The sequence below is a fragment of the Maricaulis maris MCS10 genome (assembly GCF_000014745.1).
Taxonomy (GTDB): domain Bacteria; phylum Pseudomonadota; class Alphaproteobacteria; order Caulobacterales; family Maricaulaceae; genus Maricaulis; species Maricaulis maris_A.
The window spans coordinates 284,005-399,347 of sequence record NC_008347.1 but is presented as its reverse complement, the minus strand read 5'-3'; the positions used below and the strand labels follow the sequence as shown (position 1 = coordinate 399,347).

At 63.0% G+C, this 115,343-nt stretch carries 88 protein-coding genes and 1 pseudogene (1 of these 89 running past the window's edge); 41 read left to right on the top strand and 48 right to left on the bottom strand.

From position 1 onward, the window contains the following. A protein-coding gene (locus MMAR10_RS01735; protein WP_150099682.1) for a cache domain-containing protein crosses the window boundary here: on the bottom strand, window positions 1-678 show its 5' portion. Its footprint begins 555 nt before the window's first position; only the first 678 of its 1,233 coding nucleotides appear in the window; it begins with the start codon at window positions 676-678; its stop codon lies beyond the left edge, outside the window. A 73-nt stretch (window positions 679-751) separates the two neighbouring features. After that, window positions 752-1,327 (bottom strand): MarR family winged helix-turn-helix transcriptional regulator, encoded by a 576-nt coding sequence (locus MMAR10_RS01730; RefSeq protein ID WP_011642277.1) that lies wholly within the window; start codon window positions 1,325-1,327, stop codon window positions 752-754. Between the two features lie 140 nt (window positions 1,328-1,467). On the opposite strand from MMAR10_RS01730, the gene hppD reads away from it, so the two are divergent. The 16 genes from hppD (at window position 1,468) to MMAR10_RS01650 (ending at window position 16,660) form a co-directional block, all read left to right on the top strand. Next, on the top strand, window positions 1,468-2,547 hold the full coding sequence (hppD, locus tag MMAR10_RS01725; RefSeq protein WP_011642276.1) for a 4-hydroxyphenylpyruvate dioxygenase: 1,080 nt from the start codon (window positions 1,468-1,470) through the stop codon (window positions 2,545-2,547). 9 nt (window positions 2,548-2,556) lie between these two features. After that, on the top strand, window positions 2,557-3,090 hold the full coding sequence (locus MMAR10_RS01720) for a VOC family protein (RefSeq protein ID WP_011642275.1): 534 nt from the start codon (window positions 2,557-2,559) through the stop codon (window positions 3,088-3,090). Window positions 3,091-3,249: 159 nt separating this feature from the next. Next, complete coding sequence (locus MMAR10_RS01715; RefSeq protein WP_011642274.1) at window positions 3,250-5,067, top strand: tetratricopeptide repeat protein; 1,818 nt, start codon at window positions 3,250-3,252, stop codon at window positions 5,065-5,067. Beyond that, window positions 5,060-5,542: a helix-turn-helix transcriptional regulator gene (locus MMAR10_RS01710; RefSeq protein ID WP_233353852.1), complete on the top strand. Its 483-nt coding sequence runs from the start codon at window positions 5,060-5,062 to the stop codon at window positions 5,540-5,542. The genes MMAR10_RS01715 and MMAR10_RS01710 overlap by 8 nt, the downstream gene beginning before the upstream one ends. Before the next feature lie 103 nt (window positions 5,543-5,645). After that, complete coding sequence (locus tag MMAR10_RS01705) at window positions 5,646-6,176, top strand: DUF4199 domain-containing protein (RefSeq protein ID WP_011642272.1); 531 nt, start codon at window positions 5,646-5,648, stop codon at window positions 6,174-6,176. A 201-nt stretch (window positions 6,177-6,377) separates the two neighbouring features. Next, the gene (locus tag MMAR10_RS01700; RefSeq protein ID WP_041636683.1) at window positions 6,378-8,225 is read left to right on the top strand and encodes a tetratricopeptide repeat protein; all 1,848 of its coding nucleotides are present in this window, start codon (window positions 6,378-6,380) and stop codon (window positions 8,223-8,225) included. Further along, entirely contained in the window at window positions 8,222-10,048 is a 1,827-nt protein-coding gene (locus MMAR10_RS15930; RefSeq protein WP_011642270.1) for a hypothetical protein, read from the top strand. The genes MMAR10_RS01700 and MMAR10_RS15930 overlap by 4 nt, the downstream gene beginning before the upstream one ends. Window positions 10,049-10,052: 4 nt before the next feature. After that, entirely contained in the window at window positions 10,053-11,045 is a 993-nt protein-coding gene (locus MMAR10_RS15925; RefSeq protein WP_011642269.1) for a PhoH family protein, read from the top strand. Window positions 11,046-11,131: 86 nt separating this feature from the next. After that, window positions 11,132-11,560: a hypothetical protein gene (locus MMAR10_RS01685; protein WP_011642268.1), complete on the top strand. Its 429-nt coding sequence runs from the start codon at window positions 11,132-11,134 to the stop codon at window positions 11,558-11,560. Then, complete coding sequence (locus MMAR10_RS01680) at window positions 11,557-12,339, top strand: hypothetical protein (RefSeq protein WP_011642267.1); 783 nt, start codon at window positions 11,557-11,559, stop codon at window positions 12,337-12,339. The genes MMAR10_RS01685 and MMAR10_RS01680 overlap by 4 nt, the downstream gene beginning before the upstream one ends. Continuing rightward, window positions 12,336-13,085, top strand: a complete 750-nt coding sequence (locus MMAR10_RS01675) for a hypothetical protein (RefSeq protein ID WP_011642266.1) — start codon at window positions 12,336-12,338, stop codon at window positions 13,083-13,085. Before MMAR10_RS01680 ends, MMAR10_RS01675 begins: the two co-directional genes overlap by 4 nt. Beyond that, window positions 13,082-13,819, top strand: coding sequence for a hypothetical protein (locus tag MMAR10_RS01670; protein WP_011642265.1), 738 nt, complete (start codon window positions 13,082-13,084; stop codon window positions 13,817-13,819). Before MMAR10_RS01675 ends, MMAR10_RS01670 begins: the two co-directional genes overlap by 4 nt. Next, on the top strand, window positions 13,816-14,541 hold the full coding sequence (locus MMAR10_RS01665; protein ID WP_011642264.1) for a hypothetical protein: 726 nt from the start codon (window positions 13,816-13,818) through the stop codon (window positions 14,539-14,541). Before MMAR10_RS01670 ends, MMAR10_RS01665 begins: the two co-directional genes overlap by 4 nt. Then, on the top strand, window positions 14,538-15,290 hold the full coding sequence (locus MMAR10_RS01660; RefSeq protein WP_011642263.1) for a hypothetical protein: 753 nt from the start codon (window positions 14,538-14,540) through the stop codon (window positions 15,288-15,290). The genes MMAR10_RS01665 and MMAR10_RS01660 overlap by 4 nt, the downstream gene beginning before the upstream one ends. A 91-nt stretch (window positions 15,291-15,381) precedes the next feature. Next, window positions 15,382-16,131 carry a hypothetical protein gene (locus MMAR10_RS01655; protein ID WP_011642262.1) on the top strand — a complete coding sequence of 250 codons (750 nt, stop codon included), beginning with the start codon at window positions 15,382-15,384 and terminating at the stop codon, window positions 16,129-16,131. 64 nt (window positions 16,132-16,195) lie between these two features. Beyond that, complete coding sequence (locus tag MMAR10_RS01650; RefSeq protein ID WP_011642261.1) at window positions 16,196-16,660, top strand: GFA family protein; 465 nt, start codon at window positions 16,196-16,198, stop codon at window positions 16,658-16,660. A gap of 57 nt (window positions 16,661-16,717) precedes the next feature. Here MMAR10_RS01650 and MMAR10_RS01645 read toward each other — a convergent pair whose 3' ends face one another. The 3 genes from MMAR10_RS01645 to MMAR10_RS01635 are packed head-to-tail and all read right to left on the bottom strand — an operon-like array spanning window position 16,718 to window position 19,535. Continuing rightward, complete coding sequence (locus MMAR10_RS01645; protein WP_011642260.1) at window positions 16,718-17,488, bottom strand: DUF1295 domain-containing protein; 771 nt, start codon at window positions 17,486-17,488, stop codon at window positions 16,718-16,720. Window positions 17,489-17,497: 9 nt separating this feature from the next. Further along, window positions 17,498-19,198 (bottom strand): sodium:solute symporter family protein, encoded by a 1,701-nt coding sequence (locus MMAR10_RS01640; RefSeq protein ID WP_011642259.1) that lies wholly within the window; start codon window positions 19,196-19,198, stop codon window positions 17,498-17,500. Window positions 19,199-19,235: 37 nt separating this feature from the next. Continuing rightward, window positions 19,236-19,535, bottom strand: coding sequence for a DUF4212 domain-containing protein (locus MMAR10_RS01635; protein WP_011642258.1), 300 nt, complete (start codon window positions 19,533-19,535; stop codon window positions 19,236-19,238). Between the two features lie 125 nt (window positions 19,536-19,660). Between MMAR10_RS01635 and MMAR10_RS01630 the strand changes: the two genes are divergently transcribed. Continuing rightward, window positions 19,661-20,026: a BlaI/MecI/CopY family transcriptional regulator gene (locus tag MMAR10_RS01630; protein ID WP_190273946.1), complete on the top strand. Its 366-nt coding sequence runs from the start codon at window positions 19,661-19,663 to the stop codon at window positions 20,024-20,026. Between the two features lie 17 nt (window positions 20,027-20,043). Here the strand turns inward: MMAR10_RS01630 and MMAR10_RS01625 are convergent, their stop codons facing one another. From MMAR10_RS01625 to MMAR10_RS01615, 3 genes are all read right to left on the bottom strand, one after another. Further along, window positions 20,044-20,994, bottom strand: a complete 951-nt coding sequence (locus MMAR10_RS01625; protein WP_011642256.1) for an alpha/beta fold hydrolase — start codon at window positions 20,992-20,994, stop codon at window positions 20,044-20,046. Between the two features lie 110 nt (window positions 20,995-21,104). After that, a complete protein-coding gene (locus tag MMAR10_RS01620) occupies window positions 21,105-23,417 on the bottom strand; it encodes a TonB-dependent receptor (protein WP_011642255.1) in 2,313 nt (770 codons plus the stop codon). Continuing rightward, window positions 23,414-24,325 carry an alpha/beta fold hydrolase gene (locus MMAR10_RS01615; RefSeq protein ID WP_011642254.1) on the bottom strand — a complete coding sequence of 304 codons (912 nt, stop codon included), beginning with the start codon at window positions 24,323-24,325 and terminating at the stop codon, window positions 23,414-23,416. The genes MMAR10_RS01620 and MMAR10_RS01615 overlap by 4 nt, the downstream gene beginning before the upstream one ends. Before the next feature lie 82 nt (window positions 24,326-24,407). Here MMAR10_RS01615 and MMAR10_RS01610 point away from each other — a divergent pair, with 82 nt between their 5' ends. From MMAR10_RS01610 to MMAR10_RS01585, 6 genes are all read left to right on the top strand, one after another. Continuing rightward, the gene (locus MMAR10_RS01610) at window positions 24,408-25,016 is read left to right on the top strand and encodes a TetR/AcrR family transcriptional regulator (protein WP_011642253.1); all 609 of its coding nucleotides are present in this window, start codon (window positions 24,408-24,410) and stop codon (window positions 25,014-25,016) included. Beyond that, window positions 25,013-25,807, top strand: a complete 795-nt coding sequence (locus MMAR10_RS01605; RefSeq protein WP_011642252.1) for an enoyl-CoA hydratase/isomerase family protein — start codon at window positions 25,013-25,015, stop codon at window positions 25,805-25,807. Before MMAR10_RS01610 ends, MMAR10_RS01605 begins: the two co-directional genes overlap by 4 nt. Further along, window positions 25,804-27,309: an AMP-binding protein gene (locus MMAR10_RS01600; protein WP_011642251.1), complete on the top strand. Its 1,506-nt coding sequence runs from the start codon at window positions 25,804-25,806 to the stop codon at window positions 27,307-27,309. The genes MMAR10_RS01605 and MMAR10_RS01600 overlap by 4 nt, the downstream gene beginning before the upstream one ends. Continuing rightward, window positions 27,306-27,713 (top strand): MaoC/PaaZ C-terminal domain-containing protein, encoded by a 408-nt coding sequence (locus MMAR10_RS01595; RefSeq protein ID WP_011642250.1) that lies wholly within the window; start codon window positions 27,306-27,308, stop codon window positions 27,711-27,713. The genes MMAR10_RS01600 and MMAR10_RS01595 overlap by 4 nt, the downstream gene beginning before the upstream one ends. Then, window positions 27,710-28,099, top strand: a complete 390-nt coding sequence (locus tag MMAR10_RS01590) for a phosphate acetyltransferase (protein WP_011642249.1) — start codon at window positions 27,710-27,712, stop codon at window positions 28,097-28,099. Before MMAR10_RS01595 ends, MMAR10_RS01590 begins: the two co-directional genes overlap by 4 nt. Window positions 28,100-28,169: 70 nt before the next feature. Next, window positions 28,170-29,813 carry a phytoene desaturase family protein gene (locus MMAR10_RS01585; protein ID WP_011642248.1) on the top strand — a complete coding sequence of 548 codons (1,644 nt, stop codon included), beginning with the start codon at window positions 28,170-28,172 and terminating at the stop codon, window positions 29,811-29,813. Window positions 29,814-29,840: 27 nt separating this feature from the next. Here MMAR10_RS01585 and MMAR10_RS01580 read toward each other — a convergent pair whose 3' ends face one another. From MMAR10_RS01580 to MMAR10_RS01550, 7 genes are all read right to left on the bottom strand, one after another. Then, window positions 29,841-31,013 carry an NnrS family protein gene (locus tag MMAR10_RS01580; RefSeq protein WP_011642247.1) on the bottom strand — a complete coding sequence of 391 codons (1,173 nt, stop codon included), beginning with the start codon at window positions 31,011-31,013 and terminating at the stop codon, window positions 29,841-29,843. Window positions 31,014-31,086: 73 nt separating this feature from the next. Then, the gene (locus MMAR10_RS01575) at window positions 31,087-31,848 is read right to left on the bottom strand and encodes an anaerobic ribonucleoside-triphosphate reductase activating protein (protein WP_083759483.1); all 762 of its coding nucleotides are present in this window, start codon (window positions 31,846-31,848) and stop codon (window positions 31,087-31,089) included. Further along, entirely contained in the window at window positions 31,796-33,685 is a 1,890-nt protein-coding gene (locus tag MMAR10_RS01570) for a ribonucleoside triphosphate reductase (protein WP_011642245.1), read from the bottom strand. Before MMAR10_RS01570 ends, MMAR10_RS01575 begins: the two co-directional genes overlap by 53 nt. 134 nt (window positions 33,686-33,819) lie before the next feature. Continuing rightward, window positions 33,820-35,565 (bottom strand): pyridoxal phosphate-dependent decarboxylase family protein, encoded by a 1,746-nt coding sequence (locus tag MMAR10_RS01565; RefSeq protein WP_011642244.1) that lies wholly within the window; start codon window positions 35,563-35,565, stop codon window positions 33,820-33,822. Window positions 35,566-35,803: 238 nt separating this feature from the next. Beyond that, the gene (gene ppa, locus MMAR10_RS01560) at window positions 35,804-36,331 is read right to left on the bottom strand and encodes an inorganic diphosphatase (RefSeq protein WP_011642243.1); all 528 of its coding nucleotides are present in this window, start codon (window positions 36,329-36,331) and stop codon (window positions 35,804-35,806) included. A gap of 110 nt (window positions 36,332-36,441) precedes the next feature. Continuing rightward, window positions 36,442-40,971: a glutamate synthase large subunit gene (gene gltB, locus MMAR10_RS01555; RefSeq protein WP_011642242.1), complete on the bottom strand. Its 4,530-nt coding sequence runs from the start codon at window positions 40,969-40,971 to the stop codon at window positions 36,442-36,444. Further along, window positions 40,968-42,389, bottom strand: coding sequence for an NAD(P)-dependent oxidoreductase (locus MMAR10_RS01550; RefSeq protein WP_041637162.1), 1,422 nt, complete (start codon window positions 42,387-42,389; stop codon window positions 40,968-40,970). Before MMAR10_RS01550 ends, gltB begins: the two co-directional genes overlap by 4 nt. 389 nt (window positions 42,390-42,778) lie before the next feature. Here MMAR10_RS01550 and MMAR10_RS01545 point away from each other — a divergent pair, with 389 nt between their 5' ends. Next, window positions 42,779-43,456 (top strand): GntR family transcriptional regulator, encoded by a 678-nt coding sequence (locus MMAR10_RS01545; protein WP_049755642.1) that lies wholly within the window; start codon window positions 42,779-42,781, stop codon window positions 43,454-43,456. Window positions 43,457-43,506: 50 nt separating this feature from the next. Here MMAR10_RS01545 and MMAR10_RS01540 read toward each other — a convergent pair whose 3' ends face one another. From MMAR10_RS01540 to MMAR10_RS01530, 3 genes are all read right to left on the bottom strand, one after another. Next, window positions 43,507-43,926 carry a hypothetical protein gene (locus MMAR10_RS01540; RefSeq protein ID WP_150099680.1) on the bottom strand — a complete coding sequence of 140 codons (420 nt, stop codon included), beginning with the start codon at window positions 43,924-43,926 and terminating at the stop codon, window positions 43,507-43,509. Between the two features lie 356 nt (window positions 43,927-44,282). Further along, on the bottom strand, window positions 44,283-45,281 hold the full coding sequence (locus tag MMAR10_RS01535; protein WP_011642238.1) for a 4-hydroxyproline epimerase: 999 nt from the start codon (window positions 45,279-45,281) through the stop codon (window positions 44,283-44,285). Window positions 45,282-45,301: 20 nt separating this feature from the next. Further along, window positions 45,302-46,222: a dihydrodipicolinate synthase family protein gene (locus MMAR10_RS01530; RefSeq protein WP_011642237.1), complete on the bottom strand. Its 921-nt coding sequence runs from the start codon at window positions 46,220-46,222 to the stop codon at window positions 45,302-45,304. 209 nt (window positions 46,223-46,431) lie between these two features. Between MMAR10_RS01530 and MMAR10_RS01525 the strand changes: the two genes are divergently transcribed. Continuing rightward, on the top strand, window positions 46,432-48,945 hold the full coding sequence (locus MMAR10_RS01525; RefSeq protein WP_011642236.1) for a zinc-dependent metalloprotease: 2,514 nt from the start codon (window positions 46,432-46,434) through the stop codon (window positions 48,943-48,945). Next, the gene (locus tag MMAR10_RS01520) at window positions 48,942-49,985 is read left to right on the top strand and encodes a WD40/YVTN/BNR-like repeat-containing protein (protein WP_011642235.1); all 1,044 of its coding nucleotides are present in this window, start codon (window positions 48,942-48,944) and stop codon (window positions 49,983-49,985) included. The genes MMAR10_RS01525 and MMAR10_RS01520 overlap by 4 nt, the downstream gene beginning before the upstream one ends. A gap of 65 nt (window positions 49,986-50,050) precedes the next feature. Here MMAR10_RS01520 and MMAR10_RS01515 read toward each other — a convergent pair whose 3' ends face one another. From MMAR10_RS01515 to MMAR10_RS01505, 3 genes are all read right to left on the bottom strand, one after another. Further along, window positions 50,051-50,722: a TorF family putative porin gene (locus tag MMAR10_RS01515; RefSeq protein WP_011642234.1), complete on the bottom strand. Its 672-nt coding sequence runs from the start codon at window positions 50,720-50,722 to the stop codon at window positions 50,051-50,053. Window positions 50,723-50,972: 250 nt separating this feature from the next. Then, on the bottom strand, window positions 50,973-52,304 hold the full coding sequence (locus MMAR10_RS01510; protein ID WP_049755641.1) for an ammonium transporter: 1,332 nt from the start codon (window positions 52,302-52,304) through the stop codon (window positions 50,973-50,975). A 586-nt stretch (window positions 52,305-52,890) separates the two neighbouring features. Next, window positions 52,891-53,268 (bottom strand): YbaN family protein, encoded by a 378-nt coding sequence (locus tag MMAR10_RS01505; RefSeq protein WP_150099679.1) that lies wholly within the window; start codon window positions 53,266-53,268, stop codon window positions 52,891-52,893. A gap of 191 nt (window positions 53,269-53,459) precedes the next feature. Here MMAR10_RS01505 and MMAR10_RS17005 point away from each other — a divergent pair, with 191 nt between their 5' ends. From MMAR10_RS17005 to leuB, 10 genes are all read left to right on the top strand, one after another. Further along, complete coding sequence (locus MMAR10_RS17005) at window positions 53,460-53,597, top strand: hypothetical protein (protein WP_190273945.1); 138 nt, start codon at window positions 53,460-53,462, stop codon at window positions 53,595-53,597. 85 nt (window positions 53,598-53,682) lie between these two features. Continuing rightward, window positions 53,683-55,407 carry a dihydroxy-acid dehydratase gene (locus tag MMAR10_RS01500; protein WP_011642231.1) on the top strand — a complete coding sequence of 575 codons (1,725 nt, stop codon included), beginning with the start codon at window positions 53,683-53,685 and terminating at the stop codon, window positions 55,405-55,407. Continuing rightward, window positions 55,404-56,420, top strand: coding sequence for a ketol-acid reductoisomerase (gene ilvC / locus MMAR10_RS01495; RefSeq protein WP_011642230.1), 1,017 nt, complete (start codon window positions 55,404-55,406; stop codon window positions 56,418-56,420). Before MMAR10_RS01500 ends, ilvC begins: the two co-directional genes overlap by 4 nt. Window positions 56,421-56,455: 35 nt before the next feature. Beyond that, complete coding sequence (ilvG, locus tag MMAR10_RS01490) at window positions 56,456-58,174, top strand: acetolactate synthase 2 catalytic subunit (RefSeq protein WP_011642229.1); 1,719 nt, start codon at window positions 56,456-56,458, stop codon at window positions 58,172-58,174. 2 nt (window positions 58,175-58,176) lie between these two features. Then, a complete protein-coding gene (locus MMAR10_RS01485; protein WP_011642228.1) occupies window positions 58,177-58,497 on the top strand; it encodes an ACT domain-containing protein in 321 nt (106 codons plus the stop codon). Continuing rightward, window positions 58,479-60,068, top strand: coding sequence for a 2-isopropylmalate synthase (locus tag MMAR10_RS01480; RefSeq protein WP_011642227.1), 1,590 nt, complete (start codon window positions 58,479-58,481; stop codon window positions 60,066-60,068). The genes MMAR10_RS01485 and MMAR10_RS01480 overlap by 19 nt, the downstream gene beginning before the upstream one ends. A 14-nt stretch (window positions 60,069-60,082) precedes the next feature. Beyond that, window positions 60,083-61,039, top strand: a complete 957-nt coding sequence (locus tag MMAR10_RS01475; RefSeq protein ID WP_011642226.1) for a branched-chain amino acid transaminase — start codon at window positions 60,083-60,085, stop codon at window positions 61,037-61,039. Next, complete coding sequence (leuC, locus tag MMAR10_RS01470; RefSeq protein ID WP_011642225.1) at window positions 61,029-62,474, top strand: 3-isopropylmalate dehydratase large subunit; 1,446 nt, start codon at window positions 61,029-61,031, stop codon at window positions 62,472-62,474. The genes MMAR10_RS01475 and leuC overlap by 11 nt, the downstream gene beginning before the upstream one ends. After that, window positions 62,467-63,054, top strand: coding sequence for a 3-isopropylmalate dehydratase small subunit (gene leuD / locus MMAR10_RS01465; protein WP_011642224.1), 588 nt, complete (start codon window positions 62,467-62,469; stop codon window positions 63,052-63,054). The genes leuC and leuD overlap by 8 nt, the downstream gene beginning before the upstream one ends. Further along, a complete protein-coding gene (gene leuB, locus MMAR10_RS01460) occupies window positions 63,051-64,112 on the top strand; it encodes a 3-isopropylmalate dehydrogenase (protein WP_011642223.1) in 1,062 nt (353 codons plus the stop codon). Before leuD ends, leuB begins: the two co-directional genes overlap by 4 nt. A 15-nt stretch (window positions 64,113-64,127) precedes the next feature. Here leuB and MMAR10_RS01455 read toward each other — a convergent pair whose 3' ends face one another. The 9 genes from MMAR10_RS01455 to MMAR10_RS01415 form a co-directional block, all read right to left on the bottom strand. Next, window positions 64,128-65,288 carry a dipeptidase gene (locus tag MMAR10_RS01455; protein WP_011642222.1) on the bottom strand — a complete coding sequence of 387 codons (1,161 nt, stop codon included), beginning with the start codon at window positions 65,286-65,288 and terminating at the stop codon, window positions 64,128-64,130. 104 nt (window positions 65,289-65,392) lie between these two features. Beyond that, complete coding sequence (locus MMAR10_RS17000) at window positions 65,393-66,295, bottom strand: hypothetical protein (RefSeq protein ID WP_011642221.1); 903 nt, start codon at window positions 66,293-66,295, stop codon at window positions 65,393-65,395. A gap of 159 nt (window positions 66,296-66,454) precedes the next feature. Next, a complete protein-coding gene (locus MMAR10_RS01445) occupies window positions 66,455-67,318 on the bottom strand; it encodes an ATP-binding protein (RefSeq protein ID WP_011642220.1) in 864 nt (287 codons plus the stop codon). Then, on the bottom strand, window positions 67,311-68,495 hold the full coding sequence (locus MMAR10_RS01440) for a PP2C family protein-serine/threonine phosphatase (RefSeq protein WP_011642219.1): 1,185 nt from the start codon (window positions 68,493-68,495) through the stop codon (window positions 67,311-67,313). The genes MMAR10_RS01445 and MMAR10_RS01440 overlap by 8 nt, the downstream gene beginning before the upstream one ends. Before the next feature lie 16 nt (window positions 68,496-68,511). Next, window positions 68,512-68,814 carry an STAS domain-containing protein gene (locus tag MMAR10_RS01435; protein ID WP_011642218.1) on the bottom strand — a complete coding sequence of 101 codons (303 nt, stop codon included), beginning with the start codon at window positions 68,812-68,814 and terminating at the stop codon, window positions 68,512-68,514. A gap of 45 nt (window positions 68,815-68,859) precedes the next feature. Further along, window positions 68,860-69,189, bottom strand: coding sequence for an Hpt domain-containing protein (locus MMAR10_RS01430; protein ID WP_041636681.1), 330 nt, complete (start codon window positions 69,187-69,189; stop codon window positions 68,860-68,862). 129 nt (window positions 69,190-69,318) lie between these two features. Beyond that, window positions 69,319-70,362, bottom strand: coding sequence for a LacI family DNA-binding transcriptional regulator (locus MMAR10_RS01425; protein WP_011642216.1), 1,044 nt, complete (start codon window positions 70,360-70,362; stop codon window positions 69,319-69,321). 120 nt (window positions 70,363-70,482) lie between these two features. Further along, a complete protein-coding gene (locus MMAR10_RS15910; protein WP_011642215.1) occupies window positions 70,483-71,166 on the bottom strand; it encodes a ChrR family anti-sigma-E factor in 684 nt (227 codons plus the stop codon). Next, a complete protein-coding gene (locus MMAR10_RS01415; RefSeq protein ID WP_011642214.1) occupies window positions 71,163-71,747 on the bottom strand; it encodes a sigma-70 family RNA polymerase sigma factor in 585 nt (194 codons plus the stop codon). The genes MMAR10_RS15910 and MMAR10_RS01415 overlap by 4 nt, the downstream gene beginning before the upstream one ends. A 222-nt stretch (window positions 71,748-71,969) precedes the next feature. Between MMAR10_RS01415 and MMAR10_RS01410 the strand changes: the two genes are divergently transcribed. The 4 genes from MMAR10_RS01410 to MMAR10_RS01395 all read left to right on the top strand — a co-directional run bounded on the left by MMAR10_RS01410 (window position 71,970) and on the right by MMAR10_RS01395 (window position 77,615). Further along, a complete protein-coding gene (locus tag MMAR10_RS01410) occupies window positions 71,970-73,319 on the top strand; it encodes an NAD(P)/FAD-dependent oxidoreductase (RefSeq protein ID WP_011642213.1) in 1,350 nt (449 codons plus the stop codon). Beyond that, on the top strand, window positions 73,316-74,092 hold the full coding sequence (locus MMAR10_RS01405; RefSeq protein ID WP_011642212.1) for a DUF1365 domain-containing protein: 777 nt from the start codon (window positions 73,316-73,318) through the stop codon (window positions 74,090-74,092). Before MMAR10_RS01410 ends, MMAR10_RS01405 begins: the two co-directional genes overlap by 4 nt. Next, complete coding sequence (locus tag MMAR10_RS01400) at window positions 74,092-75,333, top strand: SAM-dependent methyltransferase (protein WP_011642211.1); 1,242 nt, start codon at window positions 74,092-74,094, stop codon at window positions 75,331-75,333. Before MMAR10_RS01405 ends, MMAR10_RS01400 begins: the two co-directional genes overlap by 1 nt. A gap of 140 nt (window positions 75,334-75,473) precedes the next feature. Beyond that, window positions 75,474-77,615, top strand: coding sequence for a putative bifunctional diguanylate cyclase/phosphodiesterase (locus MMAR10_RS01395; protein WP_011642210.1), 2,142 nt, complete (start codon window positions 75,474-75,476; stop codon window positions 77,613-77,615). Window positions 77,616-77,658: 43 nt separating this feature from the next. Here the strand turns inward: MMAR10_RS01395 and MMAR10_RS01390 are convergent, their stop codons facing one another. Continuing rightward, window positions 77,659-79,179: an MFS transporter gene (locus MMAR10_RS01390; RefSeq protein ID WP_011642209.1), complete on the bottom strand. Its 1,521-nt coding sequence runs from the start codon at window positions 79,177-79,179 to the stop codon at window positions 77,659-77,661. A 337-nt stretch (window positions 79,180-79,516) separates the two neighbouring features. Here MMAR10_RS01390 and MMAR10_RS01385 point away from each other — a divergent pair, with 337 nt between their 5' ends. Beyond that, entirely contained in the window at window positions 79,517-80,302 is a 786-nt protein-coding gene (locus MMAR10_RS01385) for an enoyl-CoA hydratase-related protein (protein ID WP_011642208.1), read from the top strand. Window positions 80,303-80,310: 8 nt separating this feature from the next. Here the strand turns inward: MMAR10_RS01385 and MMAR10_RS01380 are convergent, their stop codons facing one another. From MMAR10_RS01380 to MMAR10_RS16995, 17 genes and pseudogenes are all read right to left on the bottom strand, one after another. Beyond that, window positions 80,311-83,433, bottom strand: a complete 3,123-nt coding sequence (locus MMAR10_RS01380) for an efflux RND transporter permease subunit (protein ID WP_011642207.1) — start codon at window positions 83,431-83,433, stop codon at window positions 80,311-80,313. Further along, on the bottom strand, window positions 83,430-84,557 hold the full coding sequence (locus MMAR10_RS01375; RefSeq protein ID WP_011642206.1) for an efflux RND transporter periplasmic adaptor subunit: 1,128 nt from the start codon (window positions 84,555-84,557) through the stop codon (window positions 83,430-83,432). Before MMAR10_RS01375 ends, MMAR10_RS01380 begins: the two co-directional genes overlap by 4 nt. Before the next feature lie 169 nt (window positions 84,558-84,726). Continuing rightward, window positions 84,727-85,854, bottom strand: coding sequence for a THUMP domain-containing class I SAM-dependent RNA methyltransferase (locus tag MMAR10_RS01370; RefSeq protein WP_011642205.1), 1,128 nt, complete (start codon window positions 85,852-85,854; stop codon window positions 84,727-84,729). A 33-nt stretch (window positions 85,855-85,887) separates the two neighbouring features. Next, window positions 85,888-86,571, bottom strand: coding sequence for an SDR family NAD(P)-dependent oxidoreductase (locus MMAR10_RS01365; protein WP_011642204.1), 684 nt, complete (start codon window positions 86,569-86,571; stop codon window positions 85,888-85,890). Window positions 86,572-86,718: 147 nt separating this feature from the next. After that, a complete protein-coding gene (locus tag MMAR10_RS01360; RefSeq protein ID WP_011642203.1) occupies window positions 86,719-97,212 on the bottom strand; it encodes an autotransporter outer membrane beta-barrel domain-containing protein in 10,494 nt (3,497 codons plus the stop codon). 384 nt (window positions 97,213-97,596) lie between these two features. After that, a complete protein-coding gene (locus MMAR10_RS01355; protein WP_011642202.1) occupies window positions 97,597-97,929 on the bottom strand; it encodes a 2-keto-4-pentenoate hydratase in 333 nt (110 codons plus the stop codon). Then, window positions 97,929-98,459, bottom strand: coding sequence for a hypothetical protein (locus MMAR10_RS01350; protein WP_011642201.1), 531 nt, complete (start codon window positions 98,457-98,459; stop codon window positions 97,929-97,931). The genes MMAR10_RS01355 and MMAR10_RS01350 overlap by 1 nt, the downstream gene beginning before the upstream one ends. Beyond that, on the bottom strand, window positions 98,452-99,429 hold the full coding sequence (locus tag MMAR10_RS01345) for a sugar kinase (RefSeq protein WP_011642200.1): 978 nt from the start codon (window positions 99,427-99,429) through the stop codon (window positions 98,452-98,454). The genes MMAR10_RS01350 and MMAR10_RS01345 overlap by 8 nt, the downstream gene beginning before the upstream one ends. A 19-nt stretch (window positions 99,430-99,448) precedes the next feature. Next, the gene (locus tag MMAR10_RS01340; RefSeq protein WP_011642199.1) at window positions 99,449-100,201 is read right to left on the bottom strand and encodes an SDR family NAD(P)-dependent oxidoreductase; all 753 of its coding nucleotides are present in this window, start codon (window positions 100,199-100,201) and stop codon (window positions 99,449-99,451) included. Window positions 100,202-100,227: 26 nt separating this feature from the next. Then, a complete protein-coding gene (locus MMAR10_RS01335; RefSeq protein ID WP_011642198.1) occupies window positions 100,228-101,550 on the bottom strand; it encodes an MFS transporter in 1,323 nt (440 codons plus the stop codon). Beyond that, window positions 101,550-101,942, bottom strand: coding sequence for a cupin domain-containing protein (locus MMAR10_RS01330; RefSeq protein ID WP_011642197.1), 393 nt, complete (start codon window positions 101,940-101,942; stop codon window positions 101,550-101,552). The genes MMAR10_RS01335 and MMAR10_RS01330 overlap by 1 nt, the downstream gene beginning before the upstream one ends. Before the next feature lie 3 nt (window positions 101,943-101,945). Further along, on the bottom strand, window positions 101,946-104,114 hold the full coding sequence (locus tag MMAR10_RS01325; RefSeq protein ID WP_011642196.1) for an alginate lyase family protein: 2,169 nt from the start codon (window positions 104,112-104,114) through the stop codon (window positions 101,946-101,948). Continuing rightward, the gene (locus tag MMAR10_RS01320; RefSeq protein WP_011642195.1) at window positions 104,111-106,333 is read right to left on the bottom strand and encodes a polysaccharide lyase 6 family protein; all 2,223 of its coding nucleotides are present in this window, start codon (window positions 106,331-106,333) and stop codon (window positions 104,111-104,113) included. Before MMAR10_RS01320 ends, MMAR10_RS01325 begins: the two co-directional genes overlap by 4 nt. A 115-nt stretch (window positions 106,334-106,448) precedes the next feature. Further along, window positions 106,449-107,210 (bottom strand): FadR/GntR family transcriptional regulator, encoded by a 762-nt coding sequence (locus MMAR10_RS01315; RefSeq protein ID WP_011642194.1) that lies wholly within the window; start codon window positions 107,208-107,210, stop codon window positions 106,449-106,451. Between the two features lie 213 nt (window positions 107,211-107,423). Further along, window positions 107,424-110,459 (bottom strand): TonB-dependent receptor, encoded by a 3,036-nt coding sequence (locus MMAR10_RS01310; RefSeq protein ID WP_011642193.1) that lies wholly within the window; start codon window positions 110,457-110,459, stop codon window positions 107,424-107,426. A 492-nt stretch (window positions 110,460-110,951) separates the two neighbouring features. After that, window positions 110,952-111,095: pseudogene (locus tag MMAR10_RS17130) on the bottom strand (IS6 family transposase); the annotation flags it as partial. 113 nt (window positions 111,096-111,208) lie between these two features. After that, window positions 111,209-115,315, bottom strand: a complete 4,107-nt coding sequence (locus tag MMAR10_RS16995; RefSeq protein WP_190273944.1) for an Ig-like domain-containing protein — start codon at window positions 115,313-115,315, stop codon at window positions 111,209-111,211. Between the last annotated feature and the right edge of the window lie 28 nt (window positions 115,316-115,343).

The window sequence follows — 115,343 nt, the reverse complement described above, 5'->3', positions numbered from 1 at the left end:
ACGCTCACCACCATCGGAATAGACAAAACGCGACAGGCGGGTGCACTGCATGGCGCTGTCGGGATTGGTATCCTGGCTGAACAGCTGCGGGTCTTCGTCGGCCTGAAGATTGAAGTCGGCGGGCGCTTCATAGCGATAGAAGGCGAGCCCGTCCTCGCGATCCGGGGCGAAGATAACGACGCGCCGGTCGGGCGTGAAATAGTAAAGACTGGAAAACTCGCCCAGATGAGACTCGCCGAAAGTACGCACCACATTGAAGCCGGCCATGTAGCGGCGCTGCTCCTCGGGGGTCATCAGGACGCCGTCGCCCATGAAAGCCCCGATCCCGAAAACATAGTCGGCACCGGGCAGAACGCGGCCGTTGAACAGGTCGGGATGGCTGCGACGTGTGCCATCACCAAAGGGCGGGAAAAGGGCGTCGAAATCGTCGGTGATTTCCTCTGCGTCGATCAGGGCATGGCGACGCAGGAAGGCCTGCTCGGCGGCCTCGGTCAGCACCCTGGCCTCATCAAACAGTGTCTGCTCGCGATCAGCCCGGACGCGGATATAGGATTGCAGCATCTCGGCCCGCGCCGTCGACAGCGACGACATCAGGATATTATGCGCGGCCAGCCCCGATATCCCCGCGAACATCGCCGAAAGCAGGACATGGACGAGTATGATGATTGCCTGACGCACGTCGGGGTCCTTTGTCGAGCGCTCCCTATACACCGGGAAGGCCAATTGTCGGGTGATATTTGATGAGAGGGTCTCAGCCCAATCGATCAGCTTCGGGGATGGAATTGGCCAGTCGCTTGACCAGAGAGCAGAACGCTCCCTGCTCGCCCGCGTCCATCATCCGGTTGCCGGCGAGGGGAACTGCTTCCACCGCCTGGCGCAAATGCGCATACACGCCCTTACCCTTGGTGGTGAGGTAAAGATGGCTGACCCGACCATCAGCCTGGGAGGCCCGCCGCACGACCAGGCCTGCCTCCAGCAGGGCCTTGGTGGCCCGCGAAACAATGCCCTTGTCCATCGGCGTGACGTTGACGACCTCGACGGCTGTCCGACCCGGCGCCTCGGCGATCGCTGCCAGGACACGCCATTGCGACAGGTTGAGGCCTGCCTCGCGCTTGACGATGGCCGATGTCAGACGGGCAATCCGGTCGGCCAGGACCGTGACCTGATAGGGCCAGTAGTCGTTCAGCCGGATCGCCTCAAGCCCACCGTCAAGAGGCAGGCTTGCAACGCTTTCTTCAACACCCAGCGGGTCTGCCGTCGACCTTGCGTCCGGCAGCGGGAGATCGCCGGCTGGCTGGCGGCGGGATTGCGATTTGGTCGAGCTCATGAAGCCATAATAGTTGCAATCACAACTTGACGCAATAGCAACAACCAAGGTAATCAAGGGGTCAATCGACAACGGCACGCCGCCGCTTTGACGCCGGTCGCGTCACGCTGGCGTCCCCTCACCTTCGCTGGAGACAAGACATGGCCGACCTGTTTGAAAACCCGATGGGACTTTGCGGTTTCGAGTTTGTTGAGTTCACTGCGCCGGAACGTGGCGTGATCGAGCCGGTCTTCCAGGCCATGGGCTTCACCCATATCGCCAATCACCGCTCCAAGGATGTCGAGCTGTGGCGCCAGGGCGGGATCAATTTCCTGATCAATTACGAGCCAGACACTCAAGCCGCCTTCTTCGCCAAGGAACATGGGCCCTCGGCCTGCGGCATGGGCTTCCGGGTCAAGGACGCGGCCCAGGCCTATGACGAATGCCTCGAGCGCGGCGCCGAGCCGGTCATGACCGAGCCGGGCATCTCCGAGCTGGTCATCCCGGCGGTCAAGGGCATTGGTGGTGCCTCGGTCTACCTGATCGACCGTTTCGAGGACGGCAAGTCGATCTATGATATCGACTTCAACTATCTAGACGGCGTCGACATCCACCCCGAAGGCTGCGGCTTCAACGTGATCGATCACCTGACGCACAATGTCTACAAGGGCCGGATGGACTATTGGGCCAAGTATTACGAGGACCTCTTCAACTTCCGCGAAATCCGCTATTTCGACATCAAGGGCGAATATACCGGCCTGGTCTCCCGCGCCATGACGGCACCGGACGGCCTGATCCGCATCCCGCTGAATGAAGAGAAATCCGACGCGGTCGGCCAGATCGAGGAATATCTGCGCGAGTACAAGGGCGAAGGCATCCAGCACATCGCCTTCTCCTGCGACAATCTCATTGAATGCTGGGACCGCCTGAAAAAGGCCGGCACCGAGTTCATGACCGCGCCGCCGGAAACCTATTATGCAATGCTGGAAGATCGTCTGCCGGGCCATGGCGAACCGACCGAAGAGTTCAAGAAGCGCGGCATCCTGCTCGACGGCACCACCGAAGGCGGCCAGCCTCGCCTGCTGCTGCAGATCTTCTCCGGCAAGGCGATCGGTCCGATCTTCTTCGAGTTCATCCAGCGCAAGGAAGACGAAGGTTTCGGCGAGGGCAATTTCAAGGCCCTGTTCGAATCCATCGAACGCGACCAGATCGAACGCGGCGTCATCAACGCAGCCGAGTAGGAGGACGCCATGTCCGTCAACATCAAGCGCATCCACCACGTCGCCTATCGCTGCAAGGACGCGAAAGAGACGGTCGAGTTCTACCAGCGTGTCATGGGCATGGATTTCAAACTCGCCATTGCCGAGAATGAAGTCCCCTCGACCAAGGCGCCGGACCCCTACATGCACGTCTTCCTGGACGCCGGCATGGGCAATGTCCTGGCCTTCTTCGAACTGCCCAATTCGCCGGAAATGGGCCGCGACGGGAATACGCCGGAATGGGTCCAGCACATCGCCTTTGAAGTCGAGGACATGGACGCGCTCCTGGCCTCCAAGGCCCATATCGAGGCACAAGGCCTGGATGTGCTCGGCCCGGTCAATCACGGCATCTTCAAGTCGATCTATTTCTTCGACCCGAATGGCCACCGTCTGGAACTCGCCGCCAATACCGGCACTGACGAGCAGATGGCCGAACTCAAGCGCGTCGCCCCGGCGATGATCGAGGAATGGAGCCAGACCAAGCGCGCGCCCAAGCACGCAGCCTGGCTCCACGAGCAGGACTGACGCGCCAACCCGGCAGTCTTGCCTTGAACTATCGCCCCGCCTCCCCAGGCGGGGCTTTTTCTTGACCCGAGGCTCCGGCTTGGCCGGATCCCGCATCTGCTTGCCTAATCGGGCAATATGGTCAGGATGCGACGCAAGCGCCGGGGGAAATCGGGATAAATGTTGGATTTGCTTGCCGAACTGCGTCGTCGCAGCGTGTTCCGCGTGGCCGCGGCCTATCTGGTCGTCGCCTGGCTCATCATGCAGATCGTCGCGACCATCGGCGGTGCTGCGGGCCTGCCCGGTTGGGCCGACAGCCTCGCCCTGGTCCTGTTGCTCGCCGGCTTTCCCGTCATCCTCTTCATCGCCTGGGCGTTCGAGCTCTCACCGGACGGGCTGAAGCGAACCGGGTCGGCGGACGAGGCCAGCCAGGTCCCGGCCGCGGGCATGCCCGACTATGCGCTGATCGGCGCATTGGTCATCGTCGCCGTAATCGCAGGCAGCCAGATGCTGACCCGGCCCGGCCAATCGGAAATGCCGACAGCGGACGCAGGCGCGATTGCCGACGACATCCCCAGTGACAATTCGATCGCGGTCCTGCCCTTTCTCGATCTCTCGCCGGCCGGTGACCAGCAATATTTCTCGGACGGGATTTCCGAGGAGATCCTCAATGTCCTGGTCCGGATCGAAGGGCTGGACGTCACCTCGCGGACCTCGGCCTTCCAGTATCGCAGTGATACGATGGGCGTGCCCGAGATCGCAGAACGGCTGCGGGTTCGCCACGTGCTGGAAGGGTCTGTCCGTCGTTCGGGAAACACGATCCGCATCACCGCCCAGCTGATCGATGCCCGGACCGATGTGCACTTGTGGTCCCAGACCTATGACCAGTCGCTGACGGCGGAAAACCTGTTCGCCATCCAGGACGAGATCGCCAATGCCATCGTCCGCGCCCTCAGCGAGGTTCTGGACATTCAAGCGCCCGAAATTGCGGTCGCACCGCTGACGGACAATGTCGATGCCTATGACCTCTATCTTCAGGCGCGCGACCTTTTCCATCGCCGCACCGATCTCGACGTCGCCGCCGACCTGCTGGCGCAGGCCGTCGGGCAGTCGCCGGATTTCACAGCAGCCTGGGCCTTGCGGGCAGCAATTTCAAATGTGCGGGAGTCCCATGGCTATAGCCCCGAAGCCGGGGTGGACCAGGCGGCCCTGACCGAAAGCTATGCCCGGCAAACCCTGGCGCTGGATCCAGACAATGCGCTTGCCATCGCGGTTCGGGCCAGCCATCAATCGCAGCGGATGATATTCCAGCGCGAGCCGGGCGACATTGGCTCGGTTCTCACGGACCTGAATCGAGCGGCAGCGCTCAATCCCCACGACGCCACAATCCAGAATTGGCTGGGCATGGGCCGGCTCTTTATCGGCGATCTGGACGGTGCGCTGTCAAGCTTCCAGACCTGCGTGCAGATCGAGGCGCGGTACGGAGCATGCGCCGAAAATTACTACGACACCTTGGCGGTCATGGGCCGGACGGACGAAGCATTGGCGGCTATGGAGGCCAATCTGGCCAACGGGCTGAGCAACCCTAATTGGATCAACTTCGCGGTTCTGGCGGAGAAAGACGAACGGCTCGCCTTCCTGATTTCGGCCAATCATCCCTGGGTATTGCCGGGCTTTCAGCGCGTCGGGGATATTTACGATGCCTATCAGACCCCCGATGCCGACCATTCAGAACTGCTGCGCGAAGCGCTCGACCACATGCCGCCAGGCGACCGTGACCACCCCGCCTTGATGTTATCGCTCTTGCTCATGCCGCTCGGCGCGGAAGACCTTCCGGTCTGGCCGGGGTCGATCTGGCAGCCGATCGCGTCACGCTACCGGCAGACGCCGACCTTCCACCAATTGATCCGGTCCAGCGGCACGCTCGACTATTGGCGCGAGCATGGTTTCCCGGATATCTGCCGGCCGGTCGGCGCTGATGACTTTACCTGTGACTGACCCTGCAGGCATACGCGGTGTCTGGCGACCCGCCCTCCTCTATGCCGTCGTGCTGGCGCTCGGGGCCTTCGCGCTGGAATGGCTGCAATACCGGTTTTGGGCCCGGACGATCCCGCTCGAAATCATGATCGGCCTGATCGGCGCCGCCTTCGCCGGGCTGGGCGTCTGGGTCGGGATGCGGCTCACCCGCCAGGCGCCCCCGGCGCCCTTTGTGCGCAATGAGGCGGCGCTGAAAAGCCTCGCCATCACCCCGCGCGAACTGGACGTGCTGGAGGCGCTGGTCAGCGGTGAGAGCAACAAGGAACTCGCCCGCACGCTTGGCGTCTCGCCCAACACGGTGAAGACCCATATCGCCCGCCTGTTCGACAAGCTCGACGTCACCAGCCGCATCCAGGCAATCGAGACCGCGCGCGATCTGCGCCTGATCCCCGCGGCGGGCGATGCCACCGCCCCCCAGGCCCGGTCAAACGGGTGATTTCGTCACAATCACCCATCGGGGTGACGACGCCCGGCGCGGGACCGGCAGTCTGGACCGGTCCATCAAACAAGGAGGCGCCCGACCGGGCGATATCGACATCATGACCCGCATCATTCTCGTTTTCGGCAGCATCGCCGGCAGCCTTGTCGCCCTCTTCCTGATCCTCGGCATGACGCTGCTGGCCGGGTCCGACGGCGTTGGCTCGGAAGCCATCGGCTATCTGGGCATGTTGCTGTCGCTGTCCATCATCTTCGTCGCCATCAAACGCCATCGCGACATCAATCTGGGCGGGGTGATCCGTTTCTGGCCGGCCCTGGCGCTGGGCCTTGGCGTTGCCGCCCTGGCCGGTGTTTTCTACGTCGTCGCCTGGGAGATCTATTTCAACGCCACCGACCGCGCCTTCATGGAGGCTTATCTCAGCGGCCAGATCGCCGCCCGCGAAGCCGCCGGCGCGACCGCTGCGGAACTGGCGGCCTTCCGCGACGAGATGACCGCCATGATGGAGATGTATGGCAATTGGTGGTTCCGCCTGCCGATGACCTTCATCGAGATCTTCCCGATCGGCGTGCTGGTCAGCCTGATCTCCGCCGCCCTGCTGCGCAACCGCAAACTCCTGCCGCACCGCGCCTGACCCGGCCGCTCGGGAGCGCAAACCGGGCGTCCGTCAGCCCTGACGGGCGCCCGCCCTGCGATCCGGGACGGCTAGTATCGTGGTCCCGCTTTTGTAATCAGGGGTTTTGGTGCAGTGTGCGGCTCAATCCAGGGGGGATTGCGCCATCATGATCAACAGCTTGCCCAGTGCATTGGATGTCGCGAAAGCGATGGGCGGCGCATGAACGCCTTCCTCACAGAACTTCGCCGTCGCAATGTCTTCCGCGTCGCCGCCGCCTATCTGGTGGTCGGCTGGTTGCTGATCCAGGTGACCTCGGTCGCCAAACCGGCTCTGCACCTGCCCGACTGGACCGACACGCTCGTCTTTTTCCTGCTGGCCCTTGGCCTACCCGTCGCGCTGCTGCTGGCGTGGGCGTTCGAGATGACGCCGGAGGGCATGCGCCCGACGCAAACCGCCGAAAGCCCCACCGGATTCCGCCCGCTCGGCGGAACGGATTTCGTCATCATCGGCCTGCTGGCTGTTGTGATCGCCATGACCGGATTCCAGCTCGTGACCCGCCCGGATTCCGCCCCGATCGAAGCTTCCTCCGGTGAAGCCATAATTCAGGCGCCGGCCGATGCCTCGGTCGCCGTCCTGCCCTTCGCCGACCTCTCGCCGGCGGGTGACCAGGCCTATTTCGGCGATGGCATGGCCGAGGAAATCCTCAATGTCCTGACCCGGGTCGACGGGCTGCATGTCGCCTCGCGCACCTCTGCCTTCCAGTTTCGCGGCGACACCACGGGCATCCCGGATATCGCTCGCGCCTTGAATGTCCGCCATGTTGTGGAGGGCTCGGTACGCAAGTCCGGCGACCAGCTTCGCATCACCGCGCAGCTGATCGATTCCGAAGGCGACCGTCATCTCTGGTCCGACACGTTTGACCGCCCGCTCACCGCGGAGAACGTCTTCGCCATCCAGGATGATATTGCCAACGAGATCGTCCAGGCGCTCTCGCAAGCGCTGGATCTTGACGGGTTGGAAAGCGTCGCCATCGAATCTGACACCGGCGATCTTGATGCCTATGACCTGTTCCTGCAGGCTCAGGCAATCTTCTTCGCCCGGTCCTCGGACAATGTGCTGGAAGGCATCTCGCTGCTCGAACGCGCGGTCACCGTCGACCCGCGCTTTGCCCGGGCCTGGGCGCTGTTGGCCGCCTTCAATTCGGTCACACCCAGCTGGATCGACACACGGGACATGGACCGCGACTTCATCGCCCTTGCCCAGGATGCGGCTGACCGCGCTACAGAACTGAACCCCGCCCTCGCACTGCCCTACTCGATCCGATCCAACCTGCTCGCCGCCTCGGCTGACTGGGAGGCCGCCATGGCGCAGGCCAATGCCGCGGTCGAACGCGAACCGGAAACCGCGAACGTCTGGTATTTTCGCGGCGGCATATCTTTGAATGTCGGACAGTTCGATGCCGCCGCGGCCGACTACCAGACCTGTCTGGATATCGATCCGGCTTATCATATCTGTCGGCGATATCTCGCCTTTGCCGAGCTCTACCGCGGCAACACCCGTCGCGCGACAGAGCTGTTTGCCGAGGGCATGGTGGCCGGGCAAGAGTCCCTTTTGTCCGTCGTAGCCCCGGCTTATTTCGCCCTGGGCAACGACCAGGCCGGTCTCTATTTCATCGCCTATATGACTGCGGTTGCAGACACGCCTCATCTGACCGAAGCACTCTATCGCTACTACACCGACCTCGACGCGACCGATGCCGAGCTGGAGGCGATGAGCCGTCAGTCCTACGTCGCCCTGCACGGCTCGCTGGAGGGTTATCAGCGCGTCGTATTCGACTTCTGGGTCGCCGGCCAGACGGTTTACAGTCACGCGGAAGTGTGGAGTCCGCTCGTACCGGAGCGCTTCCGGACCGCAACCCGTGACAGATTTCAGATCACGCGGCGACAGGTCCTCATCGACTTGGGCCTCCCGGCTTACTGGCGGGCCAACGGCTTTCCCCCGCAATGCCGCCCGATTGGCGCAGACGATTTCGAATGCGGCTGGATCGAGGATCCCGACCTGCCATGAACCAATTCCTCACAGAACTCCGCCGTCGCAATGTGTTCCGCGTCGCCGCCGCCTATCTGGTGGTCGGCTGGCTGCTGATCCAGGTGACGACACTCATCGAGGCGCCGCTGAACCTGCCCGGCTGGACCGATACGCTGGTCATCGTCCTGTTGGCACTGGGATTGCCCGTCGCGCTGCTGCTGGCCTGGGCGTTCGAGATGACGCCGGAGGGCATGCGCCCGACCGCCGCCGTGCCGGAGGGCGAAAGTATTGCGCCGCAGACCGGTCGCCGGATCGATTTCGCCATACTGGGCGGGCTGGCACTGGTCGCCGCACTGGTCGTCGGGTCGCAATTCATGCCGTCCCGACAGGCCCCGACAGCCGCCGCACCAGCGACCGTGCCGCTCGACGCCCGCTCGGTCGCGGTTATTCCCTTTGCCGCCTTCTCGACCGCGGAGGAAGACCGTTTCTTCGCCGACGGGCTGACCGAGGAAATCCTCAACTCGCTGGCCGCTCTGCCCGACCTGCTGGTGACGTCACGCACCTCGGCTTTCCAGTTTCGTGGGGACGACCTGCCCTCGATCGGCGAGATCGCGGCCCAACTCGGTGTCGCCCATGTCGTCGAAGGGTCCGTGCGGCGCTCGGGCAACCAGGTGCGCGTGACCGTGCAGCTGATACGCGCCTCGGATGATGTGCATTTGTGGTCGGGCACCTATGACCGGGTGCTGGACGATGTGTTCGGCATCCAGGAAGACATCGCCGAGAATATCGCCGCCTTGATGGGCGTGGCGCTGGACGACCGCTTGCGCGAGCGGTTGCGGCAGTCCGGCAGTGGCAATGTCGAGGCCTTCATCGCCTATCAGCGCGGCTATGAAATCATGGCCCGACATCACTTTATTGACGCGTCCCGCATGATCGAGGCGGAACCCTATTTCGAGCGGGCCACCGAGCTCGATCCCACCCTGTCCCAGGCCTACCTGCTTCAAGGCGACTATTACGCCCACGCGATGGTGGAGCTGCTGGTCGAACCCGGCACCTTCCAGGCAGCGGAGTACGCCGCGCTCGCTGCCGAGGCTGAACGCCTGATCGCAGCGGCCAATGCCAATGCCGACGATCCGGATCGATTGTTGCTGGCTCGCGGCGAGCAGATCTTCTTCTCCGACGACTGGACCGACGCAGCCGAGGTCACCGACCAGATCTTCGACCAGACGCGCTGCCTGGACAGTAACTGGGCAACCAATCTGGCCTTGCTGGCCAGCCGGTTCGACGACTTTATCGACAATGATCTCCGACATCTGCGATGCGATCCGCTGGCTCACCAGACCCGGTTGCTGACGGCGACCATCATGATGCACGCCGGACGCGCGGAGGAAGCGGTGGCGCATGTCGAATTTCTGGAAGCCAACAATTATGTGAACGCCTTCCTTCGACCCAACCTGAATCTAGCTCTCGGTCGCCGCACCAGCGAGGCTGATCTTGCTGCCTGGCGTGAAGAGGATCCGGTCAGCGTACGCCTCTTCGAGATTTCCCAGGCGTCCTATTTCAATGACGGCGAAACCGCCAACCGGCTCGCCGCGGAAGCCTTGGCCGATCCCGATCTGCCGCTTGGCACCCGCCTCATAGTCAATGCGCTGATCGGCAACCGGGAGGGCGCCAACGCCGCGGCTGCACTGATCGACGCCCGCCCCACCCGCGGTCTGCCGCTGATGCTGGCCGTCGTGGGCTGCAAGTGCGGGGCCCCGTTCGATATCGAAGCCACGCCGAATTTTCAGGCCCAGATGGAGGCGGCCGGCTTCCCCTGGCCACCGCTCTTCGGTCTCGAATTCGCGCTGAAAGATGGGTGAGACAATGACCACAAGACCGACCACCGACCCTGACCAGACGTTCCGCGCCTCGCTGGACCTGTCCAACGCCTTCGCCGGGCAGATCCGGTCAGCGGGCGCTGAAGTACTGGCCCGGCTCGTGCCCGAGCTGGCCCCCTATCATGCGACCCTGCACCTGACCGGAAACCGTCTGGATCTGGCCGGCGACGAGGCGGCGGTCCAGATGCTGCAGGAAGTCGTGCAGACCGCCGCCGAAGCCAGTCAGGACGGCGCCTCGCCGGACCATATCTGGGCAGCCGACGCCATTGCAGCCAGCCTGCGACAGGCCCTGGAACGCGGCCTGGCCTTCCGTGTGCCCGGTCTGCGCAATGCCGTGCGACCCAAAACCGTCATGCAGCACGCCTTCATGAGCGCGCTGCTGGCCAAGTCACCGCCAGTCGTCATTGGCGCCGGACCGACCGGGACCGGCAAGACCCATCTGGCGCTCGCTGCCGGCCTCAACCTGCTGGAAGACGGCAAATTCCGTCATCTCGTCATCGCCCGCCCGCATGTCTTCGAGCGCGGTGAAGTGGTCACGGCGCAGACACGGACGGATACCGCTTATGACGGCCAGTTCGCCGCCATCGAGGACGAGCTCACCGACCTGGTCGGCCCGGAAGAGCTGAAACGGTTGCAGGAGGCCCGCCGGCTCGAAATCATGCCGGTCGGGCGGATGCGCGGCCGGACTTTCCAGAATGCCTATGTCATCGTCGACGAAGCGCAGAACATGAATATTCAAAGGACCCGGATGGCGGTCACCCGCCTCGGTCAGAATTCCCGCATCGTGCTGACCGGTGATCCGAGCCATGTCGAGCTGAAGGATGAAGGCCCGTCCGGCCTCGCCCACCTGATCGACCTGGTCGAAGGGTCCGATATTGCCCGCGTCTTCCATTTCAGCGCTGCCCAGATCGTTCGCGACCCGGTCGTCGCAACGCTGGAAGCACTCTACGCGCAAGACAATGCCTCCGGCCCGGCCTGAGCGGGACGCGATCGGTCCGGTTTCCCCTTTTGCCAATCGGTGAAATGGGCTTGGATACCGCTCTACCGGCTGGGGAGGCGGTGACAATGTCTGATTTCGAACTCGCGCTGCTGTTCTCGGAATATCTCAACACCGCCAATTTCATCTTTTCCAATTTCATGGCGCTGGTCTTCGCCATGCTGACCGCGTCCTTCTTCCTCGCCCACCGCATGGAGCGCTGGGTCGCGGCTCTCTTTCTCGTGCTCTACACGATCGGCGCCGTGTTGACCGGATCGGGCGTGCTCTTCGCCTTTTCCGACTTTGCCGCCCTGGGCGTGCACATCCATGAAACCGCCAGCCAGTCGGCCGACCTCGCCTGGCTCGGACCGGCCGGGCCGGGCGGCGCCGGCATGGGGGCCATGCCCGTCATGATCTCCATCCTTCTGGCCGTCAGCTATATCGGCTCGCTGGGCTTTTTCTTCGTGGTTCGCGCCAAGCGCATTGACCGGCCGGAAACCGCCGGGCCCGCGCCATGATCCTCGCCCGCATCACAAAGGCCCTGCGAGACCAGAACTGGCTCGCCGTCGCCATCGAGTTTGTCATCGTCATCCTCGGCGTGGTGATCGGTTTCCAGATTTCCGCCTGGAATGACCAGCGCCAGGCTGTAGCGCGCGCCGAAGTCCTGACCGAACGCCTGATCCAGGACATGCGCAATGAGCAATGGCGCATCGCGGCGATCCGGGCCTACAACGCCGAGGTCTCGGACCACGCCCAGACAGTCGTCGACGCGCTGGAAGGTCGCCACGAGATCGATGATGAAGCCCTGGTCATCGCGGCCTTTCGGGCAACCCAGATGATCAATTTCACCATCATCCGCGCCACCTATGACGAGCTTGTCGCAACCGGCGGCATCAATCTCATCAATGATCGCGCCCTCATTGACGTTGCCGTTGAGTATTACGACACGACGCTTGAGCAAATGACTCTGATGGCCCCGGATCGTCCCTATCGACAAGCCTTCTTCCAACTGGCCGACCGGCCCCTCTACGACTTTCTGGCGAACAATTGTGCGGAGACACCCGATGGGCTGAGCCTTGGTGACTACGCATCTCTGGACAACCTGCTGGACCGTCCCTGCGAGATCGACGGACATGACGCGGCGATCGAGGCAATCGCCGATCATCTGCGCAACACGCCCTCCATCCTGCCGCTGATCCGGCATCGGGCGATCGAGACCAGCGTCGAAGTGCGCGGCCAGACCTACTGGCGAAACCTGCTCGACAGTGCCGTCCCGGATGAAGGAGACGCGCCATGATCCTAGCCCGCATCACAAAGGCCATCCGCGAACAGAACTGGTTCGCCGTGGCCATCGAGTTTGTCATCGTGATTGCGGGCGTGGTGATCGGTTTCCAGGTCACGGACTGGCGCGCCACAATCGAGGCCAGGGCCGAAGAGGCTGCATTGCTCGAGCGCTTGCATTCGGACCTCGAAAACGTCAGCTCGGACCGTTGGGACTGGGCGGCCGACCGTGCGGGAAACCGCGACCTGCTGATTTCCGCCAGCGCCATACTGTTCGGGGACCGCGAAGGCGAGCTGACTGCGGCCCAATGCAATGCCCTGGCGCAATCGCATGTCTTCAACTCGCCGTCGCTCGACATTCCCATCCTGACCGAGCTGCTTTCAACCGGCGAGCTCGACCTCATCCGGCCCTTGCCCGTGCGGGAGGCGATCACCCAACATTTTCTGAGCAATGGCTGGTCTGCAGAGATCGACACGGCGATCAATCACGTGATCTACAACCTGTCGGCCAGACACCCGCAATATTTCCGTTTCAACTACCCGGACGATCCGCAGGACTGGAACCCGCTTTTCGACGGCTCGGCGCGATGCGACGGTGCAGGCATGAGATCAGACCCGCGTTTCCTCAACGAGCTGGCGGACAATATTTCCAAGTCGGTCTACTTCATGCGCGCGGTTCTGGAAGGCCCCAATGAGAGTTTCCGCTCGCTTCACGCGGCGGTCGATGCGGAGCTGGGTATCGAACATGAGGCCGCGCCATGATCCTTTCCCGCATCACCCAGGCCCTGCGCGACCAGAACTGGCTCGCCGTCAGCCTTGAATTCATCATCGTCATCGCCGGTGTGGTGGTCGGTTTCCAGGTCTCGGCCTGGAATGAGGCGCGTCAGGAACGGGGGCTGGAGCAGGCTTATCTGGAACGGCTCTTCAGTGAGTTCGAGGTTATCAGCGACGAGCTGGACGATGCCAACGGCGATCTTGATGATGCGCGCGAGCAGGCGGAACGCTTTCTGGCCGCCTTCGATGCCGGCGACCGCGAGACGATGGCGCGCGATACGTTCGCGCTTCTGGCCATCACGCGTGTTTCGGAAGTCCAGATCCAGTCGGCGGCGCTGCACGAGCTGATCTCCAGCGGCCGGCTCGGCCTCATCCGCAATGAGGCTCTGCGCGCAGAACTCGCCAACCTGCCGCTGGTCGAGGCCGATGCCCACGGCGTCATCGACCAGATCAAGGACCAGCAGGTCGGTATCGTCGCCACACTGCGTCCCCATCTTCGCGTCACGATGGATGGTCTGGGCGTGGACTCGGTCAACCTGGCTGACAGTTTCACCCCGGACGATATCGAGCTGGCCAACAATCTGGCCTTTGCAATCTATCTGAACCGCTCGGCCGCCCTTTTTCTGCGCGTGCTGAAGAACGAGGTCGACCAGCTTCGCACCTCACTGGCGGAAGAATTGGGCCAGCCCTCGCCCGTGCCCGCTCCGGAGACCTCGCCATGATCCTCTCCTCCATCACCCAGGCGCTGCGGACCCAGAACTGGTTCGCCGTCATCGTCGAATTCATCATCGTGCTGGCCGGCGTGGTGATCGGCTTTCAGATTTCCGCCTGGAACGAGACCCGGATCGAGCATCAGCGTGAAGTCCTGATCCTGGAGCGGCTACAAGCCGACTTCACCGAGATCGAAACGCGCACGGCAACCGTCATCGAACAGCTGGATGCCCGTATCGAGGCCGGCGAGGCGTTCGAGGCCCTTTTGCGTCAGGATCAAAGCGAGGTCAGCGATCTGGAATTCTTCATCGGCCTGCAAAACGCCATCGGCACGCCGGTGCCCAATGGACGCTCAGCGACCTATGCCGAACTGGTGGCCTCCGGCGAGATGCGGCTGATCCGTTCCGAAGCCCTGCGCGAGGCATTGGTCGAGTTTGACGAGCAGGTGCGGCGCCAGGAACTGGCCTATGCCTCTCTGGCACGATTGATCACCGATAATGCCGGCCTGCTTCTGGAGGTTCAGGCCTACGCCTCGAATGACCCCGACAGCCTGCCACCACACCTCTATGCCGCCCTAGCGGAGATACGCCAGTCGGCCGGGGTCTACACGGCCGCCCGCCTCACCACCCGCGCCAACCTGGTCAACCGGGTCTGGCATGAGGGCACGCTGGAACGGGCACGTGACGTGCTCGCAGCAATGCCCGGCGAAGCCCCGGAGGCAAACGCGCCATGATCCTCTCCCGCATTGCCCGCGCCCTGAAGGACCAGAGCTGGCTCGCCGTCGGCATCGAATTCGTGATCGTGATCCTGGGTGTGGTGATCGGCTTTCAGGTCACGGCCTGGAATGCCGACCGCGCCGAACAGGACGTGATCACGCGGCAATTGCACGAAGTTCGCGATGATATCCGGGCCGACATCACGGCCATTGAGCTGACCCGCGATGCCAGCCTCTGGCGTCTCGCCGCGGCGGAGTACCTGCTGACCGAGGCCAATGACGGGGCCGGGTTGCGATCGATGTCGACGGCGCCCGGCGGCACGGTTGACGCGACCCTCCTGCCCATCGTGACCGAGGCCGACCTGCCGATGCTTCTGGCGCGGGTCAACCTGATCCGCGGCGTCACCGGGCGACGTACGGGATATCAAAGCCTGGTCAATGGCGGCAGCCTGCGCCTGATCGAGGCCGGCGAGCTGCGCTCTTCCATCCAGCGCTATTATGCCGGTTATGACGATTTCCAGAGGAATCTGAACACCTTCCGGGACATTCGCAGCGCGGCCCTGCCGGTATTGTTCGCGCACGGGTTCTCGCTATTCTCCGACCATGACATCGACACCGTGCTCGACGCCGCCCGCAACAATCCCGCCTTCCTCGCCTATCTGCGAACCAGTCGGGAAACCGGGCAGTTCCAGACCGCCAGCATCCTGGCCCGGGAGGACGAGGCGCGCGCCCTGCTCGCCCTCATCAATGCGGAGCTGGACGAATGATCCTCGCCCGTATCGCCCGCGCCCTGAAAGATCAGAACTGGCTGGCCGTTGGACATTCGTTGGCCGCTCGGGCGCTGCCCGGTGAGGCCGGATGAGGCGACGCGTCCGCCGCAAGGTTGAACGGTCCGCGCCACTTCCCGTGCGCCATGCCTGGATGACGACCTGGATCATCATGCTGGCGGCCTTCTTCTGGTATCTGCTCCATCTGTTTTCGACCGTCTCCTACAGCTGTCGCGAGCTCTATGACTGGTGGTTCGACCGCGAGGGGTTCGGCATGGCGACGCTTCAATGGACCAGTCTTTATGCGGTTACGCTGGCACTCTGGTTCTGCGTCCTCATCGTTCGCCCCAAACGCGAACGCATCCCCATCTGGATCCGCTTTTTCCAGGGCAAGATGATATTCTGGATGGTGGTGATCAGCGTTTTCCAGTGGGGCTTGTACCGGCCGCAATCCGACGAAGCGCGCATCTACGCCTGGTTCCAGCATGAGGTCGCGGAATGGCCGGTGATGAATCGGTTTTTCGGCGTCGAATGGTTCGTCTTGCATGACATCCAGGAATGGTACGGCGTGGAAATTGACTATGATGACCCGTTATTCGAGGAGGCCGAGGCCCTGCAGGCCGAGTATGACCGGACCTTCCGGGCCAACATGATCCCTCGCCGGATGGGGATGTATCGCGGCGAGCTGGAATGCGAGGCGACGGCCCGGATCGACAAGGCCCGGGAACGGGCTTTCACTGTCTATCTCAAGCGCTGGCGCGAGGAACAACCGGTCGAAGAACCCACCTGGTCAGTCTGGGACACGCCCCTTGACTCCGATACGGACGGACAGGGCGGCTGACCGGGGACCTTGTCGAGTGGCGCGAGCGACAACCAGGCCCATGATCAAGCGGGAGCCATCCGACATGACACAAACACAGAAGACCCGAAACGGCGGCTGTCGCTGCGGCCAGCTGCGGTTTCGGCTAACCGAGCCGGCCCTGTTCACCGCCGCCTGCCATTGCCGGGGCTGCCAGCGCATGAGTGGCGGCGCCTATTCGCTTACGGTCGCCGTGCCCGGCGCCCGGTTCGCAGTGACCGTAGGCGAGCCCGTCATCGGCGGCCTGCATGGCGATGACATCCGGCATTTCCACTGCCCGCACTGCCTGAGCTGGGTTTTCACCCGCCCCACCGGCATGGATTTGGTCAATATCCGGACACCGATGCTGGATGACCCGTCCGGCTTCATGCCCTTCCTGGAAACCTGCACCAAAGACCGTCTCGAAGGCGTCACGTTAACGGCCCCGCACAGCTATGAGGCTTTCCCGCCAATGGAGGAATTCGGTGACTTGCTGGCCGCCTACGCGGCCGGTCCCGGAAAAGCTGGGTAGACAGTCACACTTAAGAGACCCGCGCTTGCGCACAAGCCCCCATAACCACGCACCCCCTCACCCCCGCTTCGGCCACCAGGGCACAAAGCCCGACGTCCTGGCCACATAGTCCGCATAGCCGGGTCGGCTTTCGTGCAGGCCGTCTTCCAGAATTTTGGCGCCGGTCCAGCGGGTCAGGGTGAAGGTGAGGAAGATGGGGCCGATAATGGTCCACCAGCCATCGCCATCGGCGATCGCGATCAGCCAGAGGCCCCAAAAGAGGACGGCATTGCCGAAATAATTCGGGTGGCGTGTATAGCGCCACAGGCCGGTGTCCATGACCTGGCCCTTATTGGCCGGGTCGGCCTTGAAGGCGGCGAGCTGACGGTCGCCGATTACCTCAAAGGCCAGGCCGATGGCGAAGAGAACGATCCCGGCAATCGCGGCAGGCGCAGCGTAGCTGGCCCCCTCCCTCACGGCATGCTGGATTGGCAGGGCGGTCAGCCACAGCAAAACACCCTGCAGCAGGAAGACCGTGACAAGCATGAAGATCGCTTCCTTGCCCGGTGGTGAGCGCTCCAGCAGTTTCTGATAGCGCTTGTCCGGTCCCTCATGCTGCCAACGGGTGAAGAGGTGATGACCCAGTCGCAGGGCCCAGACTGCCACCAGGGCGACATACCAGGTCGCGCCGTCGGCCCCGGCAAACAGCAATGAAGACAGCGCCAGCACCAGAAATCCCAAGGGCCAGATGGCGTCGATATAGGACGGGTCCTTGCGCGCCACGCTGAAGGGCCAGGCCAGCACCATGACGCCCAGCATGAGGGCAAGATTGAGGAGGTAAGGGATCATGACGATTATCTAGGGCGCACGGATGCGTTCGACCAGCTCGCGCACCTCTGGAGGCGGAGCCGGTGTCAGAAGCGAGACCGTCACCGAGACGGCAAAGCTGATCATCATGCCGATCGTGCCGAAACCTTCCGGCGAGACACCGAGGAACCAGTGCTCGGCATCATTCGGGATCCAGCCGAAGATCTTGTAGGTCAGGATATAGGCGCCGGTGACCCCGAGCCCCGTGACCATGCCGGCGATCGCGCCCTCCTTGCTCATGCGCTGCCAGAAAATGCCCAGCAGGATGGCGGGGAAGAAGCTGGCCGCCGCCAGTCCGAAGGCCAATGCCACAACCGAGGCGACAAAGCCCGGCGGATATATGCCGGCGAGGATGGCGATCAGCACCGCCCCGGTGGCCGAGAGCCGCGCAATCAGGAGCTCCTGCCGGTCGCTCATCGATTTGAACAGGACCTTGCGACACAGATCATGCGAGATCGAGGATGAGATGACCAGCAACAGGCCGGCCGCCGTCGACAGCGCCGCCGCGATACCGCCGGCCACCACCAGTCCGATCACCCAGCCGGGCAGGTTGGCAATCTCCGGATTGGCCAGCACGAAGATGTCGCGGTTGAGCGTGGTTACCTCATTGGTCGCCGGGTCGGCGCGATACTGGATGCGGCCATCACCATTGCGGTCCTCGAATGCCAGGAGGCCGGTATTTTCCCAGCGGTGGAACCAGTCCGGCGTCTCGCTCTCACCCTCGACCAGGGCGGTGGTCCCGGCGTCATAGACGCTCTCATTCACCGTCTCGATGAAGTTGGTCCGGGCGAATACCGCGACGGCCGGGGCGGTGAGATAGAGGATGCCGATAAACAGAAGCGCCCAGCCGGCCGATTTTCGCGCGTCGGCCGCCTTGGGAACGGTAAAGAAGCGCACGATGACATGCGGCAGACCGGCGGTTCCCGCCATCAGGGCCAGGGTGATCGCAAAGACGTCAAAGGTCGATTTTGACCCGTCCGTATAGGGTGCGAAGCCAAGCTCGGTCAGCATGCCGTCCAGCTTCATCAGGAGCGGCGTGCCGTCGGCGACATTGCCGACAAAGCCGAGCTGGGGCACGGGCGATCCGGTCAGCTGCAGCGAGATGAAGATCGCCGGCGTCATGAAGGCAAAGATCATCACGCAATACTGGGCGACCTGGGTGTAGGTGATGCCCTTCATGCCGCCGAGCGTGGCATACATGAGGACGACCAGCCCGCCGATGATGACGCCGGCCTCGATCGGGATCTCCAAAAAGCGCGAGAAGGCGATCCCGACACCCTGCATCTGTCCGGCGATATAGGTGAAGGAGACAAAGATGGCACAGACCACCGCAACCACGCGGGCCGTGTCGGAGTAGTAGCGGTCGCCGATGAAGTCCGGCACGGTGAATTTGCCGAAACGTCTGAGATAGGGCGCGAGAAGCAAGGCCAGCAGGACATAGCCACCGGTCCAGCCCATCAGGAAGACCGAGCCGTCATAGCCGGAAAAGGCGATCAACCCGGCCATCGACAGGAAGGAGGCGGCGCTCATCCAGTCAGCCGCGGTGGCCATGCCGTTGAAGACCGGCGGAACATGGTGTCCGGCGACGTAGAACTCGTCGGTCGAGCCGACACGCGAGGCAATGGCGATGCCGATATAGAGCGCAAAGGATGTAATGACGAAGAAGCCGGTCCAGAACAGGGTCGCGGTCATGACGCGTCCTCCTGGTCGAGCCAGAACAGGGTCGCGGTCATGACGCGTCCTCCTGGTCGAGAATGTCATCGCTTCCGAGCCGTTCGGCAAAGCGCGCCTCGAGCCGGTTCATGGCCCAGGCATAATAGAAGATCAGCACGATGAAGGTGAGGATCGACCCTTGCTGGGCGAACCAGAAACCCAGCGGCGCGCCGCCCAGCGAGACCTGGTCCAGCCACGGGCGCAACAGGATTCCGAACCCGAAGGATACGGCAAACCAGATCATCAGGAGTGTGCCCATCAGAGCAAGATTGGCCCGCCAATACGCCTTGCGCGCCGAAGACTTGTCTTGCGCCATATGCTCCCCCAAGCTGATCGCATGACATGTTTGGCGACCTTCGGCGCGAGCTTTGCAAACAATTCCTTAACACACCAGACCTGTTGCAATTCAGGTCAGGACGAATTTGTGGGAGGATGATGATGATGAGCCAGCACGACCGCCTCACCGACGACGAGAATGCCACCATGCGAATACTTTGGGATCGTGGCGGCGCGTCTGTCAGCGAGCTTGCCGTGGCCACACGTCAGCCGGCGGATACCACGCTCGCCGTGCTCCACGGCCTGCGCCGCAAGGGCGCGGTCGAGCGCCAGCAGGATGGCCGCACCATTGTCTATCGTCCGCGCCTGAACAGCGAAACGGCCCGCACCCACTCACTGGGTCGACTGTTGTGCGGTGATGCAACGCCCCAGGATAATGGCCTGGGTGTCGTGGTGCTGCGCGAGAGCGATGTCGACCCGCAGGACTGGGCCGACCTCCAAAAAGAGATCGCCCAGCGCCGCAAGGCCTGATCTTCGCAGTCTGAAATCTAGTCTTCCACCAGGAAAGCCCGAAGGTCGGCCAGCGTCGATGCCGGTGCTTCTTCATGCACCACATGTCCCAGGCCGGGATAGGTGATCAGTCGCGCGTCAGGGATCGCCGTGGCGAATTGCGGCCCGTGTGCCGGCGGGATGATGACATCGGCCTCACCCCACATGATCAGGGTCGGCGCCTGGACCTGCGCAAGATCGGCGCCTGGTTCGGGCAGGGTAAACACGCGCAGCCGCTCGACCATGGCCTGTCCCACGCCATCGCCGCGCATCAGTTCAAGCACCCGTTCAGCCGTGCCCGGTGGCATGGCAGACGGGTCGCCATAAAGCGCGCCTGTGGCCGCCGTGATGATCGGCTGCGGTGCCTGGATCAGATAGAATTGAACGCCCATCGGCACCGGGACCGGATCCTCTGTCACGCCATTGATCGAGAAACCGCCCGGGGAGAGCAGGACGAGCCGGTCGACCCTGTCCGGGTTCGCGGCCGCCTGACGCCAGGCGACCAGGCCACCCAAGGAATTGCCGATCAGGGTCGCCCGATCAATCTCGAGAGCCCCCATCAGCCCATCCAGGAATTCAACGGTTTGCGGCACCGAATAGCGGGCCTGCGGGTCAGGTCCGGTCAGGCCATGGCCTGGCAGGTCCATGCGTACCACGCGGTAATCGGCTGACAGTGCGTCCGCCCAGGCGTCCCAGCTTTCCAGCGAATGGGAGAACCCGTGCACCATGATCAGGGCGGGGGCGTCGTCTGGCCCCTCAATGCGGACTCGGGTGCGCACACCGTCCACATCGACCAGCCGGTCGGCATCGGTCCACCAGGGCGAGTCCACCGAGTCAGCCAACGCGCCTTCCGCGGGCGCCTCGGTACCGGTCGCGGGCCGATTGAGGACGTAGACAACTATTCCGGCCAGAAGCGCGAGACCGAGGAAGACGGCAATCAGAAAGCGCATGACAAACCCCTGAGCATCAAAATGAGCGCGGCGACACCCGTCAGGGCGCCGCCGCAAGCATAGTCCGGATGTGACGGGCGGGGGAGGTGCCCGCCCGTCACGATCAGCGCCTAGTAACGCCAGGCAATGGTCGCCGTGACGGTGCGCGGCGGGCCGTAATAGCCGATCAACGTGCCTTCCAGACCCAGCTCCGGAGCCAGGGTGGTGTTGTTGACGAAGTCATAGCCGGAGACCCGATACTCTTCGTCGGTCAGATTGCGGCCGTGCAGGCCGAACTGCCAGTGGCCATCTTCGCCTTCCCAGACCATCGATGCGTTCCACAGGGTGTAGGCACCCTGGTCAAGCAGCGGGAAGGGGAATTCGAACTGGCTGGAGTCACCCCGGTGGCTGATCGTGTTGATCACCGACAGGTCACCGCCGTGCAGCGGCGTGATGTAGGTCAGCGTCGCTGAAGCCGTGGTGTCCGGCGTGTTCTGGATCACCACATCGTTGGAGACATCGACGCCGAAGGCGTTGATGAACTGGTCGTATTCGCCGTCCAGCAGACCGATGGCCCAACCGAGGGTCATGATGTCGCCCTGGGCAAACACGTCCTGACCGAGATCCAGCGAACCTTCATATTCGATACCGCGAATGGTGGCGGCGCCGGCATTGGTTGTGACGCCGGTGAAGGTGTCGTTGACGCCGTCATTGTCGGTGTCGATGCCCACAGAACCCGGCACCTGGATGTCGGTATAGTCCATGTTGAAGACGGCCAGGCTGTGGCGATAGCCATTGCCCTGGTATTTCCAGCCGATTTCGATGCTGTCGACCGTCTCCGGATCAAAACTCATGAACTGGAAGACTTCATCGGCCTCGATCGTGCCGTTCTGGTCAAAGTCCGGCGTGCCCGTCGTCTGGGCGCGCGGATCGAAACCACCGCCCTTGAAGCCCTGGGAATAGGTCACATAGAAATTATTCTCGGCGTTCGGCTGCCAGGCAAGCGAGGCGGTCGGCGAGAAATCATCCCAGGAATTGGTGCCGGTGAAGTCCGACGTCGTGGCGATCGGAATGCCAGCACCACCGAAGAATTCGGAGAAGCCGTTGATATAGGTCCGGCGCAGAACGGTCGAAGTCCGCTCGTCCTCGGTATAACGGCCGCCGAGTGTCAGCGAGAACTCATCAGTGAGGTCATAGGTGAAGTTGGCAAAGACCGACCAGGTCTTTGTGTCGACATCACCGAACGTCTGGGCGTTCAGGCCCGGCAGGGAGATCGCAGCGCCGAGGTTTTCCAGCAGCACATCGAAAACCGTCGTCGCATTGGCGTCGAGATAGTAATAGCCAACCAGGCCGTTCAGACGCTCACCGGAGTAGAGCAGCTGGAACTCTTCGGAGAACTGCTCGTTCTCGTAGATCGCCGGCACGTCGAGGTCGCCGGACGGCAGGTTGTCGAAGTCGATCGGCGTGACCGAGGTGTCATTACGGTCGGCGAGAATATTGCGAACGGTCCAGTTCTCGTTGATTTCCCATTCCGCCGTCAGGGCAAGACCATCGCCTTCAACGTCCTGTTCGACCACATTCAGGCCGGCGCGGGTGTCATGGACATTGTCCAGAACCGGAGCACCCGACAGGGCACCCGGGGTCAGGCGGTGGCCGCCGCGGGCGTTCGATGTATCCGCGACGCTGTCATAGGCGAGGCGCACGAAGAAGCTGTCGGTCGGCTCCCATTCGGCGGACACGCGGTAGCCGAAGACATTCTTGTCGTAATTCTCTTCGCCGGTGTTCAGGTTCTCGCCATAGCCGTCGCGCGTGAAACGCCCGAGCGTGCCGCCGACACGGAAGGTGTCGGAGAGCGGTGCGCTCCCGGACAACACCGTATCAAGCTGGCCATAGCTGCCAAAGCCCAAACGAGCTGACAGGGTCGGCTCGTCGGCATCGATGCGACGGGTGACGTATTTGACAGCGCCACCAATGGTGTTGCGGCCGTAGAGCGTGCCTTGCGGACCGCGCAGGACTTCGATCCGGTCGACATCATAAATGTCGAGCACGGCGCCCTGCGGACGGTTGAGATAGACGTCGTCGACATAGATGCCGACACCGGCTTCAAAACCGGCAACCGGGTCCTGCTGGCCAACGCCGCGAATGAAGGCGGACAGCGTCGAATTGGTGCCACGGGACACTTCCAGGGTGATGTTCGGCGTGGTGTCGGCGATGGCGACAATGTCCAGCGCGCCCATGCGCTCGAGATCTTCACCGGTCATGGCCGTTACCGAAAGCGGCACGTCCTGCAGCGTTTCCTCGCGGCGGCGGGCGGTGACGGTGATGACGTCACGGCCTTCCGACGCACCATTGTCCTGGGCGACGGCGGGTGCCGCAACCAGGGCTGAAGCGGCAACCGTGCTCAACAGAAGCGCGGTGCCCGTCAGGGTCTTGAACTTTTTCATGAGATACTCCCCTCAGAGGTTTCATTGGATGTCGCCAACGCCAGGGCCTGGCGGGCGAAGTTTCGGACCACATCGACAAACTCTTCCGGCTGTTCGAGATGTGGAGCATGCCCGGAGTGGGCGAACCCGTGCGCCGTGGCAGCGGGCAGGGTTTCGACGAGATAGCGGCTCGTCTCCGGGCCGTAGGCTTCGCTGCGTTCGCCAAAGGCGATCAGCGCCGGGATGGCCATTCCCGGAAGTTCGGCGCGCAGATCCTGCTGCGCCATCGACGACCAGAGGTCGGCCATGGCATCGGCATCACGTGCGCGGAGAAGGTTGAGAGCGTCGGCCACGATCTGTGGCTCACGCGCTGCCCGGTCGCGGGCAAACATGCGCGGCGCGAATGCGGCAGCATAGGCAGGCCAGTTGGCCCGCATTGCGTCGGTTGCCCGCTTTGACGCCTTGGCATCCATGCCGCTCGACATGCCCAGCGCCCAGCAATCATCATTGAGGATGCGCGGGCTCATGTCTTCAATCACCATGCCGGCGAGGCGGTCATGACCGTGCCGCTGGATCATCGACCACAGGACAGTCGCGCCCATTGACCAGCCCAGCACCACGGTCCGCGTCAGCTCTTCCCGCGTCAGCAGCTGGTTCAGGTCGTCAGCGAGATCACTGATGGTCGTCGGCGCCGATCCGGCCGGCGTCGCTCCATGGCCACGAAGGTCGGGCACCAGAACCCGGAACTCGGTTGCCAGTGCCTGCGCGACGGTATCGAAGAATGCACCGGAGGCGGCCCATCCATGCACAAGCAGCAAAACCGGGCCGCGACCAATATCCCGATAGGACATCACCGTGCCATCGCGCAGCGTCAGGTGTCGCAGCGCGTGCTCACCTTCGTCCGGACTGTGCGGCTGTGCGTCGGCCACGGTTTGATCTCCCCTTGGCCGTCCAATTTCTTCTGGATCGTGCCATATTGATTTAGGATCCATTTTGTGAAAACTGAATCATATGTCAACTTCAGAATCCAATACGATCGATAAACGACCCAAAACCGCTCGCGGTTTGCGGACCCAAAGCAAGCTTCTGGAAGCGGCGGAAGGCGCGTTCGGGGAGAATGGCTTCCATGCCACCTCGATCGGCGACATCACGCGCCGAGCCTCGGTGGCACTGGGAACCTTCTACGTCTATTTCGACTCCAAGGACGAGATTTTCAGAGCCCTCGTCGCCCATATGGGCGAGATGACGCGCGGCTGGATCGCCGAACGTGTCAAAGGCGCACCGGACCGGCTTGAAACCGAACACCGCGGCCTCGTCGCCTATATCGAATTCGCCCGCGCCCATCCGAATCTCTACCGGATCATCGAAGAGTCCCAATTTGTCGCGCCGGACGCCTACAAGGCCCACTACGACGTTTTCATGGACCGCTATCAGCGCAATCTGGAAGACGCAGCGGCGCGCGGCGAGGTCGCTGCAGGTGATCAGGGCACACGGGCCTGGGCGCTGATCGGAATGAGCGTTTTCATGGGACTTCGCTTCGGGATTTGGGAGCGCGACCGCGACCCGGAAGACGTCGCTCGCGTGGTCTCCGACCTGATCGCCAATGGCCTGAAGCCATGAATCCGGGTGCGCCCCCTTCGCCGGTCCTTGTCAGCCGCGACGGAGATGTCGCTCGGATCACGCTGAACCGTCCCGGCCATGGCAATGCGCTGGAACCAGGCCTTCTGCACGCCTTGTGCGCCGCGATTGGCGACTGTCACGATGCCCGCGCCGTCGTCCTGACCGGGGCCGGACGCGCCTTTTCTTCCGGCGGCGACATCCGCGAATTCCATGCCCGCGCCGACAATGTCGCATCACTGCAAGCCTTCGGCGACACGGTCGTATCTTCACTCAACCGCGCAATTCTTGCGCTACGGGACCTGCCCTGCCCGACCATCGCCGCGATCAACGGACCCGTGACCGGTGGATCCATCGGCCTGGTGCTCGGTTGCGACATTGCCCTCATGAGCCGAGAGGCCTTCATCCAGCCCTATTACGCCAAGATGGGCTTTGCCCCGGATGGCGGCTGGACCGCACTGCTGCCGGCCAGGATCGGCAGCGGGCGCACCGCCAGCTGGCTGGCGCTCGACAGCCGCATCGATGCCGACACTGCTCTGGCCATGGGCGTCGTCGATCGCATCTGTGCCAGCGACGACTTCACGGACCAACTCGCTGCGCTGATCCACGAGCTCGATGACCATGACCCGCAAACGGCACTGGCCAGCCGCCAATTGCTCGATGCCGGCGACAGCTCCCACACGCTGGCCGACCGGCTCGAGCGCGAGCTGGACAGTTTCAAGCGCATGCTGGTGCGGCCGGAAACCCGTCAGCGGATGGCCGCCTTTCTGGCACCAAGGGAGGCTGCAGGATGATGGACATCCTCACCGACATCACTGCCCGGCGCGCGGCCCTGACGCCCGAACGACCGGCCTTTCACATCGTCGAGACCGGCGAGATCATAAGCTTTGCCCGACTGGAAGACCGCAGCGCCCGCGCGGCCACTGTCCTCGCGGAAAGGGGCGTGGGCGAAGGAGACCGGGTCGCCATCCTGTGCCGCAACCGGGTTGAATTCTTCGAAGCGCTGTTCGCCTGCGCCAAGCTGGGCGCCATCCTCGCGCCACTAAACTGGCGCATGCCGGCGCGTGAACTGGCCGAACTCCTCGCCGATTGCGCGCCGACCTGCCTGCTTGTCGGTTCTGAGGATCGGCAAAAGGCTGCAGCGGCGGCGCAATCACTCGCGCTCATCTTCGTTGATCTGGAGAATGAATGGCCGGCCGCCCGCGATGCGGCACCGCCCCATCCGGGCCGGCCAGCCTGGCCGGGCGATCAGCCTTGGTATCTGATCTACACCTCCGGCACCACGGGCCGACCCAAAGGCGTGATCCAGACCTACCGCATGGCCTTGGTCAATTATGTCAATATCTCCCAGGCAATCGACCTGCGGGACGGCGAGGCAACCGTCAATTTTCTGCCTCTCTTCCACACCGCCGGGATCAATCTGCACACCCTGCCCGTCCTGATGGCGGGCGGGCTCAACCACCTCCTGCCGGGCTTCGACGCCGGCACGGTGCTGCGTCTGATCGATGATGGTCAACTCGATGTGATGTTGTGCGTTCCGGCCGTCTATCGCGAGCTGGCGCTCCACCCGGATTTCGCCACCGCCGATCTAACCCGCCTTCGCCACTGGGCCTGCGGTGGAGCCCCCATGCCGGACGTGCTGATCGAAACCTTCGCGGCGCGGGGCGCTGTGGTGTGCAACGGCTTCGGCATGACAGAGACGGGGCCGACCGCCTTCCTCATGGATCGCGAACACGCGCTCGAGAGGATTGGTTCGGTTGGCAAACCCCAATTGCTGATCGAAGCCCGCATCGCCACCCCGGACGGTGAGGCGCTGGCCAGCGGCGGGACCGGCGAAGTCCAGTTCTTTGGACCCGGATTGACGCCTGGCTACTGGCAGCGCGATGACGAGACCGCGAAACTCTTCACCGCCGATGGCTGGCTCAAGAGCGGCGATCTGGGTCGGTTCGACGCCGATGGCTATTGCTATATCGCGGGCCGGATCAAGGAGATGTACATCTCGGGCGGCGAAAACGTATACCCGGCCGAAGTCGAAAACGTGCTCGACGAACATCCGGCCGTGCAGGAATCCGCAGTCACCGGAATCGCTGACGACAAATGGGGCGAAGTTGGCTGCGCCCATCTCATCCTGCGTGACGGACAGGCCGTGACCGACATGGCCCTTCGCGACTGGTGCCGGGAACGCCTCGCCGGCTACAAGGTGCCGCGCCACTTCCGCCGAACCAACGACTTTCCACGCACAGCAGCGGGAAAGGTCCAGAAGCATCTCCTGCCGCTCCCGGAGACTGTCGAATGACGCCGGGCAGTTCGCGTGAAACCGGCACGAGCGCACGTCTGGACAAGACATTCAGCCAGGCTGATTTCGACGCCTTCGCTCGGCTGTCCGGTGACGACAACCCGATCCATTGCGATCCTGGCTTCGCCGCGACGACACGCTTTGAACGCACCGTGGCCCATGGCGCGCTGTTGTGTGCGGTGTTGAGGCGGTTGGTCGAGGAAGTCTATCCCGGCGCCCGCCAGCTCAGCCAGGATAGCCAATACCCCGCCCCAAGCCCGGTCAACGAAGCGCTGCGTTTCGAAGTGGAAACCGTCGGCACACCGGATCCCGAAAACGCCCGACGGGTCGCCCTTGCGCTAAGGGTCACACGGCTTTGCGACGGCGTGGTCACCTGTACGGGTGCAACGGAGATCGAGATATGAGCACCGCGCTCACCCTCGGCCAGACAGCGCGTGTCGAGCGTTGCTTCTCGGCCTCTGATGCCGCTGACCTGCAGCGCCTGACCGGTGGCACGCTCGACGCCGACTGCGTTCCGGAGGCACTGATCAATGGCCTGTTCTCGCAGCTGCTTGGCGTCGACCTGCCGGGCCGGGGCACCAATTATCTCAAACAGGAAACCCGCTTTCTGGCCCGCGCGCCGCTGGGACAGAGGCTGACTGCCAGCGTCGAGATAACCCGTCTCCGGCCGGAGAAACATCTGGTCGACCTGGCCACGCGCTGTGTGTCAGCCGACGGGACCGAGATCGCTACCGGTCGCGCCCTGGTGCTGGCAAAGGACGTCGCCGGCGCCTTCGATCCGTCAGTCTGAACAGGCCTGGGCGGCCACAACCTACGCGAAGCATTGCTCTTTTCCGACTTCGCGGCAAAACTCCGCCGCCATGGCAACCCTGACCCGACTCTCCGCTCATACCTCACACAGGCCCAATCCTGACCGCGACATCGTGATCATTGGCGGCGGCCATAACGGCCTCGTTTGCGCCGCCTATCTCGCCAAGGCCGGTCTGAAGGTGACGGTTCTGGAACGCCGCGACGTGGTCGGCGGCGCCGCCGTTACGGAAGAATTCCACCCCGGTTTCCGTAACTCGGTCGCCAGTTACACGGTCTCCCTGCTCAACCCGAAAGTGATCGCCGATCTCGACCTGCACGGGCATGGCCTGGAGATCGTAGAGCGGAAAATCGGCAATTTCCTGCCGCTTGAGGATGGCTATCTACTGGCCGGGGACGGGCTGACCGCTGATCAGGTGCGCAAGTTTTCCGCTACCGATGCCGAGCAACTGGCAGAATACAGTGATCGGCTCGAAGTGGTCGCAGACACGCTGCGCGCACTGGTTCTCGAAACGCCGCCCAACCTGTCCGACGGTGGCTGGTTGGGCGCCATCCCGGAACTTCTCAAGGCCGCAAATCTGGGCGGTCGTCTGGGCAGCATGTCAATCACGGCCAGGCGTGACCTCCTGGACCTGTTCTCCAAGTCGGCCGGCGACTGGCTCGACGGCTGGTTCGAGAGTGACGCCATCAAGGCCCTGTTCGGCTTCGACAGCATTGTCGGCAATTTCGCCAGCCCCTACACGCCCGGCAGTGCCTATGTCCTGCTGCACCATCTGTTCGGCGAGGTGAACGGCAAGAAAGGCGCCTGGGGTCATGCGATCGGCGGCATGGGCGCGATTACCCAGGCCATGGCCCGCTGCTGCGAAGCGCGAGGCGTCGAGATCCGCACCGGTTGCACCGTGGAAGAAGTTCTGGTCGTGGATGGCGGCGCCGGCACGGTGGTATTGGGCAGCGGCGAGACGTTGAGCGCCCGTGCCGTGGTCTCCAACCTCAACCCGAAACTCCTGTTCGGCTCGCTGATTGACCCTGCCGCACTGCCTGCCGACTTCAATGAGCGCATCCGCCACTACAAATGCGGCTCCGGCACCTTCCGGATGAATCTCGCGCTCGACCGGCTGCCGGATTTCACAGCCCTGCCCGGCCCGGGCGATCACCTGACCGCCGGCATCATCATGGCGCCCTCCCTGGCCTATATGGAACAGGCCTATGCCGATGCCCGCCGGCAAGGCTGGTCGAACGAACCGATCATCGAGATGCTGATCCCGTCAACGCTCGACCCGACCCTGGCGCCGGACGGGCAACATGTGGCGAGCCTGTTCTGTCAGCATGTCGCCCCGGAACTCTCCGGCGGCCGTGACTGGGACGACCATCGCGACGAGGTGGCAAAGGTGATGATCAACGCGGTCGACAAATGGGCCCCGGGCTTTGCCAACAGCGTGCTCGGCTATCAGGCTCTGACCCCGAAAGACCTCGAACGGACGTTCGGCCTGGTCGGCGGGGATATCTTCCATGGCGCGCTCAGCCTGGATCAGCTGTTCTCGGCCCGGCCCGTACTCGGCCATGCCGACCATCGCTGCCCGATCAAGAATCTCTACCAATGCGGCGCTGGCACTCACCCGGGCGGCGGTGTCACAGGCGCCCCGGGGCACAATGCCGCGCGCGAGATCCTGAAGGATTTCGGCAAGCGGATGGGGTAGTGCCTGACCCGGTTGTCGCACTCACTGTCAGGCGTGAACCCGTTTCGGGCCAACCAACATTGGCGCATAAGCAATTGCAAACAGCAAAAAAGCGCTACTCCAGAGCAAGGCTGCCGCTATCAACCAGCCCGACCCGGTCGGATTGAGCGCGGCGAGGACCCGAAGGGCCGCGCCGGCGTGAACGAAAGTATAGATGAGGGTCGTCAGGCCGTCAGCTGACCGTGACCGGCCAGTATGACCCAGAGTGGCTCGCGTCATGACCGCGAGCGTCATCGCGCCGACCAGACCGGCTGCAATTGCGTGCAGGCCTGCGCTGGGCGGGACAATCGCCGGGAAGATGATTCCCACACCGACCAGTCCAAGCGAAACGGACAACCAGAAGAACCCGGCATGGAGAGACCAGACAAGCGGTTCGGCCAAGGTTGCCTGCCACTGCCACCGCAATTGACGCAGCAACTGGCCAAGACCGGCCGCGACCAAGATCAGGCCGGTCAGCCACAGATCGGGCAAGCCGATCCACATCACGAGCGCGACACCCGTCAATGCGAGCATCAGCTTGTCAAAGCCCTGCATCGGCGGGGCAAGGCGTGCAACCGAAGGAGCATTTTGTGCAGCGAGCCAGTTGCGGGTAAAACTGGGAATAATACGCCCGCCAATCAGGCTGATCAGTAACATCGACACAGCGAAGGTTGCGCGGATGGCAATGGCGCTCGTCGCAGGGTGGTGAAAGGCCAGATGCGATAGGGCGAACATCAGGACGAGGATCGCGATCGGCAGGTTTCTCCAGTTCCGGCCGATGATGATCTCGCGAAAAACCACTCCCGACAGAATCACGAGAAACGAAACATCCAGGACTGTAGCCGCCAGGCCAGGCATCCATAGTGACGCGGCCCGGCCAGCCAACCAGAGCACGAACAACATGGCCAGCCCGGATCCGGCGACGGGTGCGCGCCCTGTCCAGTTCGGAATCGCCGTGAGAGCAAAGCCGCAAACTATGGCGGCGAGAAATCCATACAGCATCTCGTGAGCATGCCCGGTTACGCCCTGCGCGGTCGGTATCCAACCCAGATATGCGGCAACCCACAACGGTACCAGGCAAGCCGCCCAGATCGCACCGCCCAGGAAGAAGGGCCTGAAGGCGTTCTGAAGAAATGCCGGCGCGGCCCTCCGCTTTGCACCCCGGTCCACTGAAGCGTTCATGGTGCTCCACCGCCTTTTGTTTGACTTTTGTCAATTAGACCCGTGCGCGTCGGCAGAGCCATGAGACCCATTGTCACGCCGCTCTGGCATGACTTGCCCGTCGGACTGAAAATCCGGGAAAGCGTTGCGCCAGATCGGCCTGCAGGTCTTCATCCAGGAACGCCGCGCCCCCCATCGCCTCACCGGTCGCCGGGTCCCGACATTCCTGGAGGGCGAAATCCTTGCACCCCAGTCGATGCACTTCGGTGGCGATCTGCCGGACAGCCTCGCAATCAATCAGGCTCGGCCAGATGGTTACCCTCACCTCGTAGGGAATGCCCCAAGCGGCGAGCATGGCGAAACTGGCCTCGGCCCGACGCCCGGCCTGATTGACACCCGTGACACCGCCATAGCCTGAAAACGGCGCCTTGATGTCAAATCCGACCCAGTCGACCCGGTCGCGCAGACGCTGAAACCGGTCCGGGGATATCCCGGACGTGTGCAGACCGACCTTGAATCCGAGCGACCGGACATGATCCATCGCCGCCGCCAACCCGGACTGGACAAGCGGCTCTCCGCCGGAGAACACCACGGCTTGCAACAAGCCGCGGCGCTCCTTCAGGCGGGCTGCGATCTCTCGACCGTCAATTTCCGTGTCCGCGTGCACCGGGAGCAGGTCCGGATTGTGGCAATAGACACAGCGCAATGGACAGCCTTGCAGGAAGACAACCGCCGCCATCTGCCCGGGATAGTCCAAGGTGGTGAACGGTTGGAAGCCGCCCACCCGAATGGCGGACAATCCGTCAGGCAGCACGGCGAGACGTCCGGCGTTCCGTGAAGTGCTGGCGCTCTTCATGCTCGGACTTTTTGCCAGGATTGAACGCCTCGACAGGCCGGTGATAGCCCATCACCCGCGTCCAGACCTCGCAGGCCTGACGATTGTCCGGATCATAGCGCCCGGCCAGTTTGGCCTCTTCATCACATGTCGGACAGAAATGTTCCTCGCCAGCCAGATAGCCATGATGGGGACATATCGAGAAGGTCGGCGTCACGGTGATGTAGGGCAGGTGGAAGCTCTCCAGCGACCTTCGGACCAGCGCCGCACAGGCTTCCGGACTCGACAGCCTTTCGCTCATGTAAAGGTGCAGGACCGTTCCGCCTGTATACCGGGTCTGCAAGGCGTCCTGACGGGTCAGGGCCTCGAACGGGTCATCGGTAAACCCGACCGGCAACTGACTGGAATTGGTGTAGTAGGGCGATGTCTCAGTGCCGGCCTGCAGGATGCCCGGGAAGCGTTTGGCGTCCTCCTTGGCGAACCGGTAGGTCGTGCCTTCCGCCGGCGTCGCTTCCAGATTGTACATATGGCCGGTCTGGTCCTGGAATTCGAGCATGCGGGCCCGAACATGATCGAGAAGGCGCAAGGCAAACGCTTCGCCGAAGGGTGTGGTGATGTCCGCCTCGTCGTGGGTGAAATTGCGGATCATTTCATTGACGCCATTGACGCCGAGCGTCGAAAAATGGTTCCGCAAACTGCCCAGATACCGCTTGGAGTACGGGAACAGCCCGTCATCCATCAATGACTGGATCAAGGCCCGCTTGATCTCCAGGCTGTCACGTCCAAGCTCGAGGAGCCGGTCGACCTCGGCCATCAATCCAGCCTCATCGCCGGCGAAACGGTAGCCAAGGCGGGCACAATTGATCGTCACCACACCGATCGAACCGGTCTGCTCGGCCGAGCCGAACAAGCCATTGCCGCGCTTCAGCAACTCGCGCAGGTCCAGCTGAAGGCGACAACACATGGAGCGTATCTGGTTGGGCTTGAGTTCCGAGTTGATGAAGTTCTGGAAGTACGGGAGACCATATTTGGCGGTCATGTCGAACAGGCGTCGCGCATTTTCCGACTCCCAGGGGAAGTCATCGGTGATGTTGTAGGTCGGAATCGGGAAGGTAAACACGCGCCCGCGTGCATCGCCGCGCGTCATGACTTCGATGAAGGCCCGGTTGATGATGTCCATCTCGGCCTGGAGTTCACCATAGCTGAAGTCAACCGGTTCCCCGCCGACCATGGCAACATCGTCGCGGAGATCCTCCGGACAGACCCAGTCAAAGGTGAGATTGGTGAAAGGTGTCTGCGTACCCCAGCGCGACGGAACATTCAGATTGAACACAAATTCCTGCATCGCCTGCACCACGGCATCATAACCCAGGCCGTCAAGACGCAGGAAAGGAGCAAGATAGGTATCAAACGAGGAAAGCGCCTGGGCGCCGGCCCATTCATTCTGCAACGCCCCCAGAAAATTGACGATCTGGCCGAGCGCACTGGTGAAGTGCCTTGGCGGAGCGGCCTCGATCTTCCCGGGGACACCGTTGAAGCCCTCCACCAGAAGATTGCGCAATGACCATCCGGCGCAATAGCCCGCCAGCATGTCCAGGTCGTGGACGTGCAGGTCGGCATTCCTGTGCGCGATCCCGACGGCAGGCGGGTATACGTGATCGAGCCAGTAGTTGGCCGTCACCTTCCCGGATGTATTCAGTATCAGGCCGCCCAGGGAGTATCCCTGATTGGCATTGGCCTTGATGCGCCAGTCCTCGCGGTGGACATATTCCTCGATGGTCGACTTCACATTGATTTGCGCCGCGACCGCTTGTTCGATCCGTCTATCCTGATGCCAAGCCAATTGTTCCGACTGCATGCTACCCTCCATCAACACGATATGTTGTCGTGTCCTGCAAAATGACCACAACATATTGTGTCATTCCGGCGAGGGCGTCATCGCGACGCCTTGACGCGCGGCCCTGAGCCGCACCGAACATGGCTTGACATTTATCAATTCATGTGGGTCTCAAGGCGATCGAGGAAGCGCGGCATCAAGGCCGACCGAACCTGCGGATTCCGCCAGAACGGGTTCATGAACACGCAACGGATCAGGACCAGGGACTGGCAATCGGCCTGACCGCCGTATCGGTCGAGATGGCTGTCGATCAGTGCGCCGTAATTCGCCACCGAGAGTTCGGTCCTGGAGACTGAAAATTCCGGGTCGCCGACAAATGCTTCGAAAACACGCCGGGTCCGCGCATTGGAGGCGGCAAGGCCCTCGCCCTGTTTCGCCAGGGAGAAACACAGAATATTGGAGTCTGCCGGTTCGAGAATCCGGACAAGGCGGCATCCGGAAACGAGCGCCTGTTCGAAGTAGGCGCGACTGTCGAGTGTGCCCGCCATGATATCGCCGAAACCTTGCGGGCCGAAGGTCAGGGTCTTCCCCGTCAGCCAGACCGCAGCGGCACCGGAGCCGCTGCGCGAACCTTCCAGCGTCATCATCCATCGGTCATTGGGAGCCGACCGGTCGATATACGGCGCTGCGAAAGTCGAATTGGCGTAGCTGGCCTGGTCCCTCACAAGGAAGGCGCCACAGGCATACGGCACATATCCCAGCTTGTGTGGGTCCAACGTTACGGAGTTGGCCCGGCGAATGGCCTTCAACGCGCGACCGGCATGCTCGCTCAGGACCCGACCGGCGTCACCACCCAACATCGAGCACAGGAAGCCGCCCCATGCCGCATCGACATGATGCCAGATGTCACGGCCCGCATCGCGCCACGCGTCGAGCACATCACAGACACCGTCAACCGGATCGATTTCACCCGCTTCTGTCGTGCCGGCGACGGTGACCACGGCAAGGACCGGGCGACCAGCGGCGAAGGCCCGTTCAATTGCTTCGCGCAATGATGCGAGGCTGAGCCGGCCATTCCGGTCCAGCCCAATCGTCCAGAAGGCCTCCTCACCCAGGCCGAAAACATTCGCGGCCTTCTGCCATGAGAAGTGCTTGTTGCCCGGGACCAACAGGACCGGGCCGTTCCACTCGCGGCCGGACGCGCGGGTAATTCTGGCCGCAATCCGGAACGGATTGCCCAGGACTCCGCTGGCTTCACGCAGCTCCGCATCGGTGATGTTGTGAGTTGCGGCCAGGGCCGTGTGGGCTTCCCATCCAAGGTGAGCGAAGCTGACCGGATCAAATGGCTCGCCTGTCTTTTCTGCGATGCACAGACCCAATGCCAGGGAGTGATCCATCCGGTAGCGGGCTCGCCAGACGCTCTCGAAATTGGCGATGGTGCCACCACTGGTGAAATGACCCTGCGCCCGGGCCGGATCGAAACCGATCATCGCGGCCAGCATGGAGATCGCCTCATCCTCGACCCTGCCGCTCACACGGGCCACATCGCGAGACGTATTGTTCGGATTGTGCAGCAGCGTGACAAAATGCCCGAGCAAGGCGGGCACTGACAGTTCCGACACCATGTGACCAATGTAACGGGGCGTGTACTTGGGCACTTCCCCCGTCATCATGTCGCTGAGTTCACGGACTTTTTGTGAGAGCATGTCCTGGCCGGCGAGAAAATCCGGCGTCAGTCGGATCGACTCCGGGATCGGTGAGGGATCCTCGCTGAACAGCGCGCGGCGCCAGTCGAACCATTGGTCCAGGACACGATCGAACTCGGATCGAAGCCAGTTGGCATTCTCGGATTTCGGCCCGAGGAAGCTGACCCCTTCCAGACACCCGGATACTTTGCTCATATTCCACTCCACAACGATACGGACATCCGTCAAGGCGGTGCCAGTCTAGCCCCTCCCATCGTTGATAATTGATAAAAGTCAAGGTGCATTTTCGCACATCTCCAATGCCTGTCAGCCAGCGAATGACCGGTTCGGCCGGCGCCAACACGAACAGGCGCCGGGCAGCCGATCCTCAGCATAGAAAAAGCCCCGGACCAGCCGGTCCGGGGCTTGTTGCATTGCCGTGTTGTGACGTTGCTCAGCTTTTCACGCGCTCAATCGAATCCAGGATCAGCTCGCGGGCCTTGGCGGCGTCGCCCCAGCCGATGACCTTGACCCATTTATTGGGCTCGAGATCCTTGTAGTGCTCGAAGAAATGCTTGATCCGCATCAGCTGGGCTTCCGGGATATCGTCCGGCTCGTTGACCTTGCCATAGAGCGGGGAGAGCTTGTGATGCGGGACGGCGAGGATCTTCTCGTCCATTCCGCTCTCGTCTTCCATCAGCAGGACGCCGATCGGGCGGGCGCGCACGACGCAACCCGGCACCAGGGTGGTATGGCCGACGATCATCACGTCAATCGGGTCACCATCTTCCGACAAGGTGTGCGGCATGAAGCCGTAATTGCACGGATAGCTCATCGGCGTGTGCAGGTAGCGATCGACGAAGAGCGTACCGGCATCCTTGTCCATCTCGTATTTGACAGGCTGGCCACCGACCGGGACTTCGATGATGACATTGATGTCTTCAGGCGGATTTGCGCCCGCGGAGATTTTGTCGATCCGCATCTTGTGCTCCTTGCGGCTGGTCCGGGCGATGTCTTACGCCCGATATCTGGGCCGACCAATGCCCGTGTTGCGCCGCAATATCAATTCTCAAGGTCAGACAACCGCCAGATTCAGGCCGACTGGCTGTCATTGGCTGCCGCAAGTGCCGCCCGCTCACGTTTCACCACTTCCTCACCGCGCAGATGGACGAAGTGTTGCCGCTCTGCCGGCCAGGCGGCCAGCAAGCGGGCCGCGATGCGCGAGCCGGTCTCGGCCGCATGGCTCTCGATCATCGACAGGCAGCGACGTTCGCCCTCACCTTCCAGATCGAAGGCCAGCACAGTCTCGCGGTTGAGTCGGGCATCAAGGCGGCGATCCGGGTCATAGATGAAGACATCGCCACCGGTCATGCCGGCCGCGAAATTATCACCGACCGGGCCGAGGATCACGGCAGTACCGCCGGTCATGTACTCACACCCGTTTGTCCCGCAGCCCTCGATCACCGCGTCGGCGCCCGAATTGCGGACACCAAAACGCTGGCCGGCCCGTCCTGCCGCCAGCAGGCGTCCGGAGGTGGCGCCGTAAAGGCAGGTATTGCCGATGATGGCGTGTTCCTCATTCGCCTCGGTCGCGCCGCCATAGGGCCGCACGATGATGCTGGCGCCGGACAGGCCCTTGCCGACATAGTCATTGGCATCACCGTCGAGCTCGATCCGCAAACCCTTGGCCGAGAAGGCGCCCAGCGACTGGCCGGCCGAGCCACGCAGACGCAGCGTCAGGTGGTCGACCCCCAGCCCGTCCGGGCCGAACCGCTCGACAATCTGTGACGAGGTCCGCGTGCCGACGGCGCGGTCGGTATTCTTGACGCCATAATCGAGCTGCATCTTCTCGCCGCGATCGAAGGCAGGGGCGGCGTCCTGGATGATTTGTTCGTCCAGCGCCGGCGCGACGTCATTGCGCAGGCTGCGGGTCGAGCGGGCCGGACGTTCCACGGCATCGGCCCGCGACATGATCGCCGACAGGTCGAGATCGTCCAGCGCCTGCGAACCACGCGAAACCTGGTCGAGCAGGTCGGCCCGGCCAATAATGTCTTCCAGCGAGGTGGCACCGAGGTCGGCCAGGATTTCACGCACGTCCTGGGCCAGGAAGGTCATCAGATTGACGACATGGTCGGGAATGCCACCGAAGCGGGCGCGCAGGTCGTCATCCTGGGTGCAGACCCCGACCGGGCAGGTGTTGGAATGGCACTGCCGCACCATCAGACAACCCAGGGCGATCAGCGAAGCGGTGCCAACACCGAATTCCTCGGCGCCCAGCATGGCAGCAATGACGATGTCACGACCGGTGCGGATACCGCCATCGGCGCGCAGGGTGACGCGTTCGCGCAGACCGTTGAGCGACAGCATCTGGTGCGCTTCGGCAAGGCCGAGCTCCAGCGGTCCGCCGGCGAACTTGATCGAGGACAGGGCGGCAGCTCCGGTGCCGCCAACCGAGCCGGAGATATTGATAATGTCGGCATTGGCCTTGGCGACGCCGGCCGCAACAGCCCCGACGCCCGCGGCCGCGACCAGCTTGACGCCAACCCGGGCCGTCGGGTTGATCTGCTTGAGGTCGTAGATGAGCTGGGCCAGATCCTCGATCGAATAGATGTCATGATGCGGTGGCGGCGAGATCAGGCTGACGCCCGGCGTTGCCAGTCGCATGCGGGCGATGAATTCGGTGACCTTGAAGCCGGGCAGCTGGCCGCCCTCGCCGGGCTTGGCGCCCTGGGCGACCTTGATCTCCATCTCGCGGCACTGTCCCAGATACTGGGCGGTGACGCCGAAACGACCGGATGCGATCTGCTTGACCGCGGAATTCATGTTGTCGCCATTGGGCAGCGGCTTGTAGCGGGCCGGATCCTCGCCGCCCTCGCCGGACACCGACTTGGCGCCGATCCGGTTCATGGCCACATTGAGCGCCCCATGCGCCTCGGGTGACAGCGCCCCCAGCGACATGCCCGGCGTGACAAAGCGACGGCGGATGCCATTGATCGACTCGACCCGGTCCAGACCCACGGTCGGACCGATCGGGCGCATGTCCATCAGGTCGCGCAACTGGATCGGACCCTGATCCTTGATTGCCGCGCCATATTGTTTCCAGGCCGCCGGATCATTGTCGCGGACAGCCGTCTGCAGGGCGCTGATCACCGGCGCATTGAGAGCGTGGCGATCGCCGCTGGCGCGTTGGCGATAGAAGCCGCCGATCGGCAGCCGCGCTTCGCCATGCCAGGATCGGCGATGAAGGTCGATAGTGCGCACTTCCAGACCCGGCAGTCCGATACCGGAAATCCGGCTCACCACGCCCGGCAGATAGGCCTCGACCAAGGCGCGCGACAGGCCAAGCACTTCGAAATTGCAGCCCCCGCGATAGGAGGAAATGATCGAAATCCCCATCTTTGAGAGTATTTTGAGCAGGCCGCCATCGAGTGCCGTCTTGAGACGGGCAGCTCGTTCACGGGCCCAGCTTTCTCCGCCCACAGCCTCACGACCGGCCGTGACCGTGTCGAAGGCGAGATAGGGGTTCACGGTGGTCGCGCCCAGACCGATCAGGACGGCAGCATAGTGGGCATCGAAACACTCACCTGCCCGCACATTGAGCGAACAGAAATTGCGCAGGCCCTCGCGTGTCAGGGTGGAGTGGACTGCGCCGGCGACCAGCACCATTGGCAGCGCCGCATTCTCGCTGTCCTGGCGGTGATCGGTGAGCACCAGATGAGCCGCACCGTCGCGAACGGCGGCGACGCATTCGCGGATCACCTCGTCGATCGCGGCCCGCAGGACCTGCCCGTCACCATTGGCACTCGCAACCGGCAGGAGACAATCGATCTCCTTGATCGCGCCGCCCATATGGTCACGCCAGCGCTCATAACTGCCATTCGACAGGATCGGGCTTTCCAGCACCAGCACGCTGGCCCGCGCCTCGCCCTGGCCGAGGATATTGCCCAGATTGCGGAAACGGGTCTTCAGACCCATCACCCGGCCTTCGCGCAGGGGGTCGATCGGCGGGTTGGTCACCTGCGAGAAATTCTGGCGGAAGAAATGGGAGAGCGGGCGGTAGCTTTCCGACAGCACGGCCAGTGGCGCATCATCGCCCATCGAGCCGACCGCCTCCTTGCCATCCTCGGCCATCGCCTTGATGACCAGCTCGATATTCTCGAAGGTAAAACCGGACGCGGCCTGACGGCGGGTGCGATCGGCATCATCGAACAACTGATCTTCGGCGCCGGGGCCGACAATCGGTTCGATATCCTCCATCTCACCCAGCCAGCGCGTATAGGGGTGCTGCTCGGACAGCTCGTTGAGGATGTCCTGCTCGCGGAAGAATTTGCCCTCGACAATGTCGAGTGCCACCAGACGACCCGGCGTGATCGAGCCGCGTTCGGTGACGGTGGCCGGATCGACCGGCGCCATGCCGGTCTCGGAGCCGGCCACGAAAATATCGTCATTGGTCAGCGCATAGCGCATCGGGCGCAGGCCATTGCGGTCGAGCCCGGCAATCGCCCAGCGGCCATCAAAAGCTGCAATCGCGGCCGGACCGTCCCACGGCTCCATCACCGCATTGCAATACTCATACATCCGGCTCCAGCCCTCGGGCATGACATCGGCCCGCTTGGACCAGGCTTCCGGGATCAGAAGCGTCTTGGTCATCGGCGCCGACCGCCCGGCCCGGACCAGGATTTCGAAGGTCTGGTCAAGCGCCGCACTGTCGGACGCGCCAGACTGGATGACCGGTTTCACATCCTGCTCGACATCGGCAAAGGCCGTCTCGGCAATGTGAACCTCATGGCTCTTCATCCAGTTGATATTGCCCCGGATCGTGTTGATTTCGCCGTTGTGCGCCAGCATGCGGAAGGGCTGGGCCAGCCGCCATTCGGGGAAGGTATTGGTCGAGTAGCGCTGGTGGAAAATTGCGAAGGGCGAAATGAATTCCGGCGATTGCAGATCGGGGTAGAATGCGTCGATATCCTCGGCCCGGAACAGACCCTTGTAGATGATATCGCGCGAGGACAGCGAGCAGACATAGAGGTCGCGCAGGTTTTCCTCGCGAGCCCGGCGCTCGATCCGGCGACGCACGATATAGAGGACACGCTCGACGGCCTCGCTGTCACGGCAGCGCGGATCGCGGAACAGGACCTGCTCGATTTCCGGCAGGGTGGCGCGGGCCTTGTCGCCCAGCACAGACGTGTCGATCGGCGGCTGGCGCCAACCGTAAAAGGCAAACCCCTCGCGCAGGATCTCCGCCTCGATGATCGCCCGGGCCCGTTCGCGAGCGGCGAAATCGGTCCGCGGCAGGAAGACCATGCCGACGATGACATCGCCGCGCTCGGGTTCGTGCCCGGTGCGGGCGACGGCAGCCTTGAAGAATTCCTGCGGCACACCGACGCGCAATCCTGCGCCGTCACCGGTCAGCCCGTCAGCATCGACGGCGCCGCGGTGCCAGACCGCCTTGAGCGCATCAATCGCCAGCTCGACAATATCGCGGCGGGCTCGCCCCTTCATGTCGGCGATCAGGCCGACACCACAGGCATCGCGCTCGTCACGCGGATCGATCAGGCCGGCATTGGTGAGGGTTTCCAGCCCCTGGCGGTGGGCGGCTTCGGACCAGGTCTTGTTCGTCATTCGGCCGCTCCCAGCACACGCATGCGATTGTCGAGATAGGATTCGATCGAGCGCGCGGCATCGAGCCCGTCCTTGATCGCCCACACCACCAGTGACGCACCACGGTGCAGGTCGCCGGCAACGAAGACGCCGTCCAGGCTCGCCATGCGGGTATCCCGGTCAGCCTCGACCCGGCCGTCTCTATGGACCGACAGATCGGGCTCTTCGAACAGGACCGGCAGGTCTTCCGGTGTGAAGCCGAGCGCCGAAATCACCATCTCAGCCTCGACATCCCAGGTCTTGCCCGGATCCGCTTCCGGCGCACGGCGACCGGAAGCATCCGGGGCACCCAGGCGCATGCCCTGCACCCGGACGGCGGAAATGGCATCACCCTTTGTCAGGACGGCGAGCGGCGCGGACAGCCATTCGAAGACAACGCCCTCCTCCTCGGCATGTTTCACCTCGCGGGCCGAGCCGGGCATGTTGGCCCGGTCACGGCGATAGAGACAGGTCACCGACCTGGCCCCCTGACGCACGGCGGTGCGCACGCAATCCATGGCCGTGTCACCGCCACCGACCACGACCACGCGCTTGCCCCTGGCGTCCAGCACGCTGTCATTGGCAGCCGGATCGCCCAGATCATCGCGATTGGCGCGTGTCAGATAGTCGAGTGCGGCCAGCACGCCATCGCCGGAGCCCGGACAGGTCAGGGCCCGCGCATTGTAGACGCCGGTGGCCAGCAGTACCGCGTGATGTCCGCTGCGGATCTCCGCCAGCGTGGCGTCCCGCCCGACTTCGAAATTGAGTTTGAACGCGACACCGCCGCGCACCAGCCGGTCGATGCGGCGCTGGACCACATGCTTTTCCAGTTTGAAGCCGGGAATGCCATACATCAGCAGGCCACCGGCGCGGTCGGCGCGTTCATAGACCGTGACCGCAAATCCGCTCTCGCGCAGGCGCTCGGCCGCAGCCAGGCCGGCCGGGCCGGAGCCGATCACGGCGACACTCTGCCCGCGTTCCGGCCCGACCTTGAGCGGCTCGACCCAGCCCTCTTTCCACGCCGTGTCGGTGATGTATTGCTCGACGGCACCGATGGTCACGGCGCCATGTTTGGACTTTTCGACGACGCAGGACCCTTCGCACAGGCGGTCCTGCGGGCAGATGCGACCGCAGATTTCGGGCATGGTCGAGGTTGCGGCCGAGGCGTCATAGGCCTCCCTGAGACGATCCTCTCCGGCCAGCATCAGCCAGTCGGGGATATTGTTCTGCAAGGGGCAACCGGACTGGCAAAAGGGGACGCCGCATTGCGAACACCGCGAGGCCTGCCCGGCAGCGGCTTCGGTGGTGAAGGCGCGATAGATTTCATTGAAATCCTCACGCCGTTCGGTTTCCGAGCGCTTTTCCGGATAGGTCTGGTCTATGTCCACAAATCTGAGCAATCCGGCCCCCTTGGCAAAGTCGAAAGTTCGCCAATGCAGCACAGACTTCGCAAGTGCACAAGTCGGCGACGATGCGGCGTATTGGCATTTTATGCCGCAATTTGGACGATGGAGGAATGAAATTCCAAACCAGACCATGGATTGGTCGATGAGAAGCAAATAGTCGGTGCACGCTTCGCTCGCCAGACAGGCGGCACGCGCAATGATGATGCGGCCCCGCTCGTATATGCAGCACAATCCTCGCCTCTGAGCCACACGCCCGACGTCGCCCGGCACCGCCCGACGTCGCCCGAAAGGTGGACACCAAACCGCCAGACAGCATCCATGGCATGACAGTCCTCGCGGACCTGCCTAGTCTGCAGCCAGGCCCATCACCCCTGGAGCGCCGCGTGCCTGGCTCGGACCAACACTATTCAGATCCGATCGAAACGCGATCCGTCGTCGACCAGCTCGCAGCCCGGGTCCGCGCGCGCATCCTGGCCAATGAATTGGCACCCGGCGAAGCCCTGCGGCAGGAAGCCCTTGCCGATGCCTACAAGGTGTCGCGCATGCCGGTCCGCGAAGCGCTGCGCCAGCTGGAAGTTGAGGGACTTGTCGTCTTTCACGCCAATCGCGGGGTGACAGTGTCCCAAGTGTCAGAGGCCGAAATGGCCGAGCTCTTCGACATCCGCCTGCTATTGGAGCCCGGCCTGTTTGCCCACGCCATACAGCGGGCCGAACCGGCTGATATCGCGGCCGTCGAAACCGTCCGCGCTCGCGAAACCGAGGCCCTGGCCAAGGGAGACACGGCCAGTTTCGGCGCCCTCAACCGCGACTTCCACGCCGCGCTACACGCTCCGGCGAGCCGGCCACGGACCCAGGCCATTGTCCTGTCCCTCAACCAGCATATCGACCGTTATGTCCGCCTGCAGCTGTCGCTCGGCCCGGACGCGCGCAAGACCGCCAATGCCGAGCATGACGGCCTGCTGGACGCGATGAAGACCGGCGACCCGGTCGCTGGCGCCAACCGCATGGTCGCCCACATCGAGACCGCGCGAGCGGCGCTGGTGAAGGCGTTTGAGGGTTAGGGCCAGCCCGTGCGCGGAAAAGTCTAGCCGCCTCCGCGCGGCCATTCCTCTTACGCGATCCGGGCCGCGCACTCCATCGCTCCATAGCGTTCCCGGGCAAGCTTGGCGGCTGCGCCAATGTAGCGATATGGCCGCTTTGTCCCATGCGCTTCGAGATTGTTCGGATACGTCAAATTGACCCGCGTAATGGTTTGAACGCTGCTGAGCATCCATCCGGCGAAAAACTCCGGCCCATACTCCATGAATTGCGAGTCATGCTTGCCATCGCTCATCGCCAGATCATCGGCGAAAATAGTCAGTCCGGAATCGATTGCCTTTCTCAGATGGATTTCATGCAGTTCGCTGTCGCCCATTGTACTTGCCAATGCTGCGCAAACGGCATTCTGAGCCATTTCAGCCCGGGCTTCCGAGAACAGGCCATGAGCTGCCTGCATCGACAAACCCAGGACGATCACGTTGAAAACCATCACGCCTTACTCCCCCAGCGTCCCGAGCACACGTGCCGCACTTGGGCAATCAAAGCAACTTTCGAAGCCCTACCCCACCGTAAACCCGCCCATATCCGCTTTCGAGAGGCCCTCGCCCTGACATGGCGAGGTGGCTGGACGCTCGCCCGTCTGACCCCTTCCGACTCGACGCCCTGACCTTTCCGCCCCCAATTCATTTTTCCCGGAGGCGCGCAGCGCCATCCGGGACCAACGGGAGACTCATCGCTTGCCGGAGTGGGCGGTGGGTCCCGGATCTCCGCCCGGCTCAGGGCCGGGCCTGCGTCCGGGAAAAATGTGGTCGGGTTTGCGGGGGCGGTGACGCCAGGCTGGCCCCCTTTCTACCCCACCGTAAATCCGCCCGCATAGGGATCACGCTCGTCGACCCAGATCGTGTTGATGCCCGTCTGGATGGCCCAACCCTTGATACTGGGGATGATGGCGGCGTGGTCACCGACCGTGGTCGCACCCTCCACTCGTCCTTCGAAAAGACTGCCGATCAGGCTTTCATGGACGAAGTCATCGCCGGGCTTCAGCTGCCCGCGGGCAGCCAGCTGGGCCATGCGGGCGCTGGTGCCGGTGCCGCAGGGGGACCGGTCGATGGCGCGGCTGCCATAGAAGACGGCGTTGCGGGCCTGGGCTTTCGGGTCGCGGGAGCGGCCGGTCCACAGGGCGTGGGAGACACCGCCGACACGGGGGTCATCGGGATGGGTCAGGGTGACGGCGTCGTTGGCGGCGCTGCGGACGAGCGGGCTCAGGCGCAATATGTCGGCGACTGTCAGCTCTTCAAGATCGGCATAGCCCGGCTGTGGCTCGATAATGGCGTAGAAATTGCCGCCATAGGCGATATCGACCGTGACGGCCTGCCAGCCGGGAATGTCGAGGATCAGGCCGCTGACGGCGAGATAGGACGCCACATTGCGGATCCGCACGCCGGCCACACGGTCACCCTGCCAGTCAATGTCTGCCTCGATCCGGCCGGCCGGCGCATCCAGGCGGACGCAATTGCGGTCCGCCGGTGTGATGACGCCGTTTTCCAGCGCCATGGTCAGCGCGCCGATCGTGCCGTGGCCGCACATGGGCAGGCAGCCGGAGGTCTCGATGAAGAGGATGGAGGCGTCTGCGCCGGGCGAGCACGGCGGGTAGAACATCGCGCCGGACATCATGTCATGGCCGCGCGGCTCGAACATGAGGGAGCGACGTATCCAGTCGAAACGGGCCATGAAGTCAGCCCGCTTCTCCCCCATGGTCGCGCCCTCGAGAAAGGGCAGGGGCCCGGTGATCAGGCGGACCGGATTGCCGCAGGCATGTCCGTCCAGGCACTGGAAGACGTGGCGCATGACGCGCTCCTGACCCTGGCTCAGTGCGCCAGTACCGATGGCAGTTTGACCGGGCGGCTGTCGCGGGCGGTTTCGACCATGGCGATCACTTCGGCCCGCCGCTCACCCGTCAGCACCATGCGCGGCATGCGGACCCGCTCCGAGCCGCGCCCCATCACGGCCTCGGCCAGCTTGATCGACTGGACCAGATCATGCTCGGCATCGAGATGCAGCAGCGGCATGAACCAGCGATAGATGGAGCGTGCGGTTTCCAGGTCACCCCGTTCGACCGCGTCCCACAGGGCAATCGACTCGGCCGGGAAGGCATTGGTCAGGCCGGATACCCAGCCCACCGCACCCAGCAGGATTTCCTCCAGCGCGACATCGTCGAGACCGGCGAAGACCAGATAGCGGTCGCCGCACCGATTGATGATGTCGGTGATGCGCCGCGGATCGGGGGCGCTTTCCTTGATGGCGACCAGGGTCGGTACATCGGACAGGCGCTCCAGCGTATCGAGCGAGATCGAGACCCGGTAGGCGGGCGGATTGTTGTAGAGCATGACCGGCAGGGAAGTCGCCGCCGCCACGGTGCGGATATGGGCTTCAAGTTCCGCTTCGCTGGGCACATAGACCATGGCCGGCAGCAACATCAGCCCGTCAGCGCCGATCCGCGCCGCATCGATCGCATAGGTTTGCGCCAGGGCTGTGGTGAGTTCGGAGACCCCGGTCAGGACCGCCACGCGCCCATCGACCGCATCCACGATCGCCGCCAGAACAGCCCGTTTCTCATCGGCCGTCAGCGAGTTGTTCTCCCCCACCGTGCCCATGGCAATCAGCCCGTGCACGCCATCATCGACCAGCGCGCGGACCACGGCTGTGGTCGCCTCGAGATCGACGGAATGGTCTTCGGCAAATTGTGTCGTCGCTGCGGGGAAAACGCCGCGCCAGCTTGTTGTGGTCATGTCATGCCCTCACTTGGGACCGGCTCGGCCGGACCTCGTCTCTGACCCGCCCCGAACTTGCCGGAACGCCTGAATCCAACCTGTCATCCCCGACGGAGAAAATCGATGGCTTCGTAAATTGGATACAATATCCAATCAGGTCAAGCCGGGCAGGTGACACTGCCGAAATCCTCGTCTAGCGTCGCCACGAAGAACGGGGACATGAACACATGAAGACCACCACGAAGAAGCTGATGATGATGGTACTCGGGGCGATGACGCTGGCCGCACTGGCGCCGGTCGCCACCGCCCAGGACGCGGAAAGCTTCGGCGAAGTTGTTGAAAACCTTGAACACCGTGATGGTTTCATCCCGCTCTGGGTCGACCCGGCCGATGGCCGCATCCTGGCCGAGCTGAGCATCGGCGAAGACGATGAACTGGCGCGGATGATCTACACCGCCAGCCTGACCTCGGGGCTTGGTTCCAATCCGGTCGGACTTGATCGCGGCCTCGGTTCAAGCTCTGAAATCCTTCGCTTTTTCCGCGTCAACGACCAGGTCTTTGCCGAGTTCGAAAACCTCGGTTACCGCGCCGACGGGGCCGGCCCGGATGAAGCCGCGGCAACCCGCAACTCCTTCGCCCGCTCGATCATCTGGTCAACAGCTATCGTCGCGGAAGACGAGGGACGCCTGTTGATCGACCTGTCGGACTTCCTGACACGGGATCCGGTCGGCACGGCCGACCAGCTTTCCGACAGCGGACAGGGCAGCTTCTCCATCGCCAGCGATCGTTCCGCCGCGATCACGGACAGCGCTCTGGCCTTCCCGGAAAATGTTGAAATTGATGCCCTTTTGACGCTGACCAGCGCGAGTCCGGGATCCGAGGTCCGGGCTGTCACGCCGGCACCCAATTCGGTCACGCTCACCGTGCACCACTCCTTCGCGGCCCTGCCCGCACCGGGCTATGAGCCGCGCGAAGCCGATGACCGTGCCGGCGCCCTCACCCGCGCCTATTACGACATGGCGACCCCGCTGACCGATCCGGTCCGCCGCTCACTCGCCCTGCGCCATCGCCTGGAACGTGTTGATCCGTCAGCACAATCGGGACCCGTGGTTGAACCGATCATCTATTATCTTGACCGCGGCACCCCGCCGCTCATCCGCGACGCCCTGATTGAGGGTGGCAATTGGTGGGCCGATGCCTTTACCGCCGCCGGATATGAAAACGCCTTCCGCGTCGAGCTTCTGCCGGAAGGGGCCCACCCGCTCGACATTCGCTACAACGTCATCCAGTGGGTACACCGCCAGACACGCGGCTGGTCCTATGGTGGCTCGGTCATCGATCCGCGCACCGGCGAGATCATCAAGGGCCGCGTCATCCTCGGCTCCCAGCGCGTACGCCAGGATCGGATGATCTTTGAGGGACTTGTCGGCACCGCCGAGACCGGTACCGGAACAGCCGGCGACCCGCTTGAACTTGCCCTCGCCCGCATCCGCCAATTGTCCGCCCACGAGATCGGCCACACGATCGGACTGGCCCACAACTTCGCCGCCAGCATCTCGGACCGGGCCTCGGTGATGGACTACCCGGCCCCGCTGGTCACGCTGGACGCAAGCGGTGAAATCGACACCAGCCGGGCCTATGATGTCGGCATAGGCGCGTGGGATCGCGTCGCGATTTCATGGCTCTACGGCGAGTTTGGTGAGGGGGCGGTCGAAGCCACGGCCCTCAACGAAATTCTCGACGACGCCGCGTCAAACGGCCTCCTCTACATCACCGACCGCCATGCCCGCGGCAATGCCAGCGCCCACCCGCTCGCCAATCTGTGGGACAATGGCGCTGACCCGACCGCCATGCTGACCGAGACCATGGCGGTTCGCTCAGCGGCCCTGGACGGATTCGGACAACAGGTGCTCGCCGCTGGCCAACCCGCCAGCGCGCTGCGTCAGGTCCTTCCGCCAATCTATCTCTATCATCGCTATCAGGTTGAAGCGGCCGCCAAATCGGTCGGTGGTGTGCTGTTCGGTTACGCCCCAAATCGGGCCGGGCTCGACGGGCTGACGCCGGTCCCCGCCGCAGATCAGGCGCGATCCGTTGACGCCCTTCTGGCGACGCTTGAGCCGGAAGCGCTCGACATCCCGGACACGGTCCTGTCGCTGATGATGCCGGCCCCGCTCGCCGACTATTACCCGGCCGCCACACGCGAATTGTTCCGCTCGGACGACTATCCGGCTTTCAGTCGCGCCGACGCAGCCGCGGCGTCGGCGCGTATCACGCTGCAGGCATTGCTCAATCCGTCGCGCCTGTCACGACTGGCCGACCAACACGCCCGTGATGGATCCCACATGGGCCTGCCCGACCTGTTCGACAGGGTCGAGGCCACGCTCTTCGACGCCCCGGGAGATGAAGCCGCCCGCCTTCAACCCATCCGGCATGCCCTTCAGACCGAGTATGTTGCGCAATTGCTGGATATCCTGGCAGATGGACCGGCCACGCCAGCGTCCATTGCCCGGCAACGTCTCGAAACCATCGCCCGCAACGAACCGTCGCGGCGGCGGAGCGACCCGGCAAGTTCGCACCAGTTGTGGCTGGCCCGGGCTGCGAGGGCCGGGATCGACCGCTTCGACGCTGGCGAAACGCCCGAGCTGGTCGACACGCCAATTCCCCCAGGCAGCCCGATCGGTGCCGACACCTGCTGGCACTGTGACAGCGTGGCACTGCTTGGCCTCGGACAGGGCGGATGATCCCGGTCAAACTCGCCGGGATAGGCGGATTGGCCGCTACGGCAGCGGTCCTTGCAGGCTGTTCCGGCGAAGCATGGACGGTCACGGAACAATCCAGCGGGGTGACGTCGTCATTGCGCGGCCTCAGCGTCGTCGATGACGACACGGTCTGGATCGGCGCGCCCGAGGGCCAGGTCCTGCGAACTGTCGATGGCGGCGCGAGCTGGCAGGTCTCGACGGTAATGTCGGCCGAAGGCGCCGACCTGCGGTCCGCAAAGGGTTTTGACGACCAGCACGCGCTTTTCGCCACCGCCGGACAGCCAGCCCGTATTCTCATGACCCGGGATGGCGGGGCAAGCTTCACAACAGTCTGGGACGATACAAGCGGCTCCGCCTTCATCGACAGCCTCGCATTCTGGGACCACTCCCGCGGACTGGCCTTCTCCGACCCGGTCGACGGAAGCTTCCTCATCCTGCGAACAGTGAACGGCGGAGAAAGCTGGCAGCGCCTGGAAAACCTGCCCGCGCCACTGGAGGGCGAAGCCGGGTTCGCAGCGTCCAACAGCTCGATAGCCCTGACGGAAGACGGTTGTGCTTTCATCGGTACCGGCGGCGGGCCGGTCGCCCGGATCCTGCGCAGCTGCGACCATGGCGAACATTGGGACGCGGTCGATACCCCGCTCGCGGCGGGTTCAGCAGGGGCCGGGATTTTTGCGGTCTCGACCGATCGCTCAGGTGTTCTGGTGGCAAGTGGAGGAGACTATCTGTCGCCCGCGGCCCGGGCCGGAAACTTTGCGGCCTCGACCGACCGCGGCGAGAGTTGGGAACAGGCGGACAGTCCGCCTTTCGGCTACCGGTCCGGCATTGCCGGCGTCGGGGATCAATGGATCAGCGTCGGCACCAGCGGGGTTGATGTCGGTTCCTACGCAGAGGGCCGGTTTGAATGGCGCGAGAGCGGCTGGGACATCGTTGCACCCAATGCCATCGCCTTCTCGCCCAGTGGCCGTATCGGCTGGATAATCGGCGCGGACGGGGGCATCTGGAAACTCACGCCGCAATAGAATCAGGCCCGGCGCTGGGCCGGGCCTGATGGACTCACCACAACAATAGGGTCGGGAAACCTGCGTTAGCCGCCGAAGCTTTGCGAGAAGGACAGCACGATGCTGTCATCGCCGCCGTCGGAAAGATCGTGGTAGCGCAGGTCCCAGCCAACATTGCCGAAGACCGTGCCGGACACGCCGACCTGGTAGTCTTCGTAATCAGCCGCAGGAACGTCGTCGAACTGGCTCGCACCGATGCGGCCATCAACGGAGATTCCCTCGACCACTTCCATGCCAATACCTGTCTCGAGATACCAAGCCTGACCGATTTCACCATAAAATTCCGGCGAATAAGAGACTTTTGCATCCCAGGCGACCGGGCCGAATTCGCGGCCGATACCGCCGTAGAACTCGACGAAGTTCTGGTCACCGCCAGCGCTCGGGCTGTCCGGGTAGGCGTAGTAGATCACGCCGATATCCCAATCAAAACCGGCACCCGAAAAGGCGTAGCCGCCATACAGGTCGAGTTCCATCGTGGTGGCGTCGGAAAAATCGACACTGGAACCCCATACGCCGACATAGAAGCCGTCGGCCTCGACATCAAAGCCGCCGGAAATCGCGGGGCCGCCATCTGTCTGGGTAACGCCGCGGAAGATGTAGTCGGTGGTGAGCGCGACATTGCCGGTAACTTCCTGGGCAGCGACCGGGGCGGTGAAGCAGCAGGCCGCAAGGCCCAAGGCGAGAATTTTCGTTTTCATGACTTACTCCTGGGTGGAAAATTTGGTGGTCGGGAATTCGGTTTACTGATGGTCCGGTTGCCGGGGCGGGAGCGCAGCTCTCCCGTTTGCCGCGTGATCACCGGCGCTGAGTTCAAGGGTTTCGGGAGAGCCGGACTGGACCGGCGCCCGTGTGGTGTTGGAGCGGATAAGGCTGGCTCCGTTACAGCCCCGTCCGGCGGCGGTGGCGGAACCGGGGAGGCATGCTCTCCGGTTCCTGGCACCTGTGCCGTTACTGCGCCGGGGCCGAGTCCTTTCCCACGTCTGACGCGAAAATCGAGCCGGCGTCGTGACCAAGTTCGGACAGGTCTCCGCCAACATTTTCGGCGTCCGGCGAAAGACGGATGCCAACGGAGACTTTCAGGATCATCCAGACAACGAAGCTGGTCACGAACACGAAGGCCCCGATTGCACCGACACCGACGGCCTGACCGAAGAAGGTCGCGTCAGAGTTGGTGAGCGGAACCGCCATGGTGCCCCAGATACCCGCGAACAGGTGGACCGGGATCGCGCCGACGACATCGTCGATGCGGACCATTTCCAGCAGTTTGGCACCGAAGGTGGCGATCACAGCGCCAACCGCGCCGATAGCGATGGCCTGCAGGATGGTCGGGGTCAGCGGCTCGGCCGTGATGGCGACCAGGCCGGCAAGGGCGCCGTTGAGGCAGTAAGCCAGATTGGCCTTGCCACCACCCAGCAGCATCGAGAGCAGGTAAGCGGTCACGACACCACCGGCCGCGGCCATGTTGGTGTTGGCGAAGATCTGCGAGATGGCAACGGCATCGCCGGCGGACCCGAGTGCCAGCTGGGAGGCGCCATTGAAGCCAAACCAGCCGAACCACAGGATGAAGGTACCGAGCGTCGCCAGCGGCAAGGAGCCAGGCATCATCGGCTTGGAATCCGGCCCGAAGCGTCCGGAACGGGCACCCAGCAGGATGGCACCGGCCAGGGCTGCCCAGCCACCGGTGGAATGTACCAGCGTGGACCCGGCAAAGTCAGAGAAGCCGAAATCGGCATCCAGCCAGCCGCCGCCCCATTCCCAGCTGCCCTGGATCGGATAGATCACAGCAGTCAGGACGATCACGAAGATGAAGAAGGGTCCGAGCTTGACCCGTTCAGCGATGGTGCCGGACACGATCGACGCCGCGGTGGCCACGAAGACCATCTGGAAGAACCAGTCTGACGCGGCAGCATAGCCGGTACCAATGTCGATGGACTCGTCTGCCGCCAGTTCGGACGGTACCCACAATTCCGGGATCCCGAAATAGGGAGTCTGACCACCATACATGACCTGGTAGCCGACCAGATAGAACATGATGCCGGCGATCGAGTAGAGCGCAATATTCTTGAGACAGATTGCGGCGGTGTGCTTGGTCCGGACGAAACCGGCCTCGAGCATGGCGAAACCAGCCGCCATCAACATCACGAGGAAACCCCCGATCAGGAAAAGCAGCGTGTTGAAAACGAACGCTGTTTCCTCCGACACCTCGGCGTGCGCGGCACCGGTCAAACCGATACCGGCCACCACTGCACACAAAGCGCCCCTCGCCAGTGTCTTGCTCATTTGTGTTCTGCCAATCATTGGGATCCCCCCGTTTCTGGCAACTGCCCCTCACCATCCGGCCTGTCATCAGGTCGCGAACAGGGCTGCAGCTTGTCTGCAGCGCTTCCAAAACTCGTGTTGGATCAATGAGGTGACGGTCGCCGGAAAGGCGCGCCCCAGGACGGACCGAGACCGGTCCGTTATCACTCACGATCCGCACCGCATGACAGCGGTGGCGGATCCAATCAGTGCGCTCTGTGTCAGGTCACCTTGTGGCGACTCTTGATTTACTCAGTTTAGACGTCGTCATGCTGCAACGCAATATATTTCTCCGCATGGAGAATATTGGAAATTTTATGTCAGCATGACCCCAATTTATCCACTTGCCTGCAATTTTCATCTCCGGGAAAGAGGCTGGCGTCGGCCGCCGCCAGCAGTTCAATCCACAGAGTCGCGACATGATCGGATGTCGCACGCAAATTTGCTGCGCGTGCTCAATCGCCCGTCAACCGGATAATCAAGATTCACATGATGAGATTTTGCGCTGCACCGAAATGGACAGGGCTGCCCGCCCATGAAGCAAGGTGAAGCACCATTCAATCCCGGGTCAGGGCCCGCCTTCTGACCCGTCCGGTCGCGTCAAAATGAATAGCGCGACAACCGAAAGAACGAAGACCTGAACAAGGATCACCGCCAGCGAAACGCCCAGCCACAGGCTGATCGCTACCGCTGAAAGCATCGCTATAACCGCGAAAAATTTGGACTTTCTGTCGATCCGGCCATGATCTCGCCAATTGCGGATCAGCGGTCCGAATTGTCGGTGTGCCATCAGCCAGGCATGAAGACGCGGCGAGGATCGCGCGAAGGCGAAGGCCGCCAGCAGCAAGAACGGAGTGGTCGGCACCAGAGGTAGCGCCACGCCGACAACTGCCAACATCACGCAAATCAGGCCGAAGCCCCGCCACATCTGCCGTTTCACCCACATCCGGGAAGACTATCCCGCTTTGCGCGCTTGAGCGCGTGAAATTCTCGTGCACCAAACCCGACCGAACGAAGCAAAACTGCCTGTCTGTGCCAATTTTTCATGTTTGGTGCAGTTTTTTTCCAATTCGGGGTTGCCTTAACCAAAATCACCGGTCACGTTGCACCGCAATAGAGTTCTGGAAAGCCGATCCGATGATCAACGCGTACGCCCTGCCGGTAGCACCGGCCGCTGCCCTGACGGGCGAGCGGGCGATGACGCTCGGCCTCCTCCTTCTCGTACTTGTACTTATTACCTCCTCCATAACGGGAGCGGTTGGCGCGCCTGCCTGACGAGAGACCTCGGACAAGCAGACAAAAAAACCCCGCTCCCGAAAACGGAGCGGGGTTTTTTGCATTTTGACTTCGGAAAACCCTGATGACCCACGACAGACGCAAATCTTCAGACGCCATCACAGCCGGCGCGGCCCGCGCCCCGGCCCGGGCCATGTTGCGCGCGACCGGCATGACGGATGGTGATTTCGACAAGCCGATGATCGGGGTGATCAACACCTGGACCACGGTCACGCCCTGCAACATGCACCTGGCGGACCTGGCCGCGCCAGTCCGCGAAGCCGTTCGTGAAGCCGGTGGCCATCCGGTCGACTTCAACACGATCGTCGTGTCCGACGGGATCTCGATGGGTACCGAAGGCATGCGTGCCTCGCTGATCTCGCGCGAGGTGATCACCGACTCGATTGAACTGGCGACCCGGGGTCACAGCCTGGATGGCGTCGTTATCCTCGTCGGTTGTGACAAGACCATTCCGGCGGCCGCGATGGCGCTGGCCCGCATGGATGTGCCCGGTTGCATCCTCTACGGCGGCACGATCATGCCGGGCAAGCTGGGCGATCAGGCCCTGTCCATCCAGGACGTGTTCGAAGCTGTAGGCGCCCATGCCGCGGGGACCCTGGATGATGCAGGCCTGGACAAGGTCGAAAAAGCGGCTTGCCCGGGCGCCGGCGCCTGTGGCGGCCAGTTTACCGCCAATACGATGGCCATGATCCTGACCATGCTGGGTCTGTCTCCGATGGGCGTGAACGACATTCCCGCCCCGCACCCCGACAAGCCGGAGGCGGCGGCTCGCTGCGGCCGACTGGCTGTCGAGCTGGCGAAATCCGGCACCACCCCGCGCCGTTTCATCACCGAAGCCTCCCTTCGCAATGCCGTTGTCGGCGCTTCCGCCTCGGGCGGGTCGACCAATGCCGTCCTGCACGTCGCCGCAATCGCCGCCGAAGCCGGCATACCGTTCGACATTGCCGAGTTCGACCGTATCTCCAGCGAAGCCCCCGTCATCACCGACCTGAAGCCGGGCGGGCGTTTTCTGGCCCACCACATGTTCCTGGCCGGCGGCTCCCGCCTGTTCGGTCAGCGCCTGATCGAGGGCGGCTTGCTGGCTGATACCCCGACTGTCTCCGGCAAGAGCCTGCATGAAGAGTGCGCCAGCGCCGAAGAGTCACTCAATCAACGTGTCATCCAATCCGTTGCCAACCCGGTCAAACCGGATGGTGGTTTCCGCGTCCTGACCGGCGACCTGGCCCCCGAAGGCGCAGTCCTGAAACTGTCGGGTCATGCCCGCAGCGAATTTTCCGGACCGGCCCGGGTGTTCGAATGCGAGGAAGACGCCTTCGCCGCCGTGGAGGCCAACTCGGTCAAGGCTGGTGACATCATCATCATCCGCAATGAGGGCCCCAAGGGCGGCCCCGGAATGCGGGAAATGCTGGGCGTGACCGCCGCCCTGGTCGGTCAGGGACTGGCCGGCGATGTCGCCCTGATCACCGATGGCCGCTTTTCCGGCGCCTCCAAGGGCTTCGTGATCGGTCATGTCAGCCCCGAGGCCGCCGATGGCGGTCCGATCGGACGGGTCCGAAATGGAGACAGGGTGCGCATTGATGTCGCCGCCCGCCGGATCGATGTCGATGCCGACCTGTCTGCCCGTCCGCAATCCTCGTCCGGCCGGCCCGCCCCGACCGGTGTTTTCGCCAAATATGCCGCGCTGGTCTCTTCGGCCTCGCGCGGCGCCACCACCATCATCGCGCCGACTGCCACCAAGGCGTCGCCGCAAACAACCGACATGCAATCCAAGCAGGAGATGCCCGCATGACCGCGCCCACCCCGTCCCGCCGTGCCGATTTCGAGGTCGACACGACAGCCTTCAAAGCCCAGCCGATCGCCGTGATCGGCTATGGCAGCCAGGGCCGTGCCCACGCCATGAACCTCAAGGAAAGCGGTTGCGACGTCACGGTCGGCGTCCGCCCGGGTGGACCGGGCGAGAAAAAAGCCAAGGCCGACGGTCTGAAGACTGCCACGCCGGAAGAGGCAACCAAGGGCGCCAAGCTGATCGCCATCCTGACCCCGGACATGAGCCATGAAGCCCTGTTCCGCGAGTCGATCGCCCCCAACCTGTCGGCCGGCGACGCGGTTCTCTTCGCGCACGGCTTCTCGGTCCATTTCGGCCGCGTCACCCCGCCGGAAGGCGTCGATGTGATCCTGGTGGCCCCGAAAGGCCCTGGCGATCTGGTCCGCCGTGAATACGAGATCGGCCGCGGCGTGCCGTGCCTGTTTGCCGTCCAGCAGGACGCGACCGGCGAGGCCCGCAATCGCGCCCTGGGCTATACCGCCGGTATCGGCGGCGCCAATTCCGGCATCATCGAAACCACCTTCGCGGAAGAGACCGAGACCGACCTGTTCGGCGAACAGGCTGTGTTGTGCGGCGGCGCGACGGAGTTGGTCATGGCCGGCTATGAGACCCTGGTCGATGCCGGCTACCAGCCGGAAGTCGCCTATTTCGAATGCCTGCATGAGCTCAAGCTGATCGTCGACCTCCTCTATGAAGGCGGCATGGCCAAGATGCATGAATTCATCTCGGAGACCGCGATTTACGGCGATCTGCGCTCGGGCCCGCGTGTCATCAATGACGAGACCCGCGCCCGCATGCGTGAGGTCCTCAAGGACATCCAGGACGGCACTTTCGCCCGCGACTGGATCACCGAGAACCAGGCCGGCAAGCCGCAATACCAGGCCCTGCTGCGCAAGGATCTGGAGCATCCGATCGAGAAAACCGGTGCCGCCTTGCGGGCCGACATGCCGTGGCTGCAACCGGGTGCGAACGCCTGACCGGCGCGACCTGAACTGACAAAGGACCAAGAGAGATGACGGCCCTGCCCGCCTCCGAAATCGACGACACGGCCCCCAGCGCCGCCGCTCGCCCCTCCCCCCGACAGACCGGGGCGCATGCGGTGGTACGCACCCTGGAAGCCCTGGGCGTCACCCGCGTTTTCGGATATCCGGGCGGGGCCATCATGCCGGTTTACGACGCCCTGACCGGCTCGTCCCTGCAACACATCCTGGTTCGCCACGAGCAAGCCGCGGCCTTTGCCGCCGATGCCCAGGCGCGCCTGACCGGCAAGGCCGGGGTCTGCCTGGCCACTTCCGGGCCTGGCGCCACCAATCTGCTGACCGGTATCGCCAACGCCTATCTGGACAGCGTCCCGATGATCATCCTGACCGGCCAGGTGCCGTCAGGCCTGATGGGCACGGATGCCTTCCAGGAAGTCGACGTGTTCGGCATGTCGATGCCCGTCGTCAAACACTCGATCATCATCCGCGATCCGCTGAAGATTCCGGAAATGATCGCCGAAGCCTTCGAGATCGCGGAGAGCGGCCGCCCGGGCCCCGTCCTGATTGATCTGCCGAAGGATGTCTTACAAGCCGAGGCGTACCCCACTATACCCCCCCAGCCTCGGCCTGAGGCCGGGTCGTCGCATCCACCAGAATCAGACCTGGCGGCCGCGACGACCCTGCTGGCCCGATCAAAGCGCCCCGTCTTCTATATCGGCGGTGGCGTCACCTTGGGCGGCGCGGTTGAAGCCGTGCGTGACTTCATGGCCCGCACCGGAATCCCGACGGTTGCGACGCTGAAAGGACTGGGCTGCCCGCATCCGGACAGCGAAACCTTTCTGGGCATGTTGGGCATGCATGGCGGCCGCGCCGCCAATGTCGCCGTCGATGAAAGCGACCTCCTGATCTGTTGCGGCGCCCGTTTCGACGACCGCGCGACCGGGCGGCTGGACACATTCGCCCCCGGCGCCCGCATCATCCATATTGATGGCGACGCCGCCGAGATCGACAAGTTGCGCCGGGCCGAAATCGGCCTGGCTGGTGACATCTCAGCCATCCTGGCCGGCATCACCAATGACTGGCTCGACATCACCGAATGGCGCGACACCTGTGTCGAGCGCAAGGAACACCACGCCTTTCGCTATGATGCGCCCGGTTCGGGCGTTTATGCGCCTGCCATGCTGAAGCAATTGTCCGAGGCCGCCGGTGATGATTTCATCGCCGCCTGTGATGTCGGCCAGCATCAGATGTGGGTCGCCCAGCATTGCCGCTTCTCGCGCCCGGAGCACCATCTGACCTCCGCCGGGCTGGGCGCCATGGGCTATGGCCTGCCGGCCGGGATCGGCGCCGCCATGACCCGACCGGACGCCAAGGTCGTCACCATCACCGGCGACGGCTCGATCATGATGAATATCCAGGAGCTGGCGACCGCCCGCCGCTATGGCGTGCCGGTCAGGATTCTGCTGCTCGACAATGCCTCGCTGGGCCTGGTCCGGCAGTGGCAGGAATATTTCTTCGACCAGAATTTCTCCGAGATCGACCTCTACGACAATCCCGATTTTGCGGAAGTGGCCCATGCATTCGGCATCGAGGCCTTCACCGTTCACAGCCGCGAGGAAGTTCCCGCGGCCATCGACCGCTTGCTGAATGCCCGCGGCCCGATCCTCGCGCATGTCCTGATCGACCCGCGTGAGAATGTCTGGCCGCTGGTCCCGCCCGGCGCGTCCAATGCCGACATGATGGAGGACTGATCATGCGCACCTCGCTTCGTATTGAACTGGCCGACGCCGAAGGCGCCCTGATGCGGCTTATCGGCCTGGTCGAGCGCCGCGGCTTCACCATCGCCGCGATGGACAAGTCGGAGACCTCCGGCGGCCAGTCGACCGTCACCCTGTCGCTCGCTGCCCGCGACGGCGCCCGCAGCATGGACGTACTGGCCCGCCAGGTGGCGCGCCTGCTCGATGTGCGTGGCGTGTTCACCCGCGACACAGACGACCGGATTGCCCCCGAGATCGCAGCCCGGGCAGTGGCCCCTTCGGACCGATGGAGACAAGCATGTCCGCCCCGACACTGAGACCCGTTCCGACTCCACAGCCCGACCGGCTGCGGATTTTCGACACCACGCTGCGCGATGGTGAACAGGCGCCCGGCTTCTCGATGAACCCGGCGGAGAAACTCGAAATCGCCCGTCTGCTCGAAGCGATGCGGGTCGACACGATCGAGGCGGGATTTGCCGCCGCCTCGCCCGGCGACAGCGAAGCCATCCGCCTCATCGCCTCGGAAATCCGCAACTCGACCCTGTGCTCGCTGGCACGGGCCACCGAGGGCGATATCGACGCGGCGGCCAAGGCGCTGGAACCCGCGCATCGCAAACGCCTGCACATCTTCCTGGCCACCAGCCCGATCCATCGCGAAGCCAAGTTGCGCATGTCGCGCCGCGAAGTGCTGCAGACCATTGAGCGCTGCCTCAAGCACGCCGCCGGCACGTTCGACGAGATTGAGTTTTCGGCCGAGGATGCCCTGCGCACAGAGCCGGACTTCCTGGTCGAGGCGATGAGCTGCGCCGCGGTCAACGGCGCCGATGTCCTGAATGTGCCTGATACGGTCGGCTATTCCGAGCCGGACGAAATCCGGGCGGTATTCGAACGTCTGGCAGCCCATGTCGAACGGCCCGACCACGTGATCTTCTCGGCCCATTGCCACAATGACCTGGGTCTTGCCGTGTCCAACTCGCTGGCCGCCGTGAAGGGCGGGGCCCGCCAGGTCGAGTGCGCCATCAACGGCATCGGCGAACGGGCCGGCAATTGCTCGCTGGAGGAGATCGTCATGGCCTTGCAGGTCCGGGCTGACATCTTCCCGGCCATCAGCCATGTCGATGCGACCAAGATCTGGTCGGCCAGCCAGCGCCTGGCCCGGGTAACGGGAAGCGCGGTTGCCCCGAACAAGGCCATTGTCGGCAAGAATGCCTTCGCCCACGAGGCCGGCATTCACCAGCACGGCATGATCTCGGACCGTCGCACCTATGAAATCATGACCCCGGAAAGCGTCGGCGCACCGGGTTCGGCCCTGGTGCTGGGCAAGCATTCGGGCAAGCACGCCCTGGTGCAGCGCCTGGCCAAGCTGGGCTATCAGCCGGACCCGGACAAGCTGAACCAGGTCTTCAAGGATTTCAAACACCTGGCCGATGAGCTGGGCGAAGTGAATGATGCCGATCTGGTTGCCATGATGGAGGGATTCTCCGCCAGCGGTTCGCGCTGGACCGTTCTGCGCACCGAGCTGCGTACAACGGCCGGTCGCCAGCCCAAACAGTTTGCCCGCGTCGAACTGGAGCATCCAGACCGCGGCCGCGTCTCCGACATCGCGTCCGGCGACGGCCCGATTGCGGCGGCCTTTGCAGCGGTCCAGCGCATCACCGGCACGGATGCCACCGTGACGGCTTTGGAAACCCGCATGCGATCGACCGCGACCGGTCGCGAATTCGTCGCCGATATCAGCATCGACATTGACGGCACGATCTTCTCCGGGCGCGCGCGTGGCCCCGATATCGTCACCGCAGCCATCGACTCGCTGCTCTTCACACTCGATCGCGGTGAGGCCTATGGCCGGGCCGACTTGACCCAGCAACAACCGGCCGCGGCCGTCTGACAGGAATTACCACAATGGCTATCCAGGAAACCGACTTCATCTGGCGCAATGGCGAACTGATCGACTGGCACGAAGCGCAGACCCATGTTCTCTCCCACGCCCTGCACTACGGCTCTTCAGTGTTCGAGGGGATCCGTTGCTACAACACGCCCACCGGGCCACAGATTTTCCGACTGACTGACCACGTCAAGCGCCTGTTCAACAGCGCCAAGGTCTATCACATGCCGGTCAATCATACCGTGGAGGAGGTCGAGGCCGCCTGCCGGATGGTGATCCGTGCCAATCATCTCAAGGACGCCTATATCCGGCCTGTCGCCTTCTTCGGCTATGGCGGTATCGGTGTCCTGCCCGGCGCCGACACCAAGCCGGAAATCTGTATCGCGGCCTTCCCGTGGGGCGCTTATCTGGGCGAGGAAGCGCTGACCAAGGGCGTCGATTGCTGCATTTCCTCGTGGAGCCGCCCGGCCCCCAATACCATTCCGACCGGTGCCAAGGCCGGCGGCAATTATCTCTCCTCGATGCTGATCAGCCATGAGGCCCATTCGCGCGGGTTCGATGAAGGCATCGGCCTGGACGTCAACGGTCTCGTTTCCGAGGGCGCGGGCGAGAACATCTTTGTCGTCTCCGATGGTATCATCCGCACTCCGCCCAGCTCGGCCTCGATCCTGTCCGGCCTGACCCGCGATGCCGTGATGAAGCTGGCCGAAGCCGAAGGCTTTGACGTGCGCGAACAGACCCTGTCGCGGGAAAGCCTCTATTTTGCCGACGAGATCTTCTTCACCGGGACCGCAGCCGAGATCACCCCGGTGCGCTCGGTTGATGGCCATGTCGTCAATGCCGGCGGCCGCGGTCCGATTGCCGAGCTGATGCAGAAGCGCTTTTTCGGCCTGTTCTCCGGCGAGACGCCGGACCGTCACGGCTGGCTGCAGCCGGTCCAGGACAATGCGATGGAGGTCCAGCATGTCGCCTGAGACTGAGACCGGAGCGACCAGCAGCGTACCGCGTTCGCTGTTCGACAAGGTCTGGGACGCCCACCAGGTCCGCGCCGAGACGGCCGAGACACCGGGCCTGCTCTATATCGACCTGCATCTGGTGCACGAAGTGACCTCGCCGCAAGCCTTTTCGGTCCTCGCCGAGCGGGGCCTGAAGGTGCGCCGCCCGGACCGGACCCTCGCGACGATCGACCACGCAACCCCGACGCTGGACTTCGCAGCCGGCGAGACACCGCCCTACGCGACGGCAGCGGCTCAGAACCAGGTCGAGACGCTGCAGTCCAACACCGCGCAGCACGGCATTACCCTGCATGGCTGGGGCAGTGGTCATCGCGGCGTCGTCCATGTGATCGGACCGGAACTGGGCGCCACCCAGCCCGGCATGACCATTGTCTGCGGCGACAGCCATACAGCGACCCATGGTGCATTCGGCGCCCTCGCCTTCGGCATCGGCACCACCGAAGTCGGTCATGTACTGGCCTCGCAATGCCTGCTCCAGCGCAAACCGAAATCCATGCGCGTCACGGTGGATGGCGAGACGGCAGCGGGAATATCCGCCAAGGACATCATCCTCGCCATCATTGCCGAGATCGGAGTCGATGGCGGCACGGGCTGTGTGATCGAATATGCCGGCAGTGCCATCGAGGCGCTCGACATGGAAGGCCGGATGACGGTCTGCAACATGTCGATCGAGGCCGGTGCCCGGGCCGGAATGATCGCACCGGACGAAACCACTTTCGCCTGGCTGGAAGGCCGCGAGCAGGTTCCAACCGGGTCCGAATGGGACGCCGCGATTGATCGCTGGCGCGCATTGCGCAGTGATGCCGGGGCCCGCTTCGACCATGAAGTGATGATCGACGCCGCCAGTATCCGGCCGATGGTGACCTGGGGCACGGCCCCGGACACCGGGATTGCCGTCAACGCGCCCATCCCCCAACCGCGCAGCCCGTCACACAGGAAGGCCCTTGCCTATATGGGACTTGAGGCGGGCATGCCGGTCGCCGGTACACAGGTTGACCAGGTTTTCATCGGCTCCTGCACCAATTCCCGTATCACCGATCTGCGCGAAGCCGCCGCCATCATGAGCGGACGTCGCGTGGCGGACGGCATCCGGGCGCTGGTCGTTCCCGGTTCGGTGGCGGTCCGCGCCCAGGCCGAAGCCGAAGGGCTCGACCGCATCTTCACTGACGCCGGCGCCGAGTGGCGTCAGCCGGGATGCTCGATGTGCATCGCCATGAATGGCGATCGCGGCGAGCCGGGCCAGCTGGTCGTATCGACCTCCAACCGCAATTTCGAAGGCCGCCAGGGCCCTGGTGTGCGCACCGTCCTCGCCAGCCCGGCGACCGCGGCCGCCGCGGCGATCGCCGGCCATGTCATCGACCCGGCCGAACTGATGGAGCCCGCCCATGCCTGATCAAAAGGACGATATCCGCCAGATCGACAGCCGCACCTTCGTGATCGACCAGGAAGACATTGATACCGACCAGATTATCCCCGCCCGTTTCCTGACCACGACCACGCGGGACGGGCTGGGCAAGCTGGCCTTCCATGACTGGCGCTATGATGGCGATGGCAAGCCGCTCGAAGCGGTATCGCTGAACAGCCTCGATACGGCCCAATGCAGTGTCCTGGTCGCGGGACGCAATTTCGGCTGTGGATCATCACGGGAACACGCGCCCTGGGCGCTGCATGATTTCGGCTTTCGTGCCGTCATTTCCAGCGAGTTTGCCGACATTTTCCGCTCCAATTCAGCCCGCAACGGCCTGCTGCCGATCATGGCACCGGAAGCCGCCCACAAATGGCTGCTGGCCAATCCCGGCGTGTCGATCAGGATCGACCTCGCCAGCCAGCATGTCGATCTGGGCAATGGTCCCAGCTTCGACTTCGCCATCGAACCCTTTGCCAAACACTGCCTGATGGAAGGCACGGACCCGCTCGGCTTCCTGATGGGACATGCCGACGCGATCGACGCATACGAGGCCGACCACGCATGACCTATCGCATCACCCTTTTGCCCGGCGACGGGATCGGGCCGGAAATCACCGCCGTGGCCCGCGCCGTGCTGGAGCATGTCGCGGCCCTTGAGGGCTTCCGGATCGAATTTGCGACCTGCGCTTTCGGCGGCGCCTCGATTGATGAGTTCGGCGAACCGCTGACCGAGGCGACACTGAAAACCTGCCAGGCCAGCGATGCCATTTTCCTCGGCGCGGTCGGCGGTCCCAAATGGGACCGGGCCGACGCCCGCCCCGAAGCCGGGCTTCTGGCCCTGCGCAAGGCGCTCGGCGTCTATGCCAATCTGCGCCCGGCGGCTGTGCACCCGGCGCTCGCGGGCAAATCGCCCCTGCGCCCTGACCTGGTCGCCGGAACCGATGTGCTGATCGTGCGCGAACTGACCGGCGGCATCTATTTCGGGACACGCGAACGCTCCGCCGACAGCGCCAGCGACAAATGCACCTATTCACGCGGCGAGATCGAACGGGTCGCCCGCATCGCCTTTGAGCAGGCCCGCCTGCGGCGCGGCAAGCTGACCTCGGTCGACAAGGCCAATGTGCTGGAAACCAGCCGCCTGTGGCGCGATGTCGTCACCGAGATGGGCGCCCGCGACTTCCCCGATATCGAACTCGACCACATGTATGTCGACGCCGCCGCCATGCACATGCTGCGCGCCCCGGCGAGCTTTGACGTCATCGTCACCGAGAACATGTTCGGCGACATCCTCTCCGACGAAGCCTCCATGCTGCCCGGCTCGATCGGCCTTTTGGGCTCGGCCTCGCTGGGCGAAAACAAACCCGGCCTCTTCGAACCCATCCACGGCTCGGCCCCCGACATAGCCGGCCAGGACAAGGCCAACCCGTTCGGCGCCATCGAAGCGGTGGCGCAATTGCTGGAAAGCCTGGGCGAGACGGCGGCGGCGGGGCGCATCCGCGATGCCATCAACACGATGCACGAGGCGGGCGAATGGACCGGCGATCTGGGCGGATCCCTGTCCTGCTCGCAAGCCGGGGTAAAACTGGTCGAACGTCTGGAAGCCGAGGCGGTGGCGGCGGAGTAACTGTCGCCAGCCTGGCTATTGCGGCAGATTCTCCAGGAAGAAACGGATCGTATTGCCACCCATCACCTGCCCAACCTCATCGGCGCTCAGGCCGGCATCCAGCAAGCGGTCAGTCAGGACGACATATTCCGAGGCGTCGAAAGTGGTGGTGACGGTGCCGTCATAGTCCGAGCCGAGGGCGACATGGTCGATGCCGACCAGGTCGATGGCGGCCAGCAGGGTGGCGGCGACGCCTTCGGGGCTGTCGTCGCAGGTCACATCGGCCCAGAAACCGATGCCGATCAGCCCGCCGCCGGCGGCGATGCGCTGCATCAGGGCGTCAGGGATATTGCGCTTGACCTCGCAATGGCCGTGCACGCCGGTATGGGAGACCACGAGCGGGCTATTCGTCATGGCCAGCACCTCCTCGACGACTTGCGGCGAGGAGTGGGCGACATCGATGATCAGGCCGCGCTCATCCATGCGGCGGATGACGTCGCGGCCGAAATCCGTCAGCCCGGCATTCGAGACCCCGTGCAGCGAGCCGCCGAGCTCATTGTCGAAGAAATGCTGCAGGCCGAACATGCGATAGCCGGCATCCCAGAGCACATCGATATTGGCGATATCACCCTCGAGCGGATGGGCGCCTTCGGTCTCCAGCAGGCCGGCCAGCGCCGTCGGGTCGGTCTCCCGGGCAGCCAGCACCGCTTCCAGGTCGGCGCGCGTCCTGACGACCGTGAAACTGTCATCCCGCTCGGCAAGACGGTTCAGCCGGTCGGCATGATAGACCGCGCGTTCCAGGATCGAACTCCAGGTCCGGATCGGCCAGCGCTGGACAATGGCAAGGGCGGTGATGTCGTCACTGTCGGCCGTGTTGCTGTCATAGTTCTGGCCGGACGGGGTCTTGGTGACGCTGGCAAAGACCTGCAGCGCCACACCGCCGGCGCGCAGGCGCGGCAGGTCGGTATGACCGCGGTCATTCCAGCGAGTCGGGTCACGCATCCACAACAGCATGTCGGAATGAAGGTCGGCGACCGGCAGGGTCGCGTGCAGCGCCTCGGCCTCGGCGCTCGGCGTATAGGCCGCGTGCGGCCGGACCACATTCATGTCGGCATCAATCCGCGCCGGGAGAATGAAGAAGACAAAGCCGCCGGCCACCAGGATGACCGCCAGCAAGATGCCAAGGAAGATACGCATGAAGAACCCGCCCAAATGACCTCTCAAAGCCATAGACCGGAACGCCGGACAGAAAAAGGGCGACCGTTTTCCAACGGCCGCCCTTTCAAGGGATCAGCGATCAGTTATTCGCTGTACAGCTCGGAAATCGACAGGGTCGCTTCGGTACCCCCGCCCTGGCTGTAGGAACCGATCCAGATGTCATAGGTACCGGAGGCCGCATTGTTGAAGGTCAGCGCCGGGTTCAGACCGGCATTGCCGCCATCATCATTGCAGTGCCAGTTGCCGTTGGGATCATTGACCAGGATGGTCGTGTCCGAGCTCGACGCTGCCGACAGGATCAGGGGCAGCGAACCGGCCGTGAAATTGAGTTCGAAATCCGGAGCCGCAGAGACCCAACCGGCACAGCCGGAGCGAACCGAGTCAGCGCGGAAACCGCCACCGGAAATGATGTTCACACGGTACGGATCGGGCGTGAAACCGCCGCGCAGATTGGCAGAGCCGAAATTGGCGGCCAGAGACCAGTCGATACCGCGAGAGGATGGCTGCGGCGTGGCGCCACCGGCAAGTCCGAGCTCGGAGATCGACAAGGTTGCCTGGGCATAATCGCCTTCCGAGTAGGAACCGACCCAGATGTCGTAGCGTCCGGAGGCCGGATTGGAGAAGGTCATGCTCGGATTGAGGCCTTCACCGCTGTCATCATCGCAATACCAGCTGGTATCCGGGCCGTTGACGACGAGCGTGGTGTCGGTGTTCGAGACCGCGCCGATGGTCAGGTCAAACATGTTCCCGGCTTCGTAGAAGACTGAAAAATCGGGCGCATTGGCGATCCAGCCACGACAGCTGCTCGACAGGTTGCTGGCGCGCAACTGGCCGCCGGAGGTCAGGGTCACATTGTACGGGTCCGGCGTGAATCCGGAGCTCAGATTGACGGTTCCGAAGGTTGCCGGCGCCGAGAAGTCCTGGGCGATCGCCGGGCTGGCGAGAAGCGCTACCGTGACCACACTTGCGAAGATTTGGGTTTTCATCAATTTCCCCCTCCAGACAGTGTGGACCGCCCCTGCGATCCGGCAATCACGTCTGGTCTTGTGCAGACTAATGGATATCGCGACTGAACCCTAGCTGAACGGGCGAATATTCGTATCTTTTGGGAAGTTTTCAGCGTCAGCGGTCGATCGCCCCGGTCGTCAGTCCTCGGGTTCCAGGATGATTGTCGCTTCGACGACATTGCCGGCGCCCAGATAGGTCAATGACGAGAAGGAAAGATCCCGGGCCATGGCGATCCCGCGCCCGCGGTAGCCGGTCGCCTCAGCAACCGTCGAACTATACTGCTCATGGTCAAATCCTGCGCCTTCGTCCTGCACGGTCATTGAGATGAGACGGGCGCTGCGCTGGAAGGACAGCGTGACTGTCCGATCTGCATATTGTGGATCCTGCAGACGGGACTCGACTTCTTCGCGCCAGTTTCCGGCCATCAGCAGGGCCTGCTTCATGTCCGCATCGATCTCAAGATTGCCATGCTCAACGGCGTTGATCAGCAATTCCTGGAGACCGATCGCCACCAGGTCTGAATTCGGACAGGCATGCGCGATCATGGTCGCCAGATTACGGGCTTCGTCGAGGGTTCTCAGAACAAACTCGCCGCGCAGTATCGTGCCAACCGCTGATTTGCGGCGCGCGACCTCAGACCGCAAACTCATCACCTGATCATGAAAGTCCTTGGCCGCAGTCACCACCGACGTCACCGTATTCAAATCGACATCAGACGACAGGACGAAATCCGCGCGGCCGTGGGGCTCATGTCCCGATTTGATCAGAATCGATTGCTGTGCGCCGGCATTCCGGGTCGCCGCCAGGCCGATAGCGGCCTGGTTCGCATCATCAACAATGACCAGGCCAACGGTCACACCGGTCGGCAGATCCGGCGTCGTGACCACGGCATCACCAAAGCGCGACGCCAGGTCGCGGCGGACCGCGTCCGCGACCGGGCTGGCAACAAGCCGGACCCAGATCACGTCCGCCCCTGATGGCAAGGGTCGCCCGTCACCCATCACCCGCAACCTCCAGCAGGATCAGCGTCAGATCGTCTCGACAATCGGCGTCCGGGTCATCGAAAATTCGCGCGATTAGCGCTTCATGGAAACCCTGACCGGACACCGAACCCAATACGGCGCGCGCGTGAGCCACCAGCTCAACCGCCTCCAGAGACTTGTCCGGTTCATCAAATTTCTCATACAGGGCATCGCTGTAGAAGAATATCCGATCGCCTTGGCGGATCGGGGTCGAGTGGGTCTCATAACGCGCACCCTCAGAACAACCGAGAATGACCCCGGACCCATCGATCAGCCGCCAACCACCCTCTCGATCCAGCAGGATCGGCGGTGGCGCCCCGGCCGCGGCGTATTCGATGCGGCCCCGGGCAATGTCGACCACGCCATAGAAGGCTGTCGCAAAGTGTTCGACGGGGAGGATCTGGCACAGATTGGCGTTGACGGAAGTCAGCCAGTCGCCGGGCGAGGTCCGGTCATGCGTGCGATCCTCAGCCAGCATGTGGACACGGAACGCATTGATCGCCGCCGCCACGCCATGGCCAGACAGGTCAACCATGAAGATGCCGAAGCGGGTCTCGTCGATTTCGAACACCTGCCACAGATCGCCCCCCAGCTGGTTGGACGCCTTGTAGAAGGTCGTCATCCTGGCGTGCCGCGGCCCCGCGATCGCCGCGACCTCGTCATCGGATTTGAGCAGGGAGACCTGCATCGCCTCGGCTGCCCTGAGCTCGTCCTGCATGCGACGGCGATATCGCTGCAGGCTGTCGATCATCCGCCGCCGCTCAAGATGAAGCCGCGTGCGTGAGACGATTTCGTGGGCATGGATGGGTTTGGAGACAATGTCCGAGGCGCCGGCATCGAAGGCTGTCGCCCGATGGTCGGCATCCTGCAGGCTGGTCTGGATCAGGATCGGCATGGTCAGGCCCAGTCGCTCGCGCACTTCGCGACACACCGAGATACCATCCTTACGCGGCATCACGATGTCCAGAATGACCATGTCGACCGGGGTCTGTTCCAGCAGTTCCAGCGCTTCGACACCATCCGAGGCGAAAATCAGGTTGTTGAAACCGGCCGCATTCAAAATCGATCCGATCAGAAGTCGGGATGACTTCAGGTCATCAACGACCAGGATGGTGGCAGTGTCCTCGGTACCGGGATCGGGACTGTGGTCTGCCATAATGCCTGCCCCGCGCCTATTCGATCGGGATGAGTTGATCGATCTTCGACAGGTCGATCACTTTGGCGACGTGCCCTGACACGCCGGACAGGCACAACCGCTTGCCGGACTTGGTGGCCTTGTCATTGGCCAGCAACAACATTCCGATCCCGGCCGAGTCGATCATTTTGGTCGTGGCAAGGGACAGTTCGACGGTGGGCACATCACACACCGCAATCTCTCCGACAATTCGGCGGAATGCCTCATGATCATCAAAGGTCAGCGTGCCCGAGATCGAGACCACCATGCGCTCACCGCGGATATCACTACGATAATCCATTCCATTCTCCCTTCGCGCCCGCTCTGTCACGATTGTCAGCCATCTTCAGGACGCGTCGTTCAGGCTTGCAATGGACATGTCGAGAATCGTGTCGAGCGACGGCCCCGGATCGGTTGCCTCCTGCTCAAACGACCCGGCAATCGCACTCAGACGGACCAGGCCGATATTGGCCGCTGCGCCTTTCAGGGCGTGGGCCGAGGCGCTCGCCGCCGCAAGGTCCGACCGAGCGAAGGCCTCATGATAGGCTTGGGCCAGGGACCGCAAATCAGCCACGAATTGCGCACGCATGCTGGAAAAGGTCTCAATTCCGACCGCGTCAATCAGTGCCCGGATGATTGTCAAATCAATCTCAGGGTATTCATTCCAGTCGCTCAAATCACTCTCCCTGAGTTTCGGCCCCCTAGCGGCCTTGCGTCCCGCAAATAGTGTAATCGCGATATTGACCAGATTCACGCCCAGTATCGACATGATGCTGCAGCCGGGCCGGCTGACTGTTCGTTGATTCTAGCCGGTTGGCGCCGCGGATGAGTCCCGAACCACGATTTCCGATCGGATTTCTCGCCGGGCCAATGCGCCGGCATCTCCATCGAGATGGCTGGCAAGGAGCTCGATCGCCGCGCTCGACATGTCGGAAATCGGCTGCCTGACTGTTGTCAGCTGTGGCCAGATTGCGGTGGCTGTCTGCGTATCGTCAAAGCCCACCACGGTCAGGTCGCGGGGCACATCCAGGGCATGCTTGTGGGCCAGCGCGATGACCGCCACCGCCATGTCGTCATTGGACGCGAAAATAGCTGTGGGTCGGTCCGCCAGCGAAAGGAGCTTCTCGGCCGCCTCCAGTCCCGATTTATAAGTGAAAGCCCCCTCTGCAATGAGTTCCGGCTCACTTTCCAGGCCGTGCGCGCTCAAGCCTTCAAGGAAACCGGCATGGCGCTCACGACTGGCACCGTGTTCTTGCGGCCCGAGCACAAATCCGATCCGGGTATGGCCGAGCTCGATCAGATAGTCCGTCATTCGGCGCGCCGCGGCGCGGTCATCGGTGAGAATGCAGGGGGCCCGATCCAGATCCGTGTCCGGCGCAATGCGGACATAGGGGATACCGGCGGCATCGACGGCGGCCAGAACATCGGCATGATCGCAAACGGGCGGCGGCATGATGACGCCATCAAAATTCGACGTCCGCAGCATGTCAGCGATCTGGTTCGACCAGTCGGCCCCTGCCGCATCACAGCTTTCAAGAACGAGATGGTAACCCGAGGTGCGACAGCGGTTCAGGGCGCCGATCAACAACTCGCTGATATAGCCCGCGCTCGGATTGTCATAAAGCAAGCCGATAAAATAGGCATTGGCCCGCGCCAGATTGCGCGCCGAAAGATTGGGGCGATAGTTGAGATCGCGGATTGCCGATTGCACGCGCTCGCGTGTGGCCGGACGAACATTCGGCTCAGCGTTCAACACGCGCGAGACCGTCATGGCGGACACGCCTGCCGCGCTCGCCACGTCCTTGATGGTCGCTCCGGACTGCTTGTTCGCCCGCATTTTCACACTCATGCTGACCGTCACCCCGGCACCTGACGAAATCACGTGATGACCGATGGTAGCGCAAACGCACGGCGCAAGCACCCGCCTTCGTCACTCATTGAAATTCCCGGCACATGGCGAGCGCTGCAGTCAAAGTCCGGTAAAGACCTGAAAAGCCGTCAAAAGCGGACTTTCGAAGCGCAATTTCCCCTGGGTCAGGGCCAAGCAGACGCACTCTCCACCTGTTCCGATCCGAATGTCATGTTCAACATCTTCATGGGCCTCTTCGACATCGCCGCGCCGATACTCCTGGTCTCCATCCCAGAAGCTGCCCTTCAACACGAGAGTCAGCTCTGACCCGGCATGCCCGTGATGCGGGATAGCGACTCCGGGCTGCGCCTTGAGCAACCAGAGCCGCTCCCCGTCCTTGCCGCGCCACAAAATGGATTTGCGCAGACCCGGACCGAGGAATTCCCATTTCAGGCGGGCCGGCGAGCGGGCGAGATACTGCGCGAGGGCCGGCGGCAGATTGACCCCATCGAGGGCGTCAGGGACATTGGCGGCCTCGTCGGACACGCTTTCACCGGCTTGCAACGGATCACTCCGGTCGGCCATTTCCAAAAGTTCATCGGCACTGAATGGGAGCGCTTCCCCGACCGGCATCCGGTCGAGCAGGACCCCACCAATGCGGTCGAGCTGCTCGACCCGGTCCTGTGCATCAGAATTCAATTCGACATGTGACTGGACAAGCACTGTTTCCGCCTCGCTTGCCAGACTTCCGGCAGCGTAGCCCAGATACCAGGCATCATCGAGCGTGTGACCGCGTTGGGTCATACCATTTCTCCAAGGGTCGTCTTCAACTTGCCCAGGGCAAGTCGTATGCGTGATTTGACGGTACCGAGCGGCAGTTCAAGCCGGTCGGCGATTTCGCTGTGGGTCAGGCCTTCGGTGAAGGCGAGTTCCACGACCTGCCGCTGATCGGCAGAAAGGTCTTCCAGGGCGACACCGACGCTGTCGGCAGCTTCGGCCTGTTCGCACAGATCATCCGCCGCCGGTGCGGGCGCAGGCTGGAGAGACGGGTCGGTCTCGTCCATGCGGCTGGCCCGCTGGGCCTTGCGATATTGATCGATGTGCTGATTACGGGCGATTGTGTAGATCCAGGTGGATGCGGCCGCCCGTGACGGGTCGAAACTTGACGCGCGACGCCAGATTGCCAGCATCACATCCTGCGTCAGGTCGTCCGCCATCGCCGGTATGACCCGACGCTGGATCAGAAATGCCCGAATCCTCGGCGCAAAATGGTCAAACAGGGTTCGGAAGGCGGCGCGGTCCCGCGCCTGCCCGACCTGCACCAGCAAGTCTGACAGTCTCTGGCTATCAACCGTTGGAGCAGGGCGGTCAGTCAGATCCGTCATATGCCCCTTTCCCGGGCCGACAACACGGCACCAGGCCGAGCGAGTGGATGTGTGGACCGTAGCGTACATGCATCTCGATACGAAGCCCGGCGTGAAGTGGATCAGTCGCGTCTCCAGGCGAGCCCGGAACGCCGCTTCCTGAACGGGCCGGTGATCCAATCGCACGGCAGCAACGTAGCCCCTCCCAGTCTCTCATGCCGTGAACACCCGACAGGAACGCCCATGTCCCCAGCACGCCGTCGCATCGCCGTCATCGGATCGGGAATATCCGGCCTCGCCGCTGCGTGGAGGTTGTCCACGCGCCACGACGTGACGCTGTTCGAGGCCTCCAGCCGACTGGGCGGCCACGCGAACACCGCGAAAGTTCTCGTCGGCGACACCGCTTTCGGCGTCGACACCGGCTTCATTGTCTACAATCCGCGCAACTATCCGAACTTCGTCGCCCTGCTGGATCACCTCCGGGTTGAAACCTCTCCCAGCGACATGTCCTTCGCGGCCTCCATCGCCGATGGCGGCTTCGAGTACTCGTCCAACCCGAATGGCCTGTTCGCCCAACGGCGCAATCTGTTTCGCCCCCGCATGTGGCGCATGATCGCGGACATCCTGCGGCTCAACCGGCACGCCCGGGACTCCGACCGCACGGACCCGACGCTTTCGCTGGATGATTTCCTGCAGGCGCACGGCTATTCCGAGGCCTTCCGCGAGGATCATATCCTGCCGATGTGTGCCGCGATCTGGTCATCACCGGTTGATCAGATGCGCGGGTTTCCGGCTGACGCTTTTTTCCGCTTCTTTCTCAATCATGGCTTGCTTCAGCTCACCGACCGACCGGCCTGGCGGACGGTTACCGGCGGAAGCCAGTCCTATGTGCATGCTCTGGCTGACGCTTTCAGGGGCGAGATTGCGCTGAACGCACCGGTGCGCCGCGTGAACCGGACCTCGGGCGGGGTGGTCCTGACCCTGGAGCACGGCCACCGCGCCGAATTCGACGATGTGGTTCTGGCCTGCCATTCCGATCAGGCGCTGAAGCTACTGGATGATGCGGACCCGGAAGAAACCCGTCTTCTTGCGGCCATCCGCTACCGTCCAAACACGGCAATCTTGCACACAGATAGCCGTTTCATGCCGCGGCGCCGGCAGGCATGGGCAAGCTGGAACTATCTTGAGCGCGGCGCCCGGGACACCCGCGACATCAGCCTGACCTACTGGATGAACCGGCTGCAGCCCCTGCCAACCCACACTTCTGTGTTCGTGACCCTGAATCCGGCGACACCGCCCGCCCCGGACCGCATCCTCAGGACCGACCATTACGACCACCCGGTTTTTGATCATCAGGCCCTTGCGGCGCAATCGGATTTCGGAGCAGTACAAGGGCGTCGCGGGACCTGGTATTGCGGCGCATGGCTGGGCTCCGGCTTTCATGAGGACGGTCTGCAATCAGGCTTGCGGGTCGCCGATGCGCTCGGTGCCGACCCGCGCCCCTGGATCGCCCCGGACATGGATGCCCGTATCGCCTGGACCTGTGGCGCGGTCGGTCCATCCGGCAGGCCGCTCACGATCGCTGCCGAATGACCCCCTCCCCCGCCTCCCTGCTTGTCGGTCAGGTCGGTCACACTCGCCGGCGCCCACGACACCACAGCCTGCGCTACCGGGTCGCATCGATCCTCGCCGACATTGACGGGCCTGACGCGCCGGCATCGAACGGTTGGACCTTTGGATTTAATCGCCCGGGCCTCGTCAGCCTGCACACCTCTGACCATGGTGCAGACACACTGTCGCTGCGCGCCTGGGTGGAAAACCGCTTGCGCGAAGCCGGGTCCACATCACCGATTGGCCGGATCCAGCTGCTCGCCTCACCCCGCATTTTCGGTCTGTCCTTCAACCCGGTCTCGGTCTTTTTCGCCTACAACCAGCACGATGACCTGACCGGATTGGTCTTCGAAGTCAGCAATTTCCATGGCGGTCGCTGCGCCTACGCCTTTCCAGTCGATGCGCGGAAGGACCGCAATTCACCGCACCACCTTCAGGCCGACAAGCGCTTCTTCGTCTCGCCCTTCAATCCGGTGAGCGGGCATTATCGCTTCAAGATTGCGCGGGACGATCATCACTACCGCCTCTCGATCCAACTGATCCGGGATGACGAGGTCGTGCTCACTGCCGCGCACACAGCGCAACTCCAGCCATTGACCCCGGGCGCCCTGCGTTCGGCCAGCTGGCTCGTGGCAACCAACACAATCCGCATTTTTTTTGGTATCCTGTGGGAGGCGCTCCGTCTGCGCCTGAAGGGGTTAGCCACATTCGCTCCCCGACGCGGTACCGAAGACACCTTGCCCGGGAGGCATTGATGGACGCGTACAGCAATCAATCCGCGAAGAACGCGGCACAACCGTCTCGCCTGCAAGCCTTCGCAGCCCGACGGATCGCGCGGTCACTGGCCGGTCTGACCGCCTTTCGGCTGCGAGTGGAGCTGCCCGGTGGCTACATCTTTCATATCGGACCGGAGACCGCCTCCGCCTGCGCCGACTGGAAGGTGCGCAAGTGGAATGCCCTGCTTCGGATAGCCGCAAGCGGTGTATTGGGGTTTTCGGAAGGTTATGTGCACGATGAATGGCATACCAGCGACCTGCCGGGCCTGCTCACCGCCCTGGCGCTGGAGCTGGACTCCAATGTCGACATCGACCGTAAAAACGGGCCGAGCCGCTTGCTCGCGCGCCTGCAGCACGGGCTGAACGGCAATACGCGCCGAGGCAGCCGACGGAACATTGCCTATCACTATGATCTCGGCAACGCCTTCTATCGGCACTGGCTGGACGAGAGCATGACATACTCGTCGGCCCTGTTTGAAACAGACGATGAAAGCCTGGAGATCGCGCAAACGCGCAAATATCGCCGGATCTGCGAACGCCTGGGCCTGAAACCTGGCGATCGCGTGCTGGAAATCGGTTGTGGCTGGGGCGGGTTTGCCGAAGTCGCTGCACGCGAATTCGGCTGCCATGTGACCGGTCTGACACTTTCGGTCGCTCAGCTCGACTATGCCCGGGGGAGACTGGAAGCCGCGAACCTTGCCGACCGGGTGGACTTCCGGCTGCAGGACTATCGAGACGTGAACGAAACATTTGACGCCATCGCCTCGATAGAAATGTTCGAAGCCGTGGGCGAGGCCAATTGGCCAACCTATTACGCACAGCTCAACCACTGTCTGAAGCCGGGCGGTCGCGCGGCGCTGCAGGTCATTACCATTCGTGAGGATGATTTTGCCGGTTACCGGACGTCGGCTGACTTCATCCAGAAATATGTGTTTCCGGGCGGCATGCTACCGCCCGCATCACGGCTGGCGGAACTGGCCAGCAGTGTTGGCCTCGCTCCGATCAGCACCGAGATGTTTGCCTCAAGCTATGCGCAGACCCTGGCTCGCTGGCACCGGGCCTACCGGGCATCCCGCCCCGACCTCGAAGCAATGGGTTTTGATGCGAAGTTCGACCGGATCTGGCGCTTTTACCTCGCCTATTGCGAGGCCGGCTTTACGACCGGTCGGATCGATGTTGGACATTTTGTCTACTTAAAACCGGAAACGTCCGGGAATTAGCTGCGGGCGCATCTGCATCAAATATGACGAACAAGACACGGCCGGACTGCAGTTTCTTCCGGTTTTCGACGCGCCGCTGACCAGACCTTTACCACTTGGGTACACACTCCGCTCTCCAAGAAGACCAATAGGTGAACTGGATGGGACGGACACTCGACAGCACGCTCGGACGCTACATCAACGTGGCGACCCTGTTGAGTCTGATCGCTTCTGTCCTGACGATCTACTTCTTTGTTGGCGCCCTCAACCGGAATGCCGTGCAGAATGACCGCCAGCTTCTGACTGCCGGCCTCGAAGCCGCTTCGCGCCAGAATGAAACCTGGGTGGCCGATTATGGCTGGTGGGGCGAGTTGCTCGAACTCTGGAATGACCGCCGCAAATCGGTCCTGACCGGCAGTCTCGCCTCCTCATTCTCCGATCACTCCGCCTTCGACTTCGTCGGCCTGTATGGGGTCGGTGATACGGAAGCCATGTCCTGGCATCGCGACACCGGCGAACGACTGCGCACTGATGTTCTGACCGGCGAGCATGTGCAGAATTTGCGTGCGGATCTGGTCGAGAGCTATGCGGACAATCGCTTCATCGCCACGCACTATCTGAAAGTCGATGGCGAGCTCTATCTGGCATCTGTGACCGTTGTCGGCGAATACGCCGATCGGCATTCCATGACCGATCCGGCCAGCGATACGATCATCGTGATCGGCACTGCGCTTGATGAAGGCTTTCTGGCCGAGTCCGAAGAGGTCTTTCTCGTCTCGGACGTACGCATCCACCAGGGCGCTCTGCCGCGCGGCACGACCGGGCTGGAAGTCACCGACGATGCGGGACACACCATAGGCTGGCTCAGCTGGCGCGCGTCTCGGCCAGGCCTCGATACCCTCCGTCTGACTTTCCTGCCGCTGCTGGCCTACATCGCCGCTTTCTTCATCGGCGCCCAACTGATCGCCACCAAGGCCCGCGCCCTGGCCCGCCACGCGGCCGGCAATGAAAAACGCGCCATCATCGCAGCAGGAACCGACAATCTGTCCGGCCTTCCAAACCGGCACGGCTTCACCAGCTTCACGGAGAGCACCGCGGCAACCGCGGCGGCGGCACGCGGCGAGGCCGCCGTCATCTATATCGACCTCAATGGCTTCAAAGCGGTCAATGACAAGGCGGGCCATCGTGCCGGCGATGACGTGATCCGGCGCGTCGCACACCGCTTCCGCGGGGCGGTTGACGCCGACATTCATATCGCGCGCATTGGCGGCGACGAGTTTGCCTGCGCCCTGATCGGCGAGGACCGCACCATAGCCGCACTGGATATCGCCCGCCATCTGTCCGACTGCCTCGCCAAACCCTTCGACATTGACGGCCGCCTGTTCGAGATCGGCGCAGCCATCGGAATCGCGCATTCCGACAGTGGCCATCCCAAGCCCTTCAGCCAGCTCATCCATGATGCCGACCTGGCCATGTATCGGGCCAAGGCCGATCAGCTGGACAAGCCACTGATATTCAACGCCAGCCTCGGTCTCGAGGCAGACGCCCGTCGGGCGCTGGAGGCAGACATTGAAGCCGGGCTCGACCGTGACGAATTTTTCGTCGTCTATCAGCCCATTGCCCGGGCGTCAGACGGCAGCACTGCGTCAGTGGAGGCGCTGCTGCGTTGGGAGCACCCGACCCGCGGTGCCGTGCCGCCCGATGTTTTCATTCCCGTTGCCGAGAACTCGAAGCTCATCCGTCGCCTAGGTGACTTCGTGGTGCGCAGCGTTTGCGAAGAAATCGGAGCCGGCGCGTCCCATACCGTGTCAATCAACCTGTCGCCGGCACAGCTGAATGACGCACGCCTGTGCGAACACTATCTGCGCGAGATCCACGCCCACGGAATGACGGCCGAAGCCATCGAATTCGAACTGACAGAAGCGGTCCTCATCGACGATTTTGAACAGGCCAAGGCGCGACTGGTGGAACTTCACGACGCCGGGTTCAAGGTCAATCTCGACGATTTCGGAACCGGTTTTGCGTCAGTGGGCTATCTGCACATGTTGCCGTTCTCGAAGATCAAGATCGACAAGACCTTCGTCCAGACCATCGGTCGCGGCGAAGGCGCCAACAAGATGCTGCAAGCCCTCGCCTTGCTGGGCGACGCCCTGTCCCTGGACATGGTGGCGGAAGGGGTCGAGACCGAAGGTCAGGCTGCCATGTTGCGCCTGCTCGGTTTCGAGTATTTGCAGGGCTGGCATTTCGGCCACCCGCTCCCGGCCTCCCAGCTGAAAACCCGCAAACGCAACCACGCGGCCTGACCGCCGGCCTTGGCCGGAGAGGGCTAGGCTGGAGAGATGCTGGCTAGAGAGGCGCTGGCCCCTCACCTGCCGCAGCTGCCCTGCGCAGATTGCGCCGCGCCAGCCCGGCGTGCAGCCTCGCATGACGCGTCGGGGTTAGAGGGTAGCTCCAGATCAGCGGCAGTGAGAGCGCGTACAAGGCGATCGGCCCGAGGCAATACACAAGTCGCAATGACAACACTCCGATATCGGTCGAGCCATCGACGCCGCCGGAAGCGTGATAGCCGAGAAGTCCGACAATATTCAGCGCCACGCCGGTAAAGATCGCAGCGGCGAGTTTTTCGGACAGGCCCAGCACAGCAAAATACGTCCCCGCCCGGCGCCCACCCGACCGGGCGCTGTCGATATCGACCACGTCGGCCAGCATCGCCAGTGGCAGGAATTGAAGTCCGCCGAACGCGAAACCCTTGAGCAGGAACAGGCAGAAAAAGGCGAGATAGTCACCACGACCTAGAAAGAGGTTGGCAGCACTCACGACGCTGACAAACCCCAACGTGACCATGAAGGCCCGGTGCTTGCCGATCTGCCGGCCCAGCCACAGCCAGATCGGGATCGCCGCGATTCCGGCAATGAAATACAGGAAATATGCCGCGCCGATGGTCGGGATTCCGATGATGTCACGGATGAAGAATAACGACACTGCGTTGCGGAGGCTCTCTCCGGCAATCACCAGGAAGGCGATGATCAATACCCGCCGCATCGGCCCGTTGCGCCACAGATGCCGGAACCCCTCGATCATCGGCACGCGCTCCCGCAGGGCGGGAGGCGGCTCCTTGACGGTCGTCAGGATCAGCAGGGTCAGCAGCGGCACGGCGACTATGATCGCAAACGCCAGCCCCATCAGCACCGGTCCGGTCAGGGCGGCCCGGCTGGTCGGCGTCCGGGTCATCAGCTCGCCGGTAAAGGCCCCGGTGACATCTCGCCAGATGGCCGAGAAAATTTCAGTCACAGCCCCGCCATCGGCAAAAATCTCGATCACCATGGGCACGGCGGCCGCCATCAGCAATCCGGTCAGATAGTAAAATTCACGCGCGGCCGTCACCTGGCTGCGGACATGATAGTCAGCAGACAGCTCGGCGCCCCAGGCCCTGAAGGGAATCTGGATCATGGTGGCGCTGGCGAAAAACAGCGTCAGCCAGATCAGGAAATAGACCAGACCAGCCCCTTCCGCCGGAACGAACAGAAACCAGGTCGACACCATAAGGGCTGGAGCCCCTAGTGCGATATAAGGCTTTCTGCGCCCGAAACGGGTGCGACCGCGATCGGAGATTTCCCCCATCAACGGATCGGTGAAGACGTCGGTGAAGCGCGCCAGCATGATAATCAGGCCAATCACCGACAGGGAAATGCCCAGATGCCCCGCATAGTGGGCCGGCAGCCAGATCGCCAACGGATAGCCATAGACCGCCAGCGGCAGTGCCAGGGATCCATGCAGGAAAATGGTCGAACGCTTGACCTTCGGAACGCCATTATGGTCCACCCCGCTCGGCGGCAATACCGCCCCGTTGGCTTCATTTGCGCCCATGTCTTGCCTCCCAGCACACCGGATTGCACGCCTTGTTTCTGGCGGCACTTCAATTTTTCCAACTTTGAGTATGCCGAGAGCGAACTGTCAAATTAAACAATTCAAATTCTCTGCTGCCATGTCAGACTCGAAGATTGAGAATCCGGTTCGCTCAGACCCCCATATGGACCATCGCGGCCAACGGATCCATTCCGGGCTCGGCGCCCGCACAGCCGCGCCTGGCGAAGTGAGGCGCGAGTTTCAATGCACCGGCTGAGACCAGCCGGGTTCACCCCTTGCGACAACAGGCCGGTCTGGCGCAGACAGGAAAGCTCAGTTCACCAGCCGGAAACCTGCCGTGACCCAAGCACCGATCTATCTGCAACGCCATGATCATCACGCCGAACTGGTCCTGAACCGACCGGAACGACGCAATGCCCTCAGCGCCCGGATGTGGTCCGCCCTGCCCGAACTTCTCGCCGACGCCGCCGACGACCCGTCCATCAAGCTGCTGGTTGTACGCGGCGAAGGCGGCGCCTTCACGGCTGGCGCTGACATCTCAGAGTTCGAGACGGTCTATGCCACGGCCGAGGCCGCCGAGGCCTATACCAAGGCCATCGCCAAAGGGCTCGACGGGTTGGCCCATTTTCCCAAACCGACCCTGGCCGTCATCCGCGGAGCCTGTGTTGGCGGCGGCTGTGGCCTGGCCCTGTCCTGCGACCTGCGCTTTGCCGCGTCCGACAGCCGGTTCGGCATCACACCGGCGAAGCTGGGGCTGGCCTATACACTCAATGACACCAAACGCCTGATTGATGCGGTCGGCGTGCCGGTCGCAAAAGACCTGCTCTATTCCGCCCGCCTGGTAGATGGGATCGAGGCCCTGGACATCGGGCTGATCAACCGTTGCTTCGAACCCGACACCCTCGACGCGGAGGTCGGGACCTATCTGGCCACCATGCTGTCGCGTTCGACGGGGTCTGCGCGCGCGATCAAGCGTGTCATCCATCTTATCCGGGCCGGCGTCGATCACGATACCGACGAAACGCGCCAGCTCTTCCTGGACGCCTTTCGCAGCGAGGACTTCCAGGAGGGCTATCGTGCCTTCCTCGACAAGCGGGCCCCGGACTTCACCGGCAAGGCCTGAGACATGCCTTATTCGGCCGGCACCTCGACAGCATCATCACCGGCGGCCCGGGCCTCGGCCTCGAGCTGGCGGGAGACCCAGTTGGGTGTCTTGGTGAAGCGGCCCAGAACGCCATAGGCGACCGGCACCACAAACAGGGTGAAGAGCGTTGCCACGGTCACCCCGGCAAAGATCACCACGCCGATCGTGATCCGGCTTTCTGCGCCCGGCCCCGTGCCGATCACCAGCGGGAAGGCGCCGATGGCGGTCGAGATGCCGGTCATCAGGATGGGCCGGAAGCGGGTCTCGGCGGCATCGAGGGTGGCGGTTCGCAGACCGCGCCCGGTTTCGCGCAGCTGATTGGCGAACTCGACAATCAGGATCCCGTTCTTCGCGGCCAGGCCGATCAGGATGACCAGACCGATCTGCGAGTAGATATTGAGGCTCGAACCCACCATTTCCAGCCCGAACAGGCCACCAGCCACGGCAAGCGGCACGGTCAGCATGATCACCAGCGGCTGGATCAGGCTTTCGAACTGGGCCGCCAGCACGAGGAAGACGATCAGCAGCGCCATGCCGAAGGCGAACAGCACGGCGGAATTGGCATTGAGGAATTCCTTCGCGCCGCCCAGATAGGTCGTGCTCATTTCAGGTGGCAGGTCGCGCTGGGCCCAGTCGTCCAGCCAGGCGACAGCCTCACCCAGCGTATAGCCTTCGGCCAGGGTCGCAGAGACCGTTATGGCGCGCTGGCGATCAACCCGATTGCGCGAGGACGCCTCGCCGACCTCGCTGAGCGACACAAGGTTGGACAGCGGTATCAATTGCCCGGCCCGGCCTGACACGTAGAGGGATTCGAGATCCTGGGCGCTGGACCGCGCCTCACGCCGGTTCTCCAGGATCACATTATAGGCTTCACCGCGATCGATGAACTGGCCGACCCGGCGCGAACCGAGATGGGTCTGCAGGGTCTGACCGATCTCGGCAACCGACACGCCCAGGTCTGCCGCCCGCTCGCGATCGATGTCGACGATCAGACGGGGGCTGGTCGGTTCATAATTCTTGCGCGCGCGCATCAGGCCGGGATTGCCGTCACGCAAGGCCTCGATCAAACGCTCGGCCTGACGGTCAAGCGCTGCATAATCGGGTCCGAGCAGCACGAACTGGACATCGTCACCGCCGCCGCCTCCGCCCAGCGACGAGCGCATGGAGGCAAAGGCCTGGACACCGGTCAGCTGACCCAGGCGACCATTGATGTCCTGCATGATCTCGCTGCCCGGGCGACGCTCATCCCAATCCGTCATGGTGCCGATCACGAAACCGGAATTGAAGCCGCTGCCGCCCCAGCCCGGCGAAATCACCAATACCCGGCGCAACTCGCCTGATGCGACATAGTCCATCGCGATGGCTTCGACCTCATCCGCCTGGGTCGACATATAGTCAAAACTGGCGCCTTCCGGTCCGGCAAACCGTCCGAAGAAGGAGCCGCGGTCTTCCGGCGGCGTCAACTCGGCCGGCAGGCGGTCGAGCAGGAAAGCCGAACCTGCTATCGCGACGGCAACAAAGGGGATCATCAAGAGCGGCCATTTCAGCGCCACTTCGAGGCTCTCGCGATAGGATTGGCGTGCCGCATTGACGATGCCATTGACCCATTTCGCCAGCCCTTTCGCTTCTCGGCTTGGGCGCAGGAGTTTGGACGCCATCATCGGTGACAGGGTCAGGGCAACGAAGCTCGACAGGACCACGGCGCCGGCGATCGTCAGGGCCAGCTCGGTGAAGATGCGACCGATGAAGCCCGGCAGGAAGACCAGCGGCACGAACACCGCAACCAGGACAGCGGTGGTCGCGACGACAGCGAAGAAAACCTGGCGTCCGCCGCGCAATGAGGCCAGCGCCGGCGGCTCTCCCATATCCACCCGGCGCTGGATGTTTTCCAGCACGACGATAGAGTCATCGACGACCAGGCCGATCGCCAGCACCAGTGCCAGCAAGGTCAGGATATTGACCGAAAAACCCGCCACCGCGAGAATGGCAAACACCCCGATCAGGCAGACCGGCACGACGGCAGCCGGGATGATCGCGGCGCGCAGGCTGCCCAGGAAAAGATAGATCACCAGCACGACCAGGGTCGCAGCGATGGCCAGCGTGCGCCAGACTTCCTTGATCGATTCCTCGATGAAAACCGTGTCGTCAGAGGCAGAAATCAGCTCCATGCCTTCCGGCAGGGTCAGGCGGACCCGTTCGGCCTCGTTTCCGATCGAGTCGGCCACTTCGACCGAATTGGCCTGACTCTGACGGACGAAACCCAGCCCGATCATGTTCTGGCCATTGCCGCGGAACAGCGTGCGCGGCTCTTCAGCCGCCAACTCCACATCGGCGACCTCGGCCAAGCGGATCACATGCCCCTCGCCGGTGCGCGAGATCGGCAGTCTGGCAAAGGCGTCGGGATCGGCAAACAGGCGCTCGACACGAACGACGATCTGGGTGTCCGGTGTCTCGACCGAGCCACCTGGAACCTCGACATTCTGGCTGCGCAAGGCACCATCGATATCGGCTACGGTCACGCCGCGAGCCGCCATCGCCTGCGGGTCGAGCCAGATCCGCATTGAATAGCGGCGCTGGCCGCCGATACGGACCTGGGCCACCCCGTCGATCACGGAGAAGCGTTCGAGAAGGGCCCGTTCGGCATAGTCGGACAGCTCCTCCGACGTCATCCGGTCGGACAGGAGATTATACCAGACAAAGGGGCGGGCATCGCTGTCCTGTTTGCGCACCTCGACCTGCTCGACATCCTGCGGCAAGCGGTCGATCACGCGCGAAACCGAGTCCCGGACATCATTGGCTGCGGCTTCGATATCGCGGTCGAGCGAGAAGGTGATGGTGACGCGCGACGAGCTGTCACGGGATGATGAGGTGATGGTCTCGACACCATCAATGCCGGACAACTGGTCCTCAATGATCTGGGTGACGCGGTTTTCGACCACCTCGGCATTGGCACCAGGATAGTCGGCCGAGACGGAGACCACCGGACGGTCGACATCCGGCAGTTCGCGCAGGGGAAGGTCACGCAGACCCAGCACGCCGAAGACAACGATCAGGGCGCAAAAGACAAAGGCCAGGACGGGGCGGCGGACCGCAACATCGGACAGGGTCATTGCGCGGCCTCACCCCCTGCGCCGGCCGTCCCGGCGACCACGCCACCCGCGTCGAGGCGGAGCTCACGGGTGATCCGGACTTCCGATCCGTCGCGGATCCGGTGAACGCCTTCGGTGATGATCCGGTCGCCGGCCTGCAAGCCATCCAGGACCTCGACCATCTGACCGGAGCGACGCCCCAGAGCGATGGTCCGCTGACGGGCGAACATGCCGTCGGCGCGCTCTTCCACCACATAGACGAAGGTCTGGTCGAGATAACGGGTCAGGGCCGATCCGGGGACGGCGGGCCGACGGCGCTCATCGCGCCGAACTTCCACCGTCATCAACTGGCCCGGCAGCAAACGGCTGTCACTGTTCTCGATTTCGGCGCGGATTGTGACGCTTCGTGTTACGGGGTCGATACGACTGTCGACCTGGGCGATGGCGCCAGTGAAGACCTCGTCGGGATAGGCCGATGTGCGCGCGGCGATCTGCATGCCCGCACTGACCACCGAGAGGAAGCGTTCGGGTACCGTGAAATCGAGCTTGATCAGGCTGGCATCATCAAGTCTCGCGATCGCATCGCCCGGCCGCACCAGTCCGCCCAGGCTGACTTCTCGCAATCCAACAATACCGGCAAACGGGGCTCGCACGATGCGGTCGGCCAATTGCGCCTCGATGGAGGAGACACGGGCACGGGCCCGCTCGACGACGGCGGTCGCCTCATCGAGCCGTGATTGTGGCACGACGGCACGGGCGACCAGATCCGTGGCCCGGGTCAGGTCACGCTGTGCTTCACGCAGGGTCGTGCGCGCTTCCGCCAGCCCGGCAGCCTCCTCGGTATCCGTCAGCTCGACCAGGATCGCGCCGGCTTCAACCTGCTGGCCGGACTCGAAATTGATACGGGAAATCGTGTCAGTCACCCGGGCCGTGATCGTGACAGTTTCGTTGGCCCGGGCGGTGCCCAGCGCCTCGACGATGTCTGCGAACTCGACTTCCGGCACCCCGGCGACGGCAACCGCCATCACGCGCTCACCGCGCATCATGGCGCCGTCTTCGGCGGGCATCAGAGCTCGGACGACAATGATTGCCGTCATCGCGAGGAAGGCAACAAGAACGACGACTAAGAAGCGAGCGCGGTGCATGGGCAATCTCCTGCACGCATAAATGGCCTGCAAAGCCGCAAAGGCAAGTCCTGAACGACGTTGCAGCCGGCCGCTTCGCCGGCTTGAGCAGCGTCTGGTGGCACGACGCAGCGACATCGGCCGGCCCGCAGTCCGCGGGACCGTTCGCGGCCCAAATGGTCAGTCCGGACTAGCGGAGCGGCTTGGTCAGATGAAGGCGGATTTTCAGGCCGCCATGGTCGACCGGACGACCGGGCGGCGCAAATGGCAGCCGGGTCGCCCGGGCCAGCGCCGAGTCTGTGGTGATCAGGCCCACACGCCAACCGGCAAACCGGGTCCGCATCGTGTCCCCGAGCGCTCCATACACGCCATAAAGGCTTTTCCGGTTCCCAATTCGGGCCCCATAGGGTGGGTTCACGATCACCAGCCCGGGTGGGCTGTCAGGGCGCTCCAGCTGCTCCACCGGGCAGACATCGAACATTGTGACGTCGTCGACCCTGGCTCGCTGCGCGTTGGTCCGGCTCATGCGAACCGCCCCCTCATCGCGATCGGAACCGCGGTATCGGGAGACCACGCTCCTCGCGGTGGCTCGCGCCCCGGCATCAGATTTCATCGATTGCCAGATCACGGGTTCGAACCCGGCCAAGTGCTCGAAAGCGAATGCCCTCTCCCGCCCCGGGGCCAGCCGGCCCGCTATTTCAGCGGCTTCTATCACGAAGGTCCCGGAGCCGCACATCGGATCAAGGACCGGTTCGACTCCATCGAATCCGCAAGCCCGCAGGAACAAGGCGGCCAGGTTTTCCCGCATCGGCGCCTTGTTGACCTCGGCCTTGAAGCCGCGACGGTGGAGCAGCTCACCGGACGTGTCGATACTGAGCGTGCACAGATTGTCATCGATCCGCACTCGCACGCAAACAGCCGCGTCGTCACTGGTCGGCACTCCGATCGCGGTTGCGATGGCATTGGCCACGCGCTCGGCGGCGGCGCCGGCATGATAGATTTTCGACTTTCGACAACTCGCCTCGACGCGCACGGGGACACCCGGTTTCAACACGGCCAGCCAGTCAAACTGGCGGGCCCGCTTGTCGAGCTGGGACAGGTGCACGACCCGGAATGCCCCTATCCGGGCCAGTATCCGGCTGGCACCGCGCACTTCCAGATTCGCCCGCCAGACGTCGGGCCATCCGCCGGTTATGGTTACACCACCCGCTTCCACTTGTGGCGCCTTGAACCCTTTCTCGACGAGTTCGGCGCGCAGCATCGGTTCCAGGCCCGGCGGGACTGCCAGAAATATCTCGAATGGCATGTCGCTGGTCATGCGATCCCCTCTCCGGGGTCCAGCCGGGGCTGCTCAGACGCGCCCGGTCACCGGCAGCAGGGCGCCTGTAACGGCACAAGCCTCTTCACTCGCCAGAAACAGCATCACGGCGGCGAGATCTTCAGGCGCAACCCAGTCAGCCGGATCGGCGTCTGGCATGTCGGCACGGTTGGTCGGCGTGTCCAGAACAGAGGGCAGGACCGCATTGACCGTCACCTTGCCAAGAAGTTCGCGAGACAGGCTTTCAGTCAACCGGGCGACACCGGCTTTCGAGGCCGCATAGGCGCCCATGCCGACGTCCGACTTGATTGCGCCGGCAGCGCCGACATTGACGATCCGTCCGGAAGCGCTTTCGCACAACCAGGGCATGGCAGCCTGGCAGGCGGTGACAGCCGTCTGCACATTGATGGCAAACATGCGCTCCCAGCTTTCGACCTTGCCGCCTTCCAGCGTTTCCCAGATGAAACCACCGGCAATGTTCATCAGCACATCAAAGCCGCCGAACTCCGTCGCGATGGCGGCAAAAGCAGCACCGGCGGACTCACGGTCCGTCAGATCAACTCCGCCCAGGCGCAGGTGCCCGGCAAGGCTGTCATCATCCGCGATCGGCGCACGATCTATGAGCGCGACCTGACAGCCGGCCGCCACAGCCCGACCCGCAACTGCCTGCCCCAAAATCCCCGCACCGCCAGTGATGACAATGGTTCGCTTGGCCATTCTTGTCCTCCGAGGAGCTAGCCTGAATTCCACCCATGCTCCACGGTCCGGCCGGCTGGCACAAGCGGTGGCACCAGACAGATGGCATCCGGGCTGCAATCAGTCCGTGAACACCCAAGGTCACGCGCCCGTCGCAGACGGACCTGCTCAGAAGCGGACCCGCACATCAATACCCGCACGCTGGCGTTCGGTCTCTTCGCCGAACTCAGCCTGGTATCCAATGCTCAGGCCGACCCGCTCATTGCCGGCGATCTCAAGGTCAACACCGAGCTGATAGACCAGGTGGTCGAGTGTCGTCCCGATGACAGCCGGGTCTGCGAGAGGATTGGCACCAAGGAAACGCACCGGCAGTTCAAGTCGGTCACGGGTACTCAGCTGCAGGCCACCGGTGATCGAAACCACACCGACCATGTCTTCGGTCTCGCGGAACACATGTCCGACGGTCAGCTGCGGGGTGACCGCACCGACCAGCGCTGTTTCCGACAACACCTCGACACCCAGACCGTCCAGACCTTCCTCGATCAGCCCGTCATGATGGAGCGCGGTCACGGAGGCCGATACCTGCGGACGTGCGAAGATGTTTCCGTGGCGGAAGCTCTCTCCCACATGCGCATCCAGTCGCGCATGACCGGTTTCCGGCGAAGACGTGCCGACACCGCTGGTGAACACTTCGACCGCACGCTCGGTCTCATGCCAGGACCAGCCGCCCGAGACCGAGGCGCCGTAATACGGACCGGCCGCCGGATTGCGCTCGGCACCCAGGCCGACAACGAAGCCACTGCTTTCGGTCCGTGCCCTATGCCCATCGATGCGGATCGGATCCGTCTGCTCATAGCTGACGCCAGCGGCAACAGACCAGTCGTCACCGACCCGCTGCTCGAAACCGCCGGTAAAGCGCATCGACTCGCTTTCGGTGTGCAGGTTCTCGACGCTTGCATCGCGGGCACTTGCCGTCATTTCCAGCCGCGACCAGGCACACTGGTCATCGCGACGGCCGATTGGCGAGCCGCAATTGAACAGATCCTCAGCGAAATTGTCCGCCGAATTGAGCTGCCCATGCATCACAGCGAGATGGGGCTCCGGATTGAGTTGGGCAAAGATTTCCTCGTAGAGGTCAAGCTGGTCGGCTTGCATATTGCCCAGGAGGGCGAGCAAACGTCCGATACCGGCAGACCCGCCGACTTCAAGCGCCGAGTCCATGTGCCCACCGAGCGCCCGACCATTCCGGTTCAGACTCGGAAGACCGAAATCGGTGTCGATCAGCAAATGAATGCCGGCTGCATCGGCAGCGATCGAATAATCGACCGCCAGGGTGTCACGAATGATGAGCCCGTTGTCGACGCCACCCTCGGCAGCCGCGAACAAGGTCACCGCCTCCCGGTCCTGCAACCAGGTCAGCGTGACATCGCCCGTACCGTCGACCACGGCACCGCCGGTGACATTCACCCGATCCGATGCATAAGGCCCATAGGCGACATCGAAAACCAAGTGACCACTGGCCGTCTGCTCGAAATGCCCATCCAGTTCGACCGTGTTGATGACACGCGCACCATAGAGAAGGTTGGTCGTGGGGTCGCCAATGGCATCGAAATTCCCGAACGTCGCGCCATTGAGGAGGTCGATCGGATAGGCCGAAGCTGACAGACCCATGACGAAGTGACCGGCATTTCGGAAGGTTGCCGCACCGACCGGACCGGCCGCGGAAACAACCGTCGTTGACTCACCGGCGAGTTGGGCCGCCGCATCCGCCGGGTCAAGATCCGCCATGACCTGGACCGTCGGCTTGACGTCCACAGATACACCTTGCGCCGAAGTGCTCGGGAAGCTGGTCGGCAACACCGCCTGTACCGGCGCGCCCTTGGTTTCGACGGCTTCCATCGAGCCGGTGTTTGCCGGTGACAGGGTGGCGGGCGCCGGGTCCGATCCAGTTGCCAGGTCGGCCTGGACCGGTCGCTTGGTCGAGCTGTCCATCTGACCCATAGAAACGGGCCCGGGCTGCGATGCCGTAGCCAGTTCGGCCTGAACAGGCTGCTTGGACGAGATGTCCATCTCACCGATCGCAACCGGCTCCGGCTGAGATGCTGATGCCAGATCCGACGCGGCAAGTGCAGCAGGCGTTGCCGCCTCTGAGGCCTGCGGTGCGGACGCGGCCTGCGAGGCCGAGGCGCGGGCCGTTTCGACGACTGGAATGACATTCCCCTGACGCAGAACCGTTTGAGGGCTGGCAGAACCGTCCCTCAGGTCAATCGTGTCAAAGGCGATGAAGGTTGCGCCGGCCTGGTTGTCAAACCGGTTCACGCCGGAGCCGAGATCAACATTGCCGACGACCAGGCCAGTATTCTCGATCAGGTCGTTGCCCGTGGTTGTGACGATGGCATTCCCGGACACGGCCGAGACGCTGCCCGATGTGAACAGCGTGTTGTCTGCCCCGCCGTCGAAGAAGACGCCTATCCCGCGATCCGAACCGCCGCGGATGTCATTGTCGAGAGTCACGGTAATGGCCGCTGCTGCCAACGCGCTCATCACGTCGACCTCATCGGACTGACTGGCCGGGTCAACGAATTCGGCCAGGCCCGCCGGACCGAAACGATCGGCAAATGACGGCATTTCCGAGCTTGTATCGGCCACGTCGCTGACGGGTCCGACGATGTCGGCGCTGGACTGCGCCGCAGCCTGTGCAGAAGCGATCAGGGCAATCGGTTCAGCCGGAGCAAAGGTGGTCCCCAGGCTCTGCGCGAAGAAGGCGATCGCATTGCGGCCCGTCGAGATGATGGCGCCGGTATGATTGACGGTCACACGCCCGGCCTCACCTTCGCCGCCCACCGAGCCGAAGAAGCCCTGGCCGTCGGCAGACCCGAAAGTGCCGCCGCCGCCGCCAATCGACTGGGCGAAAATGCCGATGGCACCGCCACCGAGGAGATTGATCGTGCCGCTGGAGTTGATGGTGACGTCACCGCCATCACCGCTATTGCCGCCAAACGGATTGATGGCCAGGTCCACACCAGCTTCCTGCACACCGATCGTTGTATCGCCGGCATTGCCGCCGCCGCCACCGATCGACTGGGCGAAGATGCCGTAAGCGCCGATGCCGTGCGTGGTGATGTCGCCGGAATGAGTGACCGTGACGTCGCCGCCATCGCCGGCATTGCCACCGGCACCGCCGAAGGAAACTGCGCCGGCATTGGAGATGTATCCATCGCCCGCATTGCCGCCACCGCCGCCGATGGACTGCGCCAGAATGGCGTGGGCATTGTCGCCCGTCGTGGTGATCCTGCCGGTATTGATCACGACCACATCGCCGCCATCGCCCGATGCGCCGCCGAATCCGCCCATGCCGATACTGATGTCCGGCTGGAAAGTGTCCTGAAGATTGCCGTTATTCTCGATGAGGGCGTTTCGTGTATCGCGGGCGCTGTCCATGTTGCCGGCGCCACCATTACCGCCGCCACCGCCGATAGACTGGGCGAAGATGCCGTAGGACAAATCGCCGTCTTCACCGTAATTCGGGTCGTCATCGGCGCTGTAGAAACGGGTTCCTGAGGTCTGGATCGAGCCGGTATTGATCACCGTGACGTCGCCGCCATCACCCGCTGCGCCACCGAAGCCGCCAACCGCGATCGTACCGGTTGCGGTCGCGCCGCCCTTGCCGACTTCACCGCCGCCGCCACCGACCGATTGCGCGAAGATACCCCGCGCGCCATCGCCCCAGGTGGTGATGTTGCCATTATTGGTCACCCGGACGTCGCCGCCATCACCGGACGCCCCGCCAAAACCACCCAGCGTGAAGCTGAGCGAGTCGCTATCGCTGCTGGAAAGCAGGGCATCGAGTTCCTCGCCATCGAGCGAAGTACCGCCGCCATTGCCGCCACCGCCGCCGACCGACTGCGCCTTGATGCCGTCCGAGCCGGCGCCAAGTGTCGTGATATCGCCTTCGTTCAGGACGGTGACACCGCCGCCATCACCGGCTGCACCGCCGAAACCGCCGACGACCGCAACGAGTTCGAGATTCTTGTCGCTGTCGTCGATGCCCGCGGCATCGCGTGTGATGGCAAATCCGGTCGCGCTGCCACCATTGCCACCGCCGCCGCCGATCGACTGGGCGAAGACACCGATGGAGCCGCGAACCCAGGATATGACCGTGCCTTCATTGGTGACAGAGACATCTCCGCCATCGCCCGCCGCTCCGCCGGAGCCACCGACGGTTATGGCGATCGAGGCCGACTGGCTTGCACCGGCCGCGCCGGTTGCGGACATGCTGGGTCCGCCATTGCCGCCGCCGCCGCCGACCGATTGAGCGAATATGACGTGTGCATCCTTGTTCACCGTCACGAGCGTGCCGGTATTGGTCACGAAGACATCGCCACCGTGTCCGCCCGTACCGCCGAAGCCGCCGACCGATGTCGCCAGATTAAACGTGTTGGAGCCAATGCCGGCTGCACCCGCACCGCCCGCACCTGCAGGCTCACAGGGCGCTTCGGCTTCCGGCAGGCACTGATCGCCGATGATGTGAGTGCCGAAGGCACTCGAGTCGAGACCGGCAAAGCCGCCATCTCCGCCGCCACCGCCAACAGACTGCGCGAAAATGGCGTGTGACGCCTCTCCGGACGCGGTGATCAAACCGAAATTGTTGACGGTTACCGTGTTGCCGGTATTGCCGGTCCCGCCGGTTCCACCGACCGCAAAACTCAGATTGACCGAGTCCGATCCGCCCGCCGCCAGCGAACCGCTGGATCCGCCGGTGCCGCCACCGCCGCCAATGGACTCGGCATAAATGCCGTGCGCGCGATACCCGGCCGTCTGGATGATCGAGGACGAGGTCACATTGACGATGCCGGCCGTGCCGCCTTCGCCACCGGTACCACCGATGCTGGCCGCGACATTGACGGAGTCCGACGCACCAAATGTCGCCGTCAGCGCCATGCCGCCATTGCCGCCACCGCCACCGACAGATTGGGCAAAGACGCCGTGCGCCCTGTTCCCTTCTGTTATCAGCAATGTGCCAGTGGTATCGACGATGACATCACCGGCCGCGCCACCGGTTCCGCCGCTTCCGCCGAGGCCGAAGCTGATTCCCATCGCGCGATTATTGCCGACAGTACCGGACATGCTGCCGGTCCAGCCGCCATTACCGCCGCCGCCGCCGACCGACTGCGCCATGATGGCGCTGGACATGTCGCCTGCGGTGCCGATGGACGCGGCATTGGAGACATCGACCGTGCCGGCGGTGCCACCTGTTCCGCCACTACCACCAAGGGACACGCCAATCGAGACGGACCGGTCACCGGCTGTTAGGGCGCCGGAGACAGCAAAGCCGCCATTGCCGCCGCCGCCACCGACCGATTGAGCCAGGATGCCGATAGAGTTGTCGCCGGCCGTCGTGATTTGCCCGTTATTGGTCACTTCGACCCGGTTGCCCGTGCCGCCGACACCGCCCGAGCCACCCAGAGAGACGCCGAGACCGGCTGTGCTATTTCCAAATCCGCCGGCAAGCGTCGCGGCCCAACCGCCATTGCCGCCGCCGCCGCCAACCGACTGGGCCAGAATGCCGTGGCTGTTGTCGCCAAAGGACGCCAGGACCGCCGAATTCAGCACGTCCGCCGTCGAGGCATTGCCACCGCTGTCGCCGGAACCCCCCAGAGCAACTGCGACACCACCGGCGCGATCGCCCAAGGCCATCGAGGCCGCGAAGCTGGCGCCACCATTGCCGCCGCCGCCGCCGACCGACTGTGCATGCACGGCCGAAGACTGATCACCCAGCGTCTGAACATTGCCGGATACGGTCACATCAACCGCACCCGCGACGCCGCCGCTGCCGCCATCGCCGCCCAGGGCGACATTGATCGCGGCACTGCTTCCGCCACCCGTTGCACCAAAGGCCCCGGAGAATCCTCCATTGCCGCCGCCGCCGCCCACTGACTGGGCGAAAATACCGTTGGACTGGTCACCCTCGGTCCCGACTTGCCCACGCGAGTCAATGGTCACGTCGCCTGCGGAATTGCCGACACCGCCGGTGCCACCGAGAGAAACACCGATAGCGGCGCTATTGGACGAGGCCAGGCTGATGCCGCCCGTAATGGACATGCCGCCATTGCCGCCGCCACCGCCCACAGATTGGGCGAAAATTCCGTTGGACTGATTGCCGTAGGTGTAGATCGTCTCGACCGTGTTGACGTTGACCGCCCCGCCCGTTCCACCACTGCCGCCATCGCCACCGATAGCCACATTGATACCGGCTGCGTTCGAGCTGCCCGCCGTGATGGTGCCGGAAATCGCGGCTCCACCATTGCCGCCGCCGCCACCGATCGACTGGGCGAGGATGCCGTTGGCATCATCACCGTCGGTCGTGATCTGGTCGTTGGCGTTGACGGTCACGGTACCAGCCGTATTGCCGGTTCCACCGCCACCACCCAGCGAGACGCCAACTGCCGCCGCCTGCGAGCCAAAGCTCAGACCACCGGTGACCGAGAAGCCGCCATTGCCACCACCGCCGCCCAGCGACTGTGCCGAAATACCATGGGCCCCATCGCCATGAGTGGCGATCTGCTCGGCGTTGACCGTAACGTTGCCGGCTGAGCCGCCGCTACCGCCGGATCCGCCTACACCCACATTGACAGCCCCACCGACGGACCCGCCACCGACCAGGCTCGCCGCGACCGCGAAGCCGCCATTGCCGCCGCCGCCACCGATTGACTGGGCAAGGACACCGATTGCGCCATCACCGCTGGTCTCGACATCTTCGACCGTGACGTTGACGGTGGATGCCGCGCCGCCGACACCGCCGGTGCCGCCAAGCGAAACATTGACGGCTCCGCCAACACTCATCCCGCCGGCTGCGCCCGCGGCAACCGAGAAACCGCCATTGCCGCCACCGCCGCCAATCGACTGGGCCAGAACGCCGTGCGCCTCATCGCCGCGCGTGATGATGTGGTCCGTCTGCGTGACCGTGACGGTCCGGGCAAAGGACCCGGCCCCGCCGCCACCGCCGATGGAGACGCCGACACCGACACCGGCGGTGCCGCCAGCTGCGACATTGCCCGTCGCGGACCAGCCGCCATTACCGCCGCCGCCGCCAATCGACTGGGCCGCGATACCGTGGGAACCGGTCCCGGTCGTCTCGACAATGGCTGTCGATGAAACTCGCACATCACCGGCATGGGCACCGTCGCCCGCTGCACCGCCAAGCGCGACATTGACCGCTCCGCCCGCCGTGCCGCCGGCGGCCAGTGATCCCGAGAAAGCAAAGCCGCCATTACCGCCACCGCCGCCAATCGACTGGGCCAGAATGCCGTGGGAAACATTGCCGAAAGTGAAGACCGTCCCGTCCGACGTGACCACCACGTCGCCATTGACGATACCGCCACCACCACCATCACCACCGAGCGAGACTCCAACGCCGACCCCCGCCGTCGCGCCGAGGCTCATCGTGCCCGTCGCCGACCAGCCGCCATTGCCGCCGCCACCGCCGATGGATTGCGCGAAGAGGCCGTGCGAATTGTCGCCGGATGTCGCGATGATGCCATCGCTGTTGAGCGTTACCTGACCTGAATAGGATCCGGACCCGCCATTGCCGCCAAGGGCCACATCCACGCCCACGCCAGCGACACCGCCGCCCGAGAACGAACCTGAGAACGAGAAGCCGCCATTGCCGCCGCCGCCACCGATTGACTGGGCAACCAGGCCATGGGCGTTGCTACCAGAGGTGATGACATTTCCGGTCGCGTCGATCAGCACGGTGCCGCCAAAACCACCCGTGCCGCCACTGCCGCCGAGGGATACACCGAGGCTGACAGCCGCGCCGCTGGAAACCGCCAGGTTGGCCGTACCGGTCCAACCTCCATTGCCGCCGCCGCCGCCGACCGACTGGGCCAGCACGCCGAAGGAGTTATTGCCACTGGTCTGGATCGTGTCTGCGGTCCTGACCGTGACGGAATCCGAGTCCCCCCCGGCTCCGCCATCGCCGCCCACGGCCACCGAGACAGATGCCGAGGCGCCAACGCCGGCACTGACCGCGCCGGCAAAACTTTGGCCGCCATTGCCACCGCCGCCGCCAACCGACTGTGCCAGAACGGCGTGAGCATTGTCGCCGAATGTCAGAATCGAACCGTCGAGATCCATCTCGACAATGCCGCCCATGCCACCGGCTCCGGCGTTTCCGCCAACGGCCACACTAACCGACCCGAATGCACCGATGGAACCGGCAACCGAATAGCCGCCATTGCCACCACCGCCGCCGACCGACTGGCCGACAATCCCGGTCGAGCCATGCCCGCGGGTTTCAATGAAAGCGCCGTCGGCGCTGTTGACCCGGACAATACCGCCGCCGCCGCCAACCGCACCGTCACCGCCAACAGCGACGCTGGCGAAGAGACCACCGGACACGGCGCTGCCGCCATTGCCGCCGCCACCGCCGATGGATTGCGCGACAATGCCGTTTGAGTTTTCGTTAGTTGTGAGGATGTTGCCATTGGCGTTGACCGTAACCGTGTCCGCCGAATTTCCGGTTCCGCCCTGGCCACCAACAGAAACCACGCCGCCAGCACCGCCACCATTGCCGCCACCGCCGCCAATGGATTGCGCGACAATTCCGGTCGCGCCAATGCCCTGCGTCTGGATCAGGCCGCTGGTCGTGACCGTGACTGTGTTACCAGTGCCGCCGCCCGAACCGTCACCGCCGATGGCACCGATTCCGCCGCCGGCGCCGCCATTGCCGCCACCGCCGCCGATCGATTGAGCCAGAATGCCGAAGGCACGATCGCCTTCGGTCAGGATGCTACCCATGGTGATGTCAACGGCACCGCCATTGCCACCGACATCTCCGTCGCCGCCGATTCCGACAATACCACCGCTGGTGCCGCCATTGCCGCCGCCGCCGCCAATGGCCTGCGCGAGCACGCCGTGGGCGTCGATGCCGGTCGTTGAAATTGTGCCGTCCCCGGTCACCGTGACAGTCTCGGCACTGCCGCCGGCATCACCGTCGCCGCCAATGGCTGCCAGACCCACGGTCGAACTGCCATTGCCGCCGCCGCCGCCAATCGACTGAACCAGAATGCCAAGCGCGCCTTCGCCACTGGTCGTGATCAAACCGTCATTGTCGACATGGACTATGCCAGCTGCACCACCCGCGCCGCCTTGGCCGCCAAGCGCAACGAGGCCACCGGTGCCACGCCCGGAGCCGCCACCGCCGCCAATCGACTGGGCCATGATGCCGTGACTTCGGTCACCGGTCGTCGCCGTGCCGGTCGAAATGGCGCCGTCATTGTAGACGGTGACCGTGCCCGCATCGCCGCCGGGCCCGGAGCCAGCGCCCAGTGCCGCAATGCCGGCGGACGCACCACTGCGACCGCCGCCGCCGCCGATCGACTGCGCGGTGATGCCGACGGCATCGTCCCCGCGCGTTGTGATCGTGCCCGTCGCAGCGTTGGTGACATATACGAGACCACCATTGCCAGCGCCGCCGCCGCCACCGCCAAACGCGACGAGGCCGCCGGACGCGCCGGCATCGCCGCCGGAGCCACCAATGCTCTGCGCCACGATCCCGTCGGAATAATTCCCTGTGGTGATGATGGAGCCGTAATTCCTGACGGCAACCGATGACCCATTGCCGCCGGTGCTGCCGGAATCGGCGCTACCCACAATGCCGAAACTGGAGCCCGCATCGCCGGATGCTCCGCCCATCGATTGCGCGAGGATACCGTTGGCGCTGAGACCGATCGTGCTGATGGCCCCATGATTGACAACAACGACCGTGCCGCCTTCAGCGGCCGGTCCGGATGATCCGCCATCGGACCAGATGAAGCCACTGCCGCCATCACCGCCCCGACCGGCCCGGCTGAGCGCGAAAATACCGTGCCCCTGTTCGCCGGACGTCGAGACATCGACATAGGATGTCAGAGAAACAATTCCACCTGCGCCACTGGCACCACCCTCATAACCGTCGAAACCGAATCCGGCCGCATTGCCGCCATCACCGCCATTGCCGCCTATCGAAACCGCACTGATGCCAGGCAGAAAATCCGTTATCGCCTCAATATCGCCGAATCCGGACGTGGTCAGGGTGTGGATGACATCCGGTCCCGGATCGCCGTTTTCGCCCGGATCACCATTTTCGCCGATCGTGAAACATTTGATGATGCAGATTCGGGCGCCCCAGGCGTTATCCCCGTCTGAACCGCTCGCACCGATCTGGCGATCGGAGAAGACGTTGGTATTGCCGGCCGGAATTGCTGGATTGACGGTACCCGCCGGGGATCCGGGAGACCCGGCAACACCGGAAGAAGCGGTGGTTATGTCGCCACTGCGAGAGGTGACAGACGAGAAAGTGAAGCTGTTTCCGTCCCCATCTTCGGCCGTGTAGGAAACAATATTGGCGAACGGATCAACGTTTACCGCGGTCACCGTATAGGTCGCCGCTGAGCCCTCCGTGTCCGAGGTCGCCGTCGGGTCGACAATCGTGTCGCCGACGGCAGCATTGACGATGATGACATTAAAAGCATCCGTCATGACGACATTGTCGCCCAGGATTGCCTCGACAGTTTCGGTGGCACCCGTAATCGGGTTGGTGACCGTATCACCAACATCAACTGCCCACGCAGCCGGGGCGATGATCGCGGCGACACTGACGCTGGCGAGCGCCAGGCTCATTGCATGTGGGGATGTCCCGAGGAGCAAGGACGAAACACGACGGGACCGCGTCTTCTGGCCCCCATCAGAAGCCTTCAAAAACTTGTACAAGACGATCCCCCAAGCGTACGCAACTGAAACAACTATCGGGGATTACGCAATTTTTATGCCCCCTCTGAGAGAGATTAACGGAGAATTAACCGTTTAGCGACCGCCGGCCCGGAATATTTCGATTTTCTGAACCGGGCTGGGACCGCACGGGTAAGGGCCACAGCAGGTCGTGGCCGGCCAGGGCAGGACATTCGCTACCATCGCTTCGCGTATGACGAAGTCGCGTTCTGCGGAGCGCCGCCAGAGTATGTGGCACGCCGCACAGCATCGATCTGGATCGTAGCCCGAGTTACGCTAACCGGCATTCAGTCTGACGTCTCGCCATTCGGACCCCAGCGGGGACAATCTGAGATCAACCGCACCCCAGCTCCCGAAGTTGACCTGGCTGCTGTCGCCGACTTGGGCCTGATGGACCCCTGTGACAGCGCCGGTCGAAATATGGTCGCCAGCTTGAAGCGCAATCCCCCGCTCCTGCATCAGGCGGAGTATGAATTCCAGCGCTCCGATTGGACCACCAGGCAGGGCCGCAGCAGTTGTCTCGCCGACCGTCTCGCCATTGATGTCGACACGCGCAGGCAGGTCGACCCAGCTACGCTCCTGCCAGTTGACGATTTCCGCACCGGCCATCAGGCCGCAGCGGTTATCTCAATCGACACCCGGCGCGCCAATGAACGACCGAAGAGCATGGTGACCCATCGGCAATGGGAGTCGGCCAGTAAGGGCGCCCAGTCGCGATCCAGACCGATGCTCACCCCGCCGCGCAGGTCCAGTTCACAAGCCATTTCCTGAGCCCACAAGATCAGGGTGCAAAGGACACCGGCAAATTGTGACCGGTCGCCCAGTGGAGGCGGTGCGCTCAGCAATCTGAGAAGGCCCAATCTTGCGCATTCCCCCTCGAGACGGGGCAGCGGTTTGAACTCACTCCCGACGTCCTCGGTCAGGTCGGTTGACGCTGTCTGGGGCCTCAAGACGAAGCGGGTCCGCTCTTCAAGATGCAGCCGAACACCCTCGGAGCGCGACAGGCTCGCGCGCAGCCCGCCCACGGTCGAAACCGTGCCGTCGATGCGGATTTCGGGAATGCCGGACCCGATCGGATAAGTCGCGGCAAGGTGGGCAGGCGCAATGATATTGGCGGGGCGTTGAACGGGACTACACATTCTGTTTGCTCAGCTCCTTCGTCCAGGCCGGGAGTGGCTCATCCGCCGGTAGCAGTGCGCCGCGTACTCCCAGGACCAATGCGGCCAATTGATGCGCGGCTATGATTGATTCCCGGCCGGACGCGCCGCTCAGGCGTGCGTGGAGATAGCCGGCATTGAAACTGTCCCCGGCACCTGTGGTGTCAACCGGCGCAATAATTGCCGGCGGCTCGACCCATTCCCCAACGCCCGTCGACCAGGCGCCTCGAGGACCGTGCTTGACGACGACTTCGTCAACGCCGGCGCGGCACCAGTATTCCACACATTCCTCGACGCTCTGGAAGCCGAACAGGGCCTGCTCATCTTCGAGCGTGGGCAGGGCGATGGAGATGTGCGGCATCAACTCGCAGATTGTGTCCCGCGCTTGCCCTGGCGAAAGCCAGCCGGCGGGACGGTAGTTGGTGTCGAAAACGACTTGCCCACCCTTTCGGCGAACAGATTGCGCCAGATCGATGATCTGTCCCGTCTTCGACGATTCCGCAAAGAGCGACAGTGTTATGCCGGAGAGGTACAACACATCGGCCTCTGCCATCGCATCCAGCGCCTGTCGGGCCCCGGCAAGATCGAAGAACTGGCGCGCCGCGCTGTGCGAGCGCCAATAGGTGAAGCTCCGCTCTCCCGTCTCGTCGACTTCAATCGCGTACAGGCCGCAATTGCGATCGCTTGAGGTTGCGACCAGCTCAGCGTCCACACCCTCGAGCGCCATGCGTTTGCGTATCCGCTCGCTGAACGGGTCCTGGCCCAGTGCCGTTGCATAGCGAACCGGCGTTCCGAGCCGGGCCAGGTAAACCGCCGTGTTGAAGGTATCGCCGCCAACACCGACACGGACCTGTTCCGCGCCCAGATCTGCGAGCTCTGCCATGACCTCGCCAAAGCAGGTGACCGCTTTGCGGTCAGCCTTGAACTTGGTCGGATGCCCCATCGCATTCATCTTTCAGCTGCCTTGAAGCCTAGGAGAACAGCAAACCGCCATTCACGTCGAGGCAAACGCCCGTCAGGAAGGAAGCTTCATCCGAGGCCAGATAGCTGACCACATCGCCCACTTCCTCGGCTGCACCCTGGCGACGAAGCGGCGTCATGCCGGCCACCTTCTCGCGCACTTCATCCTTCGAGAAACGGTCATGGAAGCTGGTGGCAATCATGCCCGGGCACACGGCGTTGACCCGAATTCCGTTCGGGCCAAGCTCCTTGGCCATGCCGCGGGTGAATGTCATGACGGCGCCCTTGCCCGTCGCGTAGGCGGTAGCACCGGGCCCCCCGCCATCACGGCCAGCCTGGGAGGAAAAGTTGATGATCGACGCCCCTTCCTTCATGTGCGGCACGGTCGCTTTCATCGCGAAGAATGCCGAGTGCACATTGAGCCTCATGACGAAGTCAAAAAACTCCTCGTCCATTTCGGCGAGGGTCTTGCGGGCCACCATGCCGCCGGCGACAGTCGCGAGAATGTCGATTTGCGGGCCGAAGGCGCTTTGGGCTGACGCCACGAGCGCTTCCATCTCGGCGAATTTGGTCGCATCAGCCTTGACCAGGATGGCGTCGCCGCCAGCCTTGGTAATATCATCAACTGTCGCTTGGGCGGCGGCTTCATCATTGTTGAAATTGACGACCACCTTGGCGCCTTCGCGGGCCAGGCTGATCGAGACGGCACGCCCGATATCACGGCCACCACCAACAACAATCGCGGTTTTTCCGGCGAGTTTCATTTTCGTCTCCTAGAATCTGGAAGCCGTCAGGCTTGTTCTTTTTTCGGTTTGAGAGGTTCAATCCGGCCACACACGATCCACACGCTGGCCAGAGCCAGCAGGGCGAGACCTGCACCAATGATGAAAGCAGGCGTGTAGTTGCCACCCATCGTCAGCCACGGCACGAGATAGGTCAGACCGGCAGCGCCCAGCTTGGCGGCCATTCCGGCGAATCCGGCCAGCGTGCCAACCGACTTGCCACTGAGGAAGTCACTGGCCAGCGTCTGCACGTTGCCAATGGCGGTCTGGAAGCCGAACAGGATCGCCGCCATGATCAGGACCGCGACGACCGGATTGGCCGCCTGTGACATCGCAAGCAGACAGGGAAGCATGATCAGGCAACCGAGCGTGATGGTCAGTTTGCGAGCGCCATCGACACTCCAGCCGGCCTTGATCCGGTTCTGGGCCAGCAAGCCACCGAACCAGGCTCCGAACATGGCGCCGACATAAGGGACCCAGCCGTAGATGCCGATTTCACGGACGTTGAAGCCATAGACTTCAGATAGGTAGATCGGGATCCAGAAGACAAACAACCACCAGATCGGATCGATCGCCGCAGAGGCGATGATGACACCCCAGCTCTGCCGCCGCGACAAAAGCTCTACCGTCCCCGGTGCGTAGCTATCTGATTCAGCCGGTGTTTGAGCGCTGTCACCCTCGCTTTCCGTGCGGGTCTGGCCAGTCAGAATATATTGGCGTTCATCCTCGGTGACCCACGGGTGGGAACCTGGGGGCGCCTTGACCAGAACCATCCACGGAATGAGCCAGAGCAAGCCGGTCAGGCCGATGATGATGAAAATGATGTGCCAGTCGAAAAACACCGACAAGAACGCAATGAGCGGGATCGAAACAATGCCGCCAATCGCGGCACCGGAATTGAAAATGCCCTGCGCGAGCGCACGTTCCTTGGTCGGAAACCATTCGGCATTGGCCTTGGTCGCGCCCGGCCAGTTACCGGCCTCGGCGGCGCCCAGGATCGCACGGAAAAGCGCAAAGGTTCCCAAACCTCGGGCGAAAGCATGGGCCGCCGTGGCCAGCGACCAGACCGCAATCGACAGGGCAAACCCCATTCGGGTGCCGATCCAGTCGAAAATCTTTCCGAAAATCGCCTGTCCGAACGCGTATGCGAACACGAAGATGACCGAGATAAGGGCGTAGATTTCCTTTCGCTGGTCTTCGGTCCGGTCAGGATAGAGTTCCGCCGAAATTTCCGGCCAGAGGACATTCAGCGATTGCCGGTCGATATAGTTGATAACGGTCGCCAGCGCGACCAGGGTGACAATCCACCAGCGAAGTCGGGGAATTTGCATCAGACCTCTCCCCGTGCCGGAATGAAGTCTTCGCGGGCTGGCGCAAACACATCGATCAGGACACCCGCTTGCAGGCAGACAGCACCGTGCCGGCTTTGGGATGGAACGAAGAAGCTGTCGCCAGCGGACAGGGTCTGTTGTTCGGCGCCGACGGTGACCTTGAATTCACCGGATTCGACATAGGACATCTGCGCATGGGGATGGGCGTGAAGTTCGCCAACAGCCCCCGTCGAAAACCAGACCCGGGCGCCCATGAGGGCATCCCCGAAACCGAGGAGTTGGCGTCGAATTCCCGGCGCGACCTCCTCCGCCCCGGCGACATCGGCCCTGACGAAATTCGATGGCGCATCAAAAGCGGTCCGATCGACCGTTTCCGCATTCGCTGACGGCATGATTCACTCCCCAAATATGTTGTAAGCCCCGGTCCATTCGTAACGATGGCCGTCGGCGTTTATCGTGTGAGCTCCGGCATGGAGATCATGAGCCAGGCCAACGCTGAGGCGTTGACCTGAGTTGAAAACGATCTGGATGAGCGTGGCGGTCTCGCCTTCAACGGAACGGATCTCGTCAATGCCGCTCTCGCTCGCGACCGTGATTTCCTGGGCCGGGTCGTATCGACCATGCGGTTCGAACACCGAAATGAAACGGGCTGATTCCGCGCTGGGAACACGCAACAGGATGCCCTGTTGGGTCCGGAGATTGAAATCGGGATCGTTCGCGCCGGTTCTGACAATTCGAGCCTCGAACGGCTCGCTGACCAGGGCATGATAGGTGTAGAACCGGTTTTCCGTCAGCCAGGTGAAGCGTGCCCGATCGGCCGCAATCTCGCTTTGGGCTTCCACCCACAAATGCTGATAGCCATTGCCCGCCCCCAGCGCCGTTTGCTGACTTCCGAAGCGTTCAAACGCGATATCGAAATCCGTCAGCTGGCCAGCGAAATAGGTGGGCAGGTCAATTTGCGACGGCTCGTCGGCAACAACGTCAAAGACGTCCAGGATGAGCGGACTGGCGGTGTTTTCACTCTGCAGCTGGAAAGTGGTTCGGGTCAGCGTCGCATCCGGATAGGCATCTGAGATACTCGCCGAAACCACATTGACGCCATCGCGCTGCTCGAACAGGGCAATGCTCGGCCAGCTCTCCTGAGCGCGACGCCAGTCACCGCCATGATGGCTGGTCTCGTTCAGGACCACGGTATTGTGGGCAATGGTCTGGCGGGCCCAGCTGCTGTTCTCCGGCAGATAACGTCCACCATCCTTGGAGGGGACATTCAAGAAGCGGGCGGCGCCATAATCGGTCAGGATCTCCTGTCCGCCGTCGTAGAGAATGAGCGACAGCTTGTCGAAATGCCCGTGCCCCATGCCCTGACCGGTGTGCTTGGCCACAAGCGTCTGCGCGAGCTCTCCCGCGCCCATGCGCAGGATGGCAAGGCCGCCCTGATTTCCGTCAGGGCCATCGCGAAGCAGTCGTGTGTCAAAGGCAAAGGGAGAGGCCATTCCGGCATCAAGGTCGGTCGCCACGGCCAGCCCGTCGCCGGTCAGAACCGTCGCGCCCTGCTGATCGGCAATCGACAGCAGACCGGTATCTCCCGTCAGGGAGTAGGCGGCCGCGACCCCGTAGACGACCTCAACCGTGTCGAGACCCTTTTCCCGGATCGCATCATTGATCGGAAAGAAACGGCCCGCATAGCTCTGGTGGATGGTCGAAAGGATGGCTTCGAGCAAAATGCCGTCGCGATGCTCGAATATGCCCCGCTCGGGCTCGTTATTCTGCACCGCCTGTCCGAACAACACGAACGGCATGAGTGCGTAGCGTTGATAATAGGGGCCCTCAGTGTAGTACCCGTCCGGTGAAAAAAGCTGGTCGAGCTGGGCCAAAAAGCCTGCCTCACCGTCGAGCTCGAGCCCAAACAGCGCACGCTCTACAAGCGCAGGATCGTCCAGCGCATAGCCGGTCATGCCGACGGCTGCAGCGGCCCAGGTGCCGTGATTGTGGATGCGTTGGAAAGTCTGCGGCGACTCTGTCGACAGGAATTCTGCCATGGGACGGAACAGGGCCGCCTCGATGCGATCGCGCGACGCATCAGAGAGTTCAGCTCGGATCGCGTCATAGCCCTGGATCGAATAGACCAGCCAGACAGCTTCGTTCAGGCTTTGCCAGAACAACCGGCCCGGCGCCTGGTTGCGACGCTCAGGGTGCAATGGCAGGTCACCATACATGTCCGCATAGGCCAGCAGGTAGGTCTCGGCATGCTCGAGATAGCGCCGCTCTCCGGTAAGCTGAAAGAGCAAGCCGGCATCGTGGATGATCTTGTAGTTTTCCTTGTGGCGCTCGTGCGAATAACCGCCACCGGGATCGACAGGCTCCGGGACAATCGGGCCGGCCTGGATGCTGGCCTCCACCCGTCGCGTTGCGGCGTCCAGGGCCCGTTGCATCAGTGGCGGCAGCGCCCCCGCTTCACGGAAGGCTTCAACGCCCTCGCCCGTGAGGATCAGGTTTGGCTGCGCCGACGCGCAGGAGGTCGTTGCCAGCAAGGCGGCAGCGACCAGTCCGACAATCCGGATCATTGGCTGTCACCCGAGAGGCTTGCATCCAGCGCCTCACCATCGACACCGAGGAGGTTCAAGCTGGCCTGGGCATCGACGTCATTGCCGCCGATCTCGAACGGCCAACCCAGCACACGACGGCGGATCTGGAAGGTGCCCGTCTCGGCGATCTGATTGCCTGTCAGGTGCAGTTGGTCGATTCCGTTCAGTGCGATCGCCGCACCGTCCTCGGCCACCCCTGCCAGCGTCGAGCCTGTCAGGCTGAAGCGCGGACCAAAGGTGCTCTCATCGCGGCCTTCGCGGCCAAACCGGACCAATGGACCACCGATTGTGCGGAACGAACTGTCCTCAATGCGGATTTCATCGGCCAGGTACCAGCCGTCAAGCCCGTCCCCACTCAGTTCGATGATCGCACCCGGCCAGTTGGTGACCTGCAGTCCGGTCAGGGTGACAAGCTGGGCAAATGTTGTGCTGTCAGCAGCGAGCAAGGGGGCAACGGCGCCCGTGGTGCCGGCCTCGAGGCTGACGTCCTCGAGGTGAAGTCGGTAAGCGCCTCGGTACCGGTCTCCGGCGCCATGGATCAGTGCCGTCTCGGCACTTTCCTGGCGCAGGGTGAGGCCGCGAAGCGTCAGCTCGCCGCCGGCAAGCAGACGGAACAGACCACCCGGCGATGCGATCAACCGGGTGTCGTCACTGCCCTCGATGGCAATGGCCTGATCGACCAGGATTGGTCCGGAAAGCGCAATGTCACCACCTCCCAGTCGAATGATATCCCCGTGCTCAGCTTCGGCAATTGCCTGCAACAGGGCCGCCTCATCGGCCTCGACCTCGACAGCAGCGCCGTCCTGTCGGGTCTGGGCCGGCTTGTCGTAATAGCGTGGCCCGGTCTGGCTGCGGGCGATCGGCTGAAGGTCGAGCGGCGCACCGACCGGACCGTCCAGCGCATCGCTTTGCATATAGACGAGCCCGTTTTCGTGGCGGGACAGGGTGAAGTCGGCCAGGGCAGTGGAGCCAATCACGTCGAAACGACGATTGTTGGCGACATTGTCAGCAAACCGGATACCGGACACATCGTCGAAAATGGCGACGGGCTCCTGCTCGTCTGACAGCAGGATATTGCGCGTCATTTCGCTGTTGATAGGCGGCGCGCTGCGCTCTTCATCGCTGCCAACAGCGAAGCCCAGCTCGAGCACGTCAACGAAGCTGTTCTGGCTGATCACCGCGCCATCAACCTGATGGTATCGGTTCTCCGGTGAATTCGGCACGCCATTCATCACCACCAGGGCGCCGAGGAATTTGCGACCACGCAAACCTTCCAGATAATTGTCGCGCACCACCTGATTATCATTGATGACGCGGATGCCACCGGTATCGGAAACCCCGTTCCCGAAGAATACATTCCGCGACACTTCGTTGCGCCCGCCATGGCGGAAGACTACGGACCCGCGCGATTCGTAGAACACGTTCTCCGTGATCAGATTGCCTTCGGACTTGATCGAGATGATTTCGACCTCGCCATCGCAACGATCAAAATAATTCCGCCGGACGATGGTGCCCGAATGTATTCGTGAGTACTGGCTGACGCCAATTCGCAGGGTTTCGCCGCCATTCCCGCCGAGTGGCGGGCGCGGCCCGAAATAATTGTTTTCAATCACATGGTTGTTGTTCTGGCTGCCCTCGGAATTGAGGCGCACCACCATGGTCGGACCCCGGTTGGTCTTGCCGACAAAGGCGTTCCGGTCGATGCGATTGTTCTGCCCATAGACGACAACCCAGGAATCCTGCATTTCGCGGTCCGGCTGGTTGAAGTCCTCGATCACGGTTTCCACCAGGCGGGTATGATTTGCCAGCGTCCGGCTGTCGCGCCGGAAGGCAATCACTTCGCTTGTCGGCGAATGACCGTCACGGAAGGTCAGCCCCCACACGACGAGGTGCGAGCCACCAATCCGCAAATTGGACTGACCAGTGAGAATGACCTGCCCCGGCGTCTGCGCCATCAGGTAGATCGGTGCTTGGGCCGTGCCGGTCGCCTCAAACACGATTTCGAAGTCCTCCCAGACACCGTCTGCGAGCACAATCCGGTCGCCCGGCTCAACCCGGTCCAGCGCGGCCTCATAGGCCTGCTGATCATTGACGAGGTAGTCGGTCGCGGATGCGGAGGCCGGTTGCCAGGCCAAGGCCGCCAAAAGGAGCACAGCGCTGCGCAACAGCCACGAAGACTGGGGTCGGGTCCGGGTCATACTTCCTCCGCTTTGCTTCTATTGATGAAGCTTCAAGAGGGAGCATAACCACCCGCGATCAAGCGGACAAGAGGTTTCACAGTCCAATTTGTTCAAAATGGCCTAGGCAATTGGCCTAAGCATTTTGCGGGGCGCTTTCACCGTTCCCAAGATAGCGCTCACGCGCCTCGCTGGTGCGGCGCCGGGCTTCTTCGATGGCCCTCTGCTCGGCTGTGCTGAGCATCGCCTCGACGATGCAGGCAAAGTGCCGACGCATGGCCGCCCGGGCCTGGTCCGGATCCCGCGCCCGCAGCGCAAGGGCAATATCGCGATGCTCTGACAGTCGCATCTCCGGGGAAATGCCGCAGATGGAGTCATAGGCATTGCGAATTTCATCAATTTCGGTGCGAAAGCGCCACAAACGCTCGATCATGTCGATGATCGCGGCATTCTTTGAGGCCCGCGCGATCGTCAGGTGAAATTCACGGTCCGCGTCCTGATGCAACGCTTCGTCATTCTCGCTGTCATCTGACATTTTCGACACCAACAGGTCGAGTTGTGCCAGCTCGTCATCATTGATCATCGTCGCTGCCAGGGCGGCCGCTTCGCTTTCGATCAGCGTCCGCGCCTGGGTCAATTCGAAGGCCTCGATTGTTGGCAACGCGTCATTGGAAGGGGCCGCCGGCAATACTTTTGCGCCGGAACCGGTCCGCACCTCGATCCGCCCCTGCGCCTGCAAAGCGATCTGCGCCTCGCGCACGGTCACCCGACTGACGCCCAGCTGTACCGCGAGATCCCGCTCACCTGGCAAGCGGCTTCCCGGAGGGAATTTGCCATCATCAATCAGGGCGATGATGCGGCGGGCGATCTGGTTGTACAGGCGCTTATCTGTTGTCATTTTGTTTGATGCCGTTTCTGACCATTCTCAAGATTCGGCCCGATCGCTCGGACCACCTGAAAATCATAGCATTATCGTAATTGGACTACAAATTTTCCAGGCCATACCCGCGAATGAAGCGGCGCCCCGCTGGCGCCCGGCTAAGCCGGGCACCAGGAGGCGCCACAGTCCCCTTGAGGGCAAGGGGGAAGTCCGCAAAGTCACGACGGTCGATTAGAACCGCCCCCGCACTCCGAAGTAGATACGGGGTCCGTAGACATTGACTTCAGCGAAGTTGTCGAGGGTCGGATTGTACTGGACCCGCGGCTCGTCAAAGATATTGATCGCCTCAACGCTGACACGCACCGCATCATTGACCTGATACGAGGCGCGGGCTTCGTAGATGCCGCGTTCGTCGATGTAGCGCAGATTGCCCGGCGTCGAGATGAACTGCTGGAAGTAGCCACTACGATATTTGTAGACACCCTGCAGATCGAGATCCCCGATGCTGTAGTACAGCTGCGCCGATGCGACATGCTCCGACAGGCCGGGGACATTGGCTGGCGCCACGATTCCGACCCGTTCGATCTCGGTGCCATCGGCGGCGATGATCGTCGACGCACCAAAGACGGCATCTTCGAACTCGAAATCAGAGTCGGCGTAGTTGTATCCGACCCGGAAGCCGAGACCGCTCCAGGCACCCGGCAGGTAGCTGAAGGCGTGCGCTGCCGAGATTTCAAAGCCTGAAATCGTGCTCTCCTCGCTGTCTACCGACTGGGTCGTGACAACAGCCTGGAGGTCCTGGCCGTCGACGGTGAAAGTCTCCACCTGCCCGACGTTTGTGAAACCACCATTGAAGCTCTTGTAGTAGACCCCGAAGGCCAGAATGGTGTCCTCATTGGGATACCATTCGAGCGCCGCGTCATAATTCCACGACATCAGAGGGTCGAGCTCCGGGTTTCCGAAGCCGGTGACCTGGGCGATGACATCGGCCACGTCGGTCGACCCGCCGTCATTGTCGATGCTGCTCGAGAAGCTGCGCCCCACACCCAGATCGGACGGGTCCGGACGCGACAGCGCACGGTAGATGCCACCGCGCAACAGCACGTCATCGCGCAGCTCCACAACCAGGTTCGCGCTCGGCAGAACCTCGGTATAGCTGTGATTGGCCGTGATCTCGACGAGATTGCTGTTGTCGACGCCGATGCCGGTGATGACATTGGCCCCGTCGCGGTCAATCGTCAGCGAACCGCGATACCCGTTCGACGTGACTTCCGTATCCACCACACGAACACCAAAATTACCGCGCACGGGCAGCTCACCCATTTCTCCGGTAAAGTCGGCCTGCAGATAGGCAGCGATCGTTTCTTCCGCAACATCGACAATCTGGAGCGGGTTTTGACCGGTACCCATTTCAGCCGAGGTCAAAAAGACATCGCTCGCATCCGGGATACTCGGTGCACGACCCAGGATGGCCTCGGCAAGGCACAGCGGGTCGAAAGTCACATAGGAGTTACCGGTGCCGTTGGCGATGACATTCCCGGCACTGTCGACATTCGTGATCAGCGGGCCATCCACGACGTCCGCAAGGAAGTCATCTTCCGGGAAGACAGTGTTCATGCAGGCCGCGCTTGCCGCCGCACCATCACCCACAGAGAGCGGGCTGCCATCGCTCTCGCGGCGCACGCGAGGCACGGAATCATATTCCAGCGTTGAATGCCGGACACCACCGCGAACATTGGTGATGAACCCGTTGTCCCACAGATAGTCGAAGTCGGCCCGGAAGGCTTCGATGCTGTTGTTGCGGAACTGGTTGAGGTCTTCCCGGGTACGGGGGCCGACGTCAAAGTTTGCCGGATCGGTGACATCAAAGTCCCCGAAGACAAACCGTTGCGCATCGTCCTCGACGATAATTCCGACGAAAACATCCTCTGAACCGGAGTCACCGTCCGTGTCACTGCGCAAGCGTGACTGGATGATGTTCTCGCGCCGCATCGTTTCCGAATACGAATAGTCGGCCGAAATCGTCAGATCGTCGGTCAGCTGGTATTCGGCTTGCAATCCATAGCCGGTGTATTCCTCGATGCGCTCCATATAGTGCGAGCTGACTTCTGCGCCGTCATAGGTCGTGCCACCCAGAAAAGCGCCGGTCGGGCTCACGGACAACGGGACGATTTCGCCGCTTTCACCGACGTTCAGGACCGAGTTGCCGTCGATCGTCAGGTCACTGCGCAGTTCAGTGAATTCGCGATCGGACTGCTGGTAATCGACATTGATGTCCCAGCGCGCGTTCGGCTGCCACTGGGCCGCAAAGAAAATCGAGTCACGCGCATCATCCGTAATGTTCTGGCGGAAATGGCGCTGGCTCGGAACAAAGACGAAGGGGGTGTTCGCGTCCGGCGCAACACCGGTTGCGGGATCGACCTCAAGCACAAGATCGCCACCGCCGCTATCGCAGTTCTGATCCGGGTCACCGAGGCTGTCTACGCCGAAATTATCGCTGTTGGGATCTCCGGAGACAACATTGCGGCAATCACGGAATGAACTGGTCGTGCGCGCTTCCTGTTCGGGATTGGTCGAGCGGTTGTTCTGATAACCGAAGGACAGGCCGAACTCGCCAGCGCCGGTCTCCCAACTGTCGACGAAGCTGAGCGTCGCCCGGTGACCGATGCCCCGCTCACTGATGTTCAGATCCGAATTGTCCGGATTGTAATTCCCCTTCAGCTCCAGCTGGATCCGGCTACGGCCGTAATCAATGGGACGAAGGGTCGAGAGCGAAATCTGACCCGACACGCCACCTTCGATGAAGCTCGCTTCCTGCGTCTTGTAAACGGCAAGGGAGTTGAACAATTCCGATGGAAACTGGCTGAAATTGACTGAACGGTCGCCACTGCCATTGGCCGCTTCCCGGCCATTAATGACAGTCGAGCCAAGATAAGGGCCGAGGCCTCGGATGGAAATCTCGGTCGCGCCACCCTGTTCGATATGGGAGGCCGCACTGGTCAAGGTTTCCAGCGCCTCACCAATCGACAGGGCCGGCAGGTCGCCGATGTCGTCGGAAGACAGTGCTTCAACGACCGTGTCGGAATTGCGCTTGGTCTCGATCGAGTCCTGGATGGTCTGCCGAATCCCCTGGATGACGACGACGTCTTCGACTTCATCATTCTGCGCGAAAGCCGGCGCCGAAAATGCTGTGACCGCACAGCTCAACATCAGAGCACGGGTCAACCTGGAGCGCGACAGACGACGCTCCCCTCGTAATTCAAACATATTCACTCCCCTTAGGTTTTTATAGTCCGATTGGGGATCAAGAATCCGGTTCTGTCAACCATTTTACTAGGCCATTTTTCAGATTCGGTATATTCAACTGGTATATTAAATCGGAAAAATTGGACTAACCACTTTGTATTTACGCGCGAACTTCGGGGACCCTGCGACCTTGCCACCAACGAGGAAAGCCCTGTCGTGACAGGGAAGCTCCGCACCTCCTGCAACCGGGCCTCACCCAATCCGATGGCCCGGGACAATCCGGCAGAACGGCACGTGCAATGGAGAGTCCAACCCGACCCTCATCGTGCACACGCCCACAATCCGCACCGCCGACGGACACCGCCATAACGGTCGCCGGTGCCGTCTCAGGCGCATTTCAATCTCTCCAAGAGGTGGTGTCAGACTGAAGCGGAGCGGTCTCCGAAATCGTCCACCGACCTTGATTCAGGCGGCGAGTTGGGGCCATTCGGCCAGGGCGGCGGACCGGTTCCACCAGAACCGGACCGTCTCGTGCGTGATGATGATGCCTCGCTCACAGAGGAGATCTTCCACGTTCCGCAACGACTGCGGAAAGCGGACATACATCATCACCGTCAGGCGAATGACCTCTGGAGAACTCTTGCAATACTTGAGCAGGTTACGCGTCGGACGACGCTTCGAAATCAAGCGATCGCACTTAACCCGCGTTTAATCTGACACGACCGTCCAAAGGCTTCAGCCTGGACAAGCTTCCTTGCGAAAGCCGGACCCTAGAATGGCATTCGCAATTCGACCCTCACGCCATTGGCGCTGAAGTCATTGTTCCCGAGGCCCGAGAAGCGCGCTTGCGCCGACACATGAGCACCATTGGCCCACTGTCCTCGCAGCCCCAATGAGGCATCAGCGCGAAGCTGGCCATCATCAATGCTGCGCCCGGTTTCATCCATCAGATCGGCACCATCATAGTCCCAGACGGCTCTGACAGCTGCAGTTGGCTCCCACCAGCTGCCCGGCCGCTGGCCATCCATTCGATAGGCGATCTCCGGCCCGGCTTCCAGCCGTCCGACCGAGATTGTCTGCTCCGGGATCGCGATCGCCAGGCTGTCGGTATATCCATCCTGCGTCTCTTCATAATGCGCCCAGGAAATGCCCGGACGGACTTTGAGCTGGCCAGCGTCGGAACGCGGCGCAGACCACTCCCCGGTGAGGTTTGCGCGAATCATGTAACGCGTCGTTTCGAACTCATCCTCGTAGAAGCCAAGTGGATTGATGGTGTTCTCCGACCGGCCCCACATGGCGAGGACATCCAGCGTGGTACCCGGGGCGAATTCCCAGACGGCATAGGGGCCGGCCATCCAGCCCGTCCCGTCTATCTCCGCGCCGCTGACTGCACCCGCGGCCTCGACCGGATTGTCTGCAGTCTCGCTCATCTGATCGATCTGGACCATGATGCCGACCAACGCATTGTCGGCCACAAGCCAGTCCGCGCCCAGCTGGAACAGACCAAACCGGCTGTCGGCCTGGTCGCCCGCCCTGTCATCATCCAGCGCATCATAACTTGCAGAGAACCAGGCGTCGAAGCGGGCCGCGCCCGACTCCGCCAGCTGCGGACCGTCAGGCACTTGGCGCTCATTGGCCTTGGCGTGGTTGCGCAGGCCCGACAGGCTGCCAGCAAAATTCATGGTGACATTGGCACCATCGACATCAGCCGAGAAACGACCTGGCGTCGTCGCAGTCCGGTCTCGCAGGCGAGTGGACAGGTCCGGAGCACCGGTCAGGATACGGTCAGCGCGGCGAACCATGTAGTTGTTGATCGCCCGCAAGGTCGCCAGACGGACTGCGTCTGCATCGCGAGTGTTGGCGAATGTGCACACAATGGTCTCGGACGGATCCAGGTCGATATCCACCGAACCGGCTGCCAGGTCGATCACGGAACCGCCATCGGTGTCGCCGGCGCAGGTCAGGCTCTCGAGCGCCCAGCCCTGCGGCAGGCTCTGGGCGAGGTCGTAGGTGCCGAAGATCTTCTGGATCGGGGCCGAGCTAGCCGCACCACCAGATGTGGTCAGACTCAGACCACCCAGATCGGCGTCGCTGGAGGCATAGGTGAATGTTTCGTCGCCATGGGTCCCGCCCGGCGTGGTGGCAACGACCTGAAGCGAACCAAAGCGTGCTGCGATTGAGGCGGTGACCGGAATATTGGCCAGGACGGTGGAGCCAGCCGATGCCGGCCCGCGCGACGCTTGGGCTGCTTGGCCTGCCGGCGCGGCCGTCGTGACCGTCACCGTGCCGGAATAGTCGCCCGGATCGAGTCCGTCTGCCTCGGCGTTGAGGCCAACGGTGAATTGAATACTTCCTGATGCCGGGATCGTCCCGCTTGAAGGCGTCACGTCAGCCCAGGGCACATCAACAGAAGCAACGAAATCGACCGCCAGGCTGCCCGGATTCGACAGCGTCACGGTCGTCGTGACGCTGTTGGGATCAAGGACTGTCGAGCCCAGGTCGAGATCAACATCCACCGCCGGGAAAACCACTTCAACGCTGGCACTGTCAGCTGCCGACCCGTTGCCGGCCGAGTCCTGCGCCGCCCCCTCGGCCACTGAAACCGTCAGCGCGCCGACTGTTTCGGGGGTGATGGTGGCCGTGTAGACACCGGTTGCGCCCGGGGTCAGCGCCGAGGCCGCACCGTTGGTGACCGTGATATCGCTCAACTCGAACCCGGTGACGCCTTCAGAGAAGGTGAAAGTCGCGGTGAACGTGCCCTCGACAGTGGCACCTGGAAGGCTGATCGCCAGACCCGGTGGCGTCGCGTCGGAACTGATCGAGAATTGTGCGGCCGCCGTGCTGGGATTGCCGGCGCCATCATTGGCGGCACCGGTCGCGACGTCCACAGTCACCGCACCGTCGGTCGTAGGCGTGATGTCTGCTGTATAAACGCTGGCACTGACTGCACTGAAATTCGACGCCACGCCATTGCCGACGACCAGATCGGCGAGCTCAAAGCCCGTCACATCTTCCGAGAAGGTTGCGGTGATGGCGAATGCGCCCGACACCGGATCGGTGGCGCTGGTGCTCAGCACCACATCTGGCGGAATTGCATCGGACACCTTGGTGATGGTGAATTGTGCAGCAGCTGTACTGAAATTACCGGCCAGGTCGAAGGCCGCCTGTGCGGCGACATCGATGGTGACCTGGCCATCAGCGGCCGGTGTGATCGTCGCTGTATAGACACTCTGGCTGACGCCGTTGACGTTGGAGGCTGTGCCGTTGCCGACGGTAATGTCGCCCTCGGCAAACCCGGTAACGCTTTCAGAGAAGGTGAAAGTAGCTTCGAACGGTCCGCCCACTGTTGGGCCAACATTGGCCGCTATGGCCACGGTCGGGGCTGTGGCGTCGAAGACTATCGTCACCGGCGTTGCCGCCAGGCTGGCATTGCTCGTGCCGTCCTGCGCCGCGCCGGCCGGGACGGTGATGACGACATCGCCATCCGCCGCCGGCGTAACGGTAGCGGTGTAGACGCTGGCGCTGGCCATCTGGGTATTGGACGCCGCACCGTTCGTGACCTGGAGGTCCGAGGCATCAAAACCTGTGACATCTTCCGAGAAGGTGGCGGTGACAGTGAACGGCGCATTGGTCGGCGAGGTCGCTGATGACGTTAGCGCCACCGTCGGCGGCGTAGTATCGATGGACACGTCGACGACGAGCTGTGTGGCTGCGGAATTGATGTTGCCAGCGAGGTCGACGGCCCAACCAAACGGCATGTCAATTGTAACCAATGTGCGCGTGGTTGGCGTGACAGTCGCGGTGTAAACCGTCCCGCTGACGGCCACGATGTTTGAGAGGGTCCCATTGCCGACGGTTATGCCGTCAGTACTGAATTGATCGACCGCTTCCGAGAGGGTCGCTGTCAGCTGGAAAGCACCCGTGGCCGGGTCAGGTGTGCCATTCGTGAAGGTCACGGTCGGCGCCGTGTTGTCGAGCGTATAAGTCTCGGTCGCGCCAGTCGCAGCCGTGTTGGTCAGGCTGTTTCCGGCCGTGTCCTCGATGGTCGCCGAGCCGCTGATCGACAAGCTGACCACACCGTCCAGCGTCGCGAGGTCGCCACCGCGTGCTCTCACCGAATACTCTGATGCGCCTGATCCTGCGGTTACGGTGTCTATGCTGGCTGTTGTTCCAGAAATCGCGAAATCGTTGGTATCGAGCCCCTGAACGTCCTCGTCAAACGTGACCCGCCAGACCAAAAAATCGTAGCTTGTGAACTCATCCGCAGGGGTACTACGCTCAATGCTCGCCAGCTGCGGCGGAGTCGTATCCGCCGCAGGGCCGCCCGGGCAATCAGCGTCCAGCGCATTCATGTCAAATGACATGGTGGCCAGCACTTCCGGCGCGTTAACATCCAGCGTGTCGCCGGCGTTGAAGGCGAAAGTGTCAGTCGTCGCGTCCCACAGCACGGCGGTATAGGGATGCGTTGCCGGCGTTGCGATCATCAAAGTGGCGGCGTTCGCACCGCTTTGCACTCCGACCTGCGCATTCAGAGAGCCCGCGTAACCAGAATTTCGCGCAACAACAGAATTATTTCCATCCAGGTGATAGATTTGGACAATGTCGCCGACATTGGCGTTTCCCGGCAAGTCATCGACAGTGCCAGTGTATGCAACAGTCGTACCGAAAACTGTGGGAGACGCGGCGGTACATTGACGGTCTATCAAAAGCTGAACCCGGCTCACACTGGCATTATCAGCCGCGTGAACCGGCGCCGAAAAACCCAGCGCGATCCCGGCCAGCAGCATGGACACACGGCGCGGCGCGCCAGCCTTGGCATCTGTCCGCACACCCCGATTGACCGCAGCCATCGGCCGACCCGTAAGAAAAGCAAACATGGATTTCGTCCCCAACACCGCGGTGTCA

Excerpts from the sequence above, each read along its gene's own strand:
- MMAR10_RS01730 (WP_011642277.1), bottom strand. The coding sequence starts at position 1,327 with ATGAGCTCGACCAAATCGCAATCCCGCCGCCAGCCAGCCGGCGATCTC.
- hppD (WP_011642276.1), top strand. The coding sequence starts at position 1,468 with ATGGCCGACCTGTTTGAAAACCCGATGGGACTTTGCGGTTTCGAGTTT.
- MMAR10_RS01720 (WP_011642275.1), top strand. The coding sequence starts at position 2,557 with ATGTCCGTCAACATCAAGCGCATCCACCACGTCGCCTATCGCTGCAAG.
- MMAR10_RS01715 (WP_011642274.1), top strand. The coding sequence starts at position 3,250 with ATGTTGGATTTGCTTGCCGAACTGCGTCGTCGCAGCGTGTTCCGCGTG.
- MMAR10_RS01705 (WP_011642272.1), top strand. The coding sequence starts at position 5,646 with ATGACCCGCATCATTCTCGTTTTCGGCAGCATCGCCGGCAGCCTTGTC.
- MMAR10_RS01700 (WP_041636683.1), top strand. The coding sequence starts at position 6,378 with ATGAACGCCTTCCTCACAGAACTTCGCCGTCGCAATGTCTTCCGCGTC.
- MMAR10_RS15930 (WP_011642270.1), top strand. The coding sequence starts at position 8,222 with ATGAACCAATTCCTCACAGAACTCCGCCGTCGCAATGTGTTCCGCGTC.
- MMAR10_RS15925 (WP_011642269.1), top strand. The coding sequence starts at position 10,053 with ATGACCACAAGACCGACCACCGACCCTGACCAGACGTTCCGCGCCTCG.
- MMAR10_RS01685 (WP_011642268.1), top strand. The coding sequence starts at position 11,132 with ATGTCTGATTTCGAACTCGCGCTGCTGTTCTCGGAATATCTCAACACC.
- MMAR10_RS01680 (WP_011642267.1), top strand. The coding sequence starts at position 11,557 with ATGATCCTCGCCCGCATCACAAAGGCCCTGCGAGACCAGAACTGGCTC.
- MMAR10_RS01675 (WP_011642266.1), top strand. The coding sequence starts at position 12,336 with ATGATCCTAGCCCGCATCACAAAGGCCATCCGCGAACAGAACTGGTTC.
- MMAR10_RS01670 (WP_011642265.1), top strand. The coding sequence starts at position 13,082 with ATGATCCTTTCCCGCATCACCCAGGCCCTGCGCGACCAGAACTGGCTC.
- MMAR10_RS01665 (WP_011642264.1), top strand. The coding sequence starts at position 13,816 with ATGATCCTCTCCTCCATCACCCAGGCGCTGCGGACCCAGAACTGGTTC.
- MMAR10_RS01660 (WP_011642263.1), top strand. The coding sequence starts at position 14,538 with ATGATCCTCTCCCGCATTGCCCGCGCCCTGAAGGACCAGAGCTGGCTC.
- MMAR10_RS01655 (WP_011642262.1), top strand. The coding sequence starts at position 15,382 with ATGAGGCGACGCGTCCGCCGCAAGGTTGAACGGTCCGCGCCACTTCCC.
- MMAR10_RS01650 (WP_011642261.1), top strand. The coding sequence starts at position 16,196 with ATGACACAAACACAGAAGACCCGAAACGGCGGCTGTCGCTGCGGCCAG.
- MMAR10_RS01645 (WP_011642260.1), bottom strand. The coding sequence starts at position 17,488 with ATGATCCCTTACCTCCTCAATCTTGCCCTCATGCTGGGCGTCATGGTG.
- MMAR10_RS01640 (WP_011642259.1), bottom strand. The coding sequence starts at position 19,198 with ATGACCGCGACCCTGTTCTGGACCGGCTTCTTCGTCATTACATCCTTT.
- MMAR10_RS01635 (WP_011642258.1), bottom strand. The coding sequence starts at position 19,535 with ATGGCGCAAGACAAGTCTTCGGCGCGCAAGGCGTATTGGCGGGCCAAT.
- MMAR10_RS01630 (WP_190273946.1), top strand. The coding sequence starts at position 19,661 with ATGAGCCAGCACGACCGCCTCACCGACGACGAGAATGCCACCATGCGA.
- MMAR10_RS01625 (WP_011642256.1), bottom strand. The coding sequence starts at position 20,994 with ATGCGCTTTCTGATTGCCGTCTTCCTCGGTCTCGCGCTTCTGGCCGGA.
- MMAR10_RS01620 (WP_011642255.1), bottom strand. The coding sequence starts at position 23,417 with ATGAAAAAGTTCAAGACCCTGACGGGCACCGCGCTTCTGTTGAGCACG.
- MMAR10_RS01610 (WP_011642253.1), top strand. The coding sequence starts at position 24,408 with ATGTCAACTTCAGAATCCAATACGATCGATAAACGACCCAAAACCGCT.
- MMAR10_RS01605 (WP_011642252.1), top strand. The coding sequence starts at position 25,013 with ATGAATCCGGGTGCGCCCCCTTCGCCGGTCCTTGTCAGCCGCGACGGA.
- MMAR10_RS01600 (WP_011642251.1), top strand. The coding sequence starts at position 25,804 with ATGATGGACATCCTCACCGACATCACTGCCCGGCGCGCGGCCCTGACG.
- MMAR10_RS01595 (WP_011642250.1), top strand. The coding sequence starts at position 27,306 with ATGACGCCGGGCAGTTCGCGTGAAACCGGCACGAGCGCACGTCTGGAC.
- MMAR10_RS01590 (WP_011642249.1), top strand. The coding sequence starts at position 27,710 with ATGAGCACCGCGCTCACCCTCGGCCAGACAGCGCGTGTCGAGCGTTGC.
- MMAR10_RS01585 (WP_011642248.1), top strand. The coding sequence starts at position 28,170 with ATGGCAACCCTGACCCGACTCTCCGCTCATACCTCACACAGGCCCAAT.
- MMAR10_RS01580 (WP_011642247.1), bottom strand. The coding sequence starts at position 31,013 with ATGAACGCTTCAGTGGACCGGGGTGCAAAGCGGAGGGCCGCGCCGGCA.
- MMAR10_RS01575 (WP_083759483.1), bottom strand. The coding sequence starts at position 31,848 with ATGAAGAGCGCCAGCACTTCACGGAACGCCGGACGTCTCGCCGTGCTG.
- MMAR10_RS01570 (WP_011642245.1), bottom strand. The coding sequence starts at position 33,685 with ATGCAGTCGGAACAATTGGCTTGGCATCAGGATAGACGGATCGAACAA.
- MMAR10_RS01565 (WP_011642244.1), bottom strand. The coding sequence starts at position 35,565 with ATGAGCAAAGTATCCGGGTGTCTGGAAGGGGTCAGCTTCCTCGGGCCG.
- ppa (WP_011642243.1), bottom strand. The coding sequence starts at position 36,331 with ATGCGGATCGACAAAATCTCCGCGGGCGCAAATCCGCCTGAAGACATC.
- gltB (WP_011642242.1), bottom strand. The coding sequence starts at position 40,971 with ATGACGAACAAGACCTGGTCCGAAGCCGCCCACCGCCAGGGGCTGGAA.
- MMAR10_RS01535 (WP_011642238.1), bottom strand. The coding sequence starts at position 45,281 with ATGCGCCACGTCTTCCAGTGCCTGGACGGACATGCCTGCGGCAATCCG.
- MMAR10_RS01530 (WP_011642237.1), bottom strand. The coding sequence starts at position 46,222 with ATGACCACAACAAGCTGGCGCGGCGTTTTCCCCGCAGCGACGACACAA.
- MMAR10_RS01525 (WP_011642236.1), top strand. The coding sequence starts at position 46,432 with ATGAAGACCACCACGAAGAAGCTGATGATGATGGTACTCGGGGCGATG.
- MMAR10_RS01520 (WP_011642235.1), top strand. The coding sequence starts at position 48,942 with ATGATCCCGGTCAAACTCGCCGGGATAGGCGGATTGGCCGCTACGGCA.
- MMAR10_RS01515 (WP_011642234.1), bottom strand. The coding sequence starts at position 50,722 with ATGAAAACGAAAATTCTCGCCTTGGGCCTTGCGGCCTGCTGCTTCACC.
- MMAR10_RS01510 (WP_049755641.1), bottom strand. The coding sequence starts at position 52,304 with ATGAGCAAGACACTGGCGAGGGGCGCTTTGTGTGCAGTGGTGGCCGGT.
- MMAR10_RS01505 (WP_150099679.1), bottom strand. The coding sequence starts at position 53,268 with ATGTGGGTGAAACGGCAGATGTGGCGGGGCTTCGGCCTGATTTGCGTG.
- MMAR10_RS17005 (WP_190273945.1), top strand. The coding sequence starts at position 53,460 with ATGATCAACGCGTACGCCCTGCCGGTAGCACCGGCCGCTGCCCTGACG.
- MMAR10_RS01500 (WP_011642231.1), top strand. The coding sequence starts at position 53,683 with ATGACCCACGACAGACGCAAATCTTCAGACGCCATCACAGCCGGCGCG.
- ilvC (WP_011642230.1), top strand. The coding sequence starts at position 55,404 with ATGACCGCGCCCACCCCGTCCCGCCGTGCCGATTTCGAGGTCGACACG.
- ilvG (WP_011642229.1), top strand. The coding sequence starts at position 56,456 with ATGACGGCCCTGCCCGCCTCCGAAATCGACGACACGGCCCCCAGCGCC.
- MMAR10_RS01485 (WP_011642228.1), top strand. The coding sequence starts at position 58,177 with ATGCGCACCTCGCTTCGTATTGAACTGGCCGACGCCGAAGGCGCCCTG.
- MMAR10_RS01480 (WP_011642227.1), top strand. The coding sequence starts at position 58,479 with ATGTCCGCCCCGACACTGAGACCCGTTCCGACTCCACAGCCCGACCGG.
- MMAR10_RS01475 (WP_011642226.1), top strand. The coding sequence starts at position 60,083 with ATGGCTATCCAGGAAACCGACTTCATCTGGCGCAATGGCGAACTGATC.
- leuC (WP_011642225.1), top strand. The coding sequence starts at position 61,029 with ATGTCGCCTGAGACTGAGACCGGAGCGACCAGCAGCGTACCGCGTTCG.
- leuD (WP_011642224.1), top strand. The coding sequence starts at position 62,467 with ATGCCTGATCAAAAGGACGATATCCGCCAGATCGACAGCCGCACCTTC.
- leuB (WP_011642223.1), top strand. The coding sequence starts at position 63,051 with ATGACCTATCGCATCACCCTTTTGCCCGGCGACGGGATCGGGCCGGAA.
- MMAR10_RS01455 (WP_011642222.1), bottom strand. The coding sequence starts at position 65,288 with ATGCGTATCTTCCTTGGCATCTTGCTGGCGGTCATCCTGGTGGCCGGC.
- MMAR10_RS17000 (WP_011642221.1), bottom strand. The coding sequence starts at position 66,295 with ATGAAAACCCAAATCTTCGCAAGTGTGGTCACGGTAGCGCTTCTCGCC.
- MMAR10_RS01445 (WP_011642220.1), bottom strand. The coding sequence starts at position 67,318 with ATGGGTGACGGGCGACCCTTGCCATCAGGGGCGGACGTGATCTGGGTC.
- MMAR10_RS01440 (WP_011642219.1), bottom strand. The coding sequence starts at position 68,495 with ATGGCAGACCACAGTCCCGATCCCGGTACCGAGGACACTGCCACCATC.
- MMAR10_RS01435 (WP_011642218.1), bottom strand. The coding sequence starts at position 68,814 with ATGGATTATCGTAGTGATATCCGCGGTGAGCGCATGGTGGTCTCGATC.
- MMAR10_RS01425 (WP_011642216.1), bottom strand. The coding sequence starts at position 70,362 with ATGAGTGTGAAAATGCGGGCGAACAAGCAGTCCGGAGCGACCATCAAG.
- MMAR10_RS15910 (WP_011642215.1), bottom strand. The coding sequence starts at position 71,166 with ATGACCCAACGCGGTCACACGCTCGATGATGCCTGGTATCTGGGCTAC.
- MMAR10_RS01415 (WP_011642214.1), bottom strand. The coding sequence starts at position 71,747 with ATGACGGATCTGACTGACCGCCCTGCTCCAACGGTTGATAGCCAGAGA.
- MMAR10_RS01410 (WP_011642213.1), top strand. The coding sequence starts at position 71,970 with ATGTCCCCAGCACGCCGTCGCATCGCCGTCATCGGATCGGGAATATCC.
- MMAR10_RS01405 (WP_011642212.1), top strand. The coding sequence starts at position 73,316 with ATGACCCCCTCCCCCGCCTCCCTGCTTGTCGGTCAGGTCGGTCACACT.
- MMAR10_RS01400 (WP_011642211.1), top strand. The coding sequence starts at position 74,092 with ATGGACGCGTACAGCAATCAATCCGCGAAGAACGCGGCACAACCGTCT.
- MMAR10_RS01395 (WP_011642210.1), top strand. The coding sequence starts at position 75,474 with ATGGGACGGACACTCGACAGCACGCTCGGACGCTACATCAACGTGGCG.
- MMAR10_RS01390 (WP_011642209.1), bottom strand. The coding sequence starts at position 79,179 with ATGGGCGCAAATGAAGCCAACGGGGCGGTATTGCCGCCGAGCGGGGTG.
- MMAR10_RS01380 (WP_011642207.1), bottom strand. The coding sequence starts at position 83,433 with ATGACCCTGTCCGATGTTGCGGTCCGCCGCCCCGTCCTGGCCTTTGTC.
- MMAR10_RS01375 (WP_011642206.1), bottom strand. The coding sequence starts at position 84,557 with ATGCACCGCGCTCGCTTCTTAGTCGTCGTTCTTGTTGCCTTCCTCGCG.
- MMAR10_RS01370 (WP_011642205.1), bottom strand. The coding sequence starts at position 85,854 with ATGACCAGCGACATGCCATTCGAGATATTTCTGGCAGTCCCGCCGGGC.
- MMAR10_RS01365 (WP_011642204.1), bottom strand. The coding sequence starts at position 86,571 with ATGGCCAAGCGAACCATTGTCATCACTGGCGGTGCGGGGATTTTGGGG.
- MMAR10_RS01360 (WP_011642203.1), bottom strand. The coding sequence starts at position 97,212 with ATGAGCCTGGCGCTCGCCAGCGTCAGTGTCGCCGCGATCATCGCCCCG.
- MMAR10_RS01355 (WP_011642202.1), bottom strand. The coding sequence starts at position 97,929 with ATGGCCGGTGCGGAAATCGTCAACTGGCAGGAGCGTAGCTGGGTCGAC.
- MMAR10_RS01350 (WP_011642201.1), bottom strand. The coding sequence starts at position 98,459 with ATGTGTAGTCCCGTTCAACGCCCCGCCAATATCATTGCGCCTGCCCAC.
- MMAR10_RS01345 (WP_011642200.1), bottom strand. The coding sequence starts at position 99,429 with ATGAATGCGATGGGGCATCCGACCAAGTTCAAGGCTGACCGCAAAGCG.
- MMAR10_RS01340 (WP_011642199.1), bottom strand. The coding sequence starts at position 100,201 with ATGAAACTCGCCGGAAAAACCGCGATTGTTGTTGGTGGTGGCCGTGAT.
- MMAR10_RS01335 (WP_011642198.1), bottom strand. The coding sequence starts at position 101,550 with ATGCAAATTCCCCGACTTCGCTGGTGGATTGTCACCCTGGTCGCGCTG.
- MMAR10_RS01330 (WP_011642197.1), bottom strand. The coding sequence starts at position 101,942 with ATGCCGTCAGCGAATGCGGAAACGGTCGATCGGACCGCTTTTGATGCG.
- MMAR10_RS01325 (WP_011642196.1), bottom strand. The coding sequence starts at position 104,114 with ATGATCCGGATTGTCGGACTGGTCGCTGCCGCCTTGCTGGCAACGACC.
- MMAR10_RS01320 (WP_011642195.1), bottom strand. The coding sequence starts at position 106,333 with ATGACCCGGACCCGACCCCAGTCTTCGTGGCTGTTGCGCAGCGCTGTG.
- MMAR10_RS01315 (WP_011642194.1), bottom strand. The coding sequence starts at position 107,210 with ATGACAACAGATAAGCGCCTGTACAACCAGATCGCCCGCCGCATCATC.
- MMAR10_RS01310 (WP_011642193.1), bottom strand. The coding sequence starts at position 110,459 with ATGTTTGAATTACGAGGGGAGCGTCGTCTGTCGCGCTCCAGGTTGACC.
- MMAR10_RS16995 (WP_190273944.1), bottom strand. The coding sequence starts at position 115,315 with ATGTTTGCTTTTCTTACGGGTCGGCCGATGGCTGCGGTCAATCGGGGT.